Origin of the sequence: Sutcliffiella halmapala, from assembly GCF_050107295.1 — a bacterium.
Classification (GTDB): Bacteria; Bacillota; Bacilli; order Bacillales; family Bacillaceae_I; genus Sutcliffiella_A; species Sutcliffiella_A halmapala_A.
Genome location: NZ_JBNIKR010000002.1, coordinates 112,320 through 223,972 on the forward strand (window position 1 = coordinate 112,320; position 111,653 = coordinate 223,972).

A 111,653-nucleotide genomic window follows, 5' to 3' on the forward strand; every position below is an offset into this window, starting at 1 on the left:
CGGGAATGATGTGGAAGTGAAACAGATACCCATAGGAAATATGCTCTTTCAATTAGCGACAAATATTAAACCGAATGATGTCAGAAGCCTTTTGGGGAATGAGATTCCTGGTTTTTTTGCCTATGATTATAAAATTCATATTGCAGGTGAAGGGACGGATTATACCAATTTGCTCCATGAATCATCAGCCCCGATGGAAGTGCTTTTAAAAGAGAGGGAAATTGCAGAACAATCCCTCTTGGATGCAGATGAAATCAATACTCCTCCCGCCCCTGAAAGAATGCTTGAGGAAGAATTGGTTTATATCTATCATTCGCATAGCTGGGAGTCCTTTTTACCATTACTAAAAGGGGTATCAGATCCAGATGAAGCCACTAGCAACAATTCTAGTGCAAATATAATCGCAGTTGGAAATATGCTTAAGAATTCTCTATTGGGTGCTGGGGTAAAATCACAGCACAACACTTCCAATATGACTGAGCAGTTACATGCTAGAGGCTGGAATTACTATAATTCATACCAGCTTTCAAGAGAAGTGGTGAAAGAGGTAATGTCAGCAAATAAGGAAGTTAGGTATGTGATAGATATCCATAGGGATTCGGTTAGAAAAGAAAAAACCACGATAAATATAAATGGGGAAAAGTACGCCAGATTACTATTTGTGGTGGGAGAAGACCATGCAAACTTTGAACAAAACTTGGAGTTTGCAGACAAGATATACTATGCAATCGAGAAAAAATATCCAGGACTTTGCAGAGCGGTACTGATTAAAGATAAGTCGAAAGGGGACGGCATTTATAATCAGGATCTTTCAGAGCGCTCCCTTCTATTGGAAGTTGGCGGAGTGGACAACAATCTGGAGGAATTGAATAATGCGGTAGAAGTATTTGCGGAAGAATTCAGCAAGCTTGTATGGGAAGAAAAGAATGCAGGTCAATTTTAAAAGAGGGGATGAGGTATATCAAAAACAGTTACCGGTGGCTTTTCTTTACATTTGCATCCACCCTCATTTCTATGACCTTCTTCCATTGGCTTGCAACAATCGCTGTTTTCATAGCGGGTATGATTCTTACATCGATTTCAATTTTTGAAGAGTTTAAAAGGGAAGAGCAATAGTTTGAATGGATCGTGGAATAACCTGACAACAAAAGTGGATGGCAGGCTGTTGAGAGTCAACATCCTAAAATGACAAAGAAGCAGAACCCTATTACTCTGCTTCTTTGACAGTTTTTATATTTCAATCAAAGGGTAATATTCTGCGCCTTTATAAACTCCACCACATAACCACCAATTTGCCGTCCTAGTCGTAAACCTTCATCATTATCCACTTTAAAATGAACACCCGCATATAATCGGGAGAGAGCGGTCTCCTCTACGATAGCCTTAATATTAGCAGCTTCCAGTGGGAAAAAGTAGCTGATCATGACTTCCGATGCTCCAGCAATTACAGCATGGGCGGATGGATAGGCTGGGAATCGAGGAGTGGTGAGGATAGGCACGAAGCTTCGTCCATATTGATTCGGGCGTGCAACATCCCAGTTATATTTCAAATACCAGCAGATAACAAAAACATCGTTTATGGCAGCTTGATAGAACCCCTGCATTCTCGCAATAGTCGGAGAGCCTTTTTGATACTTGGTACCTAGTTCATAGATCAACCTGCTGAACCTGGATGTCAGTTCACCAGTTGCCCAATATTGTGCACTTTGAATCTGTTGGGGTGTGATAGCGTATCTGGTTTGTTCCACCAGCTGCAGTTCGGATTCCCAATTGATGTCTAGAGGATTATTTATCTGCCAATGAATCGGTCTGCCAAAGGGGTCGATAAACCGGCTCGCACTTTCCCTCCTGAAAAAAAACATCGGCCAATACCCTGACTCCGGTGCACCTCTAGGTGGAACCTGCTCCCCCTGATAAGGGTACTCCGACCATTTTCTATAATTGGAACGCATCCGCTTCAGCTCCTTTCAGAATCTACTTCTAATTCTTTATGATGGATAGCGGATTTATATGTCATCAGAGTCAAGGGGACAGGTCCTTTGAGTTTCGTGATAAATAGAGGAATCTGAAAGTTTTTGGCGAAAGATATACTTGAATAATAGTTTGTAAGTTTACATAAGGAGAAAGTCGAAATGATTATAAACGTGAGACAGGAGATCGCAAGCGATTACCCCTTAACGGAAAGAGTGATCCAAAAAGCTTTTGCCAACGTGGAAATCAGCGATAAAACCGAACATGAAATAGTGCAACGGCTGCGTAAGTCTGAAGCCTTCGTACCTGAATTATCTTTGGTTGCAGAAGATGAAGAGATTGTAGGTCATATCCTTTTGACGAAACTGAAAATCAAAAAGGAAGATGACAGTACGGAATCCTTGGCCCTTGCTCCTGTTTCCGTACTACCGGAATATCAGAACAAGGGAGTCGGTTCGCGGTTAATGAATGAGGCTTTGAAGGTGGCGAAAGAATCTGGTTTTCAGTCGGTCATTGTGTTAGGTCATCCAACCTATTATCCTAAATTCAGATTCAAGCCTGCTTCGTTATGGGGTATAAAAGCTCCTTTTGAAGTACCGGATGAAGTATTTATGGCATTGGAACTGGAGGAAAACTCGTTGAATGGGGTTTCTGGAGTGGTGGAATATCCGCGTGCCTTTTTTGAAGGGTGAGTGGGACAAGGGATTTGTCCCTACTCACCCCAGCGAAACTCGATGTCCTTCATTTGATAGAAGCCATCTTTATATTCGTAGGTTATATAAAAACTTCCGATAAAATTACCTGGGCCGATCTGAGCTCCCATTTTCGCGGTTAACTGGTTGCCTATCACATCAAAGCTTATCAAATTATCAGTCACAATATCTGCAAATAAGCCTTCTGGTCCTGTCACGATTTTTTCAATGTTATATATCTTTTTTCTATTACGGATGCTGATGATAGCTTCGGATTTAGTCAACTTGGTTTTGACATTTCTTAGTAAGATCGTCCTTGGATCATCTACGATTATTTCTCTATACGTCTCTCCCACATTGGTTTGCGTTTGGTGAAGGACATGTACGTTTTGCTCTAAAATACCTGTACCATAACCTTGGGTGAGTACGATGATTAAGTCTTTTTTTCCGTCATTATTAATATCCTGATAAAAGAGTTGTGGAGCGTATGTTTCATTGGCTACATTCCGCCAATAGGGGAAATACTTTGTTCCGCCATTCACAACAAGACGGAAATTCACTAGTTCGCCATCTCTTTCCTGAGCATATAATGTAAGGTTGATTTCTGGTATAGAACCGATCATCTTTTCTTTCGGCTCGTTTAGGTTGGATGCGGCAGTTATGTGCGGGCGTTCTAATTGCACGAAAAGAAACAGGAGCGCTATGAAGATGAATAGTTGCTTTTTGATAGAATTCTCCCCAATCTTTCGATATTTTCATTAAAGTTTGCCCACTTTCAAAATGAAATATCTTGGCTTGAGAGGGAAGAATGAAAAATTATTCAATAGAAATAACTTGCGAGATTAGGGCACATAAGGAGGAAAACATTATGAATAAAATAGTTCAATTAAAAGAAAAACATTTCAAGGAAGCAATCGCATTATCAGAATATGCTTTTCAATATAAGGTCCCGGAAGCGGACATCCCGAAACGGATGGAGCAGGTGAAGAAGCATTCCATACTTGGGATATTTGAGGATGAGCAGCTTGCTGCAAAGCTGCACCTTATCCCTTTGGAAGTACATACAGGTGAGCAGAAGTGGAAAATGGGTGGCATAGCGGGTGTTGCCACTTATCCAGAGTATCGCCGCAAAGGCTTTGTAAAAGACTTGATGAAACAATCGTTGGAACAGATGAAGGAAGAGGGATACCTTGTTTCCATGCTTCATCCGTTTAAAATTTCGTTTTACAGGAAGTATGGATGGGAGCTTTTGACGAATCGAGTCAAATGTACCCTAACAAGAGCGGATCTGGTAATGCAGGGGCTAGTTCCTGGTAGTGTCAAGCGTTCCATTATGGATCACAACTATCAAGATTTGAACGAAGTCTATTCTCAATTTGCCACTCGATTCTCTGGAATGCTAGTCCGAGAGGAATCTTGGTGGAAAAACATATGTGACGGGGAATCCACTGCAATCTACTATAATAAGAGTCAGCAGCCAATAGGGTATATCCTCTATTCCATCAAGGATTCAAAAATGAAAGTGGAAGAGTTTGTCGCACTTACTTCGGAAGCAAGGAAAGGTCTATGGAATTTCATCTGCCAGCACGATTCGATGCTCGATCAGGTGGAAATGATCCTGCAGGAAAAAGACCCACTCTTATTCTCCCTCCAGGAACCGAATGTGAAGGCAGAGATAGCACCATACTTTATGGTGAGGATTGTAGATGCTGAAAAGTTTCTAAAAGATTACGAGTTTCAGTGGAATGACACAGAGGTTGTGTTGCAGATATCGGATCCATATGCGAGTTGGAATGAAAAACTATTTTCCTTGAAAAATGGTGAAGTAACAGTGATTGACACCCATGGTAGGATAGAAGATGGTTCAATTTTAAAAATAGATATAAACTCATTGTCTACCATTCTTTTCGGGTATAAACGCCCTATGGAGTTGTACGAATTAGAATTATTGGAAGGAAGAATAGAAGATATTGAAAGATTGGAAAGCCTTTTACCAAACCGTCCTTCATTCTTTTATGATTTCTTTTGATTTATAATCGGGACACGGGACCTGTCCCCGAAAGGCGGCTTACATCATGTTAAACAAACAAACGTTAGACGATTCTAATGCACTGGAGGGGGAAATGGATGAAGAGATTTATCCATATAAAAGTTCTCCAGAGAAACTAGCGGGATTGTACAGAAAGACACTCTTCATTGTGGTGCTTTCGCAGATTTTCGGCGGAGCGGGTCTTGCCGCAGGGATAACTGTGGGGGCGCTTCTGGCACTTGATATGTTAGGGACGGATGCTTATTCGGGAGTTCCGGTTGCTCTATTTACATTGGGCTCAGCAGGGTCGGCACTAGTAGTAGGGAGACTTTCTCAAAAATTCGGGCGAAGATCCGGGCTTGCAGCTGGATTCTTAACCGGGGGCCTCGGTGCGATAGGGGTCGTACTGGCAGCCATAACAAGTAATGTCCCGCTGCTTTTTGCATCATTTTTCATTTATGGTGCAGGGACAGCCACTAATCTTCAGGCCCGTTATGCCGGGACGGATCTTGCAAACTCCAAACAGAGAGCAACAGCGGTCAGTATAGCACTGGTTTCTACGACATTGGGTGCCGTGGCTGGACCGAACCTGGTAGGGGTAATGGGTGATTTCGCATCTTCCATTGGCATTCCTCCGTTGGCAGGTCCGTTTATTTTAGCCGCAGCAGCTTTTATGATAGCCGGTCTTATTTTGCTGGCTTTTCTTCGACCAGATCCATTTTTAATTGCTAAAAAGTTGGAGGAATGGAACAGAAGAAATACGGCAAATAACTCTGAAACTACTATTCTCCCTTCATCCAATAGAGGAGTTGTAGTAGGAGCTTCCGTTATGATCCTGACCCAGGTGGTGATGGTTGCCATCATGACCATGACTCCCATACATATGGGGCATCATGGTCACGGATTAAGTGATGTGGGTCTTGTCATTGGCATCCACGTTGGCGCCATGTATCTGCCGTCATTGGTCACAGGTATGCTGGTGGATAAGGTGGGACGTACCGCAATGACCATCGCTGCGGGAGGTACACTGCTTCTTTCAGGTCTCGTAGCTGCATATGTACCAGCTGACAGCCTGATTGGGATTATCATCGCTCTTGCCCTGCTTGGTCTGGGTTGGAACTTTGGCCTGATCAGTGGAACCGCAACTATCATTGATTCCACCACTCCATCAACAAGGGCGAAGACACAAGGATCGGTGGATGTCCTGATTGCATTGTCGGGCGCGTCTGGTGGAGCGCTTTCAGGAATGGTTGTAGCTCAATCGAGTTATGCGACACTCTCACTTGCTGGAGGATTTCTAGCGCTTCTACTTGTTCCTGTGGTGATATGGTCGCGGAAAATAGCTAAATCGGAATAAACTACGAAACAGTGGCTTTCTTACCGCCTCACTCTCTTTTTTCGCTGAGCGACGGCACGAATGGTGACATAACAAATAAAGCAGGCGACATCCATTAATCGGGATGTCGCCTTTTCATTTTACTCAATTCTTTTTCAAGCTCTCCATCTCTTCACTCACCATTAACGCCAGGTCATCATTGCCAAACAGCGATAACACACCTAAAAGTGTCTCGTTGCTTATCTCCCCAGCTTCTTCCTTCGAAACGGTTAGCTCCAGTGCCTGTAATAGAGCAGGGTTATTCCCCTGATTCGGGTAGGCTTTCGTGTAAAGTGCTACAGGATCCAGGTCATGGTTGATGCACCACTGTGCAAACACAAGGATCATCATGTTTTCTTCTTTTTGATAGTTTTCTACAATTCTTTTTTCGACTTCTTTTTTATCCATCTGCCATTACTCCTTTGTAAAATGCTACAACCATTATAGCATGGGGGAGAGACAGGTCCCTTGTCCCACCTTATTAAATAAATGGGACACGGAATCTGTCCCCGTGTTGTAAAATGAAAAGGAGGTAATTGAGAAAAGGTGGGAAATTCAATGGATATCCAAATTAAAGAAAAGATTACGTATCTAAAAAATGCAAAAAGCATTGTGGAGCTAAAAAAGGGTTTTTCCTTCGACAAGAAGTATATTATTGATAATAAATACCTTTTGAGATTGTTTCCGATTGAGGAAGTGAAAAAAAGAGAAATCGAATACGATACAATCCATGCCCTCTCAGCTTATTCGAATTATGTTCCTGCTGGAGTAGAGTTCAATACTTTGGAGGAGCTTGATAAAGCATATATGATCCTCACCTACCTGCCGGGAGAAGATGCGGAATTAGCCATGAAAGGGTTAACGGAAAAAGAGCAGTACTATGCCGGATTTGACTCTGGAAGGGAATTGAAAAAGCTGCATGAACTTGAGGCGCCAAATGACTATGAACCCTGGCATATCCTTAAAAAGAAAAAAAGCGATAAATACATAGAAGAACTGAAGGAGATAGATATAGACGAAAGTCTGAAGGGATTGCTTGAAAGCTACATCCTAAAAAATGAACATTTAATGAAGGAGCGCCCAAATCGATTTCAACATGATGATTTCCATCCATCCAACCTTGTCATACATAACAAGACATTTGCAGGAATCATCGATTTTCAAAAAATGGATTGGGGAGATCCGATTCATGATTTGCAAAAGCTCGGATTCTTCTCCAAGCGTGTGAGTGTCCCTTTTACTAAAGGTGTTGTCGATGGGTATCATGAAGTTGGAGGGGTGACCCAGGAATTTTGGGAGCTTTACAACTTATACAGTGCGATGCATGTCGTGTCAGCCATTGTCTGGGGCATGAAAATGGGACCGGAACAGTATGAGGTTCTTTATCGTTATTCCATGAATGTGCTGAGCGATCATGATAACTTCAACCGATTAATCCCCAAGTGGTATGTTTAATACAATTTGTAAGAAAAGTATTAATATACCAACTCACGGTTAAACTACTTTCGAAAGTATCTGTGGGAGGGTTAACGATGGATAACCATAAATATAAAAGCACTGCATCGGAACTTGGTATAATTTGGTCGCAATATATAAATGATAGTTTGGCACGCTGTATTCTTCGCCATTTTATCCATCATGTTGAGGATGAAAGTATAGGGGATATACTCAGGTATGCCCTTCAGTTATCAGAAAGTCACCTGAAAAAGATAAAACAATTTTTAACTCAGGAAAGCCTGCCTATCCCTATTGGGTTTACTGAAAAAGATGTCAAAGTAGATGCGCCCCGACTATTTACTGATACATATATGATTGTATATATACAAGTTATGGCTATCCATGGGATGACAAGATATTCTGGTGCAGTAAGCAGTTCACATAGGGAAGACTATATAAAATACCTTACCGAATGCACTTCCGATACCATGGAACTCTATGCAAGAGCAACAAAGGTCATGTTGTCAAAAGGAATCGTTACAAAACCGCCTGTATTAAACAATCAATACAAAGTTGATTTTGTTAAGAAACAAAATTTCTTAACAGGTTGGTTTGGTAATCGAAGACCTATCAACGCTGTGGAAATCAGTGGTACCTACCTGAATTTGCAGAAAACAATGGCCAAGATGGTAATGGAATTAGGTTTTGCTCAAGTCGCACAATCAAAAGAAGTACGAGAATACATGGTAAGGGCCAGAGAACTTTGCCAAAAGCATTTTGATACCCTTTCCACTATGTTGAGAGAGGACAATTTGCATGTCCCAAAGATACTAGAGACAGAAGTAACTGATTCTACCGTCTCCCCATTTTCCGACAAGCTTATGCTGTACCACATTTCAACCTTGCTTTCTTCTGCAATTGGTTATTACGGTGAAGCTTTATCCGTAAGTCAAAGAAGGGATTTGGCAGCCGGTTATGCAGGAATGATAGGCGAAATGGGTTTGTTAGCGGAAGATGGTGCGAATCTATTAATAAATAATGGTTGGATGGAACAGCCACCGGCCGCTACTGACCATAAAGGCTTGGCCAAAAATTGACGGTACAGAAAGTGTTTTTTAGCGTATTGCCCTGCCAGTCAGGTTTTAATGAAGTAATATTTTATAGTTTCAACCGTGAAATCTCAAAAGCCGTCACCTAATCTGATATCCATGTTGTGCATTTTTTGTTCAACATGGATTCTTTTTGTTCCCCATCGTGAAAATCCACTTAAGTTGAATTGACCACTTTAATTAAGTTGACACTTAATTAAGCTTATGCTAAATTAGTGTTATGATAGAACAAATCATACACTCATTAACCGTACCTACTCGTCGTGAAATTTTAGATCTTTTACGTAATGGAGAGCTAACGTCAAGTGAAATTGCAAAGAATTTTAGTTTTTCAGCTCCTGCAATATCACAGCATTTGAAAGTATTAGAGCAATCAGGTCTTGTAATAGTTCGAAAGGCAGGAACAAAACGTTACTATCGAATAAGAAGGGAAGGTTTTGGTGAATTAAAACAATTTGTTGACCAATTCTGGGACGACAGCTTGCTTCGTTTGAAGGAAGCTGCAGAGGAGGAAGAAAGGAGGAAACATGAGTCCAACGACTGAGACCCTTAGGAAAGAAATATTTATTGAATGCAGTCCCGAAACACTTTTCGGTTTTTTCATCCATCCTGAAAAGATGGTCCAATGGATGGGCAGACAGATTCTGCTTGAGCCAAAAATCGGCGGAAAATATCGTATTGATATTAATGGGGAAAACATTGCTTTAGGAGAGTACAAAGAAATCATCCCCAATGAAAAAATTGTGTTGACATGGGGATGGGAAGGCTCAGAACTTATGCCTCCAGGTTCAAGTACTGTTGAATTTCTCTTAACTCCTAAACAGAATGGGACACTGTTAAAGCTGAACCATTATGACATACCGAGTGAAAAAGTCACGTCCAATAATAACGGCTGGACGCACTATATGGACCGAATCAAACTCTTGGTTGAAGGAATCGACATAGGAACTGATCCTTGGTCAATAAAGAAATAATATTCTTGGAGGGAAGAGAAATGACAATTACTATTAATGAAGAAATTACTTTTAAAACAAACCGAAATACTTTATACCAGGCACTGACAGATTCCAAACAGTTCAGTGAAGTAACAGGGGGTGCACCTACTGATATTCAAGCAGAAGCAGGAGGCTCTTTCTCACTATTCGGTGGCATGATTGAAGGAAGAATGATTGAGCTTGTTCCAAATGAACGAGTCGTTCAAGCCTGGAGAGCTGGAAACTGGGATCCTGGAGTTTACTCCATCGTAAAGTTTGAGTTCCAACAACAAGGAAATGAAACACTTCTAATTTTTGATCATATTGGTTTTCCTGCAGGACAAGGAGAACATCTTAAATTAGGATGGAAAGAGAACTACTGGTTACCACTAGAAAAATATGTAAGTGAATAATATATTTAGTAATAAATTAGCTCTTTCTCTAACTGGGAAAGCGCTTTTTTTAGTAAAAAGAGGATATAGCGTTATTCTGGTGAATTAAAAAGTAATAGATAAATATTACAAAAATATTACATGTAGGTGTTGGTATGCAGTCAATAACGAAAGTGACGAAAAGGCCATGGTTCCTTGGAATATTGGTCGTGATATTCCTAAGTTTGATCTTATGGAATATTCCAATAGAAAAAAGAAAATATGGGATTACCCAAAGCAATCTCGCAACGGATTATACTGGACTGCTTCCGGAGAGAGTCGAACGAGTAATGGAGGCGGAAAACCGCTCGGACTTGCAGAAAATCATCAAAGAGGCAAATGAGAAGGGATACAAAATCTCTCTTGCTGGACTGCAGCATTCACAGGGCGGCCATACCTACTATAAAGATGGTGTCGTGCTGGATATGCGCACCATGGATAAAATTCTGGAAATTGATGAAGAGAGCAAGACGATCCGGATTGAGGCTGGAGCTTCTTGGGAGGATGTCCAGGAAGCCATTACACCATATGGACTTGCGCTAAAGGTTACACAGTCTCAATCCATTTTTACAATCGGGGGCTCCCTGTCTGTTAATGCCCACGGTAGGGATATCCGATTTGGCCCGATGGCTGGGACGGTAAAGGAAATGACCCTGCTCACCCCGACTGGTGAAATCATTTCAGTGACGAGGGATGAGTCGGAAGAATGGATGAAGTATGTATTCGGGGGATATGGATTATTCGGAATCATTTTAGATGTCACATTGGAATTGACGGACAATGAAGTCTATACCATCCAGACGGAGGAATTGAAAACCGAGGAGTATGAAGATTATTTTAAAAAGTTAATGGCCGATGATAAGACCGCTTTGCACTACGCGAGGGTCAGTGTTGCACCAGGAACGTTCCTCGAGGAAATGTATGCCATCAACTATGACTACACAGGAGAGACTGACAAGGATACACCTTTAAAAAATGAACAAGGAATTCGCATAAGTAAGCTTGCGCTGGATATTGGCCGGAAAGGCGGCAAACTCGAGGACCTGTTCTGGGAATCGCAAAGGCATTATATCGGTTCCATTGACGGAAGAAAGATTACAAGAAATAACGTGATGCGTTCCGAATCAACCTTTATGGAATATACCACGCCTGGACGTGTTGAGGTGCTGCAGGAATATTTTGTTCCTGTCGATTCCTATGAAGAGTACCTTCAGGATCTGAAAGAATTGCTCGATTCCAATGACAGCAAGGAGGACTTTAAAGTGCACAACATCACTGTCCGCTATGCTTCAAAAGACGATGTGACAGCATTGAACTATGCGACAGAGGATATGCTTGGACTGGTGATTCTCATTCAGCATGGTTTGAAGGAAGAAGAGATCGAGGGTGCTAAAAGGATCATACAGAATTGGACAGATCTGACTCTCGAGCATGGCGGGACCTATTACCTTCCTTATTACCGCTATCAGACGAAGGAGCAGTTCAGGGAGTCTTATCCTGCTTGGGAAGAGTTACAGGAGGAGAAAATGCGGAGAGATCCGAATGAAGTCTTCCAGAACCTATTTTATGACTACTATCTAAAAGAAGGGACCACATCATGAAAAATAGCCCCCTATATGTAACGGTGGGGCAGGTTGCCATCTTGCCTTATTACATCATTTGGCTGAAAGAAGCCTCCTTGACGTATACCCTTTTTGCTTGGTTCTTTGCCATGTTCTCCTTTGCAGCAGCATGGGGATACCGGGTTTATCAGACGAAAAAGAACAAGCAGCGATCTCTTATATTTCTCATATACGCGGGGATGGCAGCGGTTTATCTCGGGGTGGGCATTATCCATACCCCGTTTGACTCCCTACCCTATGTGGTACTGGTGATCCAAGTTTTATTGGGTTTCCTGCAAGGATATTTCCGAGCCTGGCATATAGAGCAGAAGGAATATCATCTGCATGCGGTGCATCATTATTTACTTGTTGGGTGTGCAATGATAGGGCTGTCGCTTGTTCATGTCCTGTCGCCAAGTTTTTTCCTGAATTTATTTGGATGTTTGTTGCTGGTTTGTGCTATAGGAGAGATTTTCCGAAAAAAAAGATGATATAGAGCAATCCATTGAAATAGGAGACTGATAGATATGATGGTGGTAAAACCAATCGGTATTGCAAAAAACGATAGAGTAGTAATTGAGGACGACAATTGGGCCGGAATTGAAACGAGGATCATTCTGGATGATGTTTTCCCGCCTGATGCCTTGGACGGGATAGAGGAGTTTTCCCATCTGGAGGTACTTTTCCACTTTCATAAAGTGGATGAAGAAAAAATCATTGCTGGAGCAAGGCATCCTAGAAATGACGAGATGCTCCCCAAGGTCGGTATCTTTGCCCAGCGAGGAAAGAACAGGCCGAACCGCATAGGACTCACAACGGTAAAGCTTTTGAAACGGGAGGGAAGAATACTCGTGGTAGCTGGTATGGATTGCATAGACGGAACACCGGTTATTGATATCAAGCCTGTGATGAAGGAGTTTTTACCAAAAGAGCAAGTGCAGCAGCCTGCCTGGGTGGATGAGATCATGAGGAATTATTGGTGATGGTGATGAATTTGATGGGATAGTGATAGTGTCCCAAAGGGGGAAAAGGGTGATTAAAGGAGGAACGCATTTACTTAAACTCATGATATTGGTTACAGTTTTATCGGTGCTAATATATCCAACACCTGTTGCGATGGCTTGTGATTGTGACTCTCCTGACACTGCCACCGAAGCGATGGAAATTGCCACGGCAGTATTCAGGGGCACCGTGCTAAAAATTCATAAGAATCAGACTATGTCTGATGGGGAGCGATACGATGAAGTGCTCTTCTCCGTTTCTGAATCGTGGAAGGGGATGGAGGATTCACAAGCAATCATTTATACCGACAGCTCCAGCAGCTGTACTTTCGAGTTTCAGGAAGGAAATGAATACCTTCTTTATCCCTACTTGCGCGACGGGGTAATGTACATCATGGATTGCGGCAGAAGCAGTGATATTTCACTCGCAGAAGAGGACCTTGAGGAGCTTGGGAAAGGGGAAGAGCCGACAAATATAGTGGATTTGGAAGATAGGTACCTAGGTGACATACGGTTGGAGAGTGTGTTGAAGTGGGTTGTAGGGATAGTGTTCGGAGTAGCGGTTTTGGTCATGATCGGGGTAAAGCGGAGTAAGGATTGATAATGTAGGAGCCTGGTCGTCTGTGTTGTGAACATGGAGGGGAAGGCGTTTTTTATCTGTGCGGAGATTTGAGACCATGAAACAGGCGAAAAAAGGAAATCGTGGACTCAAAATCCACGGATGAGACCACGAAACAAGCGAAAAGAAGAAATCGTGGTCTCAAAAGCCCGGAATGAGACCACCAAACGGCGGGAATGAGGAAATGGCGGTCTCAAAAGCCCGGAATAAGACCACGAAACAGACGGAAAGAAGAAATCATGGTCTCAAAAGCCCAGATTGAGACCGTGAAACAGAGAAAAAGAAGAAATCGTGGTCTCAAAATCACAAACCTGTCATTACCGCAGAATTTAAGCAATATTTACTAGAGTTTGCTTTCATCCCATTAACCTTTTTCTCACATCAAACACCCATCCCCCACCCACCCCATATAATACGAAAAATGCTATTAATGGGGAGTTGCGGCTATGTGGTCTAAACGGGTTGTTCCACGTTTGTTTCCTGCTTCGGTGAGAACGGTGCAAGGAACAAAGTGGGGGTATATCAACGAGTCAGGAAAGTTTGTGTTAAAGCCTCAGTATGAAGATGCAGGGGATTTTCAGGAAAATGGTTTGGCGATTGTCAGGCTGAAGGGTGCCGGAGTGATCAATCAGGCTGGCCGCTTTGTCGTGGAACCGAAATATAGTTCCATCTCACCTTTTACTGAAGGCCGTGCTGTTGCGATCAATGATAAGGGATTTTTGATCATAAATGAAAAAGGTAAGGAGCTGACAAACAAACCATATTCATTTATCAGCCCTTTTCAGGAAGGTAGGGCGGTCTTTCAGATTACTGATAAAGACGGAAAACTCGTATATGGCTTTCTAGATCTGAATGGCAAGGAAATCATTCCAGCCAAGTACCAGTATGCTTTTGATTTTAATGATGGCAGAGGTCTCGTTCAGGTGAAGGAAAAGGAATATGCGTTGCTTGACCTTAACGGAAAGGAGCTTCAGACTTTTCCCTATGAACAGATGAACGGGTACAGTGAGGGTTTGCTGTCTTTCCAGAAAACTTATCAGGATAAAATGGGATATGTGGATGAGGCCGGCAAGGTGGTCATTAAGCCGAATTTTGGCATGGCATTGCCTTTTCAGGATGGCAGGGCAGTGGTGAATGCTTCCACTGATTATAAAAATGAGTTCGGATTGATTGATAAAAAGGGAACTTTTATCATCCCGCCTAAATATAATGATATCAATATCCTCGGGGGGAACCGGGCATCAGTTGGCAAGGCAATTAATGCAGCGGAACCATATCTGGGTTCTGTTTATGCGATTGCAGATAACCAAAGCGGAAAACTGTTGACTGATTTTATCTATAGCAGTGTAAATGATTATCAAGACTCCTATAGCTCTGTGACACAGGACGAAACGAGCTTTTTCATCACTAAAAAAGGGACACGGGCGACTGGGCTGCCTGTCATTCGAGGGATTGGGACGCTTACATTGGCAGGGAGCATCATAAAGGCCTTTGTGGACCAGCGCCTAACGTATTATGCCAGAAACGGAAACGTTGTCTATTCCCAAAATATTACCATCCCCTTATCGGGTAAGGTATTTATCCGTGAGGAAAAATTCATGCCGAATAAGGATTATCTAGTGTATTTTCCCCAACTGGATGGGATGAAGGATGAAAACGCCGAGAAACGTGTAAATCAGGTGCTGAAAAAGAAATCTCAGGTAAAACCGGTTGATCCGAATGCACAGCTCGACTACAGCTATAGCGGTGACTTCTCAGTGAGATTTTTTCAAAAGGCATTGCTCATTCTGGAGCTCTTCGGCTATAATTTCCCATTCGGGGCAGCACACGGCATGCCGAGTCAGATAGAAGTTCCGATCAATATTAAGAATGGAAGCATATATGTTTTAAAGGACCTTTTCAAACCAGGCAGCGATTATGTGAAGGTGCTGAGTGAGATAATCGGCAAGCAGATTGCAGCCTCGGAGGATGGCTATTACTTCCCGGATGCATATAAAGGAATCAGTCCTAATCAGCCGTTCTATGTGAATAATGAATCTCTTTTCATCTACTTTCAGCCTTATGAAATCGCAGCCTTTGCAGCTGGATTCCCGACATTCGAGATTCCTTTTCCGGAGATCGATTCGATCATTAACAAAGAAGGCGAGTTTTGGAAGTCGTTCCATTAATGCAGCCACTATGCACTCTCTTGTAAAAAAGGGTGCTTTTTTCATGTCAGAAAATCTTACAAGCTATTTGATTATTTGATCAAATGAAAAGATAATTCTAGCATACAATTTGTTAGTAAATAGGTTGCAGCTTTCCTCCAATTCCATTCATGCTATACTAGAAAAAAGGAAAATAATACCGGTTATTTTATGAGGAGATTACATATGAAAAATCCATTATCCATTGAACATAAAGAAGAGATCGGACCCTACCTGGATATGCTCGCAGAAATGCTGGTTCTTGTTGTCGAAGGTGCATCCATCGGCTTCCTGCCGCCTATAACAAAAGAAGCAGCGAAGGAGTATTGGAAAAGTATTGGGGAATCCGAAAATTCACTTTTCATTGCCAAAATCAAGGACCGTGTGGTTGGAAGCGTTCAGGTCCATGAGAGCTCCAGTCAGAATGGGGCGCACCGTGCAGAGATTGCCAAAATGATGGTACATCCCGAATTCAGGCAACAAGGTATCGCAAGAAAGCTCATGATAGCTGCAGAAGAAAAAGCTATTAATGATGGCAAAACACTATTGGTCCTTGATACAAGGGAAGGAACCCCAGCCAACAACCTTTACATTTCCCTTGGATATGTAGAAGTGGGAAGAATTCCGAACTATGCAAGGTCAGCAGATGGAACACTTCACACGACAGTGATCTATTACAAACAGATCGGCAGGGTGACTAATTGATTTATCAAGCCAAAACACAAAGGGGATTGTTGATTATTCTAATCGCCTTGAGACTCGCATCATGGGCATGGAATTTTAATACTATTAATCTCTTTTCCTTTCATATTATAATAGTTGTTTTTATTCTGCTTGCATTGGGAACCAGCTATGAATTGACTATAGGCAAAGAGGTCCTGACCTATCACATTCTCTTCCTTACAAAAAGGATTTATAAAAGAAAGATTCATGCATCTCAGATAAGTCAGATGAATTTTAAACGCTTCGGATGGATTCAAACCGGGGTAGTGCTATCCATGAAAAAGGGGTTCTCGGTAAGGATCGTAGGATTTAAACCGCAGATCCATTTAACTAGATTAGAAGAATTTGCAAAGGAAAATGTAATTCCTATTAAGGAAACAGAAGGCTACATCATATTGAAAAGGTAGATCTTATTCAAATCGGATAGTTGATGAAAATAAGGGAATGCTATCCTAAAAAGCTATCCGAGGTATGAACCATGACTTTAGTTATTAAGATACTTGTCATCTATATCATCACAATTGCCATCATGCGGCTTATGGGGAAATCCACGATTGTACAGATGACCCCTTATGATCTGGTCGCCATCATCATTGTTGGGACGGTTGCATCAGAACCCCTGATCAGTACGGAGTTCCTGCCAACACTAGGTGCATTGAGCACTTTGGTGATCCTGCATATCGTCTTTTCCAAGCTGACATTATGGCAATGGGGAAACCGTTTTTTTCTGGGGGAGCCAACTTTGCTTGTGAAAAACGGTGAGATTATCGAGGATAATATGGAAAAGACGATGGTGTCGATCGCACAGTTGCTTTCCATTTTAAGAAGTAAAGGCTACCCCAATATATCCGATATAGATTATGCGATCCTGGAGCCGATCGGTGAAATCAGTATTATTCCAAAAGCTGAGAATACCCCTGTGACTGTGCAGCATTTGGAAATCTCGATTGATGATGAAGGACTCCCGATAGCGGTCATCATAGATGGAAGGGTACAGGATAAAAATTTAAAATTGCTTGGTAAATCGCGGGATTGGCTAATAGAAAAGCTCCAAGCAAACAACCTGACCGTAAAGGATATTATCTATGCCTATGTGAATGAAAAAACGAAAAGGTTGCAGATCAATAAACGGAAATAAGGCAAAAGTGCTCAGGAGTCACCGTCCCCTGGAGCGCTTTTTGGTGTGGTTTCTGGCAAGAACAAACAATGATAAGTCTGGTTCAATAGAAAGAGGTAACTTCAACTGCATTCTCGATAGAAAAGGAATCCTCTTTGAAATGTAGAACAGAAGATAAAACGATTAAAGGAGCCTTTTACATATGAGTGATTTAAATAACGATTCGGAAATGTCGGCCTGGATAGAAAAAGTGGGTTTAACTAGAAAGGGGCCATCTGAAGAAATTAAAGCCACAGATTTATCTAAAGTGCAAAGATTAGATACTGATATGGGCTATCTATTTTTCAAAGCAACAGGTGAGATTTCGAAATTCGAAGGGAGGCTTACCCATCATCTTTCCTCTCATTATGCGGAACGAATAGTTGATGTGGTGAAGGTGCATCCGACTAACCCGTGGTTTCTTATGAAGGAATTGAAAGGGAAGCCCTTACGTCAAATTAAGGACAAAAAAATCTGGAAGCAGTGTCTTCAAGAATATGCTGAGCTGCAGGTGAAAGAAGTTCAAAGAGTAGAGACGCTACTTGAAATGGGAGTTCCGGATAGACGATTACCTGTATTGAAAAACGAGATTCAAAAAAATCTATTTGATATGTGTAACACAGGATTAGATCAAGCGGAAACTGCCCAAGTGATGGGATTACAGGCTGGAATTCTTCGGATGTGTGGTACCATATTCGATCGATCATGGTGATCTGCATTCGGGTAATATTCAATATTATGACACCCATCCGGTCTTTTTTGATTGGGGGGATGCAGCGGTGTCACATCCGTTTTTCAGTACACGGATTTTTTGGCATGCCATTGATGAATTGCTGAAGTCGGAGTCTGAGTGGCTTGATACAGTGAACGAGTTTCGACCCTATTATTTGGAGCCGTGGACACAGTTTGCCCCGATGCACGAACTGGAAAGGATTTTACGCATATCCGATCAGCTTGCTAGCGTCTACCGTGCATTGGGCTGGCATCTTCATATCACCCCTCATAGAAAAAATAAAGAAGACTCCAGAAAAAAGCCTGCCCAATGGCTGCAAGTTCTCTTGGAGCATCGTGAACTGAAAAAAGAGAGTACAATATGATACACGTAAAAAATGCAATCCTTCGAAGGCTGCCTTTAAAACCTCTTAAAATTAATGCGGAGTATTTTTGAAAGAAAGTATTCTAAATTTCTTGGAAATTCAATAATATTAATAGAGATATTTTTACAATTATGTGATATATTTTTAATCAAGTTGTTTCTCGACTTAAACTGACAAAATACTATTTTTTTGTAGGGGGGATTTTGATATGCATTGGTATACAAGCGTATTGAAAAATTATGTTACGTTTAGTGGCAGGGCAAGAAGACAAGAGTACTGGATGTTCGCACTTATCAACTTTTTAATTTCTTTGGCACTTACTATTGTAGAGATGGTTGCAGATCTACCTCAAATTTTATCAGGACTTTATTCATTATTTGTTTTCTTGCCTTCTTTGGCTGTAGCAATCCGCCGTTTGCATGATACAGGCAAATCCGGCTGGTGGTTCCTGATTGTATTTATTCCTTTGGTTGGTGCGATTATCCTACTTGTGTTTATGTGCCTTGACAGTGAAGAAGGTACGAACCAGTACGGTCCAAACCCTAAATCAGCAGGATTAATAGATTGATAGCTTTTTAGAAAACCGTCCTTTCGGGCGGTTTTTCATTTTTGGGTACATATTAATTTTGGTTTCGTTTGGACAGGTGAGAAGATTCATATTAGTATAGAGTTATACGATTTGGAAAATTAATCTAAATTCAAGGCGGAGATAAGCTGTTATGAAAAGAAAGGCCATAGTCGTTGGAGCAGGTTTAGGTGGGTTGTCTGTAGCCATTCAATTAAAAAATAAAGGTTGGCATGTAGAGGTCTTTGATAAAGCTACTTCATTTAACAGTATGGGTGCTGGAATAGTTTTGGCAGCAAATGGGATGAAGGCGCTTGAGAGGCTTGGTGTAGCCGTTGAGGTAAAGGCATCGGGAAAAAAGGTTGGAAAAGCGGAAATACGGACTTGGGATGGAAAATTATTATTTCAACTTCCAACGAAAGAGATGGCAGAGAGATATGGAACATACAGCTATCTCATTCATCGTGCCAGCCTTCAAAAAATATTATTGGATAAATTCGAAGGCGCGGGAATCAACTTTCAAAAGGGTGTATCAGGATTTTTACAAGATGAAAGTAAAGTAACAGCATTATTCAGTGATGGAGCACAAGTAGAAGGGGATGTATTGATAGGAGCTGATGGGATCCATTCAACGATCCGTTCAAATTTGATCCAAAATGATAAAATACGATATGCAGGCTTTACTGCGTTGCGTGGAATCTGTTCATTCAAGGATGAGCGTTATGGCTTGAAGAATGGTGGAGGTTTTGAGGCATGGGGACATGGGAAAAGATTCGGTTTCTCCCACCTTGGGCAAGATCGGATTTTTTGGTTTGCTGCGCTTAATGCACCTGAAGGAAGGGATATTCCAATTGGTTCCAGGAAACAAGCTGCGCTTCGGTATTTAAAAGGTTGGTACCCTCCGATCGAGGCTGTAATTCAAGCAACAGATGAAGAGGCAATTCTTCACCATGATATTTTTGATAGAAAGCCTCTTTCACAGTGGGGGAGTGGACGCGTGACTCTGCTAGGGGATGCTGCCCATCCTATGCTGCCGAATCTTGGGCAGGGTGGTGCACAGGCGATGGAGGATGCCATTGTACTTGCAGATTGCTTATCAAATACTAAAGATATTGCAGAAGCAAATGTCAAATATGTGCGTGAACGTATAAGGCGTACAACTAAGATGGTCCGTCACTCCAGGAAAATGGCAAGAATGATGCAATTGGAGAATCCGGTTGCAATTGGTTTTCGGAATGTAATGTTGCAAGCAGTACCAAGCCATATTTTGGCTTCTCGTTTGCATTGGGTGGTAGGACATGAGGTTTAGCGAATGAATGGACGGTGGTTAGCTGATGAAAAAGGTATTGGAGAATGCAGAGGAATATAATGATCCAATTTTATACGATCAAGAAAATGAGAGTTTCCAAGACGATATACCATTCCTAATAAAGTGGGCCAACAAAGCGGAAGGTCCAATTGTCGACATTGCATGTGGAACTGGCAGAGCTACGATTCCTTTGGCTGAAGCTGGATTTGAAATGATAGGGGTAGATATCAATGGGAATATGCTCGCCGAGGCGAAGAGAAAAGCTACAGAACGTTCTATCCTTGTTCAGTGGGAAGAACAAGATTGCTCTGATTTTCATCTCCCGATTAGGAGCAGATTGATTTTTACAGTCGGAAATTCCTTTCAGCATTTTTTGACCAATGAAGATCAGGATATGTTGCTGAAATCTGTATGCAAACATCTGGAGTCAGGGGGCATCTTCATTTTCGGTACAAGGTTTCCAAGTCCCGAGGAGTTGCTTCAGCCAGGTACGGAGGAATATTGGAGAAGCTATGTGGATAGGGACACTCAGCAAAAAGTGGACGTCTACACGAAAAGTGAATATGATCCAATCGAACAGCTGCAGCATTACAAGACAATTAGAAGGATGGAAGATAGAGAGACCAGTAGCAGAATCATGTTAAGGTATACCTATCCAAAAGAGATGGAGCGCTTGCTAACTAAACATGGCTTCAAGATTATAAACGTGTTTCAAGACTGGAAGGAAACCACATTATCAAAGGATGCATATCAGATGGTCTATGTTTGTGAGATGGTCGGATGAATGGATTCAAGTTAGGACGGCATGTAGTTCTATCTGCAGTCTGTAATCTTCTCTTCGGTTTCGGGTTCTTTTTTGTTGCAGGCTCTTGGGTAATCAGCTTCAGATATTTTCTTTCAAAGTTTGGATGGTTGATTGATTCAACCCTTGAGGATGGCTTTCTCCAATTTTTCATGTTCGTAGCCATCACTTCTAGTCTACTATTTTTTCCTGTATGGATAGTTACAAATAAGGCGATGAGGAATGCAATACCTGTTCGGAGAGCCACATACATTTGGATTAATGGTGCCGGTTTTCTTACGGGTGTTTTGTTGGGATATGGATCGTTGCAGCTTTTTTAATGGACCATCGAGTATTAGAGATGCCTTTCGTATGGAGGGTGTCTCTTTTTATTATTGTGCTTTGAGAAGTTTGCTTTGCGTGTTGTTCGCGTCGAAAATTGCTGAAAGGTGCGTTTTATCGATAAGTTGGGTGTTTTCATCGATAAAATTAAATTCTCGTTGAAATAAATTTTTTTCCGTTGATATCAATTACGGAATCGTTGATAAATGTGAATTTTCATTGATATACGCATTCCACTTTCAAAAAAGTTAGGAGCATATAACCCCAAACTCCGTAAAAAAACGCTATTTCCGCACTTTAATCCTTATCCCGCAACCACACAACACCGTATGCTTCAATTTCTTCTCCGGTTTTTCACAGATTCTGCAGATTTGACCGATCATGTTTCCAACTCCTTTCCGATATAGAAGCAGGCAACCGTATGAAGGCGCCTGCCATGACAGTAGTGAGAATAAAAGAGAATGTAATTGTTTGATATTACTAGTACAAGAAGTTATAGAACTTCCTGAGGCACCTTCAGCCCGAGGCCTTCTGCGACGCGTGTTCCGTATTCAGGGTCCGCTTTGTAGAAGTGGTAGATCTGGCGAAGCTTGATTTCTTCACTTTCAACAGGAGCTATGGAACCGACGATATTGGCTACAAGACGTGCGCGTTCCTCTTCGCTCTGCAAACGATATAGGTCCCCGGCTTGTGTGTAGTGATCATGGTGATCATAAGCTACACTGTCCGCTACTCCGGAAACAGGATATGCTGCTGGTTTATTTTCAGGTGATTCAGTTGGCCCACCATAGCTGTTCGGCTCATAGTAGACGGAACCGCCGCCATTGTTATCAAATCTCATCTGGCCATCGCGCTGGTAGTTGTGGACTTCATTTCGTGCCCGGTTGATCGGCAATGCCTGATGGTTGGCTCCTACGCGATATCGGTGTGCATCATGGTAGGCGAACAAGCGTCCTTGCAGCATTTTATCAGGAGATACATCGATTCCCGGCACCAATGTCCCCGGGGAGAATGTTGCCTGTTCCACTTCTGCAAAATAGTTTTCCGGGTTCTTGTCCAAGACCATGCGGCCAACTTCGATAAGGGGATAGTCTTTTTGGGACCAAACTTTCGTTACATCGAATGGATCGAAGCGGTACGCATTGGCGTCCTGAAGCGGCATGATTTGTACATATACCTTCCACGCAGGAAAATCACCCTTCTCGATGGAATGGAAAAGATCTTGCGTATGGTAGTCGGGATTTTCACCGGCAATTTTTGTCCCGACCTCTTCTGTCAGGTTTTTGATTCCTTGCTCTGTTTTGAAATGATACTTGATCCAAACAGCATCGCCATCCTCGTTTACCCATTTAAAGGTATGGCTTCCGAATCCGTGCATATGACGGAAGGTTGCTGGAATTCCACGGTCCGACATTAGTATCGTTACTTGATGCAAGGATTCAGGGGAAAGGCTCCAGAAATCCCAAACCGCATTAGGGTTCTTTAAGTGTGTTTGAGGATGGCGCTTTTGTGTATGGATAAAATCCGGGAATTTGATGGCATCACGAATGAAGAACACAGGTGTGTTGTTACCTACAAGATCGTAGTTTCCATCTTCCGTATAGAATTTCACTGCAAATCCGCGTGGGTCACGAACGGAATCTGCAGAACCATTTTCACCTGCGACAGTGGAGAAGCGAACGAATAACGGTGTTCGCTTTCCAATCTCGGATAGGAATTTTGCCTTCGTATATTTAGTCATATCATTTGTCACTTCGAAGTATCCGTGTGCACCGGCACCTTTGGCGTGGACAACACGCTCAGGTACGCGTTCCCTGTTGAAATGAGCCAGTTTTTCTAATAGGTGTACATCTTGGATTAAAGTCGGGCCTCTTGAACCGGCCGTCATGGAGTTCTGGTTATCCCCGACAGGAGCACCCCAGCTAGTAGTTAATGTATTGTTATTTGTACTCAATTTAAACACCTCATCGTAGAGAATTAGTATTACGATTTAAATGATAACACTTATCAGAGAAAAATCAATATCTTTTTATAATTATTCTAAAAAGAAAACAATTATAAAAATGATATAAGGTGTTTAGGTGATTTAATGCTCCATATCATTTCGAATAAGAGGGCATTCTGCTATACTACTAAAAAACATATAAAGGAGATTCTTGTATGAAGAAAAAACAGCGAAAACAACACCCCCAGTCTGCTAAACAAAAAGAAGAAAAGCTTTCCTTAAAGGATCAGCTGCAAGACGATGTCTTTTCTAAACTGAAATCAATGAAAGACCAGCTTGTTCAGACTGAGCAGAAGGCAAAGGATGAGGAGGCAGCTAGATTAAAAGAGGAAAAACGTCTAAAAGAGAAGAACAAGTCGTTCGAAGAATTGTTTGAGGAAAGCAACCAGAACTGGAAGGAATTCAAATAGGTGACAAGGAAATATTATGTCGTCGATCATGACCCGTTATGGATGGAACAGTTTTACTCTGAAGAGAAGCTTTTGAAGGAGGTATTCGGTAAAGCGGCCGTGAACATACATCATATCGGCAGTACGGCAATTCCTTCGATTAAAGCGAAACCTATTATCGATATTTTAATAGAAGTTTCTGCATTAAGTGTGGTTGACCAGTTAAATACAAAGCTTGAGGAGCTTGGCTATGAGGCAAAAGGAGAAAATGGAATCGCGCAGCGACGCTATTTTCCAAAAGGCGGAATAAAGCGCAGTCATCATCTCCATTTCTATATGTCCGATCATCCAGAAGTGAAACGGCACCTGAATTTCCGCGACTATCTAATCGCTCATCCTGAAAAGGCAATGGAATACAGCGACTTAAAGCACCGTTTATCGATTGAAAATGATGGGGATCGCGAGGCATACCTATCGGGGAAGGAGCCTTTAATCAAACAATTCGATAAGGAAGCGGAGATTTGGTCTCGTAGTTTCAAATAAGAGGCTGGGAGAAAACTAAAAATTGCTAATAAAAGACGAACAATATAGGTGCCGGCTCTAAATACCGCTATTGATTTCCGTGCAAGACACAGCGACACGCGGGTGACCCGTGAGCCTCCTCGGCTTCGCCTGCGGGGTCTCACTTTGGCCACTTCTCCCGCAGGAGTCTTAGTCTTGCACTCCAATCAACCGCCGGTGTAACCTAAAACTAATCGAATACTTCAAAAAAAGACCCGAACTCATTTGATTTTAAAATTCAAATGAGTTCGGGTTTTATTAAGATTAAAACTCTTTTGTCCCAGCCTTTTTTCAATCAATAACGGTGGGAATCATAATGCGACTGCTTCAGAAAAGGCTTTAATTTTCCCATTTCACTTTCCGTTAATGGAGGGTATTCCATTGCGGAAATGTTGGCTCTTACCTGTTCCACCGAGCTTGCTCCGGGAACAACGGCCGCAACAGTCGGATGGGCCAGGCAATAATGAAGTGCTACCGATTGTAATGGGCGGTCATGAATCGTGTCATGAAGTTTCCTAATTAACTCCACTAGCTCTTCATAAGAATAATTCATATAACCTTTATCTTTTGCCTTTTCTTTCGCTTTTTCGAGCCCTTTATTGGAAAGAAGTCCTTTTGCTAGAGGTCCCCTTGCTACTACGCTGATGTTATTGGATGCGAGAAAATCCAGATATTCCTCAGGTCTAGTATCAAGCATGGAATATTGCATCATGACGGAAACCATTGCAGAGGATTCCGCAAAACGTTTGAAGACATTAGGCCGGATGGATGAGATCCCATATTCGCGAATATATCCTTCCTTCTTCAATTCCTCGAATGCTTCAATCGCTTCGTCAGTAGGGTCTTCAATTGTTCCGCCGTGAAGCTGGTATAGATCTATATAATCGGTCTGCAATCTCTTTAGGCTATCTTTTACTCCAGCTTTGATATGTTCCTTTGAAGGATCCCATTCCCAGCCTTCTTTACCAGTGGTCCATCTGTTGCCGACCTTGGTGGCAAGGATGACCTTGTCACGCTGCCCCTTCAAGGCCTGTCCGACGATTTCTTCGTTACGTCCAAAATCATAGAGATCAGCTGTATCCAAGTAGTTGATGCCGTGATCAAGTGCTTCTTTTATAATTTCCCCAGCCTTTTTTTCATCGGTGCCAAGTGACATGCAACCAAGCCCCATTTTACTGACAAAAAGATCTGAATTACCTAACCTATTTTTCTCCATTCAAAATTCCCTCCTTTTTTAAAATCACTTTTTATTAGTGTATCGAAAAAAGAAGGCACCCGGCAAACAGGAGCACTCATTTAGCGTTATTTTCTTTAAGGTGACTAATCCATTCCTGAACTGTACCATGCTTTTTGGCGTATTCCTTAAGCTTGGACCGAATTTCCCAGGCTTTCCCCACCATAACGATACTGTTAGGACGCACATAGATCTGCAAATTTGTTACCTCCTAATCGTTGTATGGTAGAATGTATGAATAAATAATGACAATCAGAACAAGGAGCGGTTTAGAGTGGATCATTTAAAGGAAACGACGATAAAAAAAGATAAATTATTTTCAGGAAGAATTATTGATTTGTATCTGGAAGAGGTGCGCTTGCCGAATGGAAATACGAGCAGCCGTGAGATTATCAAGCATCCTGGTGCAGTGGCTGTCATCGCCATTACAGCGGAAAATAAAATTGTGATGGTGCGTCAGTTCCGCAAGGCAATGGAAAAGGTGTTAGTGGAGATACCGGCAGGCAAGCTTGAAAAAGGGGAGGAACCGATCACTACGGCGAAACGTGAGCTGGAGGAGGAAACAGGCTATACGTGCGATTCTCTGACACCGCTCATCTCCTTTTATACATCACCAGGTTTCGCAGATGAACTAGTGCATCTTTTTGTAGCCAACGGTTTGAGGAAGGATACCGTAGAGCATCACCTGGATGAGGATGAGTTTGTTGATGTGCTGGAGGTTACCCTGGACGAAGCTCAACAGATGGTAGAAAACCAGGAAATCTACGATGCTAAAACAGCCTTTGCCGTTCAGTATCTACAGCTCCAAGCCATGATGCGAAAGTAGGAGGGTTCCATGCAGGACTATTTTGCAGATCTACATATTCATTTGGGCTCCACCCTAAGTGGCAAACCCGTTAAAATCACCGCTTCGAGAAAAATGACCATCGAAGCGGTGATCGAAGAGGCACGGACTCGCAAAGGTCTGGATATGATTGGGGTCATTGACTGCCACGTCCCTGAAGTTCTGGTCCAGCTAGGGAATTGGATGAAAGATGGATTGGCACATGAAAAACCTGGTGGTGGGATAAAGTTTGGAGAAACAACCCTGATTCTCGGTACAGAGCTGGAAATCCATGACGAAAACTGCCAGGGACTTATTCACGTATTATGTTATTTTCCAACACGTGAGACCATGATTGAGTTCTCGCGCTGGCTCAGTGAACGATTAAAGAATATCACCCTTTCCACACAGCGTGTATATGAAAATGCAGTGGTGATTCAGGAGAAAGTGCGTGAACTGGATGGATTATTCATTCCTGCGCATGTATTCACCCCCTTTAAGAGCCTCTATGGGAAAGGCGTTGTCAGAAGCTTAACAGAAGTGTTTGATCCTGAACTGATTGATGCGGTGGAGCTTGGATTGAGTGCGAATACCGCTATGGCAAGCGCTTTGTCCGAACTGGACCGATATTCGTTTGTCTCCAATTCAGATGCCCATTCGGTCGGGAAAATCGCTCGGGAATATCAAAAAATTAAAATGGTGGAGCCGATGTTTGAAGAGCTGAGGCATGCCCTGCACGAGAGGGATGGTAGAGGCATTACAGCCAATTACGGGCTCGATCCGCATCTTGGAAAATACTATCGGACCGCATGTGAGAAGTGTTTGCAGGTCGTGGATGGTGTGGGGGCAGTGGTAGAGGGATGTCTGGACTGCGGGCATGCACGGTTGACAAAAGGCGTATCGGTGAGAATAGAAGAGATTCGTGATCAAGCGGAATCTTCCAGGGAAAGGCCCCCATACATCCACCAGGTTCCGTTGGATTTCATACCCGGGCTCGGTCCGAAAACGTTGCTGAAGCTGCGAGAGGTGTTTGGAACGGAAATGAAGATTTTACACGAGGCCACATTTGATGAGCTCGCTGCAGTAGTCGGGGAGAAGGTCGCTAAACTCATTGTAAAGGCGAGAAGAGGGGAGCTGGACTTTCATAGCGGCGGCGGGGGCAAGTTTGGACGAGTGAAGTAGATATTATTGTGAGATCGGCGGAATAACTAAGCCGACTTTTTTTCTGTCCCGTGGTAAAGGTAGATGTCAAAATCGCTAAAAGTTTTCATCCTCCCAGTCATACTTCCTGTCCTCTCTCATACAATCTAGTAAGAGAGTGATAGGAGGAACTAGGATGAAAAAACAGACGCGCTTTTCCATTTTACTAGGGCATTTAAGAGAACACTCCTCTTTATACTTGTTTATTGTCGTGCTTTTTTTTATGGGAGTGATATTCGGTGCCATTGTCGTCAACAGCATGAACTTTACGCAGAAGCAGGATCTGCTAGTCTACTTGAACCGTTTTTTCGGCCAAGTGGCAGATGGGCAGTTTGCGAATGCGAAGGATATATTCTTTCAGAGCTATTTTCATAATGTGAAATATGTGCTCCTCATGTGGGTGCTCGGCATTTCCATCATCGGGTTGCCGGTCATTTTGGTATTATTGTTTTTAAAAGGGGTAGTTGTCGGTTTTACAGTCGGCTTTCTGGTCAATCAATTAAGCTGGGAGGGCTTTTTGCTTTCCTTCGTATCGATCCTTCCACAGAACATGATTGCCATACCGGCTTACATCATCATCGGCACCTTGTCTGTGGCATTTTCGTTAAAAATGATTCGCCAGCAGTTCGTAAAGAGAATTCAGGAGCCGTTCTTTCAGCAGTTTTTAAGATACAGCCTTGCGATGGGCTGCATCTGCCTATTACTTATCCCGGCATCGCTGATAGAAGCAGTGGCATCCCCGGTATTTATGAAATCGGTTATCACCATGTTGAAATAATTATTATATAAAAATTACTATTATGGCTTATTTGTAATAATTATATTTTCTTTGACAGTTCTCTCCCTATTCGATAAAATATAATGGTATAGCGAGGGAGGGAACAAGTTATGGAAGACAGAATTGAACGGATTAAAACGCAGCTACATTCCGCGAGCTACAAGCTTACTCCTCAACGGGAATCAACTGTCCGTGTTTTATTGGAGCATGAAGAGGATCATTTAAGTGCGGAAGATGTATACCTCCTCGTAAAAGAAAAGTCCCCCGAAATTGGACTTGCTACCGTATATCGAACTTTAGAGCTGCTTACAGAATTGAAAATAGTGGATAAAATAAATTTTGGCGATGGCGTGTCCCGTTATGACTTAAGGCAAGAGGGCAAAAAGCATTTCCATCACCATTTGGTTTGTATAGAGTGTGGCGCAGTGGATGAAATACAGGATGACCTGTTGGAAGATGTGGAAGCAATCGTGGAGCGTGATTGGAAATTTAAAATCAAAGATCACCGCCTGACATTCCACGGAATCTGCCACCGCTGCCAAGATCCTGAAAATCCAGAAGAAGAGAACTAAAATACATATTGAAAATGTCCCATCGAGCAAAGCGCTCCGGGACATTTTTTATTTTTCATTTTCGGAATCAGATATGTAAAAAACCTCTTACTTGAAATTTTACAGGCATCTAGCTGTTGATTGGAGCAATAGGCGAAGACTCCTGCGGGAGGAAGCGTTTAGTGGAGACCCCACAGGCGAAGCCGAGGAGGCTCCACAAACGCCCCGCGGAAAGCGCAGCCTATTGCGGAAATCAACAGCGGTATTTAATGTGCAAAATTATCTTACAATCTACACTAACCATGTATAAAAGCCTGATAAATTGTCATACCTTCTAATAAGACAAGTTATTCGGAAAATTTGCAGGTTGGAGGTTCGTTATACATGAAGAATATTATGGAAACATGCTATAATACATTTAAAGTATTTATTTTATTTACCGGCTGCACCGTGCTATTTTACTATGGCATTATGTGGGTCAATCAGGAGTATCAGAATTACCACCGTTATGATGAGCCGGAGGGGGCAGCGGTGAAAGTGACAAAAATGATAGAGGAGAAGGATGAGAGCTGGGTACAGCGTTTACTGTTTTTCTATCATTACGGGGAGTAGAGTGGAGTGCAGGAGCATTTAAAGGATTTTATGCATTATTTGGTAGTGGAGAAAGGTTTGGCAGATAACACGATTGTGTCCTATGAACGTGACTTGAAAGCATATATTCTATATATCAGCAAGGTGGAGAAGGTTGCTTCACTCGATCATGTGACAAGAGCGACCATTGTCCAATTTTTAAAGTTCCTTCATGAAAAAGGAAAGTCTTCGAAAACCATTTCGAGGCATATTGCATCAATACGCTCTTTTCACCAGTTTTTACTTCGGGAAAAAGTGACCACCCAGGATCCGACTGTACATCTCGACCGTCCAAAGGCGGAGCAAAAGCTGCCACAGGTCTTATCGGTGGAAGAGGTGCAGGCCCTCTTGGATTCCCCAGATACAAGCAAGGAGATCGGGATCAGGGACAAGGCGATGCTTGAGCTGTTATATGCCACAGGTATGCGTGTGTCGGAGCTCATTTCACTGAATCTGAGTGATGTCCATTTAACGATGGGTTTTGTACGATGCATCGGAAAAGGGAACAAAGAGAGAATCATTCCCCTTGGAAAACTTGCACAGCAGGCGGTTCATACTTATATAGTAGAAAGTAGAGGACGGCTCAAAAAGAAAAAGGTGACAGATGCACTGTTTTTGAACCATCATGGTAACCGTTTGACCAGACAGGGGTACTGGAAAATCCTCAAAAAACTCTCCAAAGAGGCAGGAATAGAAAAGGATCTCACTCCTCATACATTGCGGCATTCGTTTGCAACACATCTTTTGGAAAACGGGGCAGATCTCAGAGCGGTTCAGGAGATGCTCGGTCATGCGGATATTTCCACTACACAGATTTATACACATGTTACAAAGACGCGTATGAAGGATGTTTACAGCATGTTTCATCCAAGAGCATAGAGGCTGGTTGTCAGAACAGTCTTTTTTTTATTTTTTGATTGCAAGACTGAAAGCGCTTGTTTATACTGATGGAAGAGGTCAGACTTCTGACAAATGAAGTTGGTATTTCTTATGGTTATCATCCCAAAAAGAGGGGAAAATACCTAGGACAAAAAAACATGAATTTAGAATAGCTTTTATAGGAGGTTATCAAATGAGTTCTTATACATATAAAAGAGTGTTTCTTGTCGTGATGGACTCTGTTGGAATCGGAGAAGCGCCTGATGTTGAGAAGTTCGGTGACAAGGGTGCTGATACATTGGGGCATATCGCTGAGCGTATGAATGGGCTTAACATGCCAAACATGGCTAAACTTGGCCTAAGCAATATCGAACAAGTGCATGGTGTCGAAAAGGCAGCCAAGCCACTTGCTTTCTTTACAAAAATGGAAGAAGCATCAAGTGGAAAAGACACCATGACCGGACACTGGGAAATCATGGGTCTTCGCATCGATACACCATTCCAGGTGTTTCCGGAAGGATTTCCTGATGAGCTGATTCAGGAACTTGAAGAGAAGACAGGCAGAAAAGTGATTGGTAACATTCCTGCATCCGGAACGGAAATCCTTGATCAATTAGGGAAAGAACACATGGATACAGGTGCACTGATTGTCTACACTTCTGCGGATTCTGTTCTGCAAATCGCTGCACATGAAGGTGTTGTTCCGATCGAGGAGCTATATGACATCTGTAAAATTGCCCGCGAATTGACACTGGATGAAAAATATATGGTTGGTAGAGTCATTGCCCGTCCGTTCGAAGGAGAGCCTGGCAATTTCAAGCGTACTTCTAATCGTCATGATTATGCATTAAAGCCATTCGAGCGCACCGTCATGAATGAGTTGAAGGACAGCGGATTTGATGTGATTTCCATCGGGAAGATCTCTGACATCTTCGACGGAGAGGGTGTAACGAAATCCCTTCGTACTGTTTCCAATATGGATGGTATGGATAAGCTTATGGATACTGTTGAAATGGACTTCACAGGACTCAGCTTCTTGAACCTTGTTGACTTTGACGCGGTCTACGGTCATAGAAGAGATCCGGAAGGCTACGGAAAAGCTTTGGAAGAGTTCGATGCAAGACTTCCTGAAGTGCTGTCCAACCTACGTGAGGACGACCTATTGATCATTACAGCGGACCACGGAAATGATCCAACCTTTCCTGGTACCGACCATACACGTGAATATGTACCTTTATTGGTGTACACGCCTCGCAAAGAAGAAGGAAAAGAATTGGAAATCCGTAAGACATTTGCAGATATCGGAGCAACAGTAGCGGATAACTTTAATACAAAAATGCCGAAGCACGGAAAAAGCTTCTTAACAGACTTAAACTAGGGGGAACTTTTCATGAACGTAGCTGCAATCAAACAATCTGCTGATTACATTACAGCAAAAATCAAGAACCAACCGAAAATCGGACTTATTTTGGGATCGGGACTCGGCGTACTTGCGGAGGAAATCCAAAATCCAATTACCATTCCATATGGTGAAATCCCTGAATTCCCAGTTTCCACAGTAGAAGGTCATGCAGGCCAGTTGGTAATAGGAGAGCTTGAAGGTAAGACGGTTATCGCGATGCAAGGTCGCTTCCATTTTTATGAAGGCTATTCCATGGACAAAGTGACGTTCCCTGTTCGGGTCATGAAATACTTGGGTGTGGAAAAGTTGATCGTAACAAACGCTGCAGGCGGAGTGAATGAAAGCTTTGAAGCCGGTGACTTGATGCTATTGACGGACCATATCAACAACATGGGCACAAACCCGTTGATCGGACCGAACGATAATGAACTTGGAGCACGTTTCCCAGATATGTCAGAGCCATATTGCAAAGAATTACGTAAGCTTGCAAAGGATGTTGCGGCACAAATCGGTCTAAAGGTACAAGAAGGTGTATACGTAGGAAACACAGGACCTTCCTATGAAACTCCAGCAGAAGTAAGAATGCTTCGTACATTGGGAGGGGACGCAGTTGGTATGTCAACTGTGCCGGAAGTGATCATTGCCCGTCACAGCGGTATGAAAGTGCTTGGCATCTCTTGCATCTCTAATATGGCAGCAGGAATTCTTGACCAGCCATTAACACATGATGAAGTAATGGAAACAACGGAAATGGTAAAAGCCAACTTCCTGCAATTCGTAAAAACAATCATCAAAGGTATGTAATTCTAAAATAGAGGTGTGTTTTTAAATGAGAATGGTAGACGTTATTGAGAAGAAACGTGATGGAAAAGAATTAACTACAGAAGAAATCCAATTCGTCGTAAAAGGATTCACGGACGGTTCCATCCCTGACTATCAAATGAGTGCATTTGCAATGGCCACTTATTTTAAGGGAATGAGCGATCAGGAGCGTGCTGATCTTACAATGGCAATGGTTCACTCCGGTGACACGATCGACCTTTCTGCAATAGAAGGAATCAAGGTTGACAAACACAGTACAGGTGGCGTTGGCGATACAACTACTTTAGTATTGGCTCCTCTTGTTGCGGCAGTTGGAGTACCAGTTGCGAAAATGTCCGGAAGAGGACTTGGACACACAGGCGGAACAATCGATAAGCTTGAAGCGGTACCTGGCTTCCACGTGGAAATAGACAATCAGGAATTCATTGATTACGTGAACAAGAACAAGGTCGCTGTTATCGGACAGAGTGGAAACCTGACTCCTGCCGACAAAAAGCTTTACGCACTTCGTGATGTAACTGCTACAGTTAACAGCATTCCATTGATCGCAAGCTCCATCATGAGTAAGAAAATCGCAGCTGGAGCAGATGCAATCGTACTTGATGTAAAAACTGGTGCTGGTGCATTCATGAAGGATCTGGACGAAGCGAAAAAGCTTGCAAAAGCAATGGTTGACATCGGGAACAACGTAGGTCGCAGAACAATGGCTGTTATCTCCGACATGAGCCAGCCGCTTGGCTATGCTATCGGTAACGCATTGGAGATCAAAGAGGCAATCGATACACTTCGCGGAAAAGGTCCGAAAGACCTGGAAGAGCTTTGCTTAGTTCTTGGAAGCTACATGGTTCTTTTAGCCGAGAAAGCTTCCACATTGGAAGAAGCCCGCGGTATGCTTGAAGAAGTTATCCGTTCAGGTGCTGCAATCGAAACATTGAAAACATTCCTGGAAGCACAAGGCGGAGATTCCTCTGTTGTTGACAACCCGGAAAAAATGCCTCAGGCTAAGTATGTGGTTGAATTGGAAGCGAAGGAAGCTGGTACAGTTTCTGAAATCGTAGCTGATTCCGTTGGTACTGCAGCAATGCTTTTAGGTGCTGGCCGTGCAACGAAGGAATCTGAAATCGACTTGGCTGTCGGTATCGTTCTTCGCAAGAAAATCGGTGACAAAGTAGAAGCTGGAGAATCACTTGCTACCATCCACAGCAACCAGGAAGACATGGCGAAAGTCAAAGAAAAGCTTTATGAAAGCATCAAAGTGGTTACAGGTGACGTTACTGTGCCGCCGCTTGTATATGATACAATCTCTGAATGATTTTATTGCGACAGCTCCCGTTATGATGGGGGCTGTTTTTATGATTTCGACTTGTATGATATTTTCGACCAGTTATATAAAAAAATAATCAAGAACATGATTAAACAAATAGATATGTTTTCTACCCAACGTACCTCTCTGTCCGCTATTAATTGCCACCCTGACGATAATACAAAAAATATTATGGGGAATCTTAGGGCTTCCTTCATAATACTTCACCTCGCTCATTTTTCTTCATTAAACCTCACCATGTAGGATAAATATACATTAACATAAATATCCATTTGCATACCACGAAAATAATTCCACCACACTACCAAATCTTAGTATAAAACGTATCTTTATGGAAAAAATGTGAAGTATGGAAAAAGAATGGAGGTATTAGGATGAAGAAGTTTGGAAGTGCCATAATTGCCATTGCTTTTGCTTTTTCCGCATTCAGCCCATTGGCACAGGCGGAGGAAAAAAGTGTTCAACTTACTGAAAATGCGAAATCTGCAATATTAATTGAGCGTGATACAGGTCAGGTTCTCTATGAGAAAAACGGACATGAGAAATTACCGCCTGCAAGTATGACCAAAATTATGACGATGCTGTTAATTATGGAAGCGTTGGATGAAGGCAAACTGACTTGGGATGAAAAAATCCGCACAAGTGAACATGCTGCCTCCATGGGTGGTTCCCAGATTTTCCTGGAGCCAGGTGAAGAAATGACGACAGATGAAATGCTGCGTGGTATTGCAATAGCATCCGGAAACGATGCTTCAGTTGCAATGGCTGAACGAATTGCCGGGTCAGAGCAGGCTTTTGTTGAACAAATGAACATGAAAGCGAAGGAACTGGGGCTTGAAAATACCCTGTTTCAGAATCCGACAGGCCTTCCAGCAAAGAATCATTATAGTACTGCCTCTGATATGGCAGTCATGGCTAAAGAACTGTTGAAGTACGAAGCAATTACAAAATATACAGGTCAATACGAAGATTACCTTCGTCAAAATACGGAAAAGAAATTCTGGTTAGTTAATACGAATAAGCTTGTTAGATTTTACCCTGGTGTCGATGGTGTAAAAACAGGCTTTACCCAAGAAGCTAAATATTGCTTAACTGCAACTGCAAAGAAAGATAATATGCGTGTCATTGCTGTAGTGTTCGGAGCGCCAACTCCAAAGGATCGTAATGCACAGATAACAAACATGCTTGATTTTGCGTTCAGTCATTATAAAACGCATCCGATGTTCGAACGCAATGTTGAAGTCGCCAAAGTGAAAGTCAGCAAGGGTTCCGATAAGGAGCTGGAAGCTGTAACAAGCGAACCAATCTCCGTCCTAACCAAAAAGGGTGAAAACGTGGATGATGTGGTCAAGGAAATCAAGGTTGATATGAAGCTACAGGCTCCTATTAAGAAAGGGGATAAAGTGGGAACGATCATCCTGAAAAAAGGGGACAAGGTTCTATCCGAGAGTAATCTTGTTGCGGGTTCAGATAGTCTCGAAGCAAGTTGGTGGCAATTGTTTAAACGTTCCATGGGACATTTTACAAAATCTGACTGATGAAATTAGTGACGGTTTTGCACACTCTTTAGCGAATTAGCACTAGTTTTGTCCCTAAGCAGGATTTTGTTATAGAAAAATCGAAATTGACTCACTGAACGATGATTCCACAAGGAGGAAAGTACAGTGAGTCTTACCGTTGATTTGGAAGTTAAACAAAATGTCCTATGTATACGATTAGCTGGAGAATTAGATCACCACACGGCGGAGAATTTGCGTGAACAAGCTTCTAGTATCATTGAGAAGCATCATCTCTCTCATATTATCTTGAATTTGGAGCAGTTATCATTCATGGATAGCTCTGGGTTGGGTGTCATTTTAGGCAGATATAAGCAAATAAAAAGCAATGGCGGAGAAATGGTGGTCTGCTCCATCTCACCACCAGTAAAGCGATTGTTTGAAATGTCTGGCTTGTTTAAAATCATTCGCCTGGAAGAAAGCGAAGAAAATGCACTGCAGAAATTGGGGGTGGCATAATGAGAAATCAGATGCACCTTGAATTTTCTGCACTCAGTCAAAATGAGTCTTTTGCCCGGGTAACTGTAGCTGCTTTCATCATGCAGCTTGATCCCACTATGGATGAGCTGACTGAAATCAAGACGGTAGTATCAGAAGCTGTAACAAACGCCATTATTCATGGATATGACAATGATCCCACTGCCACGGTATATATTTCAGTAGAACTGGAAGATGGTGCCGTTCATATCACCATCAAAGATAAAGGCATGGGAATTGAAGATGTGGAGGAAGCTAGACAGCCGCTATATACTACTAAGCCTGAGCTCGAGCGTTCTGGTATGGGTTTTACCATTATGGAAAACTTTATGGATAATGTAGATATTCACTCAACGCAAGAAGGCACCTCGATCCGTATGACCAAATATCTAGCTAAGAGCAAAGCGCTTTGCAATTAAGGAGCTAAGCCTATGGATGTGGAGGTCAAAAACGAAACGCAAACTTACTTAAAAGATCATGAAGTGAAAGAACTGATCAAAAGAAGCCAAGATGGTGAACAGGAGGCAAGAGATCTGATTGTCTCCAAAAACATGCGGCTTGTCTGGTCGGTGGTTCAACGTTTTATGAATAGAGGATACGAGCCGGATGACCTTTTTCAAATTGGGTGCATCGGATTGTTGAAGTCAGTGGATAAGTTTGACCTTTCTTACGACGTGAAGTTCTCCACCTATGCTGTACCAATGATCATTGGAGAAATTCAACGCTTCATACGCGACGACGGGAGTGTGAAAGTTAGCCGTTCCCTGAAAGAGGTCGCCAATAAAATAAGAAAAGCGAAGGATGAATTGTCGAAGCGCTACGGCCGCGTACCTACCATCAACGAGATCGCAGAGTTCCTCGAGATAACAGCTGAGGAAGTGGTACTTGCGCAAGAGGCAGCAAGAGCACCGTCATCCATTCATGAAACCGTGTATGAAAATGATGGGGATCCAATCACCCTGCTCGATCAGATTGCAGACCATTCGGAAAATAGATGGTTTGATAAGATTGCCTTGAAGGAAGCGATAGAAGAGCTGGATGAGCGGGAGAAACTGATCGTTTACCTTCGCTATTATAAGGATCAGACACAGACAGAGGTCGCCCAGCGACTTGGTATTTCCCAGGTGCAGGTTTCCAGGCTTGAGAAAAAAATACTGGTACAAATGAAAGATCGTATGGATGAGTAAAATTATCCATACGGTTTTTTTATTTTGGCTGATTTCGCACTTTAAGACCAGGATCCTCTGTTTCACACTTTCGTAGTCCCAAAAAGAAAGAGGTTTTGAGACCGCGATTTTTCTGTTATCGCATTATCGTGGTCCCAAAAAGAGGTTTTGAGACCGCGATTCCTCTGTTATCGCATTATCGTGGATACAAAAAGAGGTTTTGAGACCACGATTCCTCTGGTTTCGCACTATCGTAGTCACAAAGAGAAGTTTTGAGACCATGATTTCCCTGTTATCGTATTATCGTGGTCCCAAAGAGAGTTTTTGAGACCACGATTCCTCTGTTATCCCATTATCGTGGTCACAAAGTGCTCCTTATAAGACCACAACCCCAAATCTAAGCAAGAACCAAAAGACTACCCGCCACTCTTTGTGGTAATTCTCCCCATTATTTTTTCCTTTGCATGGTAATTCTCCCACTAATCCATACTACATATACAAACAATAATGTTTTGGCGGGATGTGTTCCGGAGATGGATAAAATCTTGTATATACGCATGCGTCATCGTATTCAAGCTCGTCCAAACCAGACCATCACAATCGGGGATGTAGGTCAGCTGGTCGGGGATGAAGAGGTGCTTAGGATGGTCGGTGGAATTGCCATCCACCAAGTGAACAGAAGCGATAAGTCCATTGTCGTCCTTGATATTATGCGGGTATTGAAGGAATTGCGTAAAGCTGACCCTGATCTGGATGTGCAGACGGTTGGGCCAGCCCAGACGATTGTAGAAATTGTCTATGGGACAAAGCAGTTCAGGCCGATGTTTTTTGCAGCAGTGTGGCTTCTTCTCTTTCTGGGAGCTGCTCTGGCCATCATGAATTTTCATGAAGATGTAAGCATGCGCATTGTCCACCAGAAAATTTTCAAGACCATTACTGGATTGGATGACGAAAAACCGCTACTCCTGCAAATTCCATATTCCATCGGATTGGGCCTAGGGATGATCTTGTTCTTTAACCACGTGTTCAGAAAGCGCATTAACGAGGAACCGAGCCCGCTTGAAGTGGAAATGTTCAACTATCAGCAGGATCTCGATATGTATGTCATCATGCAAGAAAATAAAGAAAGCTCCAAACAGACTGATGACCATTAGCATCATCTTTGTCGTCTTTCTCGGACTGGCAGGGGGGCTGGCGGTGGGTTCAGGATTTGTGGCATTTCTTGCCGTGCTTGGTATCATTCCGCGATTGACGCAGCTGACCAAAACAACTAGATTCGTTTTCAGCTATGAATGGGGTGTCATTGGTGGAGCCTTGTTCGGCAGCTGGATCAGCCTGAATCATGTGACGTTTCATCTCCCGTCTTTTATTGCTGTTCCGATCGGACTTTTCTGTGGAGTATTTGTGGGGCTGCTTGCCGCGGCCTTGACGGAAGTGCTCAATGTACTGCCGATTCTTGCAAAACGGATCGGGGTGGATGGGCAGATGGCAATCCTGTTAATGGCGATAGTATTTGGGAAAATACTTGGCTCGCTTTATCATTGGCTAGTTTTTGTGGACTTATGAAAGGAGAAGCAGGAATGAGTGAAAAGATAAAAGATAACTATAAGCAGAATATAAAAAAGTATCAGCCCAAGCCTCCATATCTGTTGAATTGTATCAAAGCATTTCTCGTTGGTGGACTGATCTGCCTGATTGGCCAGGCTGTTCAGAACTTCTATATAAATGTGTTCGATTTTTCGGAAAAGCAAGCAGGAAATCCAACAGTTGCGACCCTTATTCTCTTTTCCGCATTATTGACCGGTTTTGGCATCTACGATAAAATCGGACAGTTTGCGGGTGCGGGTTCGGCTGTACCGGTCACAGGCTTTGCGAATTCAATGACAAGTGCAGCCTTGGAGCACCGTAGCGAAGGGTTGGTTCTTGGTGTTGCAACGAATATGTTCAAGCTTGCAGGGAGCGTCATCGTGTTCGGAGTGGTAGCTGCATATGTTGTTGGATTCATACGCTATCTATTTAATATGAGTTTTACAGGATAAGGGGGGAGTGAAAAGTGAGATTCGTCGGCAAACAAACATGGGTTTTTCAGAATCCAGTCTATCTGACAGCAACTGGCACAGCCGTAGGACCTAAAGAGGCGGACGGTCCTTTGGGCGTTCATTTTGACCACACCCATAAAGAACTTCATTGTGGAGAAGACAATTGGGAGCTTGCGGAGCGCAGATTGATGGAGCAATCGATTCTTGCATGCTTGGAAAAAGTGAACCTTAAATACAAGGATATCGATTTTTTCCTGGCAGGAGACTTATTGAATCAGAATGTCACAGCCAATTACGTGGCCCGACACCATCAGATTCCCTTTCTGTGTATGTTCGGTGCCTGCTCAACATCGATGGAAACATTGGCAATGGCATCAGCACTTGTGGATGGAGGCTTTGCCAATAGGGTGTTGGCGTCTACAAGCAGTCATAATGCCACAGCAGAACGGCAGTTTCGGTATCCAACGGAATATGGAGGGCAAAAACCGGACTCGGCCACTTTTACAGTAACGGGTGCAGGGACAGCCCTTGTAAGCAAGGAACCGAGTCAAGTGAAAATAAGTGCTGCAACAATCGGAAGGGTAATGGATCTTGGGATTACAGACCCGTTTGACATGGGATCAGCGATGGCTCCAGCTGCGGCGGATACCATCCAGGCACACCTGCAGGACCTGCAAATTCAGCCGGATGAATACGATTTGATTGTAACAGGTGACCTTTCTGGTGTAGGAAGTCCCATTCTAAAAGAGATGTTAAAGGAAGAGGGCTATGACATCTCAACCATTCATACGGATTGCGGACTGATGATTTTCAGGCCAGATCAAGAGGTATTCGCTGGTGGAAGCGGCTGTGGCTGTTGTGCAGTTGTCACTTATGGCCATCTTTTGAATGAATTGAAAAATGGAACATATAACAAAATACTTGTTGTCGCGACAGGAGCCCTGCTTAGTCCGACCATGATCCAACAAAAGGAATCAATTCCTACCATTGCACATGGCGTTGTGTTGGAGAGGGTGAAGTGCTGATGGAATACTTCATTGCCTTTGTTGTAGGTGGACTCATATGTGTAGTTGGCCAGCTTTTACTTGACATTGTCAAGCTGACTCCAGCCCATTTGATGAGCAGCTTCGTGGTAATCGGTGCGGTATTGGATGGCTTTGGACTATATGATAAGTTCATTGATTTTGCGGGAGCCGGTGCCACTGTCCCTATCACAAGCTTTGGTCACTCCTTGCTGCATGGAGCGATGCATCAAGCAGATAAACATGGATTGATTGGGATAGGAATGGGAATATTTGAATTAACATCAGCGGGTATCTCTGCTGCCATTCTTTTTGCATTTCTTGTGGCATTAATCTTCAAGCCGAAGGGATAGTTCATCATGATAAAAAAACGGGTCATTCTAGTCACGGATGGGGATGTGTACGCAAAAAAAACCATTCAATATGTTGCCAAGCATTATGGAGGCCGCTGTATTTCAAGTTCATTTGGCAATCCGACCCTATTAAGCGGGGAGGAAATTGTTCAATTGATTTTAAAAGCGAAATCGGAGCCTGTCTTTGTGATGTTTGATGACAGTGGTTATTTGGGCGAAGGAGCAGGGGAGATTGCCTTGAAGCATGTTGCCAACCACCCGCAAGTGGACGTATTAGGGGTCATTGCGGTTGCATCCAAAACACATCAATCAGAATGGACGAAGGTGAATGTCACCGTAGATCGTGATTTACACGTATCCTCATATGGCGTCGATAAAAGTGGTATCCAGGAGATGGATATCGGAAGAATAAACGGAGATACCGTTTATTGCCTGGATACAATCAACGTTCCCATCATCGTAGGAATTGGCGATATTGGAAAAATGGCACGTAAAGATGATGTGAAAAACGGTGCCCCCATTACCAGTAAAGCAGTCGAAATCATTTTAGAGAGGAATGGGTATGATGTCTCACAATGGAATGGAAAAAATCCCGATTTCACCGAAACTGACGACGAATGAGAAATTCTTCAAAGATAAAGTCGGACTGAATGAGAGCTTTGATCTCGGTGTAAGAAAAATTACAGTCCTGGGTAAGGAATTGAACATCTATTATGTCAATGGATTATGTGATACAAGTTATATCATTGAATTGCTCGAGGAATTGGTGCATCTCAATGATGTGGAAAGAAGATCAAGCAAAGTAAAGGAAATTGTGCATAACCGCCTTGTTCATCAGCAGGTTGAAAACATTGAATATCTCGACGAAGTGGTGGATCAGGTTCTTAGCGGGCTAATCGTCGTACTTCTTGAAGGGGAAGATAGTGGGTTTGTCGTTGACACGCGATCTTATCCGGGTAGAAATCCGGAAGAGCCGGATACCGAAAAAGTGGTGCGCGGAGCACGAGATGGTTATGTGGAAAACATCATCGTCAATACTGCCTTAACCCGCCGAAGAATCCGTGATGAGCGTCTTCGAAACGAAATTTTCCAAATCGGCGAACGTTCTAAAACCGATATCTGCCTTTCCTACATAAAAGATGTGGCTGATCCGGACCTGGTGGATATTGTTCGAAAAGAAGTAAAAAGCATCAATATCGATGGACTGACTATGGCGGATAAAACCGTAGAAGAATTTCTGATAAAACAAGGTTATAATCCATTTCCACTTGTACGGTTCACGGAACGGCCCGACGTTGCTGCCACACATCTTCTCGAGGGACATGTAATCATTATGGTGGATACCTCCCCAAGTGTGATCATCACACCTACAACCTTTTTCCACCATGTGCAGCATGTGGAGGAATATCGCCAGTCCCCAGCTGTAGGGACATTTGTCCGTTGGGTGCGTTTTTTAGGAATCTTTGCTTCTCTATTCTTATTGCCGCTCTGGTTTTTAATGATTTTGGAGCCGGATATGCTGCCGGAGGCGATCAACTTCGTAGGGCCGAATGAACAATCGAATATTCCGATTGTCATTCAGATTTTTCTTGCTGATATAGGTATTGAGTTCCTACGGCTTGCAGCCATCCATACACCTACTTCGCTATCAACCGCAATGGGATTGATTGCAGCAGTTCTGATCGGGCAAATAGCCATCGACGTCGGTTTGTTTGTTCCAGAAGTAATTCTTTATGTGGCTGTAGCTGCAATCGGCTCCTTTACTACCCCGAGCTATGAGCTGAGTGTGGCCAACAAAATAGTTCGTTTGATTTTACTTGCACTTGTCGCACTCTTCCATGCACCAGGATTGATAATCGGTGTCACGTTGTTCATCTTGTTTCTAGCTGGAACACGCTCTTTGAATACGCCTTATTTATGGCCGTTCATACCATTCAGCCCAAAAGCGCTAATGATGATCCTAATAAGAAGAGCTACACCTGGAGCAAAAGTCAGACCCAGTATCGTTCATCCGAAAAATCGCTTCAGGCAGCCTTAATAATGGAGTAGTATGAATATTCGCTTGATAGGGGTAAATAGATATGGTAGAGTTTATTTAAATAAAGAGCTAAAGGATATTAAAAAACAGCTAAAGAGTTCTGTTTAGCTGTTTTTTTTCATATGCAGGGCAAGTATCCCTTACTGTTTGGACAAATACGGAATAAGGTATGGTACAACATCTGCTACATAATAGACTATTGTTAGAGGAGAAACGGAATATGTACTTTCACGGAACGAGTCAGGTAAATGATAAAGGGCATTTGGAAATAGGAGGAGTGGATACGATTGAGCTTGCGCATCAGTATGGCACTCCGGTATATGTGTATGATGTTGCTCTGATAAGAGAAAGAGCAAGAGGCTTTCAAACCACTTTTAAGAACATGGGAGTGAAGGCGCAGGTGGCTTATGCCAGTAAAGCCTTCTCATCTATCGCAATGTTCCAGCTGGCAAAGGAAGAGGGGCTTTCCCTTGACGTAGTATCAGGTGGGGAGCTTTTTACAGCGCTAGTTGCTGATTTTCCGGTGGAACGCATCCATTTCCACGGCAATAACAAAAGCTATGAAGAACTTGAAATGGCTGTTCAGAAAAAGATCGGCTGCGTAGTGGTTGATAACTTCCTGGAGCTTGAGCTTTTGCAGGAGATTTGTGAAAAGAAAGATTACACCATGTCTATCCTGTTAAGGGTAACACCTGGTATCGAGGCGCATACACATGATTATATTTTGACAGGCCAGGAAGATTCCAAATTCGGTTTTGATTTGCAAAGCGGCCAAGCAAAGGAAGCGATGGAGCTTGCGCAAAAAGCGACACATCTCGACCTATTAGGTATCCACTGTCACATAGGGTCACAGATCTTCGAAACAACAGGCTTCAAGATGGCTGCAGAGAAATTATTTGATACGTTGAAAGTCTGGAAAGAGGAAAGCAGGTTCGAAGCGCGCGTGGTGAACCTAGGAGGCGGATTTGGTATCCGTTATACGGAAGAGGACAATCCGATTCCGGTTTCCCGTTATGTGGAGGAAATCATCGGCGACGTTCAATCCCATGTAAAGGAATTGGAAATGCCAATGCCTGAAATTTGGATTGAGCCAGGCCGCTCATTAGTTGGAGATGCAGGAACAACCATCTATTCTGTCGGTTCCAAAAAGGAAATTCCGAACATTCGTCAATATTTGGCGATTGACGGAGGAATGAGCGACAATATTCGACCAGCGCTTTATCAGGCAAAATATGAAGCGGTACTTGCAAACCGTGTGAATGATATTCCTGAAGAAACCGTCTCAATCGCAGGTAAATGCTGTGAGTCCGGGGATATGCTGATCTGGGACCTGCCATTGCCAAAAGCGAATCATGAAGACTATTTGGCAGTATTCTGTACAGGTGCATATGGATATTCCATGGCAAACAACTATAACCGCATTACAAGACCGGCTGTAGTGTTTGTCGAGGACGGAGAAGCACAACTTGTCATCAAACGAGAATCCTTCGAGGACCTCATAAGATTGGATCTGCCGTTTCAATCGAAGTCGAAGATATTGAAATAAGGGAAAAGGATCATCCTTGGATTAGTTCTGGGGTGGTCCTTTTTGGCATTCGAAGGGAATACCATTATTCACAAAAATCAAAGCTTTCACAACTCCCACCAACAATATCCCAACAAACGTAGCATCTCACTTTCCTTTACCAAAAGAATGCTGTATGATAAAGACTGATTGATACAACCTTAAAGGAGATGTTCTCAATGAAAAAACAAGGATACATACTCATGCAAAACGGCGAGAAAATCGAATTCGAATTATACCCAAATGAAGCGCCTAACACAGTTGCTAATTTCGAAAAGTTAGCAAACGAAGGCTTCTATAATGGTGTTGTTTTCCACCGGGTAATACCTGGCTTTGTAAGCCAAGGTGGAGACCCTACTGGTACTGGTGCAGGCGGAAGCGGCACAACGATCAAGTGTGAAACTGCTGGTAACCCACATAAGCACGAAGCAGGCAGCCTATCTATGGCTCATGCTGGGAAAGACACTGGTTCAAGCCAATTCTTCATCGTTCACGAGCCACAGCCACATTTGAATGGTGTGCACACAGTTTTCGGTAAAGTGACTTCCGGCCTTGAAACTGCCAGAAGCATGAAAAACGGCGACACAATGGAAAAAGTGGAAGTATTCGACGCTGAATAATCGAAATCAAAAAAAGGGAGCAGCGATGCTCTCTTTTTTTATCTCTCATAAAGGTGGGGAGTTGGATGAACAAGTCTAACTGGATATTAGCTGCGGTTCTTTTGGGGATGTCTCTCGTCTGGGGAATCATTTATTGGTTTTTTATCGTGTAACAGGCATAAGTACAAAACAAAAAATTTTACTTATTGAATAGTTATGCTAATATAATCTTGTACACAATTCTATAATTGATGTCCTTCGGGGGTGGAAGGACAACTATATAACAAAACAACCGTCTAAACCTTGATATTAAAAGGTTTTAAGACGGTTGTTTTTTTGTTGGTAGGATTTTTGGTAGGGAATTATAGTTAATTGCTTAACTTAAAGGTAATTAAGGGTTATTTATTCAACAGTTCATCTAAGGCACTTGCTGCTTCGGCCTGCATATTTGGCATTAAGTGGCTGTAATTATCCATTGTGATACTAATTGAACTATGACCTAAGAGCTCTTGAATTACTTTGGAATGAACTTTACCTGTGGATAATAGTAAGGATGCACAGGTATGTCGCAAATCGTGAAATCTAATATATCTCATACCTGTGTTCTTAATAATCCTTTTCCAAAACTTATCAAAGTTCCCTAAACTCACTGGAAGTCCATTAGAGCGACAAACAACTAAATCATTATCAAAATACTCTTCACATGCCAAACGCTCTTCTAAGATCGTTTTACGATGTTTCTGGAGTTCACTGAGTACAAAGGGGGATACTGTAATAGAACGAATACCTGAATCTGTCTTTGTACCCTTTTTCAAACCTTGTCTTGGTCTGAGGGATTGAGTAACTCTTAATTGCCCATCTGCTAAATCAATGTCTTTCCATCTCAATCCTAGAATTTCCCCTCTTCTTAACCCGCAGTGGATTGCTAAAACGAACATAATTTTTTGCCTATGCTCTAAAACGTTAAAAAATTGCTTAACCTCTTCAGCAGTCCAGAAATCAATTTTCGGTTTACTGGTTTTGGGCTTGTCTCCTTTTTCAAGTAAATCAAAAGGATTCTTGCTGATTAATTCCTTTTTTGATGCATTTTTAAAGCAGGTGTAGACCAAGTTATATATTTTTCTTACTGTGCCATCTGCCAAGCCCTTGTCGTTTAATTTACCTATCAATTCTTCAATGTGTGACACATTAACTTTTTGCAGAGGAATCCCAGCCATAATCGGCAAAATATGATTCTTCAAATGTCCTTCGTTTGTATATCTTGTTTCAGGTGAAATATCCTGTTTATTTTGAAGCCACTTCGTAATATATTCTCCAAATGTAATCTTTGAGGGGTCAATATAACTTCCCTTTTCCCATTGTACTCTTGCTTCAGCTTCAGCTTTTCTAGCCTCAGTTTTACCTTTAAATCCTCTTTTTTTAATAGTTTTCCTTTTACCTACTTCATCTTTTACTTCAAATGCATAGTACCAATGTTCTTTTCCGTTTTTCTCGTATGGATAAATGGGCATCTTATCTGCTCCTTATAAACTTTTTATTAATGTTTTTTGGCGGGGCTTCCCAAAAGCTGTTTTCTCTTTTTCAATTCGATTAAGTTCTATATATAAAGTATTAATTACTTTTACCATTCCTGTTTCATCTAGTGAAGTAATCTTAGCTTCGAAGAACTTAATCAGGAATTTATACAACTTATTATTAGTGGGGACATCATCAAATACTTTCCCTAGACCTATAATCAAGTCAGCAGCGTTGTTAATGTCATACTCCTGCATATTATCGAGGATGTATATTATCCCTTTTATATTTTCGGTAAGTATATCGCTCATTAGTTCATCAGAATTTTGAGGATCACTAATATCTCCACTGTATTTTTTGAATACATTATTTACCTCTTTATCAGCCTCTTCCTTTTTTTCTAGTTGGTGATAATATTCGGCTTCTTTTTCCATTGCCTCTATATCTTCTTTAGTAGGGTTCATTTTTGCTATCATTAAAGCTTCCTCGTGAGCCAATCGCTCTGGAGAAAGAAAACCAAAGTGTTCTAGGTAATCTTCTATTTTCTCTTCTTCAATGCCTATATTCAGAAATACATTATATAGCGTACTATAGTCGGGATTCTTGTTTCTTCCATTTTCAATGTGACTAATATATGCATCACTTTTTCCGACTGCTTTTGAAAGCTGAATAGAATTAACCTTTTTTATTTTCCTCCAAAGTTTAATGAAGTCGCCTAAATTGCCATCAAAATCTAATATATACTTATTCAACTCAATCACCTCTATTTGTGATACTACCATATAGCAATATATAGTTCAATGTAAACTAAAAATAACATAAAAATAGCTTTATATAATTAACTATAATATTTTTTGAAATAATGCTTGATTTATTATTATAGTCCATGATATTATGAGAGTATCTTATAGGAAATGCGAGGTGAGAACATTGAATGAAATCTTAAACAAACCAGTATTAAATGTAGAAGACATCCAGAAATATCTTGAAATCGGTCGCAGACAAAGTTATGAGTTGTGTAATTCTGGAGCATTTAGAGTATTACGCATCGGCCAACGTATAAAAGTCCCAACTCAAGAATTTTTATCTTGGGTGCATGGAACAAACGAAAACTAATCTATACATATCGCTTTAACAGTTTTACATACTTAAAGTTTCACATAATAGGAGGTTACTAGATGGCATACTCAACGAAAACTCAATCCCTTGTTCAACTATCTACATACAAGAAGTTACACATCATGACCGAATTTATACTCAGCAGCAACAACGAAGATCACTTTGTTCTATTTTTAAAGGAACTTCAATACCATCCAGACTTTATCGGTATGCATCAAGAAATTACTCAACTCATCAACGAATACGAAATCACTGACACCGAGATACAGCAGACAATGAAGCAACTATTTACAATTTAATCTAGGGGGATTACCAATGCCAACAACCAATCTAGCAACCGTCCAAGCCGAAAGAAACGAAGCAATTGAATTTGTAACTGAATGTGTCGAGTTAAATCGCCATCTTGTAGTAGAAGCAATGCAACTTAGCAATCAATTTTCACCGGATTTCATCATTGAAACATACACCGATCAGATTATCGCTGCAATGTTAGCTAATAAAAGTCAGGATGAGCTGATTAAAGTTATTGCAAATGGTCAGTTATTTGAAGCGAGGCAGAGGGTTATTCAGGAGTTTAAGAGTGATTTTCAGATAAGACAAGTTTTATAGTTTGTCTGAATAAATTTTAAGGAGGTGAAACGATGTGAAGTTTACGGATTACGGTTAGTTGGGTTAAGTGTACATATAATTATCGCAACATTGAAAACTGCCAAAGGATTATAAAAATGGACTAAATTTTAATGAGGAGGAAGAAACAATGAGTGAAATTGAAATTAAATTAAAGAATGAAAAATCTCTTTATGTGAAAGTTGAGTTAGAGGAAGGGCAAACGCTTAAGGAATACATTGAAGAATTATCGGGGCAATTTGAATATAAATTTGTTCGGATTGAAGAATGCTTACTTAACACGGAAGAAGTTGCATATATTAAGCCACTAAATGGAATGCCGAAAGGTCTCCTGGCAGAGGGTGCGAAGTTAGATCCCAAAATTGCAGAAATGCATAAAGGGTCACAAACGATCCTAGAATATTTAAATGTCGATACTGTTAATATTCCTAAAGTGAATAAACAAAACTTTTCGTAACTGAATCGAAAAAACAAATTATATTAAAAGGAGAAATTTAAAATGACTAAAATTTACAATGCAGATTCAATTAATCCAGAAGTTGAATTAACTAATGAGGACATTCTTACTCACAACTACATAGAGTTAGCGAATCGTTATACAGAAGTAGCTGAGGAAAGAAAAACTCTACAATACTTAGATGGACTATATGAACATTTTATTGCAAGAAATGGTCTTGAAGATGCATTCATCGACTTCTTGAAAGATGTAGCTGAAAACGAAGACGTATTGAAATACAAAATAGCTGCTAGGCAGAAGTTAAATCTTTGTCATGTGGAAAGTGAAGGTTTCTACATGCTTGAAGATGAGTATGGAGGAATGAAGGAGTTAGAACAATCGCAAGACGAGTTTGTTGGAATCGTTACAGTCCTAAAAAACAATAGAGGTAACAGAAATATTTCCTTATATCACGATGATTGCATAGTGCTACATATTACAAATGATAAAAATAAAACTCTGCTCATGCATGATATTAAAGACGTCTGGGATATGAGAGAAATAGTGCTTGGAATTATCTATTCAGAACATGTCAATGAGCAAGAAATTGAATATCTAACTCGTAGAGCAGATGAGCTTGTATTTGAAAACTTTCCTCATTTAACTCAGATTAAATGGTTTGAGGAAGAAGGTCGCTTACACAGAAGAAGTTTTAATACTGAGGAGGACTCAAACTAATATGACAGTCTATGACCTAATTATGCAAAACGATAACTACCGCAAACAAGTATTAATTCAATTTGGATTCGGAGAAGTCCAGCCTAAGAAAGTAGAAACTTGGTTTAAGAAACTAAATCCTGTTGTATTTAATCAGTTTAAAAAGGATCTGAAAAACGGTAACGTGGTCGGGTTCAATCCTAAAACAACTGAAGCAACTACAAGAGAAGAACGGGATGCTTTACTGGATAAAGCAATGAATCATATGGAACAACAGGAAAGAAAAGTAGTGAGTGTATATGAGGATGATCTGAATGCTCTAATTGAACTTAAAAGGAATTTGGAGTATGAGAATGATGGTTATTTTAATTTAATTAATACATTCCTCGACTCAAGGGACATCAGGAAGGACTTCTTAAACTTCATGGAGGAAATGAAAAAGGAAGAAGAGTCTCAAACAGAGAGTATGTATATGGGTGATCTAGAGTGGCATCTTAAGGATTTTGCTGAGTGATTAGCGAAACGTGACAAACTCTATACAATAGATAAATGAAGGGAGGTGAGAAATGATGAGACAAATAACACAGTATATCAAACTTTATTTAATTGCAAATTTCTTTGAGAAGATTTGGGATGTGTTGGTTGAGTATTATAAAGTTACTTATTTTGTTTTAGGGCTAATACTAATCTTGCCGCCAGTTATTCGCTGGTTATTTAACTGATTTGGAAACTATTATATTGAAAAATGGAGGAATTATAAATGGAAAAAATAATTGATATGCACGATTATAAAAGTAAGTTGGCGATGGAAGAATTTAAAATCAGCCAGGATCTCTTTAAAGAAGAAGTGCAATATAACATAAAGAATATTATTGAAACACTTGAAACTGCTGATAGTAGAGACCAATTAGATGACTTTGTTGTAGCGTTTGTAAATCAAATTTTAGGTATGAAATTACAGCAATTTGAAAAAGAAGTTATTATCGAGTTTATCATGTGTGATGGTGTAGGGTATTATGGTCAAAATATTGAAGGATTTATATTATCCCATCCAAGAGTAAAAGAACTATATGAGGTATTTGGAGTTGACCTCAGTTAAAACATGACAGGTAAGCAGATGAAGGAAAAGTTTTAATACATAAGAAGATGAAACAAAGTATAGTCGCAAAAGAGATCGGATTAAACGCAACAACGTTAAACGCATACCTAAATGATCGCATACCTGAAATACGGAAGTCTAAGTATTTTAGGCTTTGCGACTTATTGGGCATAGATGTCCTATTTTAACATTCAATACATAACTAATACATATTATACAGGCTATTAGATTAATAGACAAGGAGATTATTAAATTATGAGCAATTTACATATCAAAGAACGGTTTTACTTTTCCTATTCAAAAAAAGAGTCGGATTACCTCAAAGACAACGGTGTTTACTACCTTACTAAAGGTATTCATCCGCAAACTAAAGTGGTCTTCACTATGTACGACAGGGACGAACGGTTATTAGAATCACTAAAAGAATTTCGCCAATTAAACGCTAAAGCAAACTAAAATTAAATTAATGAAAAGGTGAAAAATAAATGAAAAACATTTCAAAAGAAAATGAACACTGGGAATATTTTATCAAACACAAGCAGAAAATTATGTCATTTATAAAATTGGAATTAGAAAAAGAAGAATTTGACGATGGAGGGCCATCCTACCTAAAGTATTTTGATATTTCAAATGGATCATTTAGATTTATGCCCTCATGGTTAGCAAAAGATATACATAGCAGCTTTTCTAGATTTTTCAATGATGGAAGAATTTTATTCAGATATAAAGATGGTAAATACATAAATGATGGTGAAACGTATTTTAGAAGTCTTTCACAAGAATTACTTATGGATGAAAGTAAAAGAGGTCGCATAGAAGAAGCTTTGTACTGGTTGAAAAATGAAACAGTTTCCGATGAAGGCTCAGTGCTAAACAAGCATGATGGATTAATAAATGTCAAAAATGGCTTAGTCAACTACAAAACTGGTGAAATAGTATCTCATACAGATGACAGAATTTCTACTGTACAGTTTCCTGTTACATACGATCCTGAAGCGAATGATGAAGTTGTGATGAAATTCTTAGAGTCTGTCTTACCTAGCGACACAATTGAAACAATGCTTGAACTCATTGGTTATTGCTTAGTACCTACCACCAAGTATGAAAAGGCATTTATGTTCTCTGGAACAGGCGCAAATGGTAAGAGTACATTTGTGAATATGCTTAGTACTTTATTGGGGAAAGAAAATGTATCGAATGTACCTTTACAAGACTTGGAGAATAATCGTTTCAAATCAGCTCAATTGTACGGAAAAATGGCAAATATATTCGCTGATATTGCCCCGACAGCATTAGATAAGTCAAGTGTGTTCAAGTCAATCGTTTCCGGTGATTCCATTAGTGCTGAGTATAAAGGTAAAGATTCCTTTGACTTTAGGCCTTTTGCAAAATTAATATTCTCAGCGAATGAACTGCCAGCTACAAGAGATATTACGGACGGATTTTTTAGAAGGTGGATTATCATCCCATTTCCAAATCAATTTAAGAAAAATGAAGCTGATCCAAACTTAATACATAAATTAACAACTCCTGAAGCTCAGTCAACTTTACTTAATTATGCAATACAAGGACTTAATAGACTTGAGGCAAATGGTCATTTTACTGAAAGTGAGACAATACATAATTTACTTAACGATTATAAAAAAGAATCCGATTCAGTTTCAACTTTTATTGAAGAAAAGTGTGATCTTGGAGCGTGGGGAGAATGTACTTCAACAAAAGAATTATTTGAAGTATATGAGAAATGGTGTGTGCAAATGGGTTATCAAATTATTAAGAAACGTGATTTTAACAAGAGGCTTGAAGGTGAATATAAATTAAACAAGACCAGAAAGTTCAGAAGTAGCAGCGAAAGTTGGGAAGGAATTGCAATACATACATAAACCATACATGAATTGAGGCTTTCATACATGAATTATACATGAATTGAAAACGAAAAATGTATGCTAAAAGCCTGTTGTACCAACGTTTACAGCCTCTCATACATTTTATACATGAATTTTTTCACTTTGCGGAGAAATTTAAGAAAAATATACAAAATTGTAAATGAAGTTGAAATATACGTGTATAAAATGTATGAAGTGCTTTGAGCCTTGATATATCAACGTTTACGCATGCATTTTTTGAAATTAATTCATGTATGAAACGTGTATGTTCATGTATGAAAAATGTATGATGACTATTCTCGTCGGGTGAATTGTGTAGCGTAGCGGAACAAGAGGGGCGGGCGAAGGTAAATTACTTTTTGATTTTTGGAACGTAGTGGAAAAAGTCGGAAAGTAATTTAGATGGTTTAAGCCCCTAATCTTTTGAAATTAAATTAATCATTGCTAAATGGAGGATAATATGACAAATGCAACTCAATATAAAGTAAAAACATTAAACCAGTCAATGAGTAAATTACATAATGGATTAATCACATGTGAAGATAGAAATGAATTAATAAGAAGTTTAATAATGCCAAATGGATTTTACATAGATGAAATTAATACAATGATTAACTCTCAGCAGTATAAAAACACTCACGTAAAAAAAGGGAAATCTCTATTGTCTGAGCAAGATCCATTTTGTATAAAGTTGGATTATCTAGCCGACTATATTTTGCAGCCGGAGAATGGAAAAAAACATCATGAGAAAAGTTGGTTATCTAGACATGCAATGGAGCAAAATGGCGGTCGAGAGGTGTATATAAATTATCAAGAATCGGATTGGAAGTATGGTGGAATTAGTGAAGAAGCGCTAGATATTGCAAGGTTTAACCAAGAGCAAAAAAACTATTTTAATCAGCGTTTTAGTGAAGATGTTAAACGGAAGAATAGACGGATTAGTGTTAAGGATATGAACAACTATCCAGAGTTAATCTCTATGCAATCGACAGTTTTAATGTTGAAAGATGGATTATGGGTAGGTACAGATGCAGAGGAATCTGTGAGGAAGGAATACATACAGCAATATGATGCCTGGATAAGTGAAATGAAAAACGTGGTCTTTAACAATTGGATGAAGGGTGAGTCTAGAGTTGATTTGAATGAATACACAAACAACCCTTACAAGTGGGATGTATTGGAATTGGAAATGGTCAATGAGCCTATTTTAGATAACGATTTGTTAGAAAAGAAGTTTGCTAAGTTACTATATTATTATGGATTGCCGATGGATGGAAAAGTGGCATATAAGAAGCTGAGAAAGGTAGTTAACGAAATCAACTATGAGATGTCTGTTGTTAAAGAAAATCTCAGGAAGCCAATTAGAAATGGTGGATATAAGCCAAAGGTTGCCAATCCTAATTTCATTCCAAATGAGAAATTTAATGAAATAACACTTAGTAATTCTGATCATGTGTTTGGATTATTTACCTTTGAGACTGACAGTATAAAAGTTGCTGCTGATGGTGGTAAACAGATACGATTTAAGAACTATATTTCTCTATATCAGCTACTTAAAGATACTTATGGTAGTTGGGTTGGGAATCACATATATCACCTTCTGGTGGCATTTGAGAAGTCTCTAGAGGCTACTGGACTTGATGATATGCAGAGGGATATAGTGGATGTTGTTTTGCAAAAGGAAGCATTAAGTGAGAAGTATGATAAACATCCGTATAAGAGGGCTGCGCAATATATTGAAGAGAAGCACGGTGTGAAACTTGAAAATAGAGATGTAAAAAGGAAGCTTGGACAGATCAGTAAGTTAATTGCTAGCGTATACATAGACTTAAAAGTGTAATAAATTAATATAACATAAAGGTAGAAATAAAGTCAATTAATAATATGTAAAAAGTGTACATATTCCCCTATTAGTATATGAGGATAGCAATATCCAAAATATAAGAAAATTTGAAAAGACAAATGGACTTGTATTAAATTGATAGCTTAAATTTTGAATTAAGTATTAGGAGTGGTTACCCTGATGCTTAATTTTTTTGTTTATTATTCAACTTTTAACTAAATAAATGTTCATCGGAAATTGAAAAGGAGGGGGTTGAAATGCACTTTGATGAAGTTAGACAAATAAAAGAGGATGCCAAACGAAAAGGTATTACAAATCGTGAACTTGCTGAGGTTGTAGGATTATCTGTAAGCATGATTTCTAAGATATTCAACTATAAGGCTAGTACATCTGAGCATAATTTTGCCAAAATGAAACATTACATAAAAACGAAACAGACATATATCTGGGTTAAAATGCCCGTGAATTAATACTTGTCGTTATCGCTCACCATGAGATGAGTGCCCCGTGGAGTCAATTCGACTGCTTCTGCGACTATAAATAAAAGATGCCACAACCCATTATTGCAAGCGGACGCCATCCGTTTGCATTTCCTCGCTATGCACATGAGGGCTAGGGCTTAGCCGTGGAAAGCTCCCCTAGCTTTGATCATGTGTACAAATTGAAAAGGGGAAGGTAGTTATGAATAACATTTGTGAAAGTAAAATAGATCAATATTGTAATACAGTAATAAGGTTGAAATCAGCTTACATAGACCTACTGGAAATGGGTATCAAAAAAGGAGAAATTTTTGAACTGTTAGAAGGTCAGATGAATGGAAAAGAACAACGAAAAAAGCATAGTTAATAGCTATATGACGGTGATTTGTCCTGATCATCCTAAAGCAATGCAAGGTAGATGGGTGTATGAGCATACTCTGGTTGCTGAGGTTATGTTAGGTAGGCCATTAAGAGAAGATGAGCAAGTACATCATTTAGATTTTAATAGGTTGAATAATAAGAAGAGTAATCTGCTTGTTCTAACAAAAGGGCAACATACCAAATTGCACAATTGGATTGACCGTATGAGATTACAGTCAGTAATTGAAGCACAAGCAACAGAAGGTTATCAAGTTGAGCAGTGTCAATGCTGTGGGGAATACATAAAGGATTATGGCAATGAGAAGTTTTGTAATTCAGATTGTCAGAAGCGATATTATGATGAAAACATGAATATTCCGGTTAGTAAGGAAGAATTTATTGAAATGCTGGAGCAGATGAACAAAGTGGAAATGGCAAAAGTGTTAAATACTCATCGTTCAAATATAGATGTCTGGGAACGTCAATTTGGATTAAACAAAGGTGTTGAAATTGCATGAAGAAAGTAATTGATGATGGGATTTTTTGTTACCGTTGTGAGGAATTCAAAAATAGGAAAGACTTGCTCGATTCTGAATGCTGGTGTGCCGCTGAGAAGTGGGTAGGTGCTAAGTTGATTATTGAGACTGGAGACAATGACGAATGATTACACTTGAAAATATTGGCCTAGATGAAAATGAAGATAAGGTAATTGTGGACTTTACATATGATGGTGATCAAATGGAGTTTAAAGGTAAGTTGAAAATGACTCAGGATGAATTCGTGGAAAGTAGAAAATATGGTGACTTGTTTATGTTGGAAAGCATAGTTAGAAATGAGTTAAATGCTTGGTTAGAGATAGAGTAATAATTTTGTCGTTACTTGTGTAACGCTTTTCTTGGATTTGTAGCTCAATGGCAGAGCAACCAGTAGGAATACTGTGTGGTTAGTTGGTTCGATTCCAGCCGAATCCACCAATAAATTAAATTGAATATTTTTCCTCTTTTATTGTCGATTATGATAGAATAATAGGCAGATAAGGGGGAATATTATTGTATTCGTTAGGTGTTAGAGTTTCAGTTCCACAGAAGTTAAAAAAAGGTGCTATTTATTACTCAGTGATTAGAAGTGCTGATGATGGTGAATTAGAAATTGTAAAAACTCATTTTTTAGTCATCCCTACTTCATTGGATGTTCCTGAGCAGCTTGCCTTTATTCGTTCGAATTTTCTTGCGATTATTATGCAATACAATATAAAGTTGGCAGGCCTACGAGTAACTGAAACTATAGCTGGTTCTCCTATCGTGTATAGGATGCATATTGAAGGTGTTTTCCAAGAGTTATTTGCCAATAGTTCAGTGGAGAAGTATGCTTTATTAACCATGGCTCACTTTTCAAGGTTGTTGCAAATGCCTATAGCTGATGTTAAATCCTGTATTAAAGAAAAAAATGTATTTGGTGAAATTGATGACTGGCTTTCATATAAAACAGAAGAGAGAGAGTGCATTGTTGCTGCCACTTCAATGTTTCAAATTGGAGGTTAAAATATGCTAGTAATTGACTCGATAATACGACTAGGTTTGCTTAAAGAAATTGGTCAAGAAGGGCGTAATTCTAAAGTTTATATTGCACATGACCCTCAATTAGAAGCCGAAGTGGTAGTAAAAATTATAAATAAATCAAAAGAGTTTACGAATGAAGAAGAGTATTTTGCAGAAGCTCAAACACTATATGCTTCAAGTCACCCAAACATTATGGGGGTTAGGTATGCTTCGCAGGATAAAGACAACGTTTTTATTGTAATGGATTTTTTTAAAAATGGCTCATTGAATTCATTGTTGGAAATAAGGTCTTTAACGGTCAGGGAAATCATTAAATACTCTTTGGAATTTCTATCTGGGCTTCACTATATGCATTCAAAGTTTCTTGTTCATTTTGATATTAAACCTACAAATATTTTGATTAATGATGCAGGAAAAGCTGTTCTAACCGATTTTGGTTTGGCGAAATACTTAAATGAACAGGGTTTTGCGACTCCAAAGAAATCTTATCCGTTGCACATCCCACCTGAAACATATGTTCATGGCAAAAACTCGTTTTATTCAGATATCTATCAAGCAGGATTAACAATGTATCGGATGTGTAATGGGAATGATCAATTTAAGAATCAACTAAAAGATCTTGGCATTACTAATTCAGATGAATTATCTAAGGCAATTTCTAATGGACGGTTTCCTAAGAAAGAGTCTTTCTTACCGCACATTCCAATTAAATTAAGAAAAATCATTCAAAAATCTTTATCTCAAGATGAAACACAAAGATACGAGAGTGTTTTGGATATGATAAATGATATTTCTTTACTTGAAGAAAATTTAGATTGGGTGTACAATAGGAGTGCGAACGAACATTCGTATTTTTCTAGACATGAAGTTACACATATCTCTAAAATCATTTTAAATCAAGTTAGTGCATCAGAATGGGCTACTGAGGGATATAGAATTAGATTGTCAGATGGTAAACAAAATAAAGTTAATAAATGGAATTCAAATGGACATACTACTAAAGAAAAAGCTTTTAAAGCCATTGAAAAGATACTTAAGTTGTAATTAAAACTGGGAAAGGAGGTCTTGGTTATGGCTACTAAAATTACATTTAAGAAGTCAAAGAATAATCATTATCCCTTCCCTAAAGAAACACTTTACGAAAGATTAATTAAAGATAAGGCTATAGATATGCGCAATAATTATCTAATTGATCAACTTGAAGACGGTTATGTCTCTGTTAAGCCTATAGATCAATCAAAACTTTTTAAATAATCATTAAAGACCCTTCTCTTCCAGGTTGGGTCTTTTTATTTGATTTAAAAATATAAAACATTAATAAATATAGTAAAATTTAGCAGGAAATTGTCTCTTAATGCCGAATATTGGAAGAGTGAATATTTGGAGAGGGAGATGGGAAAATGGATAAGTTGGAAATTCAGCAAGTCATTCTTAATTATCTTAGAGATAATCCAAAGACACAAATGGAAGCTGTTAGAGAAAGTGTTGAGCAAGTCCTGAGAGAGAACGGTCAAATAGGTCAAAGAAGCAGACAGATTGGTAGAAGTGTGCATACTGAAACTGTAAGTATTAATCATGATATGGCTTTGTTGATCAATGAAGTCATTTATGACTTAATGTATCAAGATCGAATCATTACACCTGGACTTAACAAGGATAACTTAGAACTACCTTTTTTACATGTTTCAAATATGGAGAAACTTGTAGATTTTCTCGACAGCTATGATGAATAATATATTTATAGTCACCAACCTTTTACAGATGGGAGGTGATGATTGTGAGTGTGGGAAAAACTGTAACTGTTTATTTGTCTAACGGTAGAGAGGTTTCTTTTAGTTCTGATTTAAATACTCCAATTGAAATAAAGAACAGAATACTAAATCAGACAAATGGAGTATGGTATTATTATAAAAACGCTTCTGGAGAAGGGTTTCTTGATATAAATGAAATTATCGAAATTAGAATAAGTTAGTATGATATAAAAAGGCATCTGTTCCTATGATCAGGTGTCTTTTTATATTAAAAAGTATGTTGGATATATAAATGGAGGAAATAGGATGAAAATAAAACTAATTATGAACAGTGGGAAAGAATACGAGGTAAGTCACAATTATTATAACTTGGATCATTATTATGAATCGTTATTTGTTGATTTAGGCAATGGAATGAGACGAATGAAGAACAGTTTTATGTTTATTGACGATGAGGAGACGATAGGTGTTAATCCTAGTCATATAAGCAGCATAGAGGTGATTGAGGGATGATGATTGCGTTTCAGATCTTTCTATTTTTAGTGATTTTCCTGTTTGCAATGGGTAGTATATCAGAGCAGAACAAAGAGGCTAGAATGCACTATACGAGCGTTACAATAGCAGGAATATTGAGTATGTGCTTTACATTGTGGTTAGGTGGTAGTTCATGAAAGAAAGTTTACATTTTGTTTATGACGGTGTGTCAAGTCGAGATATGAAATGCATGCAAGCATCGTTAAACGGTGGATTGTATGAAGAGACATTTCTGCCGGAGAAGAGAATTATCGAAGAGAAAATAAGAGGAAATGATACACCTTACCATTATGGAGTGGAATATGACACGTTAAGTATTCCGATGTCAATTTTGTTTGACGAAAGTTTTACTGACGATGATGTCCGTAATTTTTGCAGATGGATAGATCAGCCATATTATAAGGAATTGTACTTTGAGAATCGACCAGATAGACGCTTTTATGCGATGTTTGAAGGGGTATCAAAGCATTTACATAATGGCTGCAAAGCGAATAGTCTCGTCCTGTTTAATTTTCGTACAAACTCCCCTTATAGCTACTCTCCAGTGTATATGAGTGACACATATGATTTAAGTGCTAATGGTACTGAGGGGAGCGATATAGTTTTCGTTAATGATGGAGATTTACCATGTAAGCCGATATTGGAGTTTGAAATGGTCGGTGATGGTGATATTTCAATAATCAATCTGTCCGATGGTGGAAGAGAGTTTAAAATGGAGAATTTGCTTCATGGTGAGCGGATAAAAGTTGATAACCATCATGAGGATATAGAGAGTGATATCCCTGGAGTTTATCGTTTTGAAAATCATAATGATGTTTTCTTGGAGATGAGCAGGGGTCACAATTATTTGAAGTGTTTTGGGAATGTGAAGTTGCGTTTTACATACCAGTTTCAGACTAAAGGATAGTGATTAGATGGCTTATAAGAGATGAGAAATTTGCTTACGTAGCTGCTAAATCAGGCATTAGTATTGATGAATTAGAAAAGGTCTATTGGAGAAGTGTTATAAGGCTGTATGACGCTTATAAGAAGTGTGAGTGGGATTTTAGTAAGCGTGAGGATAGAGAGTGGTTGGAAAAGTTTAGGGAGTTAAATTTGCAGCTCTGTTTGGATGAAGTGAATAGATTGAGGAGGAAGAGTATATGAGATTACCTAAGTTTTTTGCAACTTTTAAATCAGAAAATGAATCTGAACTTGATGAATTTACAGTTGGTGGATTAACTCTTGATAATGTTATCCAAATCGGTAAATACTTACGTGAAAAAGACGAAAAGGAAAGAATTGAAAATTTAAGGTTTTTTAATCAAGTTCTAGATTTTGTTATTGAATCAACTGGATTGACTGAAGATGAAATAGGCAAAATGGATTTTACAAGGACTATTGAACTTTTTAACTATCATATTGAAAGACAAGGGCTTTAAGTGTTAAGGCTATGTTTAAGTGTAAGGCGGTGAATAACAAGATGAGTAATGAATTATTAACACAACAGCAACAAGCAGCAGCTAGTTTATTAGCTAGTGGAAGTATGGAAAAACAGGCTATTGCAAAGCACATAGGGATAAGCAGGACTACTCTATATCAGTGGATGAAGAATGATAAGTTTATGGCTGAGGTGGACAGACTCAAACATGAGATAAAAGTTTTCGGCCAAGAGATTATTGCTGGTAAGTTGGCTGAAGCAGTGTCTAAGTATTGGGATCTAATTGACTCAACTGATAACCAACGTGTGAAAGCTGAGGGCTATCAATACTTCATTAATAGGAACCTTGGTAAGCCTACAAGTAAGTTGGAATTAGAGGCTGGTATGAAGGAAGCAGAGGTGTCTGAAGACATATTAGATGCAGAGTTTGACGAGTGGGAAGCTAAAGAATAATATGCACATTATTATACATAATGGATGATTAGCAATAGGGTAGATACTCATTTGATTATCAGTTAGAAGCACGGGAAATAAGGATAATACGATGAGAATAACACTAATAAACTATAACTAATTGAGAACGTTGATGTATCAATGTTTACACGAGGTATCAACTACCTATAGCTAGAATTATGTTAACAAGGTTTATGAATTTTTAAGATTTTTATGAAAAATGTTAGAATAATTATAAATAAATAAAAATACATAAATATGAATAAAAATTAATCAGATCAAAGGGTAGGGGCATTCTAATTTTGAAATTGAAAATTCCCCCGTAGCAGTCTCCACAATTTTTTATAAAATTTTTCAAGTCTGGAGGTGACATCCATTGAATGGACATTAACACTAAGGAAAATCGACAACTCCTTTTTAAATATCTTACCAAATTATATGACTCAGATAAAGCTAAGGAACTAATGAGGAAACATAAAAATAATCTATTCGGTCAAAAAGGTTTAGCATACGCAACTGCGAGAAGATCATTTGAATATTTCTGCCTTCACTTCCTTCAGGACTTTTTTACACCCAAAGATGACAATATTGCTCGCCCACTTGCTAAAGTACATTTCGATGTTTGGCAAGAGCTTGAGAATATCTTTATTCATAATACTCACGATAAGCAAGAATTTATTTTGAGTCGTGGTTCAGCTAAAACAACAATTATTGATATGGCTCTAAGTTGCTTTTTGCACACTTATAAACTCAGTACATATACAGTAATTCTTGCAAACAAGGAATTGGATGCAACTAACTTTGTCGATCAAACAAAAACTGCTTTACAAAACCCATACATAGTTCACACCTTTGGAAATCTTATAGTACCAAGGAAAAGGACAGTGAATAAGTTAGAATTGGAACTTGATAATGATACAAAGATAGCAGCATTTAGTTCTCAAACTTCCCTCCGTGGTACAGCATATGTTTCCCCAAAAGGAAGGTCGAGGGTTACATGCTTTATTGCTGATGATTATATTTCTGAGAATGATGTTATTACCCCTGAATCGAAACAAAAAAAGTATCTGAGATGGCAAAAGGAAGTAGAAGAAGCTGGGGATGAACCTATTTATAGAAATGGAAAATTAATTAAACCTGGGTCTAAGTTTATAGTAATTGGCACTCCTTTGGCGACTGGAGACTTCATAGATCAAATATCTAAGAATCCAGAGTATAAAGTTTTTCATAGAGGTGTAGTTGATTTTGATATAGATGAATATTTCGAAAATCATATTCATTGGCAGGAATTTAAAAGAATTCTATTCAATGACAAGTTAGACGATTCTCTTCAAAGTGCAACTGAATACTATAAAAATAATAAATCTGAAATGGATTTCCCTACATTATGGGATGATAAGTACGAATGTCACAAACTAGCTATAAAATATTTCTCCAAACGTATAGCTTTCATGCAAGAGCTAATGTGTAATGTAGATAGCATAGGTGATAAATGGTTTAAATCAAATGTCACTAAGTCTAGGGACGACATAGAGGAAAACACATTCACTAAAACGATGCTTTGCATAGATACTGCTGGTGTGAAAAATAAAGATAAAAAGCGTTCAGACTCATTCTCCTTTGTAGTTGGTTCTGCTGCAACGAATAACTTTAAATACGTTCGGAGCGGCCAATTAAGAAAGTTCAATGAGTTCGATGAGTATATAAATCATGTGATTGACTTGCTTTACACATATGAAGATATAACACATATCTATATAGAAAAGAATACATACAACGGTTTAGATGTGGAACGAATTCAGCAAGAAATAGCAAAGAAAGAGCATAAGGCATTGGCTTCTCGAAGACTGACCTTTATTAACGAAATGCAAAGAAAAAATAAAGACGAGAAAATTTCTACTATTGTTTCTGATGTAAACAATGGAAGAATTATCTTCTGTTCTGAGCGTGTAGAGAAGAATGCGTTAGATCAACTTATGGAGTTTGCAGGACAAAGTTTCACGAGACATGATGACTTTGTGGACTCTGTAACTGAATTTGCTAACCGAATTGATGATATACAAATAAAAAAAGAAATAAAATCCATCCCTCGTGGGTGGCTTTTTTAATTAGGCGGTGAAATAGTGGTAAAAGAAGAATTAATATTAAAATTGCTCGATGAATTAGAGCTAAAGAAACCTAAATATCAAAAACTACAGGATTATTATGAAGGTAATCACAAAATACTTCATGATAAATCCAAAGTCGATAACACACGACATGATGAGAGAACCTATTTCAACTATTGTAGAAAGACAGTCCAAAACTATACTGGCTATTTGTTAGGGAAACCTATAAATTATTCCAGTAAATCTGGCAATAAGGAATTTCTTGATACAATTGACAAATACTTTTCTCATTGGGAAAAAGATCACAATATTAACTTGAAGCAACTAACAGAAGTTTTTGGTTTGGCATATGAAGTTTCTTATGTTGATAAAGAAGGTGAATTTCAAAGCACATATTTTTCACCATTAGAAATGATTGTCCTTCATGACGGTTCTATTGACAGAAATGTTTCTCTTGCAGTTAGAAAGTACTACAAACCTTATGATGAAACTGAATATGTGGATGTATGGGATATTGATTTCTACACGACATATGTATTGAAGGGTAGAGACTTGGTACAACTAGAACAAAAGAAACATTTATTCTCTAGGTGTCCAGTTTCAGAAGTACCAAATAATGAGTTAAAGAAATCTGCTTTTGAGGACATTGTGAGAATCGTAGACATATATAACAATATTCATTCTACTGCTGCCAATGAAATCCTTGATCATCGTTCAGCTTATTTGGTTATTGAAAATGCGGAATTGTCACCTGAAGAAGCTGTGAAGATGAAGGAAAATGGAATCTTAATTGTACCCCAGGGATCTAAAGTTTATTGGGCTACAAAGAATATTAACGGTTCATTTGTTAAAGATATGCTCAAGGATTGGCAAGATGAAATCTATATACAAACTAATCAAGTTAACCTCAACGAAAACTTCCAAAGTAATACATCTGGAGTCAGTATTCGATTAAAGTTGCAAGAATTGGAGAATATCTCAGCTATTAAGGAAACTATCTTCGAGAAAGCAATTAGAAAGCGTCTAAGATTGTTCTGCGAATGGTTAAAAATAGCTCAAAACAAAGAGTACGACTATCGGGACATCTCTATTTCTTTCGTTAGAAACGTTCCTGTCGATGAAAAGGCCATTGCTGATATGGTTGTTCAACTACAAGGCATACTACCTAATGAAGAGCTTATTACTTGGTTGCCAAGAGTAACTAACCCTAATGCATCTATCGAAAAACTGGCATTAGAACGTGAGACATCCAGTTTATCAATGGATTTAAATGAAAATCAGTTGATTGATGGTGAACCAAGTGAGCAAACTTAATGAAGATTTACTGAAATTACTTGAAAATTTGTTTGAGCAATCTGATCAATCTTTTGAGGATGTTTTGTCAGAGTATAGGAAGAGTAACGGAAAACTTAAGCAATTAGTGGCTAATCTTTACATGGAATATAGTATAGATGGTGAAATTTCCTTAACTCAAACTCAATTACAGAAAGCTATAAAAGAAATAGGCTTACAGATTGAAAAGGAATTGCGGAAAATTGGTACACTCGAAATTGCTTTGCTAACAAGTTTATTAAGTACAGTTTTTACCCAGTCTTACTATAGAACTACCTACACTTTAGAGAAGAATATCGGGATAAAAATAAGTTTCAATCGCCTTAATAAGTCCATTATTGATGCATTTTTAAAGGAGAATTGGAGCGGAAAACATTTTTCTCAAAGAATCTGGAGCAATCTTGATCAACTAAATATTTCATTAGCCAATAATCTTAGAAAAGGAATACAAAATGGATATAAGTTAGATAAGATTGCCAAGTTATTCGATAAGGAGTTTGGCAGTAAAGCTTATCAATCTCAACGACTAGTAAGAACTGAGACTGCCAGAATCATAGAGACTTCAAGGCAAAAAGTTTATCAAGACAATGGTGTTGATAAGGTTCAATGGCTGGCAACTTTGGATCAAGTGACATCTGAAGGTTGCAGAGAACTTGATGGGAAAATATTTTCCATAAACGATTCAAGCAAACCAAAATGTCCAAGACATCCTAATTGTCGCTCAACATACGTTCCATATCTCGATTTTGGAACAAACCTTAGGAAAGACAACGAAACAAAAGAATATATCCCATATAAAAACTATCGTGAATGGGAGAAAGCAAACAAACTATAGTCACTCATTAGTGGCTTTTTATTTTGTCTTTTTTCATGTTTGAAGACGGTAAAGAACAACTTGAACTATTAAATCAGACACGTCATGGCTCGAACATGATGGGTTAGGAGGATATATTTATGGATTTACAAGCAGTAAAGAAGTTTCTAGAAGAACAGAAAGAAAACGAGGATGTAAAAAGCTACTTACAGGAACTTTCAAAAGTTACTGTTGATGGAGTTAATACATTTCTTGAAACAGAGGAAGGAAAGAAATTTTTACAACCTACACTAGACAGATACCATACTAAGAGTCTTGAGAGTTGGAAAAATAATAACCTTCAAAAATTAATTGATGATGGAGTATCTAAGCTAAATCCATCCGAAACTCCAGAGCAAAAACGTATTAGGGAGCTTGAGGAGAAGATTGAAAAAGCTGAATCAGAAAGAACAAGAGAGACTTTGAAAAATAAGGCACTATCTACACTTTCTGAAAAGAAACTTCCGACATTCTTACTTGAGCATTTAATTGGTCAGGATGAAGATTCAACAACACAAAGTTTGACTAAGTTTGAAGAGGTTTGGAACGCTCAACTTCAATCAGTTAAACAAGAATTGTTGAAAGAGAATGGAACAACTATTTCAGGTAGTAGTTCTAATTCAGATAATTATAAAGGATTAAATCCTACTCAACTAATGAGTCAGGCATATTCACAATCAAAACAAAAATAAAAATTGAAAAGGTAAAGGTGATATTATTATGGCAATTACATTATTAGAAAGTGCAAAGTTATCTCAAAATACATTAAAGAAGGGTGTTTCTGAAACATTCGTTTTAAATGCACCTGTGCTACAAATGCTTCCGTTCATGGAGATCAACGGAAATGCCTATACATACAATGAGGAAGCTACTCTTCCTGGAGTTTCTTTCCGTGGAGTGAATGAGGGTTACGAAGAGTCTACTGGTACTGTAAACCCTAAGACAGAATCTCTAGTTATTCTTGGTGGAGATGCAGATACTGATAAATTCATTGCTCAAACACGAAGCAATATTAATGACCAACGTGCTATCCAAACAGGATTAAAAGTAAAAGCATTAGCTCATAAATTCCAAGATACATTCTTCAATGGTGATACTGCTGTTGATGCTAAGTCTTTTGATGGACTTAAAAAGCGTTTGACTGGAAATCAAGTAATTGAAGCTGATTCAAATGGATATGATGTAAACACTGAACCTCAAAATAGACTTCTTGAAATGTTAGACGCTCTAATTTATCAAGTTTCAGGTAAAGCTGATGCATTGTTCATGGACTCTAAAACAATGCTTAAAATCAAATCTATTGCTCGTCAATTAGGTTATTTTGATACTTCTCTTGATGCGTTTGGTAGATCAGTGGTTTCTTATGATGGAGTACCTTTCTTTGAAGCAGGCGAGAATGCTCAAGGTGTAAAAGTTATTGGTCACGATGAAACTCAAGGTACTGCAAACAACTCAACTTCTATTTATGCTGTTAAATTTGGTGCAGATGAGTATGTGTCTGGTTTAACAAATGGTGGAGTACAAGTATATGACCTTGGTGAGTTAGAATCCAAGCCTGCATACCGTACTCGTATTGAATTCTACAATGGTATTGGTATCTTCAACGGTAAGGCGGCTGCACGTCTTAAAGGTCTAATTGTTTAATAGTAATTGATAGAGGGGTGAATAAAAATCATCCCTCTTTATTCATATTGTGAGGTGATTGGATGTATAAAATTAAAACTCCAAATGGACATTACAATGGGACTACACATGGAGTTCAATTTGTAAATGGACTAGGAGAAACTAAAGATGAGAATGTGAAAAACACACTCTTAAATGACTTTGGTTATGAGTTGGTAAAAGAGCAAATTAAAAAAGAAGAAAAGCCTAAAGAAGTTCAAAAAGCTAATCCTTCTACAAAAAAGTAGGTGAATATAAATGGATGAGTTAGTTGTTGAAGAACTAATCCTAAATGTTCAAGATATTTTAGGTGCAGATGTTGAAGAAAGACAAATAAGACCATACGTTAAACGTGCCATTAACTTTGTGAAGAACTACTGTCGCTTGTCTGAAATTCCAGTTGATTTATACGAAACTATAGAAGATATCGCAATTTTTAAGTATCGAAGTCAAGGGATTGAAAACATTAAAGCTGAAGGAAAAGGTAGTTTAAGTGAATCCTATATGGAATCGCTTCCTAACGATATAATTAATCAGTTGAGTGGTCGTAGGCAGGTTAGAGTAATATGAGACTACCTAAAACCTTCTACACAATCCATGAAACTCGTGGTGAAATACTTGGATATGATGATTTTGGTAGACCATATTATCAAACAGAAATTACTTACAAACCATTCAAGGGTGAATCTGAACCGTACTCATCCAAGAAAGCTGAAACAAATTATGGCTTATTTGTAGATGTGAGTCAACGAGTTTTTTGTCGTCCTAATCCTGATATTCTAATTGGTGCTGAAATTCGTTATGATGACGAAGTTTATACAGTTAATGAATGTTTAAAGTATGATAAACATTTTGAAGTCTTGATTAAAAAAGGAGGCGCATAATATGGCTCTAAGAATTAATCAAGCAATTCAAGATGCAAATCAAAAAAGGATTAAGGTTGCTAATGATATTTCTATGCTTTTGGAAAGGGGAATTAAGCAACGTGCACCTGTTGGGGAAACAGGACATTTAAGACGTAATAGTGGAGCTGAGGCAACTCATCAGGAAAACAAGTCTGTCATTGAAGCCGGAGCCAATAATGTTGAGTATGCTGCCGTTGTTCACGAGGGTTCTACGGTAAAAAACATAAAATCTCAGCCTTATATTCGTGATGGGATTGAACAAAATTTGGATCAAATCAAGGAAATGATCCATGAAGGAATGAAAACAACATGATTACAGCTACTTATCAATATCTTGCGTCTGATGCTTCTCTATGCTCATTATTGAACCATTTTCCCCAAGAACAAAGTCATAAGATATTCTTTGGACGTCCTCAGAATGTTTATAACAATGCCCATCAAGTGAACGAGAAAGGTAGTTTTATTGATTATCCCTATATCGTTTATGATGTAATCCCTTTAACTCAGAACGTGGTTACTTCTGAGTATAGAGTTAAAGTCACGTTGGTTGTTTCAGATGAATTACAACTAAAGGATATCACCAAAAGGTTAATTGAAATCCTCGATTTTAATAAACCAAATATTAGTCGTCCTACTAACCTAGTCAACGACACAACTATTTTACATTCCCAACTTCTCACAGGTGGGAATTTTCTTTTTCATGAAGAAGAAAAGCTTTTCGAACAAACACAATACTATTTAGTTAAATTGAAAGGATGAATTATTTATGTCAACAGAACCTATTTTATTCGGAAGTGGAACTTTATATATCGTTCCTGATACGATCGATATTGACACAGCAACAGAAGAGGAAATTGAAGCAGCATTACTTCAAATCGGTGAATCAAGTGGAGAGGCTTCGCTAAACGTTACTCAAAACTTCGCTGATGTACGAGGTGGAGAATTAAATCAAATCATATCTAGCTTCATGACCTCTGAAGAGGTAGTATTTAATGCTGGTATTTGCACATTAAATTTAGAAAGATTATCTGAAATCTCAGCAGCGTACTACGAAGACGATACATTATCAAGTAAACGAACTATGGGTATTGGGGGATTACGTACAGTTCCCATCAAACAATTGCGATTCGTGCATACAAAACGTGTCGATGGTAAGCCACTATACTTAGATATGTTCCGTGCTCAGAATCGTAGTGGGTTGCAAATGGTATTTAATCCAGAAGCTGAAACTGTATTCAATTTTGAGTTTAAGCTATTGGCTGATTCAAGTAGACCAAATGGAAATATCGTGAGAATTACAGAAGAGTATTAATTCAAAGGAGGGGCAACCCTTCTTTTTTTATTTAACCAATTTTAAGGAGGACATACAATGTCAAATATTATTGATTTATCCCTATTAACAGCAGAACCATTGATACTTAAATTTTCAGAGGATGATACCTTTACTATTCCCTCTGAGCCTAGTGTTGAATTAGTAAATCACCTTCTGGATTTTGAAGATAAGGCTATAAAGGCAACAACAAGTAAGGAACAGTTTAATCTATTCGTGAAGATGGCTTCTATGATTCTTGATCAAGATGAAACAAGAGATGTAAATGAAGAGTTTGTAAATAAAAATGTAAGTCTTAGTCAAATGAAGGCGATTGTAGAGTTGTACAAAGCGAAAGTGACTGAGAATTCACAGAACCCAAACTAAAAATCCCGTATTTTCCCGATACCAAGGGAAGTGCGGGATTTTCTTATGGAGAGAGCCAAGATTATGAGTTGTTTAGTGATATTGCAATACTTTCTCATTATTACACGATGCCCTACATGGATGTTTTAAAAATGCCTCACAGTCATTTTTTATCTCTCATCAGGCAATATCATATCCATGAATTAAAGAAAACGGAAGAGGGACGTGAATATCTGAAGAAAGCATATCGCTATGCGAATCCAAGAGTGGATGCTGATCTTTCCGCTATTCGATCTCTTACAGGTTATACCTCTAAAGAGAAGGGAGGTTATTAATATATGTCTACATATGATATAGGTGGCTATCGTGCTGAAATTACTCTAGATAATTCAGGTTTAGTTAGAGGCTTAAATGATGCTGATAAAGCTATGAACAACAGTGAAAAGAAAGTATCAAGCATGGGAAAAGTAATTGGTGGAGTAGCTTTAGGTGCTGTTGCAGGACTTGCCGCAGCATTTGTTGGTATTGCTGGTGCAGGATTTAAGGCTTCTGATGATCTTCAAAAAGCTTTAAATGGACTTCAATCTTCAACTGGTGCAACAGAAGTAGAAATTAAAGCTATGGAAGACAGTCTTATGAACATCTACAATAACAATTTTGGAGAATCATTCCAAGATATTGCAGATAGCATGGCATTAGTAAAGCAGAATACTGGATTAACAGGTGAGGCTTTAGAAAATGCTACGCAAAACGCATTAATGCTTCGAGATACTTTTGGTAAAGATGTTTCAGAATCTACAAATGCAGCTAACTCACTAATGAAACAATTTGGAATTTCTTCAGAAGAAGCATTTAATCTCATGGCACAAGGCATACAAAACGGTGCTGATAAAAACGGTGATTTGCTTGATACTTTAAATGAGTATGCTCCGGCATATGAGGCACTTGGATTTACGGCAGAGGAGTTCACTAATTCTTTAATTGATGGAGCTGAAAACGGAGCTTTTTCAATTGATAAGGTAGGGGATGCTGTAAAAGAGTTTAATATCCGAGCTAAGGACGGTTCAAAAGCATCAGCGGAAGGTTATGAGTTACTTGGGCTAAATGCAGAGGAAATGACCGCTAAGTTTGCTGCTGGTGGAGATACTGCACAGACAGCATTCCAACAGGTGATGGATTCATTAAATTCACTTGAAGATCCGGTAGATAAGAATACTGCTGGTGTAGCTTTATTTGGATCAATGTTTGAAGACCTTGAAGCAGATGCTATCGGTGCATTAGGTAACATAGGAACTACTGCGAGTCTTTCAAATGATGCTCTTGCAGAGATTAATGAAGTCAAGTACGATTCATTTGGAGAAGCTATGTCAGGAATCGGACGTAACTTCCAGACTGCCATGATCGAACCAATGAGGGAACACGTACTTCCATTGTTAGGTCAATTCACCGATTTCATTATTGCTAATATGCCTCAAATCCAAGAGTTTATTTCCAATGCTTTTACAGTAATTGGTGATGTGATTGGGACAGCAATTGAATATGTTTCGAAAATAAAAACTGCATTTACAGAAGCTAATGATTCCACGAATTCCAACTTCTCAAAGATTAAAGAAGTGATTACTGATGTTATCAACACAGTTAAAGAAATTATTGCTTCATTTACTGAATCTGCAACTATCCTATGGCAAAAATATGGTGATGATATTGTAAAATATGCAACTTCTGCATTTGAAAATATATCGAAGGTCATAAGTGGTGTTCTAGATGTAATTAAAGGAATAATAAACACTGTTCTTGGTGTCCTGACAGGTGATTGGGATAAGGCTTGGAAGGGAATTAAGCAAATAGTAAGTGGTGTATTTGAAGCGATTTCAGGTGTTATTTCTCAAGCACTAAATGTTATTAAAACTACAGTGAATGTTGCTTTATCATTCTTGGCTGATTTGTTTTCAGATATTTGGAATGGGATTAAAAGTACGGTGTCCTCAGTGGTTTCAGGAATAGTTGATAATGTGAAATCAAGGTTCAATACCATGAAATCTACAGTCTCCGACATATTTAATAATGTATGGACAAGTGCAAAGGATATCTTCAACAAAATTAAAAATGCAATTACTAGTCCGATAACGGATGCAGTTGATACTGTGAAAAAAATGATTCAGAAAATCAAGGATGCTTTTAATTTTAGTTGGAGTTTACCAAAGTTAAAACTTCCTAAAGTTTCAGTCTCCATGAAAGAAAACTCATGGGGAATACCTTATCCTGATTTCGATATTAAATGGCATAAATACGGTGGTTTCTTCGACAAGCCTACTATTGCAGGTTTGGGGGAAGCTGGTAAAGAAGCTATTGTTCCGTTAGTTGGTAATCAGATGAATCCATTTGCCGATGCGGTATATCAAAGGCTTCAGGATAGAATTTTAGGTGGTAACACTACATACAACAGAAATAATAATAGTACAACTTCACATAACCAAGATATAACGGTTCATATGCCAATTACCATTAATTCTAAGACCAACTTAGATGCTAACGAACTGAAAAAGATAAGTAAGTATGTCGCAGGAAGTTTTGTTGATGGTTTAAGTGACCGAGGTATGAAATTTTCTTTATAACCTCTCCTTCATTGGAGGGGTTATTTCTATTTTAAGGAGTTGATTACATGACTATAAAAAATAAGATAAAAAGTATGGCTAAAAATAACTGTGCTTATTTCAGTCATGCAGATAATTGTATTTTAACTGAAAGCACTTGTTCTTATGATAATAATAAATTTTTAGGTCACTGTAGATGTGTGTATTTTGAAAGTTCATTATTACCATCAGATAAGTCATTGGAAGAAAACTACTGGCTAGAAATAACTGAAACTGAGAATGTAAACCCTAATAGTAATATAGCAAACTGTTCAAGGTGTTCGAAGGAATTCGTTAAGAATAACAATAAACATAAATACTGTGATCTTTGTAAAGAAGAAATGAACAGGGAGTCATCAAGAAAGAGCATGAGAAAAAGTAGAGGTGAGAAGATGGAAGTTAATGTATCATTTCACAATCAAATAGACATTTCAAAAGTAGAACGAGAAAATCTTAAATATTTTGTGAAGGAAGCCATTCCGAAAATAGGAGGAGTTTACTTCTTATTAAAAGATGGAGTAGTTTTCTATGTAGGCCGATCTATAAATCTTCAAAATAGGTTAATTAGTCATGCATCAAAAGATGGCTACCTTCAATCGGCAGACGAAATTGCTTTACAATACATTGATGAACTATCCATGCAATATGTTGTGGAAGCAGTGGCAATTGCGGAGTTTATGCCTGAATTAAATAGACTTGGAAAGACAGTTTAAAGTCCTCATCTTTTAAGTTCTAACATGTCTAACACTTCGATATGAGCGTTTTTCTCAAAAAGTAATAGTAGGATTCATTGCAAAATTTCTATTTGTTAACATTACATTAAAATACGTCTTGAACATGCGAATTAAAGTCCAAGACGTAATTATTTTATCGAATATTTATCTTAGTTATTTTATAACCTTCTTCTGTCCCCTCGAATGCTTCTGTATATTGTAAATCAAACTCCACTTTTTTATATAATTTGTTCCCCAATCCATTTGCAATTTCCATATCATAGAGGAATTTATAAGCTTGATTACCTACACCTTCTTTCCAATAAATAAGGACGCCAACTGAACCGTATTTGTCCTCCGAGGTAAATGTTTCATATTCCTCATTACTTTCATAATGATCAATCATATCAACCCAATTTTTATAATCTTTCTGTAATTCTTTGTCCTCTAAAAATTCTTTTCTGAATATTGTAGTTTTATCGGGTTCTATATATTCTTCAATTAAATCTAAGTATGTATATTCAAAAACATCGAGTAGATTATCCGTAGTACCGAGATATTTAGTAGCATTTTCTAAATCTCCAACTTTCATAAACTCCAAGTACTCTTCTAAGTGTGCCCTAGCTATTTCCTCTTGATTATCTTCCTCAGTAATTGTTTCCTCATTTGATCCCTCAGAAGAACAACCCACTAAAATAAAAATTAATATTACTGCTAATAATACATTTTTTAGCAAAATAATATCCTCCTTTGAATTTGACCTCAAAGAAGGATATTCTATAACGCGGTACTAAATACCTCTATAATTGTTAATTTATGTATTTCTATTTGTAGTCGTATTTTTTTGAAGCTAACATTAAATTTTCAAGTATATCAGGTTGCTTTTTAATTTCACTAACTACCCATGGTTGAAGGAAATACGGTATCTCTGGATTGTTCGGGTTTGCAGTAAGTACAGTAGTGGTAGCCTTTTTGATAATATATAAATGCTCTAATTCTTGAACAGCCCCATCAAATAAGGGTAAGGGATATGTCCTATTCTCTTCTTCAAACAAGCCGTAAATAATTGCTTTTTGATAATCACTTAAACCTAAAATTTTCACTTTTGCATTTTTATAGAATTCTTTATTTCTTTTTTGGTCAGATATTACCTTCATACTATTGAAGACTAAATTTATTATTAATATTGAAACCATTAATATGAAGACAAGGCCAATCATAAATCCGTTTTCGTCTCGAAAATCAACAATGTATAAACGTTCCAAAAAAGATTTTGGTGAAAACAATAATACACCACTTGCTAAAGATATTGCTGCCATAATGTTAGTCGGCAATGTTAAAATGTCTTTTATACTCGCACTAAGATTCATAAATATTTCCCCCTTGAAGTAGGTTTTACATAAATATTATCGCCCATTTATGAATCTACTATACATTCAAAATAAGAATATATCACTTTATCCTCCTCTTAAACCTCGCCAAACCCACATAGCTGTCACCCTTAACCTTCTGCTCAACCACATACTCCAACCATTCTTGACTAACCTTATCCTTACCAGCTTGTAAATGAAGATCCTCAACCATTTCCCCATCAATCCTACAAATTATCAAATCATCAACTTTTCTTGGTGTCCTATTAGTTGCAACTGTTGGAATCCCCACATACTTTTTACCATGGTTAACATCACGTACTAATAAATGAACATGTGATTTATCACATGTATAGCAAGCCCAAGCAACCGAAGCAACAAACTTTATCTCGGCAGCATAGAAAGTTTTCGACAAAATAAAACACCCCTTTCTATATGGTAACATTTACCTAGAAAGGGGTGGTAGTAAAAAATGTAGAATTTTGAAATTATTTGAAAATCTTCCCCATCATTCTCCCAGTTATCTTCCCTGTAATTCTCCTTGCAATACGCTGCTTCACTTTCCCCTTTTTGACAGCATTTACATCTCCCAATATTTTTGCTAACCAATATAAAAATCCTCTTGTTTTATTGATACTCATATAATTCCTCCTTATCTTTTACTTTTTCTATATCCTGCATCTTCGGCCTCTGATGCAGAGCAAAACCATTCTTCAGGATCTGTTACGTCATAAAATTGTCCACCTGGAACATGGTATATTTTTTCACCATTATAAGTAGTAAGGTTTCCTTTTATGTCACAATCTTTATCTTCTACTGTAGTTGAGGAAGAAGAATCTTCATTACATCCAACTAAAACTACCATACAAACAATAACCATTAACTTCTTCATTGGATTTAACCTCCGTATATTGTATAGAAAAGACCTCCTTAATAATAAAGAGGTCTTGTTAAACTTAAGCAAATTTTGTATGTTTCGTCTTCCACTTTTCTAACGCTATAAACAACCAGAAACTGTAGATTCCAAGAGTAATAATGCATAGCAACCACCATTTGATCCAATTACCAAATAGACCGATTGCTGAACCTGTAAATTCTAATCTTCTTCCGTTAATCACAGTATGTCTTGCTTTCCATCCTAGAACCATTGTAATTGCCCAAGGATAACAAATACCGAATGTGCAAACAGTAACTAGGAAGCCTAAAATTGACCATCCAATGTACTGCAACAAGCCTCCGTCAAAATAAGATTTTTGTTCAACTGCTGACTCTGATTGCAACTTTAATGTTGCTTCTGACATTTCCATTCCCCCAATATAAGAAAAATAATAACCAATACTTATTCTCTAAGAATCTAGATTTTCCTTCAAAAAGTGTAAAATAATACTAATTTATTTATTTCTATAAGATTAAAGTAGCTCCACTTATTAGCACTAATGTAAACCCTAAACCAGCTAACCTTTTACTTATCATTCCAAGTAATGCCCAAACTCCTAATCCTACTGTCAGCAATATGGGAAGTACAAGAATAAAATCACCTATCCATTCATGAATTCCAGACTGAATAAAATCACCAATCCACTCTTTAATAGAAGGAAGGGAGGGGAATTGCACATTCCCGACCGTTCCATTATCTATAAACCTATCCCAGAATGACTGATTGCCTGACAATCTGTCTAATTTAGATGCTAGTGGAGTAGGGTCAATGAAATTTCCTGCTTGATCTTTAAGTCCAAAATGAAGATGAGCGCCCGTTGAATGACCAGTATTACCGCTATATCCTAATGTTTCACCTTCCTTTAGTATCTGACCAACCTTCACTTTAATATCGCTCATATGCCCGTATATGGCTGTTGTACCGTCTTCTAATCGAAGAATTACGCCTTTCCCAATGTTTTGAGAACCGTAATCTACAACTTTTTCTACAACTGCTTCTCCAATTGAACGTAATTCCGTGTGCTCCGGCATCTGAAGATCGACCCCTGTGTGTGGTTTGTAATTTCTGATTTCTTCCAATACACCATACTGAGAGGACAAACGAAATTTCATGTAATCACCTCCAGTAGTAAGTCTTCATTTTCTGCTTTTCGTGCCAAGTTTTAAGCATAAAGAAACCGATAATTGTTAATGTTTTCATTCTATTCAACTCCTAAACTGCTGATTTCATAGCTTCTACAAGAATGTTAAGAATCATAGGGGTAAGGGTTACTAACACATAACCAAGGCCAGCAGATTGCATCATACTGAAACCTTTTTCCTTGTTACCAATCATTATAAAAAGTGCTCCTCCAAGTACGACAACCATTGCAATGGGGTAGGCTAGAGCTTGAACTAGAGTGATTAGTGGATCAAATGCATGTAGCATATTTTGAAACATTGTATCTGCTGCAACTGTGGCTGAGTTAACCACAATCGCTTGATTTCCAGAAGCCAATGCAGAGGTAGATTGAGTTAGTGGGGCAAGTGCTAGAGGTAATACTGACAATCCAAATGACAATCCTGCTGTTTTCCCTTTTTGCATGGTAATAAGTTCTGCTTCACAAATTTCATTTTTCTTTTTCATGAAGTCTGAAATGCTACCGACAGTGTGAATTTTCTTCTTGTTGAACATATCTTTTCCTCCTCAATGGAAATCGCTTATTGTGAAGATTTGATATTCTAATCCAGTACATAATTTTTCAATTTGTTTCTTCCTATAATTTGTCGTAGTAATCCAAATAAAGAAGGGAGGTTTTTCAAGAACATTTAATTCAATTAATTTTCTATACCTTTCGATTTTATTTCTGTTTTTTACCATTTTTTGCGTATGATCAACCTCCACAACGTAGTACCTTTTATCTCGCTGAAATAAAGCATCTGAAATAATTTTCACTTTGTTCTTAACTTCTAGTTTCATTTCATTTTGCCATGTAGAGGGGCAACCATAGGCAATGTAAATACTATTCCTCATAATAAAATGTCTAGCTTGTATAGTCTTCTTTAATACTTTTGTTGAGTTAACCCTTTCACGTCCTTCCTTATTCAAATAGTAGATATTTTCACCATCTCGAAAAGAACTTAAATACTGTTCCATGTCTTTCAGCACTTTATTTGTTGTTCGAGTAGATTTGAATTTGTGTAGGATTTGTATCTGGGATCTACTAAGATAACTCAGTTTTTTCAATGAGCAAAGTATTTCGTCCACTCGTTTTTCCTTCATGAGCATTTTTTTCATCGGAGTCTACATTCTCCTTTCTTGGACGGATGTGAATATGTGGATGAATGGTTTGTTTGATAAAATCATTCTTAATATAAGGTGTCTGGACAATGTGTGTTTTTACATTCTGCTTATAGATTGCACGTCCTTGAATGTGGGGAAGACTTTCAGCACCTTTTTGATCTAAGACAACATTACTTGCTGTTGCAGTATCTAGCACAAAACTTAAACGACCAATACAATTTCTCTTCACTTGGGAACTTACAGTTTCTGTAGTTGGGTATTGGGTTGCATAGATTAATTTCATACCAGCAGCTCGTGCTCTTCTTGCGATATCTTTTAAGATTTCCTGACATTCTTTATGCTCAGAGAGATCAGCAGCTTCATCTATTACAATGAAGAATCTTTCATTAATTCCAGCTTCCTTTACGTCTTCAAAGCCTTTTTCAATTAAATAATCGTATATCTCCACCATCTTTTCTTGTGCTAACGTGAGGACATCTAGTGCCGCCTCAGCATCCTTAGCAACTTCCAGTACTTGTTTACACTCTCTAAAGCGATTAAAGGCCGTACCGCCTTTTAAATCAATCAAGAATAGCTTCACGTCATCCGGCTTTCTATGGATAAGGGTAGTAATGAGTAACTTAAGGAAGTTAGACTTTCCGAAATCAGTGGCTCCGCCAATCAGCAGATGGGCAATTTTTTCTGGGTCATGCTTTATTAGCTTTCCATCTCGATCTATCCCTACAGGTATTTGCCAACCTTTTAAACGTTTGAATAATGTTTCATCGTATGGGAAAATGTCAGTCAATTTTTGATTGTATACTCTAAACTTCAACATTCCATCAAATGTAATTTCTACTTCTTTACTCAAAGTTTGTCTTTTGGCTAATATGGCTTTAATTTGTTCTACAACATTTCCTCTCCATTTGATTAGTTTGAAATCATGGATTGAAATATCAGGAATTGATTTTTTTATGTTCAGGCCATCTTGAAAATTATCAATCTTATCTTGGAATTCTTTTGCAGACAAACCTTGAGGCATTTGATAAACAAATTCTGTGTAGCCATCTTTTTTTGATTTACGATGAATTCTAATTTCCTTTCCTTCCTTATTTTGCAATCCACAGTTTCGAGCGATATTTACTATCTTTGAATGATCATTTCTTCCTCCTCCAGAGTTTTGATAATAAGAAAAACCTGCAAGTGAACCAGCTACAATTGAAGATGTAATTTCAAATAACATAGACACCACCCTTTCCTATAGGTATTCGTAGAATAGTCCCTAACAAAAGGCAAAAGATTATAGTGGATATAGGTTAAGGAGATAACGTTTTTATTTACCAAACACATTTCTAGACTAGCGAAATGATTGGAACTGAGTTTCGGCAACTAGAACAAACTTTGTATTTGGCGAATTGTTAGGTGCTTTTGTTAGGCATGTTAAATGGTATTCACTACTGCTTGGTCATGTTTACAACTTTTTTTTGAAGAATTTTAAAGGAGATTTGGAAATCTACATAGAAAATTGTCCATAGTTGATAAATTTGGGGATGATTATTTATGCATGAAGAAGGGTTTGGAAAGCCAAGAACAAGATTAGGACAATTTTTAGATCAAAAAGGAATTACTCAAGAATGGTTGTCAAAGAAGACTGGGATTAGCCGTAATACAATAAGTAAGTTGTGTTCGAATGAAGAGTATTCCCCTAACATGGGGACAATAAAGAGGGTTATGGCAGCAGTACGAGAAGTAGATGAAAGTAAGAAAGCTGAGGACTTTTGGAGTATGTAGTATTAAATATAATTTACTTGTAATCTAGGAAAATTAAATATAATTTACTTGTAAAAATATTTTCATAGATTTTTTATTAAAAATTGAATATTCTCCTTTAAATTGGGCAATAAATTGGGACAAGTAATAAGTAAAGGAGAAGCTCAACTATGCCAAAAATAAAGACTAGAAAACTGATTATACAGAAAGAAACAAGAGGAGAAAAAAAGGTTGGTCAGTTGAGGGATAAAAGGGGACAATATACATCTCTAGATAAATTAAGAAGGGAAGAAACTGAATTAAAACAAAGATCAATAAAAGTGATCAGAGTTAAAAACAGTTATGGTACATATCTTATAAAGCAGCGGCTAATACCGGATGATATTAGAAATTTGATTATCTTATCGGTAGCTGTAGGATTATTAATCAGCATTTTATAGTTTCAAAGATAAAACCCACTAAGAAAATTAATCTTGGTGGGTTTTTGTGTCTTCAGATTCAACGAGAACGAGTAAATCATTTATATCTAATTTTAGTTCATCACAAATTTTTCCTAACGTGTTTCTTTCGTACCTTACTGTCGTATCATTATATAACCTTCTTACAGTTTCAAAAGGTATTCCAGTAGATTCTGAAAGCTGTCTAATGGACATTTTCCTCTCATCTAATATCCTTTTTAAATTGGATTTAACTCGGCTCCCCATATTATTCCACCTTTATTAAAACTAAATTTATTTCCATTATATCACAACGACTAAAAAAAGTAGTCAAAAGTTGTTGACTTTGTTATTTAGTCATTGTATATTTATGTTAGTTACTAAATAACGTAGTCGAAAGGGTGGTTAAAGTGGTTAAAAGCCTAACTAGTAGAATTTCATTTTACACTCGTAAAGTTGCTGAGAAAGGTTCAGTTCATCCATCTAAGAAGCAGCCTAGAAACTTCAAGTACAGAAGTGAGCGTTTGAAGCTTTATAAACGTCTGATGCACGAAATAATAAGGAAGGAGGGTTATGTAAAGTGATTAAAGTAAAACTACATTACGATCAAATTTTTGAGGGAATGTTAGTTAATGAAAAACATGCGCTTTTTGCAGATGGGAATACGGTATTCATGGTGAAAGTGGGAAAAACTGAAGATCCAGAGGTTTATATAGAAGAAACAAAAGCTTTGATGCCAACAATCGCTGAAAACATCAAAATTATCAATAAAGAAAAGTTGTTTATTGACATTAAGAAGATGCTTGAAATTCCACTCTTTGATTATCTAACTAAGATTTGTGATAACAAAAATGAGTTTAATCTTGGGCTTGTTCCTGAAGGGGAAAGTGAAGTTAAGAAATATTAAAAAAGGGGAGTAGAGGTTTCCAATCCCTACTCCTAAATATACCAATACGAACGTTAGTTCTTATTTTAAGGCATTACTGATTATTTATCAATACAAATTTAAAACAAAGGGGAAATGTAAAATGTTGAAGATTAAAAATGAAGTGTACGGTCAATTGGTTGCAGATGTTTCTATTGAGGTTGATTCTAATAAGGGGCATATGGCAATGTTAGAAGCTGATATGAGAACGAGCAAGTTAGATGAAGGTAGAATATTAAATGTGGTTGATCCGGTTACTGGTGAAGTTGTAGCAACGTTGAGAATACATAATGCAGAAGTTACTTGGGAGAATTATTTTGGTGAAGGGGAATAACATTTAATATGTGATAAAAATAAAAAATGTGTATAATGGAAAGCAGGGAAATCAATTCCTTGCTTTTTTTAATTTTTCTATGATAACATTCTTTTCAGTTGTAGCAATTCCATTGGTAGGTAATGCTTAGGGCAGTGGTAGGATTTTGGTAGGAAATCATCTGAAATGGTAGGATTTTTTAAGAAATCCGAGGAAATTAGGTGAGATGTAGTTTCTTAGAAATCCTTGTCATAATGCATGCTGAAACATCATAGGATATTAATGGAGCTTAAAATTTAATAAGTTTGTCCTTCGGGGGTGGGTGTAATTCCCTACCGGCGGTGATGAAGCCTTGTGCTTCTTAGTCCGTGACCCGTTAATTGTTTGACAGTTAGCGGTGGATCTGGTGCAACTCCAGAGCCGACAGTGAAAGTCTGGATGGGAGAAGGATTAAGTTTGCGAAAACAGTGAAAAATCACATATGTGACACTGTTTATTTTCCTATACGCAATTTTAATCTTCTACACCCCTAAGGCTAATGACTTAGGGGTTTTTTGTATGATAGAAGGCGGGGTAGTGTATTTGGACGATCAGTATTATATGAATGTTGCTATTGATCTTGCAAAAAAAGCGACTGGGCAGACCTCTCCAAATCCCGTGGTAGGATCGGTTGTGGTGAAGGATGGGGAGATTGTCGGGTTTGGTGCCCATTTAAAGGCGGGAGAAGCACATGCGGAAGTGCATGCAATCAGGATGGCCGGCAAAAAGGCTGATGGATCCACTGTATATGTGACCTTGGAGCCATGCAGCCATCATGGCAAAACGCCTCCTTGCTCAGACCTTTTGATTCAATCAAAGGTAAAAAGAGTGGTCATCGCTTCTGTGGATCCGAATCCATTAGTTGCTGGAGCAGGAATCAAAAAGTTGGAAAAAGCCGGTATTATAGTGGATGTGGGGATTTGTGTATCAGAGGCACTGGCATTAAATGATGTATTTTTTCATTATATAAAAACGAAAAAGCCCTATGTCACGTTAAAAACAGCATCCAGTCTTGACGGAAAAACAGCAACTTTTACAAAAGACAGCAAGTGGATCACCGGTGAAGACGCACGCCTTGATGTTCACCGCTACCGACACCAGCATGATGCAATCCTTGTTGGTGTGGGAACAGTGATTGCTGATAATCCCAGTTTGACGACCAGACTCCCGAATGGTGGGAAGAATCCGGTAAGAATCATCCTTGATACACATTTAAGGATGCCAATCGATGCAGGTATCATCAATGACAGGCAGGCACCTACCTGGATCATTACAGGTGCTGAAGCCAATGAGGAGAAAATCGAAGCACTTACCAATCAGCAAGTGACGGTAATGAAACTGCCAACTAAAGAAATAGAGATAGAGAATCTCCTGACTTTACTTGGTGATCGTGGCATCACTTCCCTGTTTGTAGAAGGGGGCGCAACGGTTAATGGCAGCTTTCTCCAATCTGGTGCGATTAACCAGGTGATCACCTATATCGCACCTAAATTGATCGGAGGTGCCGAGGCGCCAACTATGATTGGCGGTGCGGGATTTAGTTCAATGGCTGATTGCATGAATCTGAGGATAAAAGAGTGCACTAGAATCGGGCAGGATATCAAGATTGTTTCCGTGCCCCTGTAAGGAGGGAATCTATTGTTTACGGGTATTATAGAAGAAATAGGTACAGTCAAGCAGATTATCCGCGGCGATAAGGCCATCGTATTGGAAATCACAGCAAAGAAAGTGCTGGAGGACGTCAAGCTTGGAGATAGTATCGCAGTAAATGGTGTCTGCCTAACAGTGACTACCTTTTCCGCTAATCGTTTTACGGTGGATGTAATGCCTGAAACGGTTCATGCTACATCGTTGAGCGAGCTCGCGGCAGGTTCCAAGGTGAATCTGGAGCGTGCCATGAGTGCCAATGGCAGGTTTGGCGGCCACTTTGTCAGCGGACATGTGGATGGGACTGGCGTGATCCAGGAGAAGAGAAGTGTTTCCAACGCGGTCTATTACACGATTTCAGTTGGAGATGACCTGGCTAGATTTCTTATGCTAAAAGGGTCGGTAACTGTGGATGGTACGAGCCTGACCATATTTGGGGTTGCGGAAAACAGCTTCACAATCTCTTTGATTCCACACACCATGCAGGAGACGATCCTGGGTGAAAAAGGAAAGGGAGATAAGGTCAATATTGAAGTCGACATGCTGGCCAAATATATGGATCATCTATTGAATAGACAAGAACCGAAAGCGAATTCCAGCATTTCAGCGTCTTTTCTGGAAGAGCATGGATACAAATAAGGTGGGTGAAGATGGATGAGTACAATTTTCAATACAATAGAGGAAGCACTAAAAGACCTGCAAGAGGGAAAAGTGATCATCGTCTGTGATGATGAGGACCGTGAGAATGAAGGTGATTTTGTATCCCTGGCAGAGAAGGCTACTCCTGCTGTCATCAATTTCATGGCGACCCATGGACGTGGTCTGATCTGTGTACCGGTCGTGGAGGAGTTGGCTGAAAAGCTAGACCTCGCGCCAATGGTCAACCACAATACTGATTCCCATGGCACGGCTTTTACGGTTAGCATTGATCATAAATCTACAACAACAGGTATCTCAGCCTATGAACGTTCAGCTACTATCATTGAACTTCTTTCTCCGGCTGCTAAAGCTGGTGACTTTAAGCGTCCAGGACATATCTTCCCGTTGGTGGCGAAAAAGGGTGGAGTACTGCGTCGCGCCGGTCATACGGAAGCTGCTGTGGATCTCGCCGTGATGAGCGGTTCCTACCCTGCCGGTGTCATTTGTGAAATCATGAATGAGGATGGCTCCATGGCAAGGGTTCCGCAGCTTAGGGAGATTGCGGACAAGTTTGATTTGAAAATGATAACAATCAAGGACCTGATCCAATACCGTAACCGAAAGGACAAGCTTGTTCAGCGAGAAGTGGAAATAAAGCTTCCTACTGAATTTGGAAACTTCAGGGCCATCGGCTATTCCAATATTGTCGATGGAAAAGAACATGTAGCCCTGGTGAAGGGAGATATTGATCCTGAAACACCTACACTTGTCCGGGTCCATTCAGAATGTCTGACAGGAGATGTATTCGGTTCAAACCGTTGTGACTGCGGTCCGCAGCTCCATGCCGCCCTGGCCCAGATCGAGAAGGCAGGAAACGGTGTGCTGCTCTATATGAGGCAAGAAGGCCGTGGGATCGGCCTGCTAAACAAAATGCGAGCCTATAAGCTTCAGGAGCAAGGCTTCGACACTGTGGAAGCCAATGAAAAGCTTGGATTTGGTGCTGATCTCAGAGACTATGGAATCGGGGCCCAGATTCTCCGTGATCTTGGTATTTCCAAAATGAATCTGTTAACGAATAATCCTAGAAAAATTGCCGGTCTGAAGGGATACGACCTGGAAGTGGTCGATCGCATCGCACTTCAGATGCCGACAAAAGAAGCAAATGAAAACTATCTCAAAACAAAACATAGCAAACTGGGGCATATGCTTCACTTTTAATAAATAAATCATAATTTACTGGAGGTATATGAAATGGGAAATATATATGAAGGCAATTTGGTAGGTACAGGACTGAAGGTAGGAATCGTTGTAGGAAGATTCAATGAGTTCATTACAAGCAAGCTGTTGGGTGGCGCACAGGATGCGTTGAAAAGACATGGCGTGGAAGAAGGAAGTGTCGATGTAGCATGGGTGCCTGGAGCGTTTGAAATTCCGTTGGTGGCTAAACGCATGGCCGATTCCGGAAAATATGATGCGGTCATTACATTAGGAACTGTTATCCGAGGATCCACTCCACATTTCGATTATGTGTGTAATGAAGCGGCCAAAGGGGTCTCCCAAGCTTCCATGCAATCAGGGATACCTGTTATTTTTGGCGTGCTGACAACGGAAACGATTGAGCAGGCGATTGAACGTGCAGGCACAAAGGCCGGTAACAAGGGCTGGGAAGCGGCAGCGTCAGCAATCGAAATGGCAAATCTGTTACGTGAATTTTAAGATTTATTCCAAAAAGGTATACAATCCCGCGGCGATTGGATAGAATGTATATTTAAGAGTGAGATATCCGTACTGGAATGGCACCATTGCAATCTGGTTGCCTATACTATTACTATTAGTAAGAAAGTTTTTTCGATAATGAGGGGTAATGTATGTTAATTCGTTATAAGAAGAGCTTTGAAAAAATCGCCATGGGTCTTATGTCGTTTATGCCAACGGAAAGAGAACTGAAAAAACTTCAGCAGACGATGAAGGATTACGAAGAGAATGACAACTGGCAGCTATTTCTTTGGAAGGTAGAAGATATCCTTGGAATAATAGGCATTGTCATGGATGAGGACAGTTATACAATCCAGCATATAAGTGTAAGTCCCTCTCACCGCGGACAAGGATGCGGGAAAGAAATGGTAAAAGCTTTAAAAGAAATGTATCCTGGTAAATCTGTAAAGACAACAGAGTATACAACTGCATTTATTGAGAAATGTGATTTTGAGCAGTGATTTTCTCTCAAGCTTGCTAGCATTTAACAGTAAGTACTCTATAAAAAAGGAAGGCGTCCTGTGTCAAAGGTCAGCCTTCCTTTTTTTGTTGCCGTTTCATTAATTGTGCCAGGCGTTCCTGTATCACATCATCCCGGTTACGGGTGGAGTGCCGATGCACCAAGGATTGGTTTTGAAGGTCGCTTGGTGCGCCCCATATCAGATTCTCATTACGGGCTCTGGTCTTGCAGGAGTTCAAGAGTGTTTCATCAGTAAGTGGCAGGTCGATACTTTTATAGGAGTCCTGCCTTTCTATACCTGCCAGCTGGTTTTCTAATAACTCTATCAGACTTTTACTATCTAATGCCAAGCTGTCGATTTCATTGGAATGCGTGCGAACGATGGAGGTTGCGTTTGTCAGCATCCGTTTTGCCCCATTGAAATTTCCACGTCGATAGTGATAAAGTCCTACCGCAATCTGGATCAGTCCAACCCAATGGAGCTCGCGTTCATTAGCCTCTTTTTCCTTCCAATGCTCCTCAAGTACCTCATGGCATTCAAAATAGTCCCTTTCGCAATGAAAATAATGCAAATAATCGATATAGGCTAGTGGATACAAAGCTTTTCCCCCTTTAAAAAGGATAATAATATTTTATCATAATCCTTATAGTACTATAAAATGTTGCCAGAATACTTTATACTATGATAGAGTTCGAAAAAATTCGAGCGCGTTAAATTGTTTTGATCGAAGTTAGGTGGATGAATACCCGTGCAGGAATATAGCGTAAAAGTTGAAGCGTTTGAAGGTCCATTGGACTTGCTGCTTCACCTGATAAACCGTTTGGAAATAGATATATATGATATTCCCGTTGCTCAAATTACTGAGCAATATTTATTTTATATACATACGATGAAGGAATTACAATTGGATATTGCAAGTGAATACCTCGTAATGGCAGCCACATTGCTCGAGATAAAGAGCAAGATGCTGCTCCCGAAGCACGAGGAGGAATTGCTTGAGGAAGATGATGACTTCGCAGATTACGAGGAGGACCCTCGTGAAGAGCTGATGAACCGTCTGATCGAATACCGGAAGTATAAAGAGGCGGCAGACGATCTGAAGGAGCTTGAAGAAGAGCGGAGCCACCTATTTACCAAAGCGCCGAGTGACCTGACTGAGCTGATGAAAAATGTGGAACCTGATGAAGTGAAGCTCGATGTATCCTTATACGATATGCTTGGTGCACTTCAAAAGCTAATGCGGCGTAAGAAGCTTCAAAAGCCTTTGCAGACTAGAATTGCCAGACAGGAAATCCCGATTGAAAAGAGAATGGCAGAGCTGATTCAGGATCTGCGCCAATTTAAAGGGAGAAAGCATTTCTTTGAACTATTCCCTGAATCGAGCAAAGAGTATATTGTGGTTACCTTTCTGGCCATCTTGGAGCTATTGAAAAAGAACACCATAATGCTTGAGCAGGAAAATAATTTTGCGGATATTTATGTTTCCTATCAAGAAGGAGGAAATGAGGAAGTTGGATATTATTAATTGGAAGTCGATCGTTGAAAGTCTTCTATTTGCAGCAGGGGATGAAGGGCTGACGCTAAAGCAGCTTTCCACTGTGTTGGAAATAGAAGAAAGTGAAGCTCTGGATGCCATTTCTGCTCTTAGGGAGGATTACCAATCTCCAGATAGGGGAATAGCCATTATAGAGCTTGCAGGCACCTTTCAATTGACTACGAAAAAAGAACACTCCGTTTATCTGAAGAAGCTGGTGGAATCGCCGACATCACAATCGTTGTCACAGGCAGCACTGGAAACCCTTGCGATTGTAGCGTACAAGCAGCCGATTACCAGAACGGAAGTTGAGAGCATTCGAGGGGTGAAAAGCGAACGGCCACTTCAGACGCTTGCCGCCAAAGCGCTAGTGAAGGAAGTAGGCCGTGCTGAAGGCACTGGACGCGCCATCCTGTATGGAACCACCAAGGAGTTTCTCGACTACTTCGGACTGAAGAACATCAAGGAGCTTCCGCCACTTACTGTCACAACCGACGATCCGGATGAAGAGGCAGATCTGTTCTTCGAAAAGTTTCAGGAAACGTTTGAAAATTAAAACGATTTGTTAGTGTTGTATGGTAAAATAGTTATACATACTAGATTTGGAACTTTTAAGGAGTGGCATCTTAACCATGAGAATAACCGAAATCAGAGGCTATGAATTGGAAAAAGCTCAATCTAATACGTCAGAGGATTTCTTTAACCGTTCGGAAGTGACATTTTCCGAAGAGGGCGAGGAAAGAACCTTCCATGTATTATATATCCGATATTTTGATGAAACATTTCCTGAGTTTTTGAATATTGGAGTGGATAGAGATCCTGTTTTTAAAGTCGGTGACAAGGAAATCCTATTTAAAGATCTGGTGGCACTTACCCTCTTGATCAAAAACCCAAGTTTTCGTCATCGGAAACGAATCTACATTAATACCCGGGAAGATTTCGCCTCCTATTTTGAAGGCGTCCATATCCCGAAGCTGAAAGAGATATTTGAAGGGCTTCACAACAAAGGGGAATATACCCTTTCGTCCCCATTGAACTTTTTGGCTCAGCCATCCTCATAAATGAACAAGCTGGTCATAAATATAGTTTGTAAGTCGTATTAACACAAAAGCTGCGGCATTTTCTATAAAACCTTAAATATGGAGGGTCCATTACAAATGGCAAATACGATTGTAAAAGCTCAAACAGAACAAGTAGAGAGTTTTTTAGGAAATACTGTTCATCAACTAAACGAGTTCCTGAATGAAGCAACCTTATCTTCACTGATGGAAGAAAGTGACGGAAGCAGGGAATATGTTAGCCTCCTATTGGCCAATACACGCAGACTTGCAGTTTTCTGTGATGAAGGGCACAATGCCTGTCAGGTAATTTTAAAAAGTGAGCCGTTCCGTAAATCTGCCGCCGAGAAGGTGCTATATAACATCTACCACCAGTGCATCGAGGAGTTTTTTGCTCCAAAGAATGATGCCTGGTACGAGGACAGCCGTTCCGCTTATACTGGCAAAAACTCGATTCATTTCCATGAAGCGCCTCCTACACAATTGAAGGCCGTCATCCGCCACTTGGAAAGCGATTTTCAAACAATCCGTGAGGAACTGGAATATTACGAAACAGACTACCGTACTAAAATGATGCAAAGCAATTAATCATCCACCCGGTCCCTCGTTGGGCTGGGTGTTTTCTTTTTATATCAATCGGACAACTTTCTTTTTTTCTCCCAGAAAGCATAGGATATCACGATGACTTCAAAAAGGGAGGACCTCTAGGATGATCAGCCAAAATCAGCAGGTTTTCAGAAAATACTTACAGGACACGGAACATTGGTGCTTGGAGATACTTACGGAAAATGGTCAAGTACGATCGGAGTGGCAGCCGGAAGTAAGAAATCTTCTTTCCTCTATACAAAGTACCCAGGAAAAGGAAGTGGTCCAGGAAAAGGAAGTACTTTATGTCAAACAGAAGCTCGATGATTTACATCAGCTTTTAGAGATGCAGCACCCGACCAGACAAAACAGTGGCCGGGTCCCGATCGGGGGGCATAAGCTTCCTCCTCTACCTTACCCATACAACGCTCTTGAACCATATATTTCAAGGGATATCATGGAGCTGCACCACCTGAAGCATCATAAAAGCTATGTGGATGGTCTCAATAAAGCGGAGCTGAAAATGCAGGAGGCCCGCGCAACGGTGAACTTTGATCTGATTAAACATTGGGAGCGGGAAGCAGCCTTTCATGGATCCGGACATTACTTGCATACCATGTTTTGGGGGAATATGGCGCCGAATGGCGGGGGACAGCCTAAGGGTAGGCTACTTCAGCAGATCAACCAGGATTTTGGCGGCTATGATAAATTCAAAAAGCATTTCACAGAAGCGGCAGACAAGGTGGAGGGTGTTGGGTGGGCCTTGCTCGTCTGGTCCCCGCGAGCCCATCGACTCGAGATTCTCCAAACAGAAAAGCAGCAGCTGTTCACCCAATGGGATACCATCCCGCTCCTTGGTTTGGATGTTTGGGAGCATGCTTATTACCTGCAGTATAAGAACAACCGCAGGGACTATATAGACAATTGGTGGAATATCGTGAACTGGCGAGATGTGGAGAAGCGGTATCAGGAAGCATCAAAATTGAAGTGGCAGTCTTATTGACTAAATAAGGATTTTTTTGGGGGTAATACAGTGTATAAGACCATTAGAAGTGTTCTAATGGCTTTTTTTATTGGGTATCGCAATGAGAAGTCCAATAGCAGCGTTCTAATGGCTTTTTTGAACGTAAAATCCCTTGAGAAGGCAATTAGAGGCATTCTAATGGCTTTTTTGAACGTAAAATCCCTTGAGAAAGCCATTAGAGGCATCCTAATGGCTTTTTTAAACGGAAATTCCTCTGAGAAGGCCATTAGACGCATCCTAATGACTTTTTTGAACATTAATTCCAATGGTAAGATCCATTAGAAAGTCTCTAATCTCTCTTGAATTTCAAATCTTCTCGGACAACCCTTTCCAGTTTGCCTTTAACCTAACTTTGCCCTTTTTTTATCGAAAAAATCATATTGGGACAGCTTGTGCATAAACTTGTACAAACATAGACAAGGGATGGGGATTGGATGGTACGAGCTAGAATGGTGTTCATCATCGCTTCTATTGTGATGCTGATTTTTAGTATAGGCATTCCTCAAAAGGCAGTGGCCGAGCAGGTTGGTGTAAGTGCGAGGAATGCAATTTTGATAGAACAAGAGAGTGGCAGAGTGATTTTCGAAAAGAATGCACATGATAAACAGCGCATCGCCAGTATCACGAAAGTAATGACAGCGATACTCGCCATCGAATCCGGAAAAATGGGTGAAATCGTGACTGTCAGTGAGAGGGCAACCCATGCAGAAGGGTCTTCGGTCTATTTAAAGCCCGGTGAGAAAATCAAGCTCGAACATCTTGTGTATGGATTGATGCTGCGTTCAGGGAATGACACGGCCGTTGCCATTGCTGAGCATGTAGGGGGCAGTCTAGAAGGATTTGTTTTCCTGATGAATGAGAAAGCGGCGGAACTTGGAATGAGCAATACGGAGTTTGCAAATCCCCATGGACTGGACGATCATGAGAATCACTACTCGACCGCCTATGATATGGCCCAGCTTACCCGCTATGCAATGGAAAATGAAAAATTCAGGGAAGTGACTGGAACAAAGGTATACCGTGCACCAGCTGCACCTGGAGAGTCCTGGGATCGAAGCTGGACAAATAAGCATCGTTTGGTCACTGGTATGTATTCCTATGCAACCGGCGGGAAAACAGGTTTCACCAAACGTGCAAAGCGTACGCTCATCACTACCGCTTCCAAGGATGGCCTGGATGCAATTGTGGTCACATTGAATGGACCCGATGATTGGCAGGATCATATCTATATGTTCAATCGAGCATTTGTTGACTACAAGCTCTACAACATTGCAAATGAAGGTAAGCTTGAGGATATCGAGGATTCCTTTTATAAGGGAAAAGTATTCCTATCACGTGATATCAAGTATCCGATGACCAAAAAAGAACGGGAAAATGTCCGGATCAATATAGAGCTTGTCAAGCCGAGGGAGGACTGGGAGCGTTCAGGTAATGTTCCTGATGTAGTGGGGAGCTATACGCTTATCCTTAACAATGAGGCAGTCATCGAGACACCAATCTATCATGAAAAGAAAAAAGAAGATTCAAGAGGCTTCTGGTCGATCTTCAAGAATATCTTTTTTATTTTCGGTGGTAATCTACCATGATCAATATCATTTGGGTAGCCATGACGATCATTGGCATTCTTTTTGCGATGATCAATGGAACAATGGATAAAGTGAATGAAGCAATCTTTCTTGGGGCTAAAGAGGCGGTCACCATCTGCATCGGGTTCATCAGCATCCTTGTTTTTTGGCTGGGCTTGATGCGGATTGCCCAGGAGGCGGGGCTTCTCGAAAAGCTCGCAGTATTATTTAGGCCGCTGGTCAGGAGGATTTTCCCTGAGGTTCCCCCGGATCACCCTGCAATGGGATATATGCTGTCAAATATGATTGCGAATATGTTTGGACTTGGAAATGCGGCAACTCCAATGGGAATAAAAGCGATGGAACAGCTGAGGGAGCTGAATGGAGGAAAGATTGAGGCAAGTAGGTCCATGGTTACTTTCCTTGCCATTAATACCGCAAGCATCACGCTCATTCCCACTACGGTTATCGCCATAAGGATGAATTATGAATCCGCATCACCTACTGAAATTGTGGGACCGACCTTGGTCGCGACGGCGTGCTCCACGATTGCAGCCATTATGATTGACCGTTTTTTTTATTATCGCAGAATGGCTAGGAGGAGGTAGAGATGCAGCTCATATCCTTAATATCTCTTTGGTTAATCCCTTTTCTGATCGGATTCATCCTCCTTTATGGTACCTTCAAAAAGGTGCCAACTTATGAAACTTTTGTTGAAGGGGGAAAGGAAGGGATCAAGATAGCCATTTCCATCATCCCTTTTCTCGTTGGGATGATGGTCGCCATCTCCATCTTCCGCGCTTCGGGTGCGCTGGACTTTTTGGTGGAATTTTTGAGGCCATTGATGAGTGCTATCGGGGTACCGGCTGAAATTGTCCCCCTTGCAATCATACGTCCCATTTCTGGTACTGCGGCACTTGGGATGACGACGGATATGATTGCAACGTTCGGGCCGGACTCCTTTATGGGACGCCTGGCTTCCGTCCTGCAGGGAAGCACGGACACGACGCTCTATGTACTTACTGTTTATTTCGGGGCAGTCGGCATCAAAAAGATGGGGGATGCCCTGAAGGTGGGTCTCCTTGCTGATGTGGTGGGAATCGTAGTGTCGATTCTCGTTGTCACTTTTTTCTTTGGAATCTAAAAACACAAGGAGCCCCTTGTGTTTTTTGTTGTTTATTTGGCTTGTGACAACGCACTTTTAATGGCGGTAGAAGCGGCATCTATATCTGAGAAATGCTCGACGATTCCTTGCTTATCTCTGACAACCTGATAGCAGCGATCGTTCCTAAGATAGGTAATGGAAAGCGGTTGATCTGGATTCGTACAAATGGTACACGTGATTTCTGTATCCTGATAGGTTCCCAACGTTTCTAGCACCTGTTTAATTTGTACATTGTTCATCAACATTTTCTCCTTAAGAAAAAATTGAAAACTTTTCCTGTTAAGGATACTATACCAACTAAAGAAGCCTGAAGGAATATGGGAAACGGGGTAATTTCTTTACGCCTATAGTAGTATGAAATAGTACCAAATTATTAAAGCCATATTTTTTTACTATCCTTTTTAAAATTACTAAGGGTATAATTAGAGTTTGTGAACGATGGGAATCATATAAGTATGGAAATCTTGGCTTTTCTGGTAAAAGTCATGTAAGATGTTGAATGAGGTGAAAGAAATGGAACGGTTACAGAAAGTGATTGCGCATGCAGGGATTGCATCGAGAAGAAAAGCAGAACAGTTGATTCAAGAAGGAAAAGTCAGAGTGAATGACAAGGTTATCAAAGAGCTTGGGGTAAAAGTTTCCCCCAACGATAAAATAGAAGTGGAAGGCATTCCTGTTGAAAGGGAAGAGCCGGTTTATTTTGTGTTATACAAACCAAGAGGTGTCATCTCCAGTGTCAGCGATGATAAAGGGAGAAAAGTAGTAACAGACTTTTTCCCGCTGATCGAGGAGCGAATCTATCCTGTCGGCCGGTTGGATTATGATACATCCGGATTGATCATCATGACCAATGACGGAGAATTCGCCAACAGCCTGGCGCACCCGAAATCCAAAGTGGATAAGGTCTACGTTGCAAAAGTGAAAGGAATACCATCAAGGGAAGCGATTCGCAGCCTGGAGCGAGGCATCAAGCTAGAGGACGGAAAAACGGCTCCTGCAAAAATCAAATTCCTTTCGATGGAAAGAACAAAGGAAACGGCAATCTTTGAAGTGACGATTCACGAAGGCCGCAATCGCCAGGTGCGTCGCATGTTCGAAGCAATCGGTCATCCGGTGATGAAACTGAAACGTGAACGCTATGGCTTCCTGACACTGCAAGGCTTGAAGTCGGGAGAAGCAAGAGAACTGACACCGCATGAAGTAAAGCAACTTCGAGTAATGGCAACCAAGCCAGGCAAATAAAAGCACAATGAAAGCGGAGGTGGGGAAAGAACCGCTTCCGTTTTTTTATGTTTGGTTGTGTTCACATAAGATTCATATTCTACTATCAGTGGCAAAAGTAGTAAATGTTATAATAGCAAGGATACGATACGACTTATGGTATAGGAGAGTAATGAGGAATGAGTAAAAAGAAACGTTTAGTGATGCGTACAGCGATTCTGCTTCTCCTGTTATCTGCAATAGGGTATACGTTATACGCGAATTTTTTCACATCTAAAGAATTGGTCGGAGAGGGAGACCAGGCCCCGGACTTCGTCTTGAAGGACTTGGAAGGTAATGAGGTAAGGTTATCGGATTTAAGGGGCAAGGGTGTATTCCTGAACTTCTGGGGAACATGGTGCGAGCCGTGTGAACGGGAAATGCCATATATGGAAAATCAATATAAAGTTTTTAAAGATCAGGGTGTAGAAATACTAGCTGTAAATATTCAGGAAACAAATGTTGCAGTGGAACGTTTTAAAAACAAACATCAGCTGACTTTTCCTATTCCGATGGATCGCACAGATCAGGTGAGACAGGCTTATGGGGTCGTACCTTTGCCTACTACGATTCTGATCGATGAGAATGGCGTAATTGTAAAAAAAGATTCAGGGCAATTGACCGAAGCGAAAATAAAGGAATACATGGAAATGATTAAACCGAAACAATAGGGAGTTTTACGTATGAAGGATATTAAATGTGAGTGCGGACATCTGAATCCGGAAGGCACGATTCTTTGTGAAGCTTGTGGAAAGCCCACCGAGAATGAAAAGAGCCAGGAAAAACTGCTGGACATGAAGTATGAAGGCAGTGCCAGGCGTTCTCAAACGTATAACAAGACAATCATAGATAAGATATGGAATTTCTTTTCTTCTGTAAAAGTTGGGATTTGGATAATCGTTCTTTTATTGGTTTCCTCAGCATTTGGTACAATTTTCCCTCAAGTAGGCTACATACCGCAAAACATACCTGCAGAAGTGTACTATGAACAAGAGCATGGATTTGCAGGGAAAATGTATTATACCCTTGGTTTTCACGATTTATATGGTTCATGGTGGTATTTACTTCTGATTGCAGCGCTTGGAATATCGTTGGTGATCGCAAGCCTTGATCGTTTTGTTCCATTATACAAAGCGTTGAAAACCCAAAAGGTTACGAGACATGAGAGTTTTCTGAAGCGTCAACGTGTATTTGGACAGACGACAGTTGAAAACACGGAAACGGAACTCGCAAAAGTAAAGGCTGGCCTTAAAAATAGAAATTATAAAATACGTGAAGAAAATGGAAATATATTGGCTGAGAAAAATCGTTTTTCCCGCTGGGGACCTTATGTGAATCATATCGGACTTATTATCTTCCTGGTTGGGGCTATGCTCCGTTTTTTCCCGGGCATGTATGTGGACGAAGTGCTGTGGGTCCGTGAAGGGGAAACAAAGCTTATCCCTGGTACAAATGGGCAATACTATATGAAGAGTGAAGGCTTTGTTTTTGAAACGTATGACAGCAAATCCTCGGATGAAGTATTTGAGTCTGCCATTGCCAGAGCTGGAGAAGGTGCCATTGCGAGCAATTTCCAAACGAATGCCGTTCTTTATGAACGAAAAGGCGACATCGTGGTTGGTGCAGAGCCAGAACTTGAAAAAGTGAAAGAGCATGCAGTAAAGGTGAATCAGCCATTAAAGCACGATTCCTATGCATTTTATCAAGTGGACTATAAATTGAATGAATTCAGCGCCATGAGCTTCAATGTGGAAAATAAAGAAACACAGGAAGTCTATGGTACAATCAAAGTGGACCTGAATGAACCGGAAAAGAAGTATGATTTAGGGAACGGCAATTCTGTCGAACTCGTAAGTTATTTTCCTGACTTTATCCTAAAGGATGGAGAACCGGATACAAAGACAAGGGTGCCGGACAATCCTGCCTTTGTTTTCCGTATGATAACGCCGGAAACGCCGGAAGGGGAAATCAGTCTAGTGGCCATACGTCAGAACATCGAACCGAACGGAACAAATATAAATAAGATGAGCTTCGCCGGTGTCGAGACTCGTAATGTTTCCGGACTGACCGTTCGGAAAGACCTAACCCTTTGGATACTCGGTCTTGGTGGCGCAATCTTCATGCTTGGAGTGATCCAGGGCATGTATTGGAACCATCGCCGTGTCTGGGTGCAGACAAGAGGAAATGAAATCTGGGTGGCAGGACATACGAATAAAAACTGGTTTGGACTAAAGGGCGACATCAATAAAGCACTCCACGAATCGTCGATTGATATTCCGGTCGACCAGGTGGAACAAGAGCAGCAAGAAAGCAAGAAAGAGAAAGCGGAGGAATAGGAGGTTCATCAATGGCACAGCTTAGTGGTAATTTACTATATACCGCATTTATCCTATATCTAATAGGTACCGCCTTTTTTGGAGGTGCAATTCGTGCTAAAAAGAGCAGCAAAGCAGCCAAGATAGGAATATCGATCACTATTTTGGGCTTCCTTGCTCAATTAGGCTATTTTATCACGCGATGGATTGCAGGCGGTCATGCACCTGTCAGCAACCTGTTTGAGTTTACAACATTCTTTGGCATGATGCTCGTATTGGCATTCATTGTCATCTATTTCATCTATAAAACTAGTACGCTAGGCGTCTTCACCCTGCCAATCGCATTGTTGTTGATTGCCTATGCAAGTATGTTTCCAAGAGACATCGCACCGTTGATTCCTGCGTTGCAGAGCCATTGGCTTGCGATCCATGTTTCGACTGTAGCACTTGGAGTGGCGGTCCTGTCAGTCAGCTTTGCGGCAGGTTTGATTTATCTTGTAAAAGTGGTAGATTATACAAAAAAGGATCAAAAGACTTTCTGGCTGGAGTTTACCCTTTATTCCCTAATCTGTTTCTTAGGATTTATCTTTCTATCCATCGGCTTTGGTGCTGCAGGGTACCAGGCGGAATTCGCCTATATTGACAAAAAAGGTACCGATGCCAATGTCGAATATCATCTGCCCGCATTAGTGGGACCAAATGAAGGGGAACTCCTGACAGACGGAAGAATGGATGCATTGGTGAATTTGCCGGCATATGTAAACACATTAAAATTGAATACGGTTATATGGTCTCTTTTAGCCGGATTACTTTTATATGGACTTTTCCGACTGATTCTTAGAAAGCCTATCGGAAAGGCATTGAAGCCTGCCGTTAAAAAAGTGAACCTGGAACTGGTAGATGAAATCAGCTATCGAGCGGTAACAATCGGATTCCCGGTATTCACACTTGGCGGACTGATTTTTGCGGCGATTTGGGCACAGATCGCCTGGACAAGATATTGGGCATGGGATCCAAAGGAAGTGTGGGCACTCATCACCTGGCTATTCTATGCAGCCTACCTGCACCTTCGCCTATCCAAAGGTTGGGAAGGGGAAAAATCGGCATGGCTTACTTTGGTCGGCTTTGCGATTATTCTTTTTAATCTGATTGGTGTCAATTTAATTATTGCAGGTTTGCATTCGTATGCCATGTAACGCAGAATATGGAGCCTTCACACCTATGTGAGGGCTTTTCTTGAAAATTGAAACATTACCAGGAGGGGAAAATTCATGGAAAAAGACTTGAAAATTCTTGTAGTGGACGACGAAGATCGAATCAGAAGGCTGTTGAGAATGTATCTCGAAAGAGAGAATTATACAATAGAGGAAGCGGACAATGGTCATACCGCATTGGAGTTGGCGCTGGAAAATGAATACGATGTCATTCTCCTTGATATCATGATGCCAGGCATGGACGGCATGGAGGTATGCAAGGAAATCCGTGAAAAGAAAGCGACTCCGATCATCATGCTGACAGCAAAAGGGGAAGAGACAAACCGTGTTCAGGGCTTTGAAGTTGGAACGGATGACTACATAGTGAAACCATTCAGTCCGAGGGAAGTGGTGCTTCGAGTAAAGGCGTTGCTGAGACGATCTTCGACCACAACCTTCCTGACAACGGAAACAACAACCAAGGATGTCATCGTGTTCCCTCATCTGACCATCGACAACGATGCACACCGGGTTACATCTGACGGCAAGGAAGTAAACTTGACGCCCAAAGAATACGAACTTCTCTATTTCCTTGCAAAATCTCCGGACAAGGTTTTTGACCGAGAGCAATTGCTGAAAGAAGTTTGGCAATATGAATTCTTTGGTGACTTACGAACCGTCGATACACACGTGAAACGACTTCGCGAAAAGTTGAATAAAGTATCAGAACCTGCTTCGAAAATGATTGTGACTGTATGGGGTGTCGGATACAAGTTTGAGGTCGGCAGTGACTCATGATTTGGAAAAGTGTAGTTGGTAAGCTCTGGCTTACCATTTTACTTTTAGTTTCCTTTGTCCTATTTGTCCTTACAATCCTGTTGCTGGAGTTTTTCGAAAACTACCATGTCAGTGAAGCGGAAAAGGAACTGTCAACGGATGCAAAGAAAATATCGCTCATTCTGGAACAGCATGCAGATAGTGAACAGGCGATGAGTATCGCATGGGAGTTGGCGGATGAAGCGACAAGGGTGGTAGTGTTTGCGGATAAGGAAGACTTTAGCCATTCCCCAAACAAAACGCTCAGTCATCTTCCGGCTTCCTTTTTCCTCGATGATCCACAGCTCTCCCTCGTATTCGAGGATCAGCCGATTGTCACGAAAAAAACCTATTTATCCGATATCAATATAGATGATGAAATGTATGGCGAAATCATGATTGTGGGAATTCCGCTTCACCTGGATGAAAACAAGGATGGAGCCGTATTCATCTACCAATCCTTGCTTGCCATCAAGGAAACAACGAAACAGACAACCCAGCTTATTTTACTCGCAGCCGGTTTTGCGATTTTCCTAACTACGATTTTTGCCTTTTTCCTTTCTACCAGAATAACAGCACCACTCCGGAAAATGAGGGAGGCTGCGTTTGAAATTGCACGTGGAAAGTTTGATACAAAGCTTCCGATGCTTACTCACGATGAAATTGGGGAGCTTGCGATGGCATTCAATCAGATGGGACGCCAGTTGAAATTCAATATTAATGCGCTGAACCAGGAAAAAGAGCATTTGGCGAACATCTTAAGCTCGATGGCGGATGGTGTTATCACCTTGAACCGGGATGGAACGATTCTTGTCTCGAATCCTCCTGCTGAACGCTTTTTGCAAGCCTGGTTCTACCAGGAAGGCAGCGACAATGGGGAAGACCTTCCGTCAGAGGTCAGGGATATGTTCCAGAGGGCGGTTTCCATTGAAAAGGAACAGGCAATTGAGCTCACCTACCAAGGACGCACATGGGTGATTGTGATGAGTCCGCTATACAGTCAAACACATATACGTGGGGCGGTTGCTGTTATCAGGGATATGACGGAAGAACGTAGGCTCGATAAGCTCCGCAAAGACTTTATCGCAAATGTATCACATGAACTTCGTACACCGATTTCCATGCTGCAGGGATACAGTGAAGCAATCGTCGATGATATTGCCGGAACGGATGAAGAGAAAAAAGAGCTTGCGTCTGTCATCTATGATGAGTCCCTGCGTATGGGGAGACTCGTTAACGATCTTCTCGACCTTGCAAGAATGGAAGCGGGTCATATTTTACTGACCTATGAACAAGCGAATGTTGCAGTATTTGTGGAAAAAATAATTCGCAAGTTTCAGGTGCTCTCAAAAGAAAAGAACATCCATCTAAGTTACGAGATGACAGGACAGGGCAAAATTGCATTTGATGTAGATCGAATGGAACAGGTACTGACCAATCTCGTTGACAATGCGATCCGTCATACGGAAAATGACGGAGTAATTACCATTCTAGTCAATTTGTCGGACCTCGGCCTGAAAATGGATGTGAAGGACTCTGGTCACGGTATTCCTGAAGAGGATCTGCCGTTTGTGTTTGAACGGTTCTATAAAGCGGACAAAGCGCGTACAAGGGGACGAGCAGGGACGGGACTCGGCCTTGCCATTGTAAAGAATATTGTCGAAGCGCATAATGGCCAGATCTCAGTTCATTCAAAATGGAATGAAGGAACGACATTTTCCCTTTTTATCCCACGAACAATGGGTTAATATGTTTAACATTAGCGAAAAATCTTGTTTACTATGAAACATTTTCTTGTCAGCAAGAGGCATATTGTGTAATATGTAAGCTAGTTAACTGAATAGTTTTGAAGATGTTGGTGTCACCTCGGTGACTTAAAACGGAATTTGGTGAAAGACCAAAACTGTCCCCGCAACTGTAAATGTGGACGAAATGAGATAACCACTGTATGATCCGGCTTGAGAAATCAGGCTGCCATATGGGAAGGCTCAAAGTAGGGTGAAGCATGAGTCAGTAGACCTGCCAATTGTCTAAACTTAGTTTCAATGCTTCGGGGGTTGAGTGAGAGACGGCGTTTATTTATACTTGCATTTCTTATGCCGTTTACACCTCATCCTTTATACTGGATGAGGTTTTTTATTTGCTTCTGTGGAGAGTTAACAAAAAGAGGGGACTTTTTAGCTTTACCTAATACATACATAAGGGGAAATGACAGATGAAGAAATTCTTACTGACGCTAATAGCAGCACTTACATTGGCTCTGACAGGATGTGCAACAGCAGAAAACAATACTAATACCAACACATCAACGGATGCACCGAAAGAGGAGCAGCAGGAAAAGCTGGAATCGACCATCAAGCTGACAAAGGATGGGGAAGAAGTAATCAGCGAGAAAACGGTGGAATTTGAAGAAGGCGAATCATTGATGGAAGTAATGGAACGTAACTTCGAATTGACCCTGGACGACACCAAGGAATTTATCGTCGGGATCGATGGGGTAGAGTCGGATACTGCCAACTCCTATTTCTGGACATATATGGTGAATGAGGAAGAAATCATGGTCGGTGCAAAAGAATACGTGCTTAAAGCAGAGGATGTTGTACACTTCGACTATGCAAAGTGGGAATAGTTATGCCTACGAAAAAGCTTGCATTATTAGGGGTGCTCATCGCTTTATGCGTAGTGGGGCGAATCGCATTCGCCTCCATTCCTAATGTGCAGCCTGTTACAGCGATCATCATCATCTGCTCCTTTTGGATGGGGCCGGTGACAGGATTGATTCTTGCTGCTGGCAGTACGATTGCCACCAATATGGTACTCGGAAGCGGCACATGGACGGTCACCCAAATCATTGCATGGTCAATTATCGGCTTGATGAGCGGAATGATCGGCAAATGGTTCCATAAGACACCTGTCGTAATTTTAGCAATCTATGCAGGCTTTTGCGGACTTTTGTACGGATTTGTAATGTCACTTGAACGTTTGGTCGTAGGTAAACTGTTTTGGCCCTACTATTTGGCAGGTATTCCGTTCGATGTGAACCATGCAATTGGGAATGTGGTATTTTTTATAGTACTATTTCCGGTATTATCAAGGCTGTTGAAGGAACGGGCGGCATATATGCTTCAATGAACAGGAAGGGGAGCCTTGAAAAGGGCTTCTCTTTTTTTGAGGTAATGCGAACAATCTAGTTCCATTTCATTCAACTTCTGAACTGACTGCCCCAGGATTCCCCAAAACAAAACAAAAAAGGTGCTCAAAGACCCCTACAAAGTTGACTGACCCTCCATTATAATGAAACAATATGGACTGCTTTTCCTGTTTTACAAAAAAGATTATCTTCAAAAATACCTATGAATAAATTCCTAAAAGAATATAGCCAAACTGTAATTTTTGTCATATATTTGTAATGTAACTTTTTTAATATAGTATACGACTAATCTAATGAACGGAGGGAAAGGATGAATACGGTTTTTCAAGAGCTCTATGAAAAATATCACCATGATGTCTTTCAGTTTTTATTTTATATGGTTAAAAACAAAGAGCAAGCCGAGGACCTCGTTCAAGAAGTTTATATAAAGGTTTTGCGTTCTTACGATCGGTTTGAGGGAAAGAGCAGCGAGAAGACCTGGCTTTTTTCGATCGCCAAGCATGTTGCAATAGATTCTTTCCGAAAGCAGAAGGGTTGGAAAAGTAAACTACTTGAAACTTTTGACTGGAGCACACAGCAGGTAAAAGATCTTGCGCCACTACCTGAAGAGATAGCTTTACAAAATGAACAGGTTCAACAAATGTACCGGTGTCTGGATAAATGTAAGATGGATCATCGTCTTGTCCTCGTCCTGCGGTACATACAAGCCTTATCAATCCAAGAAACAGCCCAAATTTTGGGGTGGACGGAAAGTAAGGTGAAAACAACTCAACATAGAGCTTTAAAAGTCCTGAAGGCTCATATGGAGGAACTCCAAGAGAAAGGGGGGAACAGTAATGCGTCATAAACAGCGTATGGAGGAAGAACAACTCGAAAAGCTTTTACGGCAGATGCCTAAAGTGAAAGATGACCGTGATCCAAAACAAATATTTCGTGAAGTACATGTTGGCCTTAATAAAAAACCACGCTCCTTCAACGTGATGCCTGCGCTTGCATTAGCCGCTGCGGTATTGATTTTTGCCATTATCTCACCTTTATTCCTGCAGAATATGAGTGGTTCCAATTCATCTATGGATCATGCAACCCAGAATTCAGACGGTGCAGGCATTATGGAAAGTGCCGAACGTGATGATACGGGGGATTCGGCGGAAGAGGAAAGCGTTGGAATACAAAGTGTAGATGAGGATGCACAGAGATCCATGGAAGACTCTGAAATTGCCTTGGATAGTGCGAAAGAGTCTGACAATAATGATTTCACTTCATTTTCAGCTGATCAACCGACTTTTGTCGTGACAAATGAGAAAGCTAAAGAAATGATGGTTGTTACAATTGGTGTTACAGCTACCGAACCACAGTCCAATATAGGGTGGCCATTCACATTTCCGGTTTCCGTTGAGGTGCCTTTGTCTCAAGGTAAATCGTATTTGGAGAACTTAGAAAGTATCAGAAATGAACTGGATTATAGTGCAATGGAAGTAGAGGAGCCTCTCCTGAATAGGGGGGCAGTGGTTACAGTAGCTCAAGATGGTGATGGCAAAGAAATGCCATCTGTAGAAATGAAAAATTTGTATTATGATTTATCATCAACCCAGGACTTTCAGTTTGATAATGAGATTGCTGAAACTTTCAGATTTAAGTATTTAAAATATCAATTTACAAGAGATGGGAAAAATAAGAACATAGAATATGGGAACAGTAGTCAAAATGGTCCTGTCGAAGCGGTGAAAATATCCAAAAAGGGCTATCATAAATTTATCAACAGACAGGGAAATGCCTTCCTTGTCCCAACTCAAGTAATCTTCAAGGATATGAACCAGGCACTGGATTCGATGAGAGAGGGTGCGGATATTTTCGAGGAACAAAGCGGTGTCGATCCTTCCATCCCAATGAGTATTACAATTGAAAGTGTTCAGGCAACAGGGGATACAGCGATAGTTGCCCTATCAAGCAGGAGTATGATGGAAAGCACGATAGAGAATATATTTGCTTTGGAATCCATCTTGATGACGGCTAAGGAATTCGGTTTCACTCAGGTTATTTTCAAGACCACTCAAGAAGGGCTGATCGGGAATGTTCCTTTAAATGAACCGGTCAATGTTCCTTATTCCCCAAACCCGATAACAATGCCTCAATAAGGATGAAAAGCGTGTAGAATGCACGCTTTTTTTCTATGTTCAAGAATCCTCTTACATATATAACAGATAAATGCAGAAGTTAGATTATGTATTTCCAATGCAAAGATGTGAACTGGCAGGAGATCATAATGGACGGCGGGTATACCGCTCAGTAATTTTATTTATTCTTTTTTGTAGAATGGGTGATGCAAGGAGGTACAATTAAACATCACTAGAAGTCCCTCCAGTAGAGCGACAATAATTTTCAGATAAATTTCACCAACGTGTCCCATTTCCATAGTATAATGGTTGAAACTGATTGGAGGGACGACCATTGCTTACCGATTATCACAATCATTTGGAACGAGGCACATTGACACTGGAATACCTGGAGAAATTTATTGAAGTGGCAAAGCTGAATGGAATTGCAGAATTGGGAATATCTGAGCATGCGTATCATTTTTATCAAACAAAGGATATCCTGAGCAACCCGTGGGTGGAAGAGCGTCGCTATTATGATATGGAAGATTATTACGGGTTGTTTAAAGAGGCATGGAATAAGGGGCATCACGTAAAATTCAGCATTGAAATGGATTACACTCCCGGAAAGCATAAGGAGATGAAGAAGTTTATCGATTCCTATCCTTTCGATTATGTGATTGGTTCGATTCATTGGGTGGGGGACTTCGGGATTGATCTGGCAGAGTTTCGAAAAGAGTGGGACAAAAGGGATACATATGAGGTGTATGAAAAGTACTTTGACCAAGTTATAACACTTGCAGAGTCAAACCTGTTTGATATCATCGGCCACCTGGATCTTGTGAAAATATTCAAATATGTTCCACAGGATGAAGAATTTCTGCTTGCCCAATATGAAAGAGCAACAAAAGCACTCGCCAATTCGAAGACATGTGTGGAGATCAGTACCGCGGGACTCAGAAAGCCAGTTGGCGAACTGTATCCAGATAAACGACTACTGCAAATGTGCCATCAAAAAGGAGTGCCGATCGTGCTCTCATCTGATGCCCATATACCTGAGCATGTAGGGTGTGATTATGACCAGGCGGTAGCCCTTGCCAAAGAGGTAGGCTACCGGACCATCATGATATTTGACAACGGTGAACGAAAAGAAGTGGAGCTGGGTTAACTTACGCTAGTTCCAAGGTCAAGGCGGTGGAGATATCCGGTATGAGAAGGATTTCATCCAGCAGATCCTTTTCTAAGGGCTTATCGACTGAAAGCATCATGATCGCTTTTCCGCCTTGAAGCATACGGCCTACATGCATCGTTGCAATGTTGGTTTCGTGCTTGCCAAAAATGTTTCCGAGCTGACCGATGACACCTGGGCGGTCATGATGCTGTACGTAGAGCAGGTGGCCGCTTGGGGCATAATCGATATCAAACCCGTTCATATGGACAATTCTGGCTCCGTATCCTTCGATGTAGGTTGCGCGGATGGTCAGATCCACTTGATTCCCTTTTGCACGAACTTCCATCAGATTGGAATAGCCATCGCTTTCGTTGCGATGTTTTTCTCCGTAATTTATACCGCGGTCCTTCGCAATGGAAGCGGCATTTACCTCATTTACAGTTTGATCGACCCTGTTTTGCAGAAACCCGGCAATGACACTTTTCGTGATAATGGAGGTCTCCCATTCCGTGATTTTTCCTGCATAGGCTGCTGTAATTTCTTCGATCGGACTGTTGGATACCTGGGACAGAATGGAGCCGACTTTTTTACCCAACTGGAAAAATGGCCTTATTTTATTCAGGATCTCTTTTGGAATGGTAGGAAGGTTGATGCTTGTTGTTACAGACTGCCCGTTCAAGAAGGCTAGAACATCCTTGGATACCTGAAAGGCAACATTATATTGAGCCTCTTTGGTTGATGCCCCCAAGTGAGGAGTGGCAATGACATTCTTATGCTGAATCAGCTCCGATTTGGTTGGCGGCTCGACTTCAAATACGTCAAGGGCGGCTCCTGCTACATGACCTGAATTCAAGTTTTCGAGCAGGGCATCCTCATCGATGATTCCACCTCTTGCACAGTTCACTAAAAATACCCCTGGTTTCAAGATCGACATATTTCCGGAATTTAAGAGGCCCCTGGTTTCTTTGGTAAGCGGAGTATGTACCGTAATGATATCTGCGCTCCTCATTACTTCCTCGAGGGAAAGAGAGACAACATCAAGTTTTTCGGCACGACTTTCCGTCAGAAATGGATCGTAGACTGCCACTTTCATCTGAAATGCCTTGGCGCGCTTCGCAATCTCACTCCCGATTCGCCCAAATCCTACAATCCCGAGCGTTTTTCCGAAAAGCTCCGTCCCTACGAACTTTTTACGATCCCAATGAGCACTCTTGACATTCATGTTCGCCTGAGGGATATGGCGTACAAGGGAGGAAATCATGGCAAACGTATGCTCAGCAGTGGAGATGGTGTTTCCATCTGGTGCATTGATCACCACAACTCCTTTTTTAGTCGCTGCTGCCACATCGATATTATCGACTCCTACACCAGCTCTTGCGATGACCTTCAGGTTTGGCAATTGATTTAACAGTTCTTCATCTACTTGAGTTGCACTTCTAACGAGTAAAGCATCTATTTCATCATATGAAAAAGTGGTGTTCTGATCTTTTCTGTATACCCGGACATTTTCAGCCTCTAACAAAGGAGCAAGACCATCAGCGCTAATTGAATCTGCAACATAAATATGAAACATGTTATCCCTCCGAAATATTATAAAATTTCTGATAACTTAACATCTTAAAGGAAGGCTGTCAATAACTTTCACACAGGTCGAACCTATGTAAGCGCTACAAGTTTTTTGTAAGGCGATCTAAATGAATTTCAATTCAAATTCTTCCCTTTTTACTATTTTACGAGTATAATAACTTTGTAAATAAAATAACATGATCTATCTTCGGGGCAGGGTGAAATTCCCGATCGGCGGTGATGAGTTTTTCTTCTCTAAGCCCGCGAGCCGTTTAATTAGAAAATAGAGTGTAGTTACTCATTGCAATGAATTTAGCGGTGTCTAGCTACAGCGGCTAGGCCCTCGAGGTCATAAGCCATTTTCCTACAGAGGTCAAAGAACGACCTCCTACAGAGGTCAAAGAACGACCTCCTCCGGAAACTGTCTTATGCTTGTCGGGCCTGAACGAGCCGCTTTCGCTTTTCTTATAGGCAGGATTTGGTTCAATTCCAAAGCCGACAGTTACAGTCTGGATGGGAGAAGATGGAGGTTCAAAGAACGTTAAAAAACGAGTGTTTTTAACGCTTATTTGTCTATGCCTTCACACACTCCCCGCATGCTTTTCGAGCAGCGGGTTTTTTCGTGGATGAAGTCATGGCACAAATAAATTTTTTTGAATTTCTCTTTTCGTACAAGGTGGATCTCCAACAAAAAGGAGAGAGTCGAATGAATCAGAGAGTACGTATCAAGAAAATGGTAACAGTGGGGATGTTGAGTGGAATCTCATATCTTTTAATGTGGTTAAGCTTCCCATTGCCGTTATTACCGCCATATTTATCCGTCGATTTCAGTGATGTACCTGCATTGCTGGCTGCAATCATCTTCGGACCAGTTGCAGGGATTACGGTGGAATTGATTAAAAATCTTCTGCACTACATGGTACAAGGAAGTATGACAGGTGTTCCTGTCGGACAGATGGCAAACTTCACGGCAGGGGTATTATTTATCCTTCCGACCTACTTTATCTTCAAAAAAATCCGTACAACCAAAGGTCTTGGGTTAGGACTCGTGGCAGGTACAGCCTCCATGGCAGTGATGATGAGCGTGTTGAACTATTATGTATTTTTACCGGCATTCACGTATTTTTTGAATGTTCCAATGGGATCTTCAGCTGTCGTCATAAAATCAATCGTATATGGCATCTTGCCGTTTAATATAATCAAGGGACTAATCGTGACATTCCTGTTCCTGTTACTTTACAAAAAGCTTTCGTTCTGGCTCGAGCGCCAGTGGTTCACTAGAAACGTATAAAAAGAGCCGCATTCCTTAATTGGGATGCGGCTCTTTGCATGTACTATTCAAATTTTAGAGCATCTCCGTCAAACGGCTCGTCTGCCACTTTGATGGAATCTGTAGGACAGCCTTCGAATGCGTCCATCATATCATCTTCCAACACATCAGGAATTTCAACGATTCCTTGGTTGTCATCAAGTGTTACGAAAGCAATGCCTTCGTCGTCATAGTCATAGATGTCTGGAGCTGCAGCGCCACATGCGCCACAAGCGATGCAAGTTTCTTTGTCAACAATCGTATATTTTGCCATGAAAATAAACCTCCCAATTTGTAACTATACAATAAGATTAACATTTCCAAAAATTAGATGGAAACGAATTCCTCATACTTTATATTGTAAAACTGTTTTCCTAACTTTTCAATAGAAAAGTCAATGAGAATGCTTATCACATAAGGGTTCTCCCATTCTATTCATCATTTACCCGACCATTTGTCGAGATAAACATGTCACATTTCAGCAAAATTTTGATAAAATGGGGATAGATGAAAAAAGGTGTTGAAATTTGTTGAAATCATTCGAATATCTATGTTTATTTTGTATTCGTGCTTTTCGCGGGGAAAGAACTTCCTCTGCCATTTATCATTTGCTAAAAGGGAAGAAGTCATCCCAAACAATTCAGGACGGCAATCTTTATTCTCTAGCCTTTTTATTCGGTCTTTTGCCAGACCTTTCGCGCGCTGAGCTTGATTCGACCATTGCTCGCTTTGAGCAGTATCAATTAATCGCTCTTAAAGACGACTTTTACCATCTAACGGAGAAAGGAATGGCGGTTCTGGAAAAAGAGGCGGAAAACTTTCCGTTCCCTGAATATCTAAATGGCTGGGAATACAAAGGGAAGGCGGATGTGTTGTGGAAAAGATATAGCTTGTTGATCCAGACATTGTCAAATCTCCAAATGGGCAGAACGGATTTTATCCCGGTTCAATATGAAGAAACAGTTCAACACTTTGTGAAAAAAATCTTATTACAGCGTTGGATTCCTAAAAAAGAGTTATGCGAATTAATCTATAAAGAGACCTTTGATATTTTAGAAAGTGTGGGAGACCAGCAAGCATACATATTCGTTTCCCAGCTTTCCGGTCACTTACACAGTGGACTCACCCTCCTGCAGATATCCAAAAAACTTAGGCTTGATGAAACTTGGGTACATCTGGAGTTTCAGGCTGCACTTCATTATATGCTGCAGCAAGTAGAAAGGAATGTTGGCCATTATCCAATCATAAGCAAGTTATGCTTGGATATGATTCATCGGCCAAATTTGACGGCTACTACTCAAAAGACCTTTTATTTATTGGAAAGGGGCTACAAATTGGAAGAAATCGCAGCTGCAAGAAACCTTAAGCAAAGTACCATCGAGGATCACATTGTAGAGCTGGCGCTTCACCTTGAATCCTTTTCCATTTCACCTTATGTTACAAAAGAAAGGGCACAGATTATCCAACAAGCTGCCTATTCGTTGAAAACCAACCAGTTGAAAAGGATAAAGGAGTATGTGGGATTGGCGGATATCAGCTATTTTCAAATAAGACTAGTCCTGACAAAGATGGGTGATATGCATGGATAGTAGAAGCCTTCTACTGAAAAAGCTCGGTTTCACCGACTTTAAGCCTGGTCAAAGAGAGATTATAGATGATGTCCTTAAGAAAAAGGATGTTGTCGCACTCTTGCCTACAGGGGGAGGGAAATCACTGTGCTATCAACTTTCTGGCTATTTGCTTGAAGGACATGTAGTGATTGTTTCTCCACTACTTTCCCTTATGGAAGATCAAGTACAGCAGATGAAGTCCAAGGGTGAAAAGAACGTAATCGCCATCAATTCATTTTTAAGCTTCCATGAGAAAGAAAAGCTATTGTACGCAGATTTCTCGCGTTTTAAATTTATTTTCATTTCACCCGAAATGCTGCAGGTCAGACGCTGGCTAACAAAGCTTCAGAAGTTACCAATCGGTCTGTTTGTAGTGGATGAGGCCCATTGCGTTTCACAATGGGGGCATGATTTCAGAACGGATTATCTGAAGCTTGGTGAAGTGAGAGACAAACTCGGAAAACCTCCCTGCCTGGCATTAACAGCTACTGCGACAGATAGCGTGATAATGGATATAAAGAAGTACCTTCAGTTAGAGTCGACTAATGAGCATATCAATTCGATTGATCGGCCGAACATTGCCTATCAAGTAGAACATATCCAGAGCAACCAGGAGAAAAAGAAACGCCTTCTGGAGCTCGTGAAGCTTTTCCAACCTCCGGGGATTGTATATTTTTCTAGTAGAACAAAAGCGGAACAGATCAGTCATTATCTGGAAGAACAAGGTGTGGACCGAGTTGCTTTCTATCATGCAGGCCTCGCGCAGGAACAGCGGATTCTTATCCAACAACAGTTTCTCCTTGGGCAGTTGGATATTATCTGCTGCACCAGTGCATTCGGAATGGGCATCAACAAAGCGGATGTGCGATTTGTCATTCATTATCATCAGCCAACTCAGCTGGAATCCTATGTCCAAGAAATAGGGAGAGCTGGACGTGATGGTGGAAAAAGTATCACAGTTCTATTGAAAAGTAATGAGGATCTCATGTTGCCTCAGCTCTTAATCGAACATGAGCTGCCAGATGAAGAGTTTGTCTCAGCTGTTTTGACGGAGCTTGTGAATAAATGGAGCGCCATAGAATCACTCACAGATGAAATGATGACAGACTTGGAAGTAAGATTCCCGGCAAGTGAGACCCATTGGAGGTATTTAACCTACCACTTGACAAGTTTTATCGGGAATAATGGCCCACTCACGGAGGTGAATTTGGAGTTGTGTGCGGCTTTTTTGAAAAAGGAGATTCAACTCCGGACATCAGCTAAACAGAATAAGCTTCGCAGCTTTGATAGTTGGACATTTGAATTAGGGTGCAGGAGAAGAGGGATCCTCGCTTATTTTGGTGAAGAGGCGGGTCCTCCGATAATAAACTGTTGCGATTATTGCGGACTTGAACTGGAAGATTATTCAAAAAATGAAGAGAAGCGGAAAAGCGTGACAGGTGATGCTTCGTCTTGGAAACAACTATTAGCAAAAATATTAGTACAGGAAGATTGAATATGAAAAATAAACAGGCGGAAATGGTTAAGAGAATGAGTGACAAGGAACTGTTGTATCACTTATATGTATCACAGCTCCTATTTTTCCTCGTTGCAGTTGTTCTTGCTTTTTTTCTCTATGAAAGATGGAACGAATTTCTGCTCCTATTGGAATGGGACATTGAAGAGGTTTTCATCATTGGATCATTTGTGGGGATTGCAGTAGTGTTGATCGATCTTATGCTGATGAAATATGTCCCAAGGCACCTGATGGACGATGGGGGCATCAATGAGAAAATGTTTCAAAAGAGAAGTGTTATACACATAGTAGGTTTGGCTCTTCTTATTGCATCAGTGGAGGAGCTGCTTTTCAGGGGCGTGATTCAGACTCATTTCGGGATCTGGATTGCTAGCATCATATTTGCCATTATGCATATCCGATATCTTCATAAGTGGTTATTACTGATATCAGTAATCCTATTAAGCTTTCTATTGGGCTTTTTGTATGAATGGACTGAAAATCTTCTTGTGACAATTTGGGCTCATTTCATCATAGACGTGCTGTTGGCACTGAAAATAAGAAGCGAGTATATAAAGAAAACCGACAATGGGGAGGTTAGTGAGGATTATGAAGAACGAGATGAATAGACAAGATCAGGCGGATTCCTTACGAGATGAGGTTGAAAAAGCTGCGGCTGAAAAGCTTCCTTCCAGGAGCGAAATACACGCCGAGAAACGAAATAAAACGAAATGGAAAATTAATTTCCCTATTCTACGGTTGCTCGGCATCGCTTTTTTATTGATACCAATCACCATTTTGGCACTTCATTTTAATAACAAAGAAGAAAATGTATTGAAATCTTTATTTCCTATTAACGGAAGTGTAGAATCCTATGATCAGATCAACATTCCTTCCAAAACAAATACGAAAGAAGCGATTGAATTTGACAGGAATGAAGAAGAAAATACGGTAGTGGAAGATGAAGAGACCAAGGAGGAAGTTGCCTCTGTCGAAACCATCAATACGAATGCTCAAACAGACAACGGCAAAACCCCCCCTGCAGAAACAAAACCGGAACCTCCTCCAGTAGCTGCTGAGCCGGAAGAAACTGAAGAAGTGATAGATGAAGAAAAGATAGAAGAAAATGTGGAATATGTGGAGCATGTGGTCGCTAGCGGGGAAACTTTATACAGAATCTCCATGAAATACTACAACAGTAGAGCTGGAGAGAAGATCATCAGCGATTATAATAACCTCACTAATCAGCAGGTGAATGCGGGGCAGAAACTTACCATTCCAATCAAAAAAAACGGGTGAAGCAAAGTACAGGGACTACAATTTAGTCCTTGTGCTTTTTTTGTGCCATTTGGCATCATACAAGCTCTCTTATATGCATAAGGTTTATTAATAGAACGGCTGTGAGGTGGTATGGATGGAGCCTGAAATTCAAAGGTTGGATAAGCATACAGATGAAGCTACAAAGAAAACCCTGCAGCTTCTTGTTTCAAAAAAAAGAAAGTTTGATCAGTTTAAGAAAAGAGAATGGCACTGGAGATTATCCACGTTTCTGACATTCGGGCTATTCCTTGCGTATATCTACTATTACATTTTTTTGAATGGATCTAGCTATGGGGAAATGTTCGCTTATTTTTTTGACAGAACAGTGCACTTTTATGTGGTGATGTTCATCGGTTGCCAGTTGGGCATGATTAAATAT

144 protein-coding genes, 1 tRNA gene and 2 riboswitches (2 of these 147 cut by a window edge) are annotated in these 111,653 nt (G+C 40.0%); of the genes, 122 read left to right on the forward strand and 23 right to left on the reverse strand.

The window, feature by feature from the left end; all coding sequences use genetic code 11:
• On the forward strand, positions 1-943 hold the 3' portion of the coding sequence (gene spoIIP / locus ACQCT5_RS04260) for a stage II sporulation protein P (protein WP_499639345.1). It extends 92 nt beyond the left edge of the window; only the last 943 of its 1,035 coding nucleotides appear in the window; its start codon lies beyond the left edge, outside the window; the stop codon is at positions 941-943.
• A 298-nt stretch (positions 944-1,241) separates the two neighbouring features.
• Here the strand turns inward: spoIIP and ACQCT5_RS04265 are convergent, their stop codons facing one another.
• Positions 1,242-1,952 (reverse strand): vanadium-dependent haloperoxidase, encoded by a 711-nt coding sequence (locus ACQCT5_RS04265; protein ID WP_499639347.1) that lies wholly within the window; start codon positions 1,950-1,952, stop codon positions 1,242-1,244.
• Between the two features lie 180 nt (positions 1,953-2,132).
• Here ACQCT5_RS04265 and ACQCT5_RS04270 point away from each other — a divergent pair, with 180 nt between their 5' ends.
• Positions 2,133-2,663, forward strand: a complete 531-nt coding sequence (locus ACQCT5_RS04270; protein ID WP_499639348.1) for a GNAT family N-acetyltransferase — start codon at positions 2,133-2,135, stop codon at positions 2,661-2,663.
• A 20-nt stretch (positions 2,664-2,683) separates the two neighbouring features.
• On the opposite strand, the gene ACQCT5_RS04275 is transcribed toward ACQCT5_RS04270, so the two are convergent.
• Positions 2,684-3,346, reverse strand: coding sequence for a hypothetical protein (locus tag ACQCT5_RS04275; RefSeq protein ID WP_499639350.1), 663 nt, complete (start codon positions 3,344-3,346; stop codon positions 2,684-2,686).
• A gap of 185 nt (positions 3,347-3,531) precedes the next feature.
• On the opposite strand from ACQCT5_RS04275, the gene ACQCT5_RS04280 reads away from it, so the two are divergent.
• Both ACQCT5_RS04280 and ACQCT5_RS04285 read left to right on the forward strand, forming a co-directional pair.
• Positions 3,532-4,692, forward strand: a complete 1,161-nt coding sequence (locus ACQCT5_RS04280) for a GNAT family N-acetyltransferase (RefSeq protein WP_499639352.1) — start codon at positions 3,532-3,534, stop codon at positions 4,690-4,692.
• A gap of 94 nt (positions 4,693-4,786) precedes the next feature.
• A complete protein-coding gene (locus ACQCT5_RS04285) occupies positions 4,787-6,049 on the forward strand; it encodes an MFS transporter (protein ID WP_499639972.1) in 1,263 nt (420 codons plus the stop codon).
• Between the two features lie 123 nt (positions 6,050-6,172).
• Here the strand turns inward: ACQCT5_RS04285 and yxiS are convergent, their stop codons facing one another.
• Positions 6,173-6,475 carry a protein YxiS gene (yxiS, locus tag ACQCT5_RS04290; RefSeq protein ID WP_499639354.1) on the reverse strand — a complete coding sequence of 101 codons (303 nt, stop codon included), beginning with the start codon at positions 6,473-6,475 and terminating at the stop codon, positions 6,173-6,175.
• Between the two features lie 150 nt (positions 6,476-6,625).
• Between yxiS and ACQCT5_RS04295 the strand changes: the two genes are divergently transcribed.
• The 19 genes from ACQCT5_RS04295 to ACQCT5_RS04385 all read left to right on the forward strand — a co-directional run bounded on the left by ACQCT5_RS04295 (position 6,626) and on the right by ACQCT5_RS04385 (position 21,397).
• A complete protein-coding gene (locus tag ACQCT5_RS04295) occupies positions 6,626-7,522 on the forward strand; it encodes an aminoglycoside phosphotransferase family protein (RefSeq protein WP_499639356.1) in 897 nt (298 codons plus the stop codon).
• A gap of 77 nt (positions 7,523-7,599) precedes the next feature.
• Positions 7,600-8,601 (forward strand): DUF3231 family protein, encoded by a 1,002-nt coding sequence (locus ACQCT5_RS04300; RefSeq protein ID WP_499639357.1) that lies wholly within the window; start codon positions 7,600-7,602, stop codon positions 8,599-8,601.
• A gap of 232 nt (positions 8,602-8,833) precedes the next feature.
• Complete coding sequence (locus ACQCT5_RS04305; RefSeq protein WP_499639359.1) at positions 8,834-9,157, forward strand: ArsR/SmtB family transcription factor; 324 nt, start codon at positions 8,834-8,836, stop codon at positions 9,155-9,157.
• A complete protein-coding gene (locus ACQCT5_RS04310) occupies positions 9,141-9,587 on the forward strand; it encodes an SRPBCC family protein (RefSeq protein ID WP_499639361.1) in 447 nt (148 codons plus the stop codon). Before ACQCT5_RS04305 ends, ACQCT5_RS04310 begins: the two co-directional genes overlap by 17 nt.
• A gap of 20 nt (positions 9,588-9,607) precedes the next feature.
• Entirely contained in the window at positions 9,608-10,000 is a 393-nt protein-coding gene (locus ACQCT5_RS04315; protein WP_499639363.1) for an SRPBCC domain-containing protein, read from the forward strand.
• Between the two features lie 134 nt (positions 10,001-10,134).
• Entirely contained in the window at positions 10,135-11,619 is a 1,485-nt protein-coding gene (locus tag ACQCT5_RS04320; protein WP_499639365.1) for an FAD-binding protein, read from the forward strand.
• Positions 11,616-12,110: a hypothetical protein gene (locus ACQCT5_RS04325; RefSeq protein WP_499639367.1), complete on the forward strand. Its 495-nt coding sequence runs from the start codon at positions 11,616-11,618 to the stop codon at positions 12,108-12,110. The genes ACQCT5_RS04320 and ACQCT5_RS04325 overlap by 4 nt, the downstream gene beginning before the upstream one ends.
• Before the next feature lie 36 nt (positions 12,111-12,146).
• Positions 12,147-12,602 (forward strand): tRNA (N6-threonylcarbamoyladenosine(37)-N6)-methyltransferase TrmO, encoded by a 456-nt coding sequence (gene tsaA, locus ACQCT5_RS04330; RefSeq protein ID WP_499639369.1) that lies wholly within the window; start codon positions 12,147-12,149, stop codon positions 12,600-12,602.
• A 49-nt stretch (positions 12,603-12,651) separates the two neighbouring features.
• On the forward strand, positions 12,652-13,221 hold the full coding sequence (locus tag ACQCT5_RS04335) for a hypothetical protein (RefSeq protein WP_499639371.1): 570 nt from the start codon (positions 12,652-12,654) through the stop codon (positions 13,219-13,221).
• A 464-nt stretch (positions 13,222-13,685) separates the two neighbouring features.
• Positions 13,686-15,407, forward strand: a complete 1,722-nt coding sequence (locus ACQCT5_RS04340; RefSeq protein WP_499639373.1) for a WG repeat-containing protein — start codon at positions 13,686-13,688, stop codon at positions 15,405-15,407.
• A gap of 204 nt (positions 15,408-15,611) precedes the next feature.
• Positions 15,612-16,130 (forward strand): GNAT family N-acetyltransferase, encoded by a 519-nt coding sequence (locus tag ACQCT5_RS04345; protein ID WP_499639375.1) that lies wholly within the window; start codon positions 15,612-15,614, stop codon positions 16,128-16,130.
• Positions 16,127-16,555: a hypothetical protein gene (locus ACQCT5_RS04350; RefSeq protein WP_499639377.1), complete on the forward strand. Its 429-nt coding sequence runs from the start codon at positions 16,127-16,129 to the stop codon at positions 16,553-16,555. Before ACQCT5_RS04345 ends, ACQCT5_RS04350 begins: the two co-directional genes overlap by 4 nt.
• Positions 16,556-16,626: 71 nt before the next feature.
• On the forward strand, positions 16,627-17,286 hold the full coding sequence (locus ACQCT5_RS04355; RefSeq protein ID WP_499639379.1) for a DUF421 domain-containing protein: 660 nt from the start codon (positions 16,627-16,629) through the stop codon (positions 17,284-17,286).
• A 181-nt stretch (positions 17,287-17,467) separates the two neighbouring features.
• Entirely contained in the window at positions 17,468-18,016 is a 549-nt protein-coding gene (locus tag ACQCT5_RS04360; RefSeq protein WP_499639382.1) for a hypothetical protein, read from the forward strand.
• A gap of 67 nt (positions 18,017-18,083) precedes the next feature.
• Entirely contained in the window at positions 18,084-18,401 is a 318-nt protein-coding gene (locus tag ACQCT5_RS04365) for a hypothetical protein (RefSeq protein WP_499639384.1), read from the forward strand.
• Between the two features lie 208 nt (positions 18,402-18,609).
• Positions 18,610-18,969, forward strand: a complete 360-nt coding sequence (locus tag ACQCT5_RS04370) for a DUF805 domain-containing protein (RefSeq protein ID WP_499639386.1) — start codon at positions 18,610-18,612, stop codon at positions 18,967-18,969.
• A gap of 151 nt (positions 18,970-19,120) precedes the next feature.
• Entirely contained in the window at positions 19,121-20,275 is a 1,155-nt protein-coding gene (locus ACQCT5_RS04375; protein ID WP_499639388.1) for an FAD-dependent monooxygenase, read from the forward strand.
• Positions 20,276-20,300: 25 nt separating this feature from the next.
• On the forward strand, positions 20,301-21,059 hold the full coding sequence (locus tag ACQCT5_RS04380; protein ID WP_499639390.1) for a class I SAM-dependent DNA methyltransferase: 759 nt from the start codon (positions 20,301-20,303) through the stop codon (positions 21,057-21,059).
• Positions 21,056-21,397 (forward strand): hypothetical protein, encoded by a 342-nt coding sequence (locus ACQCT5_RS04385; RefSeq protein ID WP_499639392.1) that lies wholly within the window; start codon positions 21,056-21,058, stop codon positions 21,395-21,397. Before ACQCT5_RS04380 ends, ACQCT5_RS04385 begins: the two co-directional genes overlap by 4 nt.
• A 494-nt stretch (positions 21,398-21,891) precedes the next feature.
• Here ACQCT5_RS04385 and katA read toward each other — a convergent pair whose 3' ends face one another.
• Positions 21,892-23,352 (reverse strand): catalase KatA, encoded by a 1,461-nt coding sequence (gene katA / locus ACQCT5_RS04390; RefSeq protein WP_499639394.1) that lies wholly within the window; start codon positions 23,350-23,352, stop codon positions 21,892-21,894.
• Positions 23,353-23,558: 206 nt separating this feature from the next.
• Between katA and ACQCT5_RS04395 the strand changes: the two genes are divergently transcribed.
• Positions 23,559-23,813, forward strand: coding sequence for a YqkE family protein (locus ACQCT5_RS04395; RefSeq protein ID WP_499639396.1), 255 nt, complete (start codon positions 23,559-23,561; stop codon positions 23,811-23,813).
• The gene (locus tag ACQCT5_RS04400; protein ID WP_499639398.1) at positions 23,814-24,335 is read left to right on the forward strand and encodes a GrpB family protein; all 522 of its coding nucleotides are present in this window, start codon (positions 23,814-23,816) and stop codon (positions 24,333-24,335) included.
• 313 nt (positions 24,336-24,648) lie between these two features.
• Here ACQCT5_RS04400 and ACQCT5_RS04405 read toward each other — a convergent pair whose 3' ends face one another.
• Entirely contained in the window at positions 24,649-25,569 is a 921-nt protein-coding gene (locus ACQCT5_RS04405) for an aldo/keto reductase (protein ID WP_499639400.1), read from the reverse strand.
• A 76-nt stretch (positions 25,570-25,645) separates the two neighbouring features.
• A complete protein-coding gene (gene mciZ / locus ACQCT5_RS04410; protein ID WP_499639402.1) occupies positions 25,646-25,786 on the reverse strand; it encodes a Z-ring formation inhibitor MciZ in 141 nt (46 codons plus the stop codon).
• A gap of 75 nt (positions 25,787-25,861) precedes the next feature.
• Between mciZ and ACQCT5_RS04415 the strand changes: the two genes are divergently transcribed.
• The 22 genes from ACQCT5_RS04415 to ACQCT5_RS04520 all read left to right on the forward strand — a co-directional run bounded on the left by ACQCT5_RS04415 (position 25,862) and on the right by ACQCT5_RS04520 (position 44,831).
• Positions 25,862-26,413, forward strand: coding sequence for an NUDIX hydrolase (locus ACQCT5_RS04415; protein WP_499639403.1), 552 nt, complete (start codon positions 25,862-25,864; stop codon positions 26,411-26,413).
• A 9-nt stretch (positions 26,414-26,422) separates the two neighbouring features.
• Positions 26,423-27,592 (forward strand): endonuclease Q family protein, encoded by a 1,170-nt coding sequence (locus tag ACQCT5_RS04420; RefSeq protein ID WP_499639405.1) that lies wholly within the window; start codon positions 26,423-26,425, stop codon positions 27,590-27,592.
• A gap of 154 nt (positions 27,593-27,746) precedes the next feature.
• A complete protein-coding gene (spoIIM, locus tag ACQCT5_RS04425) occupies positions 27,747-28,388 on the forward strand; it encodes a stage II sporulation protein M (protein WP_499639407.1) in 642 nt (213 codons plus the stop codon).
• 110 nt (positions 28,389-28,498) lie between these two features.
• Positions 28,499-28,960: a ferric iron uptake transcriptional regulator gene (gene fur / locus ACQCT5_RS04430; RefSeq protein WP_386639029.1), complete on the forward strand. Its 462-nt coding sequence runs from the start codon at positions 28,499-28,501 to the stop codon at positions 28,958-28,960.
• Positions 28,961-29,323: 363 nt separating this feature from the next.
• Complete coding sequence (locus tag ACQCT5_RS04435; protein WP_499639409.1) at positions 29,324-29,551, forward strand: YqzK family protein; 228 nt, start codon at positions 29,324-29,326, stop codon at positions 29,549-29,551.
• A gap of 6 nt (positions 29,552-29,557) precedes the next feature.
• A complete protein-coding gene (gene xerD, locus ACQCT5_RS04440) occupies positions 29,558-30,448 on the forward strand; it encodes a site-specific tyrosine recombinase XerD (protein ID WP_499639411.1) in 891 nt (296 codons plus the stop codon).
• 193 nt (positions 30,449-30,641) lie between these two features.
• Positions 30,642-31,826, forward strand: a complete 1,185-nt coding sequence (deoB, locus tag ACQCT5_RS04445) for a phosphopentomutase (protein ID WP_499639413.1) — start codon at positions 30,642-30,644, stop codon at positions 31,824-31,826.
• A 12-nt stretch (positions 31,827-31,838) separates the two neighbouring features.
• Positions 31,839-32,654 carry a purine-nucleoside phosphorylase gene (locus ACQCT5_RS04450; protein WP_499639415.1) on the forward strand — a complete coding sequence of 272 codons (816 nt, stop codon included), beginning with the start codon at positions 31,839-31,841 and terminating at the stop codon, positions 32,652-32,654.
• A 25-nt stretch (positions 32,655-32,679) separates the two neighbouring features.
• Positions 32,680-33,984 carry a pyrimidine-nucleoside phosphorylase gene (locus ACQCT5_RS04455; RefSeq protein ID WP_499639417.1) on the forward strand — a complete coding sequence of 435 codons (1,305 nt, stop codon included), beginning with the start codon at positions 32,680-32,682 and terminating at the stop codon, positions 33,982-33,984.
• A 386-nt stretch (positions 33,985-34,370) separates the two neighbouring features.
• Positions 34,371-35,534, forward strand: a complete 1,164-nt coding sequence (locus tag ACQCT5_RS04460; RefSeq protein WP_499639419.1) for a D-alanyl-D-alanine carboxypeptidase family protein — start codon at positions 34,371-34,373, stop codon at positions 35,532-35,534.
• Between the two features lie 126 nt (positions 35,535-35,660).
• Entirely contained in the window at positions 35,661-36,011 is a 351-nt protein-coding gene (gene spoIIAA, locus ACQCT5_RS04465) for an anti-sigma F factor antagonist (protein WP_499639421.1), read from the forward strand.
• Positions 36,011-36,448, forward strand: coding sequence for an anti-sigma F factor (spoIIAB, locus tag ACQCT5_RS04470; protein WP_386639008.1), 438 nt, complete (start codon positions 36,011-36,013; stop codon positions 36,446-36,448). The genes spoIIAA and spoIIAB overlap by 1 nt, the downstream gene beginning before the upstream one ends.
• Positions 36,449-36,460: 12 nt before the next feature.
• Positions 36,461-37,216 carry an RNA polymerase sporulation sigma factor SigF gene (gene sigF, locus ACQCT5_RS04475; RefSeq protein ID WP_204418051.1) on the forward strand — a complete coding sequence of 252 codons (756 nt, stop codon included), beginning with the start codon at positions 36,461-36,463 and terminating at the stop codon, positions 37,214-37,216.
• Positions 37,217-37,728: 512 nt separating this feature from the next.
• Positions 37,729-38,349 (forward strand): stage V sporulation protein AA, encoded by a 621-nt coding sequence (locus ACQCT5_RS04480; RefSeq protein ID WP_499639423.1) that lies wholly within the window; start codon positions 37,729-37,731, stop codon positions 38,347-38,349.
• Entirely contained in the window at positions 38,339-38,761 is a 423-nt protein-coding gene (locus tag ACQCT5_RS04485; RefSeq protein ID WP_386639111.1) for a stage V sporulation protein AB, read from the forward strand. The genes ACQCT5_RS04480 and ACQCT5_RS04485 overlap by 11 nt, the downstream gene beginning before the upstream one ends.
• Before the next feature lie 14 nt (positions 38,762-38,775).
• Positions 38,776-39,234: a stage V sporulation protein AC gene (spoVAC, locus tag ACQCT5_RS04490; protein WP_386639002.1), complete on the forward strand. Its 459-nt coding sequence runs from the start codon at positions 38,776-38,778 to the stop codon at positions 39,232-39,234.
• A 14-nt stretch (positions 39,235-39,248) separates the two neighbouring features.
• Complete coding sequence (spoVAD, locus tag ACQCT5_RS04495; protein WP_499639425.1) at positions 39,249-40,259, forward strand: stage V sporulation protein AD; 1,011 nt, start codon at positions 39,249-39,251, stop codon at positions 40,257-40,259.
• Positions 40,259-40,609, forward strand: a complete 351-nt coding sequence (gene spoVAE, locus ACQCT5_RS04500; protein WP_499639427.1) for a stage V sporulation protein AE — start codon at positions 40,259-40,261, stop codon at positions 40,607-40,609. Before spoVAD ends, spoVAE begins: the two co-directional genes overlap by 1 nt.
• Positions 40,610-40,615: 6 nt before the next feature.
• Complete coding sequence (gene spoVAEA / locus ACQCT5_RS04505) at positions 40,616-41,230, forward strand: stage V sporulation protein SpoVABEA (protein ID WP_499639429.1); 615 nt, start codon at positions 40,616-40,618, stop codon at positions 41,228-41,230.
• Positions 41,175-42,647 (forward strand): spore germination protein, encoded by a 1,473-nt coding sequence (locus tag ACQCT5_RS04510; protein WP_499639975.1) that lies wholly within the window; start codon positions 41,175-41,177, stop codon positions 42,645-42,647. Before spoVAEA ends, ACQCT5_RS04510 begins: the two co-directional genes overlap by 56 nt.
• Before the next feature lie 220 nt (positions 42,648-42,867).
• On the forward strand, positions 42,868-44,193 hold the full coding sequence (gene lysA / locus ACQCT5_RS04515; RefSeq protein ID WP_499639431.1) for a diaminopimelate decarboxylase: 1,326 nt from the start codon (positions 42,868-42,870) through the stop codon (positions 44,191-44,193).
• A 197-nt stretch (positions 44,194-44,390) separates the two neighbouring features.
• Entirely contained in the window at positions 44,391-44,831 is a 441-nt protein-coding gene (locus ACQCT5_RS04520; RefSeq protein WP_499639433.1) for a peptidylprolyl isomerase, read from the forward strand.
• A gap of 377 nt (positions 44,832-45,208) precedes the next feature.
• Here ACQCT5_RS04520 and ACQCT5_RS04525 read toward each other — a convergent pair whose 3' ends face one another.
• Positions 45,209-46,321 (reverse strand): site-specific integrase, encoded by a 1,113-nt coding sequence (locus ACQCT5_RS04525; RefSeq protein WP_499639435.1) that lies wholly within the window; start codon positions 46,319-46,321, stop codon positions 45,209-45,211.
• Between the two features lie 12 nt (positions 46,322-46,333).
• A complete protein-coding gene (locus ACQCT5_RS04530; protein ID WP_499639437.1) occupies positions 46,334-47,077 on the reverse strand; it encodes a helix-turn-helix domain-containing protein in 744 nt (247 codons plus the stop codon).
• Positions 47,078-47,255: 178 nt separating this feature from the next.
• Here ACQCT5_RS04530 and ACQCT5_RS04535 point away from each other — a divergent pair, with 178 nt between their 5' ends.
• The 41 genes from ACQCT5_RS04535 to ACQCT5_RS04735 all read left to right on the forward strand — a co-directional run bounded on the left by ACQCT5_RS04535 (position 47,256) and on the right by ACQCT5_RS04735 (position 72,489).
• Complete coding sequence (locus ACQCT5_RS04535) at positions 47,256-47,441, forward strand: helix-turn-helix domain-containing protein (RefSeq protein WP_499639439.1); 186 nt, start codon at positions 47,256-47,258, stop codon at positions 47,439-47,441.
• A 62-nt stretch (positions 47,442-47,503) separates the two neighbouring features.
• The gene (locus tag ACQCT5_RS04540) at positions 47,504-47,743 is read left to right on the forward strand and encodes a hypothetical protein (protein WP_499639441.1); all 240 of its coding nucleotides are present in this window, start codon (positions 47,504-47,506) and stop codon (positions 47,741-47,743) included.
• A gap of 16 nt (positions 47,744-47,759) precedes the next feature.
• The gene (locus tag ACQCT5_RS04545; RefSeq protein ID WP_499639443.1) at positions 47,760-48,053 is read left to right on the forward strand and encodes a hypothetical protein; all 294 of its coding nucleotides are present in this window, start codon (positions 47,760-47,762) and stop codon (positions 48,051-48,053) included.
• Positions 48,054-48,201: 148 nt separating this feature from the next.
• The gene (locus ACQCT5_RS04550) at positions 48,202-48,528 is read left to right on the forward strand and encodes a hypothetical protein (RefSeq protein WP_499639445.1); all 327 of its coding nucleotides are present in this window, start codon (positions 48,202-48,204) and stop codon (positions 48,526-48,528) included.
• Positions 48,529-48,570: 42 nt separating this feature from the next.
• Positions 48,571-49,245: a hypothetical protein gene (locus ACQCT5_RS04555; protein WP_499639447.1), complete on the forward strand. Its 675-nt coding sequence runs from the start codon at positions 48,571-48,573 to the stop codon at positions 49,243-49,245.
• 1 nt (position 49,246) lies between these two features.
• The gene (locus tag ACQCT5_RS04560) at positions 49,247-49,738 is read left to right on the forward strand and encodes a hypothetical protein (protein WP_499639449.1); all 492 of its coding nucleotides are present in this window, start codon (positions 49,247-49,249) and stop codon (positions 49,736-49,738) included.
• 52 nt (positions 49,739-49,790) lie between these two features.
• Positions 49,791-49,946: a hypothetical protein gene (locus tag ACQCT5_RS04565; RefSeq protein WP_499639451.1), complete on the forward strand. Its 156-nt coding sequence runs from the start codon at positions 49,791-49,793 to the stop codon at positions 49,944-49,946.
• A 38-nt stretch (positions 49,947-49,984) separates the two neighbouring features.
• Entirely contained in the window at positions 49,985-50,323 is a 339-nt protein-coding gene (locus tag ACQCT5_RS04570; protein ID WP_499639453.1) for a hypothetical protein, read from the forward strand.
• A gap of 35 nt (positions 50,324-50,358) precedes the next feature.
• Positions 50,359-50,511, forward strand: coding sequence for a helix-turn-helix domain-containing protein (locus ACQCT5_RS04575; protein ID WP_499639977.1), 153 nt, complete (start codon positions 50,359-50,361; stop codon positions 50,509-50,511).
• A gap of 67 nt (positions 50,512-50,578) precedes the next feature.
• On the forward strand, positions 50,579-50,779 hold the full coding sequence (locus tag ACQCT5_RS04580; RefSeq protein WP_499639455.1) for a hypothetical protein: 201 nt from the start codon (positions 50,579-50,581) through the stop codon (positions 50,777-50,779).
• A gap of 29 nt (positions 50,780-50,808) precedes the next feature.
• Positions 50,809-52,206, forward strand: coding sequence for a DNA primase family protein (locus ACQCT5_RS04585; RefSeq protein ID WP_499639457.1), 1,398 nt, complete (start codon positions 50,809-50,811; stop codon positions 52,204-52,206).
• A gap of 463 nt (positions 52,207-52,669) precedes the next feature.
• The gene (locus ACQCT5_RS04590) at positions 52,670-54,049 is read left to right on the forward strand and encodes a hypothetical protein (RefSeq protein WP_499639459.1); all 1,380 of its coding nucleotides are present in this window, start codon (positions 52,670-52,672) and stop codon (positions 54,047-54,049) included.
• A gap of 260 nt (positions 54,050-54,309) precedes the next feature.
• Complete coding sequence (locus ACQCT5_RS04595; protein WP_499639461.1) at positions 54,310-54,522, forward strand: helix-turn-helix domain-containing protein; 213 nt, start codon at positions 54,310-54,312, stop codon at positions 54,520-54,522.
• 344 nt (positions 54,523-54,866) lie between these two features.
• Positions 54,867-55,409: an HNH endonuclease gene (locus tag ACQCT5_RS04600; protein WP_499639463.1), complete on the forward strand. Its 543-nt coding sequence runs from the start codon at positions 54,867-54,869 to the stop codon at positions 55,407-55,409.
• Positions 55,406-55,555 (forward strand): hypothetical protein, encoded by a 150-nt coding sequence (locus tag ACQCT5_RS04605; RefSeq protein WP_499639465.1) that lies wholly within the window; start codon positions 55,406-55,408, stop codon positions 55,553-55,555. Before ACQCT5_RS04600 ends, ACQCT5_RS04605 begins: the two co-directional genes overlap by 4 nt.
• Positions 55,552-55,755, forward strand: coding sequence for a hypothetical protein (locus ACQCT5_RS04610; protein WP_499639467.1), 204 nt, complete (start codon positions 55,552-55,554; stop codon positions 55,753-55,755). Before ACQCT5_RS04605 ends, ACQCT5_RS04610 begins: the two co-directional genes overlap by 4 nt.
• Before the next feature lie 33 nt (positions 55,756-55,788).
• Positions 55,789-55,865 (forward strand) — tRNA-Ser (locus tag ACQCT5_RS04615).
• Positions 55,866-55,940: 75 nt separating this feature from the next.
• A complete protein-coding gene (locus ACQCT5_RS04620) occupies positions 55,941-56,432 on the forward strand; it encodes a hypothetical protein (protein WP_499639469.1) in 492 nt (163 codons plus the stop codon).
• 3 nt (positions 56,433-56,435) lie between these two features.
• Entirely contained in the window at positions 56,436-57,494 is a 1,059-nt protein-coding gene (locus tag ACQCT5_RS04625) for a serine/threonine-protein kinase (protein ID WP_499639471.1), read from the forward strand.
• Between the two features lie 27 nt (positions 57,495-57,521).
• Positions 57,522-57,704 carry a hypothetical protein gene (locus ACQCT5_RS04630; protein ID WP_499639473.1) on the forward strand — a complete coding sequence of 61 codons (183 nt, stop codon included), beginning with the start codon at positions 57,522-57,524 and terminating at the stop codon, positions 57,702-57,704.
• Between the two features lie 146 nt (positions 57,705-57,850).
• Entirely contained in the window at positions 57,851-58,183 is a 333-nt protein-coding gene (locus ACQCT5_RS04635; protein WP_499639475.1) for a hypothetical protein, read from the forward strand.
• A 44-nt stretch (positions 58,184-58,227) separates the two neighbouring features.
• Entirely contained in the window at positions 58,228-58,422 is a 195-nt protein-coding gene (locus ACQCT5_RS04640; protein ID WP_499639477.1) for a hypothetical protein, read from the forward strand.
• 85 nt (positions 58,423-58,507) lie between these two features.
• Complete coding sequence (locus ACQCT5_RS04645; RefSeq protein WP_499639479.1) at positions 58,508-58,714, forward strand: hypothetical protein; 207 nt, start codon at positions 58,508-58,510, stop codon at positions 58,712-58,714.
• A 154-nt stretch (positions 58,715-58,868) separates the two neighbouring features.
• Positions 58,869-59,642 (forward strand): phage tail domain-containing protein, encoded by a 774-nt coding sequence (locus tag ACQCT5_RS04650; protein ID WP_499639480.1) that lies wholly within the window; start codon positions 58,869-58,871, stop codon positions 59,640-59,642.
• Between the two features lie 235 nt (positions 59,643-59,877).
• Positions 59,878-60,156 carry a hypothetical protein gene (locus tag ACQCT5_RS04655; RefSeq protein ID WP_499639482.1) on the forward strand — a complete coding sequence of 93 codons (279 nt, stop codon included), beginning with the start codon at positions 59,878-59,880 and terminating at the stop codon, positions 60,154-60,156.
• A gap of 41 nt (positions 60,157-60,197) precedes the next feature.
• Positions 60,198-60,608: a phBC6A51 family helix-turn-helix protein gene (locus ACQCT5_RS04660; protein WP_499639484.1), complete on the forward strand. Its 411-nt coding sequence runs from the start codon at positions 60,198-60,200 to the stop codon at positions 60,606-60,608.
• 380 nt (positions 60,609-60,988) lie between these two features.
• On the forward strand, positions 60,989-62,716 hold the full coding sequence (locus ACQCT5_RS04665; RefSeq protein ID WP_499639486.1) for a hypothetical protein: 1,728 nt from the start codon (positions 60,989-60,991) through the stop codon (positions 62,714-62,716).
• A gap of 15 nt (positions 62,717-62,731) precedes the next feature.
• Positions 62,732-64,030: a phage portal protein gene (locus tag ACQCT5_RS04670; protein ID WP_499639488.1), complete on the forward strand. Its 1,299-nt coding sequence runs from the start codon at positions 62,732-62,734 to the stop codon at positions 64,028-64,030.
• Positions 64,017-64,883: a minor capsid protein gene (locus ACQCT5_RS04675; RefSeq protein WP_499639490.1), complete on the forward strand. Its 867-nt coding sequence runs from the start codon at positions 64,017-64,019 to the stop codon at positions 64,881-64,883. The genes ACQCT5_RS04670 and ACQCT5_RS04675 overlap by 14 nt, the downstream gene beginning before the upstream one ends.
• 119 nt (positions 64,884-65,002) lie before the next feature.
• The gene (locus ACQCT5_RS04680; protein WP_499639492.1) at positions 65,003-65,593 is read left to right on the forward strand and encodes a DUF4355 domain-containing protein; all 591 of its coding nucleotides are present in this window, start codon (positions 65,003-65,005) and stop codon (positions 65,591-65,593) included.
• 28 nt (positions 65,594-65,621) lie between these two features.
• Positions 65,622-66,545 (forward strand): major capsid protein, encoded by a 924-nt coding sequence (locus tag ACQCT5_RS04685; protein ID WP_499639494.1) that lies wholly within the window; start codon positions 65,622-65,624, stop codon positions 66,543-66,545.
• 62 nt (positions 66,546-66,607) lie between these two features.
• On the forward strand, positions 66,608-66,811 hold the full coding sequence (locus ACQCT5_RS04690; protein WP_499639496.1) for a hypothetical protein: 204 nt from the start codon (positions 66,608-66,610) through the stop codon (positions 66,809-66,811).
• Positions 66,812-66,821: 10 nt separating this feature from the next.
• The gene (locus tag ACQCT5_RS04695) at positions 66,822-67,133 is read left to right on the forward strand and encodes a phage head-tail connector protein (RefSeq protein ID WP_499639498.1); all 312 of its coding nucleotides are present in this window, start codon (positions 66,822-66,824) and stop codon (positions 67,131-67,133) included.
• Positions 67,130-67,447 (forward strand): hypothetical protein, encoded by a 318-nt coding sequence (locus tag ACQCT5_RS04700; protein WP_499639500.1) that lies wholly within the window; start codon positions 67,130-67,132, stop codon positions 67,445-67,447. Before ACQCT5_RS04695 ends, ACQCT5_RS04700 begins: the two co-directional genes overlap by 4 nt.
• A gap of 1 nt (position 67,448) precedes the next feature.
• Positions 67,449-67,781, forward strand: a complete 333-nt coding sequence (locus ACQCT5_RS04705; RefSeq protein ID WP_499639502.1) for a hypothetical protein — start codon at positions 67,449-67,451, stop codon at positions 67,779-67,781.
• The gene (locus ACQCT5_RS04710; protein ID WP_499639504.1) at positions 67,778-68,227 is read left to right on the forward strand and encodes a hypothetical protein; all 450 of its coding nucleotides are present in this window, start codon (positions 67,778-67,780) and stop codon (positions 68,225-68,227) included. Before ACQCT5_RS04705 ends, ACQCT5_RS04710 begins: the two co-directional genes overlap by 4 nt.
• Before the next feature lie 7 nt (positions 68,228-68,234).
• Entirely contained in the window at positions 68,235-68,780 is a 546-nt protein-coding gene (locus ACQCT5_RS04715) for a hypothetical protein (RefSeq protein ID WP_499639506.1), read from the forward strand.
• Positions 68,781-68,837: 57 nt separating this feature from the next.
• Positions 68,838-69,164 (forward strand): hypothetical protein, encoded by a 327-nt coding sequence (locus ACQCT5_RS04720; protein ID WP_499639507.1) that lies wholly within the window; start codon positions 68,838-68,840, stop codon positions 69,162-69,164.
• Positions 69,165-69,295: 131 nt separating this feature from the next.
• On the forward strand, positions 69,296-69,478 hold the full coding sequence (locus ACQCT5_RS04725; RefSeq protein WP_499639509.1) for a hypothetical protein: 183 nt from the start codon (positions 69,296-69,298) through the stop codon (positions 69,476-69,478).
• A gap of 3 nt (positions 69,479-69,481) precedes the next feature.
• Positions 69,482-71,758 (forward strand): phage tail tape measure protein, encoded by a 2,277-nt coding sequence (locus ACQCT5_RS04730; RefSeq protein WP_499639511.1) that lies wholly within the window; start codon positions 69,482-69,484, stop codon positions 71,756-71,758.
• A gap of 47 nt (positions 71,759-71,805) precedes the next feature.
• A complete protein-coding gene (locus ACQCT5_RS04735) occupies positions 71,806-72,489 on the forward strand; it encodes a GIY-YIG nuclease family protein (RefSeq protein WP_499639513.1) in 684 nt (227 codons plus the stop codon).
• A 154-nt stretch (positions 72,490-72,643) separates the two neighbouring features.
• On the opposite strand, the gene ACQCT5_RS04740 is transcribed toward ACQCT5_RS04735, so the two are convergent.
• The 10 genes from ACQCT5_RS04740 to ACQCT5_RS04785 all read right to left on the reverse strand — a co-directional run bounded on the left by ACQCT5_RS04740 (position 72,644) and on the right by ACQCT5_RS04785 (position 78,301).
• Positions 72,644-73,225 carry a hypothetical protein gene (locus ACQCT5_RS04740; RefSeq protein WP_499639515.1) on the reverse strand — a complete coding sequence of 194 codons (582 nt, stop codon included), beginning with the start codon at positions 73,223-73,225 and terminating at the stop codon, positions 72,644-72,646.
• 88 nt (positions 73,226-73,313) lie between these two features.
• A complete protein-coding gene (locus ACQCT5_RS04745) occupies positions 73,314-73,859 on the reverse strand; it encodes a superinfection exclusion B family protein (protein ID WP_499639517.1) in 546 nt (181 codons plus the stop codon).
• An 82-nt stretch (positions 73,860-73,941) separates the two neighbouring features.
• Complete coding sequence (locus tag ACQCT5_RS04750; protein WP_499639519.1) at positions 73,942-74,274, reverse strand: hypothetical protein; 333 nt, start codon at positions 74,272-74,274, stop codon at positions 73,942-73,944.
• Positions 74,275-74,347: 73 nt separating this feature from the next.
• Positions 74,348-74,500, reverse strand: a complete 153-nt coding sequence (locus ACQCT5_RS04755) for a hypothetical protein (protein ID WP_499639521.1) — start codon at positions 74,498-74,500, stop codon at positions 74,348-74,350.
• Positions 74,501-74,511: 11 nt separating this feature from the next.
• Positions 74,512-74,751 carry a sunset domain-containing protein gene (locus ACQCT5_RS04760; RefSeq protein WP_499639523.1) on the reverse strand — a complete coding sequence of 80 codons (240 nt, stop codon included), beginning with the start codon at positions 74,749-74,751 and terminating at the stop codon, positions 74,512-74,514.
• Positions 74,752-74,815: 64 nt separating this feature from the next.
• On the reverse strand, positions 74,816-75,160 hold the full coding sequence (locus ACQCT5_RS04765; RefSeq protein WP_499639525.1) for a DUF898 family protein: 345 nt from the start codon (positions 75,158-75,160) through the stop codon (positions 74,816-74,818).
• Between the two features lie 100 nt (positions 75,161-75,260).
• On the reverse strand, positions 75,261-75,908 hold the full coding sequence (locus ACQCT5_RS04770) for a M23 family metallopeptidase (protein ID WP_499639527.1): 648 nt from the start codon (positions 75,906-75,908) through the stop codon (positions 75,261-75,263).
• 100 nt (positions 75,909-76,008) lie between these two features.
• Positions 76,009-76,470 (reverse strand): hypothetical protein, encoded by a 462-nt coding sequence (locus ACQCT5_RS04775; RefSeq protein ID WP_499639529.1) that lies wholly within the window; start codon positions 76,468-76,470, stop codon positions 76,009-76,011.
• A gap of 12 nt (positions 76,471-76,482) precedes the next feature.
• A complete protein-coding gene (locus tag ACQCT5_RS04780) occupies positions 76,483-77,073 on the reverse strand; it encodes a replication-relaxation family protein (protein WP_499639531.1) in 591 nt (196 codons plus the stop codon).
• A complete protein-coding gene (locus tag ACQCT5_RS04785; protein WP_499639533.1) occupies positions 77,000-78,301 on the reverse strand; it encodes an FtsK/SpoIIIE domain-containing protein in 1,302 nt (433 codons plus the stop codon). Before ACQCT5_RS04785 ends, ACQCT5_RS04780 begins: the two co-directional genes overlap by 74 nt.
• A 317-nt stretch (positions 78,302-78,618) precedes the next feature.
• Between ACQCT5_RS04785 and ACQCT5_RS04790 the strand changes: the two genes are divergently transcribed.
• Positions 78,619-78,849: a helix-turn-helix domain-containing protein gene (locus tag ACQCT5_RS04790; RefSeq protein WP_499639535.1), complete on the forward strand. Its 231-nt coding sequence runs from the start codon at positions 78,619-78,621 to the stop codon at positions 78,847-78,849.
• 149 nt (positions 78,850-78,998) lie between these two features.
• Positions 78,999-79,268 carry a hypothetical protein gene (locus ACQCT5_RS04795; protein ID WP_499639537.1) on the forward strand — a complete coding sequence of 90 codons (270 nt, stop codon included), beginning with the start codon at positions 78,999-79,001 and terminating at the stop codon, positions 79,266-79,268.
• A 27-nt stretch (positions 79,269-79,295) separates the two neighbouring features.
• Here ACQCT5_RS04795 and ACQCT5_RS04800 read toward each other — a convergent pair whose 3' ends face one another.
• Positions 79,296-79,532, reverse strand: coding sequence for a helix-turn-helix domain-containing protein (locus ACQCT5_RS04800; RefSeq protein ID WP_499639539.1), 237 nt, complete (start codon positions 79,530-79,532; stop codon positions 79,296-79,298).
• Between the two features lie 313 nt (positions 79,533-79,845).
• On the opposite strand from ACQCT5_RS04800, the gene ACQCT5_RS04805 reads away from it, so the two are divergent.
• The 7 genes from ACQCT5_RS04805 (at position 79,846) to ACQCT5_RS04835 (ending at position 85,044) form a co-directional block, all read left to right on the forward strand.
• Positions 79,846-80,172, forward strand: coding sequence for a hypothetical protein (locus ACQCT5_RS04805; RefSeq protein WP_499639541.1), 327 nt, complete (start codon positions 79,846-79,848; stop codon positions 80,170-80,172).
• Positions 80,173-80,293: 121 nt separating this feature from the next.
• Positions 80,294-80,524, forward strand: a complete 231-nt coding sequence (locus tag ACQCT5_RS04810; RefSeq protein ID WP_499639543.1) for a hypothetical protein — start codon at positions 80,294-80,296, stop codon at positions 80,522-80,524.
• 283 nt (positions 80,525-80,807) lie between these two features.
• Positions 80,808-80,957: riboswitch (FMN riboswitch) on the forward strand.
• A 128-nt stretch (positions 80,958-81,085) separates the two neighbouring features.
• Positions 81,086-82,168 (forward strand): bifunctional diaminohydroxyphosphoribosylaminopyrimidine deaminase/5-amino-6-(5-phosphoribosylamino)uracil reductase RibD, encoded by a 1,083-nt coding sequence (gene ribD / locus ACQCT5_RS04815; protein WP_499639979.1) that lies wholly within the window; start codon positions 81,086-81,088, stop codon positions 82,166-82,168.
• Between the two features lie 12 nt (positions 82,169-82,180).
• Positions 82,181-82,828 (forward strand): riboflavin synthase, encoded by a 648-nt coding sequence (gene ribE / locus ACQCT5_RS04820; protein WP_499639545.1) that lies wholly within the window; start codon positions 82,181-82,183, stop codon positions 82,826-82,828.
• 24 nt (positions 82,829-82,852) lie between these two features.
• Positions 82,853-84,046, forward strand: coding sequence for a bifunctional 3,4-dihydroxy-2-butanone-4-phosphate synthase/GTP cyclohydrolase II (locus ACQCT5_RS04825; RefSeq protein WP_499639981.1), 1,194 nt, complete (start codon positions 82,853-82,855; stop codon positions 84,044-84,046).
• A gap of 33 nt (positions 84,047-84,079) precedes the next feature.
• Positions 84,080-84,544 (forward strand): 6,7-dimethyl-8-ribityllumazine synthase, encoded by a 465-nt coding sequence (ribH, locus tag ACQCT5_RS04830; RefSeq protein WP_499639547.1) that lies wholly within the window; start codon positions 84,080-84,082, stop codon positions 84,542-84,544.
• A 152-nt stretch (positions 84,545-84,696) separates the two neighbouring features.
• On the forward strand, positions 84,697-85,044 hold the full coding sequence (locus tag ACQCT5_RS04835) for a GNAT family N-acetyltransferase (RefSeq protein ID WP_386638976.1): 348 nt from the start codon (positions 84,697-84,699) through the stop codon (positions 85,042-85,044).
• Between the two features lie 70 nt (positions 85,045-85,114).
• On the opposite strand, the gene ACQCT5_RS04840 is transcribed toward ACQCT5_RS04835, so the two are convergent.
• The gene (locus ACQCT5_RS04840; protein ID WP_499639549.1) at positions 85,115-85,642 is read right to left on the reverse strand and encodes a DUF309 domain-containing protein; all 528 of its coding nucleotides are present in this window, start codon (positions 85,640-85,642) and stop codon (positions 85,115-85,117) included.
• A gap of 144 nt (positions 85,643-85,786) precedes the next feature.
• Here ACQCT5_RS04840 and ACQCT5_RS04845 point away from each other — a divergent pair, with 144 nt between their 5' ends.
• The 8 genes from ACQCT5_RS04845 (at position 85,787) to ACQCT5_RS04880 (ending at position 91,954) form a co-directional block, all read left to right on the forward strand.
• Positions 85,787-86,569 carry a segregation/condensation protein A gene (locus ACQCT5_RS04845; protein ID WP_499639983.1) on the forward strand — a complete coding sequence of 261 codons (783 nt, stop codon included), beginning with the start codon at positions 85,787-85,789 and terminating at the stop codon, positions 86,567-86,569.
• Entirely contained in the window at positions 86,556-87,134 is a 579-nt protein-coding gene (gene scpB / locus ACQCT5_RS04850) for an SMC-Scp complex subunit ScpB (RefSeq protein WP_499639551.1), read from the forward strand. Before ACQCT5_RS04845 ends, scpB begins: the two co-directional genes overlap by 14 nt.
• Before the next feature lie 76 nt (positions 87,135-87,210).
• On the forward strand, positions 87,211-87,639 hold the full coding sequence (locus ACQCT5_RS04855) for a hypothetical protein (RefSeq protein WP_499639553.1): 429 nt from the start codon (positions 87,211-87,213) through the stop codon (positions 87,637-87,639).
• A 96-nt stretch (positions 87,640-87,735) separates the two neighbouring features.
• Positions 87,736-88,224 carry a YpuI family protein gene (locus ACQCT5_RS04860; RefSeq protein WP_499639555.1) on the forward strand — a complete coding sequence of 163 codons (489 nt, stop codon included), beginning with the start codon at positions 87,736-87,738 and terminating at the stop codon, positions 88,222-88,224.
• 121 nt (positions 88,225-88,345) lie between these two features.
• Positions 88,346-89,224, forward strand: coding sequence for a superoxide dismutase (locus tag ACQCT5_RS04865; RefSeq protein WP_499639557.1), 879 nt, complete (start codon positions 88,346-88,348; stop codon positions 89,222-89,224).
• Positions 89,225-89,679: 455 nt separating this feature from the next.
• Positions 89,680-90,831 carry a D-alanyl-D-alanine carboxypeptidase family protein gene (locus ACQCT5_RS04870; RefSeq protein ID WP_499639559.1) on the forward strand — a complete coding sequence of 384 codons (1,152 nt, stop codon included), beginning with the start codon at positions 89,680-89,682 and terminating at the stop codon, positions 90,829-90,831.
• A complete protein-coding gene (locus tag ACQCT5_RS04875) occupies positions 90,828-91,418 on the forward strand; it encodes a nucleoside recognition domain-containing protein (protein ID WP_499639561.1) in 591 nt (196 codons plus the stop codon). The genes ACQCT5_RS04870 and ACQCT5_RS04875 overlap by 4 nt, the downstream gene beginning before the upstream one ends.
• A 2-nt stretch (positions 91,419-91,420) precedes the next feature.
• Positions 91,421-91,954: a spore maturation protein gene (locus ACQCT5_RS04880; protein ID WP_499639563.1), complete on the forward strand. Its 534-nt coding sequence runs from the start codon at positions 91,421-91,423 to the stop codon at positions 91,952-91,954.
• A gap of 32 nt (positions 91,955-91,986) precedes the next feature.
• On the opposite strand, the gene ACQCT5_RS04885 is transcribed toward ACQCT5_RS04880, so the two are convergent.
• On the reverse strand, positions 91,987-92,214 hold the full coding sequence (locus ACQCT5_RS04885) for a hypothetical protein (protein ID WP_499639565.1): 228 nt from the start codon (positions 92,212-92,214) through the stop codon (positions 91,987-91,989).
• 274 nt (positions 92,215-92,488) lie between these two features.
• Here ACQCT5_RS04885 and ACQCT5_RS04890 point away from each other — a divergent pair, with 274 nt between their 5' ends.
• The 11 genes from ACQCT5_RS04890 to ACQCT5_RS04940 all read left to right on the forward strand — a co-directional run bounded on the left by ACQCT5_RS04890 (position 92,489) and on the right by ACQCT5_RS04940 (position 103,971).
• The gene (locus tag ACQCT5_RS04890; RefSeq protein ID WP_499639567.1) at positions 92,489-93,217 is read left to right on the forward strand and encodes a pseudouridine synthase; all 729 of its coding nucleotides are present in this window, start codon (positions 92,489-92,491) and stop codon (positions 93,215-93,217) included.
• Positions 93,218-93,375: 158 nt separating this feature from the next.
• Positions 93,376-93,906 carry a thiol-disulfide oxidoreductase ResA gene (gene resA / locus ACQCT5_RS04895; protein WP_499639569.1) on the forward strand — a complete coding sequence of 177 codons (531 nt, stop codon included), beginning with the start codon at positions 93,376-93,378 and terminating at the stop codon, positions 93,904-93,906.
• Positions 93,907-93,918: 12 nt separating this feature from the next.
• On the forward strand, positions 93,919-95,571 hold the full coding sequence (gene resB, locus ACQCT5_RS04900) for a cytochrome c biogenesis protein ResB (RefSeq protein WP_499639570.1): 1,653 nt from the start codon (positions 93,919-93,921) through the stop codon (positions 95,569-95,571).
• A gap of 11 nt (positions 95,572-95,582) precedes the next feature.
• Positions 95,583-96,746, forward strand: coding sequence for a c-type cytochrome biogenesis protein CcsB (gene ccsB / locus ACQCT5_RS04905; RefSeq protein ID WP_499639572.1), 1,164 nt, complete (start codon positions 95,583-95,585; stop codon positions 96,744-96,746).
• A gap of 75 nt (positions 96,747-96,821) precedes the next feature.
• Entirely contained in the window at positions 96,822-97,541 is a 720-nt protein-coding gene (locus ACQCT5_RS04910; RefSeq protein ID WP_499639574.1) for a response regulator transcription factor, read from the forward strand.
• Positions 97,538-99,307 (forward strand): ATP-binding protein, encoded by a 1,770-nt coding sequence (locus tag ACQCT5_RS04915; protein WP_499639576.1) that lies wholly within the window; start codon positions 97,538-97,540, stop codon positions 99,305-99,307. Before ACQCT5_RS04910 ends, ACQCT5_RS04915 begins: the two co-directional genes overlap by 4 nt.
• A gap of 91 nt (positions 99,308-99,398) precedes the next feature.
• Positions 99,399-99,600: riboswitch (cobalamin riboswitch) on the forward strand.
• A gap of 174 nt (positions 99,601-99,774) precedes the next feature.
• Positions 99,775-100,188 (forward strand): DUF4430 domain-containing protein, encoded by a 414-nt coding sequence (locus ACQCT5_RS04920; protein WP_499639578.1) that lies wholly within the window; start codon positions 99,775-99,777, stop codon positions 100,186-100,188.
• Between the two features lie 2 nt (positions 100,189-100,190).
• A complete protein-coding gene (locus ACQCT5_RS04925) occupies positions 100,191-100,691 on the forward strand; it encodes an ECF transporter S component (RefSeq protein ID WP_499639580.1) in 501 nt (166 codons plus the stop codon).
• 329 nt (positions 100,692-101,020) lie between these two features.
• Complete coding sequence (gene sigX, locus ACQCT5_RS04930) at positions 101,021-101,557, forward strand: RNA polymerase sigma factor SigX (RefSeq protein ID WP_499639582.1); 537 nt, start codon at positions 101,021-101,023, stop codon at positions 101,555-101,557.
• Complete coding sequence (locus ACQCT5_RS04935; RefSeq protein WP_499639584.1) at positions 101,547-102,845, forward strand: hypothetical protein; 1,299 nt, start codon at positions 101,547-101,549, stop codon at positions 102,843-102,845. Before sigX ends, ACQCT5_RS04935 begins: the two co-directional genes overlap by 11 nt.
• Positions 102,846-103,158: 313 nt before the next feature.
• Positions 103,159-103,971 (forward strand): histidinol-phosphatase, encoded by an 813-nt coding sequence (locus ACQCT5_RS04940; RefSeq protein ID WP_499639586.1) that lies wholly within the window; start codon positions 103,159-103,161, stop codon positions 103,969-103,971.
• A gap of 1 nt (position 103,972) precedes the next feature.
• Here the strand turns inward: ACQCT5_RS04940 and serA are convergent, their stop codons facing one another.
• Entirely contained in the window at positions 103,973-105,547 is a 1,575-nt protein-coding gene (gene serA, locus ACQCT5_RS04945) for a phosphoglycerate dehydrogenase (protein WP_499639587.1), read from the reverse strand.
• Between the two features lie 699 nt (positions 105,548-106,246).
• On the opposite strand from serA, the gene ACQCT5_RS04950 reads away from it, so the two are divergent.
• Positions 106,247-106,831, forward strand: a complete 585-nt coding sequence (locus tag ACQCT5_RS04950; RefSeq protein ID WP_499639589.1) for an ECF transporter S component — start codon at positions 106,247-106,249, stop codon at positions 106,829-106,831.
• Between the two features lie 43 nt (positions 106,832-106,874).
• Here the strand turns inward: ACQCT5_RS04950 and ACQCT5_RS04955 are convergent, their stop codons facing one another.
• Positions 106,875-107,123, reverse strand: coding sequence for a ferredoxin (locus ACQCT5_RS04955; protein ID WP_204418088.1), 249 nt, complete (start codon positions 107,121-107,123; stop codon positions 106,875-106,877).
• 256 nt (positions 107,124-107,379) lie between these two features.
• On the opposite strand from ACQCT5_RS04955, the gene ACQCT5_RS04960 reads away from it, so the two are divergent.
• The 5 genes from ACQCT5_RS04960 to ACQCT5_RS04980 form a co-directional block, all read left to right on the forward strand.
• Positions 107,380-108,438 carry a YpbB family protein gene (locus ACQCT5_RS04960; RefSeq protein WP_499639592.1) on the forward strand — a complete coding sequence of 353 codons (1,059 nt, stop codon included), beginning with the start codon at positions 107,380-107,382 and terminating at the stop codon, positions 108,436-108,438.
• Positions 108,431-109,954, forward strand: coding sequence for a RecQ family ATP-dependent DNA helicase (locus tag ACQCT5_RS04965; protein WP_499639594.1), 1,524 nt, complete (start codon positions 108,431-108,433; stop codon positions 109,952-109,954). Before ACQCT5_RS04960 ends, ACQCT5_RS04965 begins: the two co-directional genes overlap by 8 nt.
• 2 nt (positions 109,955-109,956) lie before the next feature.
• The gene (locus tag ACQCT5_RS04970) at positions 109,957-110,583 is read left to right on the forward strand and encodes a CPBP family intramembrane glutamic endopeptidase (protein WP_499639596.1); all 627 of its coding nucleotides are present in this window, start codon (positions 109,957-109,959) and stop codon (positions 110,581-110,583) included.
• Positions 110,564-111,253, forward strand: a complete 690-nt coding sequence (locus ACQCT5_RS04975; protein WP_499639598.1) for a LysM peptidoglycan-binding domain-containing protein — start codon at positions 110,564-110,566, stop codon at positions 111,251-111,253. The genes ACQCT5_RS04970 and ACQCT5_RS04975 overlap by 20 nt, the downstream gene beginning before the upstream one ends.
• A gap of 115 nt (positions 111,254-111,368) precedes the next feature.
• Positions 111,369-111,653 carry the 5' portion of a DUF2663 family protein gene (locus tag ACQCT5_RS04980; RefSeq protein ID WP_499639599.1) on the forward strand. It continues 171 nt past the right edge of the window, so only the first 285 of its 456 coding nucleotides appear in the window; the start codon lies at positions 111,369-111,371; its stop codon lies beyond the right edge, outside the window.

Excerpts from the sequence above, each read along its gene's own strand:
- deoB (WP_499639413.1), top strand. The coding sequence starts at position 30,642 with ATGAGTTCTTATACATATAAAAGAGTGTTTCTTGTCGTGATGGACTCT.
- ACQCT5_RS04745 (WP_499639517.1), bottom strand. The coding sequence starts at position 73,859 with ATGAATCTTAGTGCGAGTATAAAAGACATTTTAACATTGCCGACTAAC.
- ACQCT5_RS04965 (WP_499639594.1), top strand. The coding sequence starts at position 108,431 with ATGGATAGTAGAAGCCTTCTACTGAAAAAGCTCGGTTTCACCGACTTT.
- ACQCT5_RS04455 (WP_499639417.1), top strand. The coding sequence starts at position 32,680 with ATGAGAATGGTAGACGTTATTGAGAAGAAACGTGATGGAAAAGAATTA.
- yxiS (WP_499639354.1), bottom strand. The coding sequence starts at position 6,475 with ATGGATAAAAAAGAAGTCGAAAAAAGAATTGTAGAAAACTATCAAAAA.
- ACQCT5_RS04450 (WP_499639415.1), top strand. The coding sequence starts at position 31,839 with ATGAACGTAGCTGCAATCAAACAATCTGCTGATTACATTACAGCAAAA.
- ACQCT5_RS04770 (WP_499639527.1), bottom strand. The coding sequence starts at position 75,908 with ATGAAATTTCGTTTGTCCTCTCAGTATGGTGTATTGGAAGAAATCAGA.
- ACQCT5_RS04480 (WP_499639423.1), top strand. The coding sequence starts at position 37,729 with ATGGATAAAATCTTGTATATACGCATGCGTCATCGTATTCAAGCTCGT.
- ACQCT5_RS04270 (WP_499639348.1), top strand. The coding sequence starts at position 2,133 with ATGATTATAAACGTGAGACAGGAGATCGCAAGCGATTACCCCTTAACG.
- ACQCT5_RS04835 (WP_386638976.1), top strand. The coding sequence starts at position 84,697 with ATGTTAATTCGTTATAAGAAGAGCTTTGAAAAAATCGCCATGGGTCTT.
- ACQCT5_RS04765 (WP_499639525.1), bottom strand. The coding sequence starts at position 75,160 with ATGTCAGAAGCAACATTAAAGTTGCAATCAGAGTCAGCAGTTGAACAA.
- ACQCT5_RS04890 (WP_499639567.1), top strand. The coding sequence starts at position 92,489 with ATGGAACGGTTACAGAAAGTGATTGCGCATGCAGGGATTGCATCGAGA.
- ACQCT5_RS04650 (WP_499639480.1), top strand. The coding sequence starts at position 58,869 with ATGAAAGAAAGTTTACATTTTGTTTATGACGGTGTGTCAAGTCGAGAT.
- ACQCT5_RS04800 (WP_499639539.1), bottom strand. The coding sequence starts at position 79,532 with ATGGGGAGCCGAGTTAAATCCAATTTAAAAAGGATATTAGATGAGAGG.
- resA (WP_499639569.1), top strand. The coding sequence starts at position 93,376 with ATGAGTAAAAAGAAACGTTTAGTGATGCGTACAGCGATTCTGCTTCTC.
- ACQCT5_RS04700 (WP_499639500.1), top strand. The coding sequence starts at position 67,130 with ATGAGACTACCTAAAACCTTCTACACAATCCATGAAACTCGTGGTGAA.
- ACQCT5_RS04545 (WP_499639443.1), top strand. The coding sequence starts at position 47,760 with ATGCCAACAACCAATCTAGCAACCGTCCAAGCCGAAAGAAACGAAGCA.
- sigX (WP_499639582.1), top strand. The coding sequence starts at position 101,021 with ATGAATACGGTTTTTCAAGAGCTCTATGAAAAATATCACCATGATGTC.
- ACQCT5_RS04610 (WP_499639467.1), top strand. The coding sequence starts at position 55,552 with ATGATTACACTTGAAAATATTGGCCTAGATGAAAATGAAGATAAGGTA.
- ACQCT5_RS04795 (WP_499639537.1), top strand. The coding sequence starts at position 78,999 with ATGCCAAAAATAAAGACTAGAAAACTGATTATACAGAAAGAAACAAGA.
- ACQCT5_RS04540 (WP_499639441.1), top strand. The coding sequence starts at position 47,504 with ATGGCATACTCAACGAAAACTCAATCCCTTGTTCAACTATCTACATAC.
- ACQCT5_RS04580 (WP_499639455.1), top strand. The coding sequence starts at position 50,579 with ATGAGCAATTTACATATCAAAGAACGGTTTTACTTTTCCTATTCAAAA.
- ACQCT5_RS04310 (WP_499639361.1), top strand. The coding sequence starts at position 9,141 with ATGAGTCCAACGACTGAGACCCTTAGGAAAGAAATATTTATTGAATGC.
- ACQCT5_RS04810 (WP_499639543.1), top strand. The coding sequence starts at position 80,294 with ATGTTGAAGATTAAAAATGAAGTGTACGGTCAATTGGTTGCAGATGTT.
- sigF (WP_204418051.1), top strand. The coding sequence starts at position 36,461 with ATGGATGTGGAGGTCAAAAACGAAACGCAAACTTACTTAAAAGATCAT.
- ACQCT5_RS04510 (WP_499639975.1), top strand. The coding sequence starts at position 41,175 with ATGTCTCACAATGGAATGGAAAAAATCCCGATTTCACCGAAACTGACG.
- ACQCT5_RS04880 (WP_499639563.1), top strand. The coding sequence starts at position 91,421 with ATGCAGCTCATATCCTTAATATCTCTTTGGTTAATCCCTTTTCTGATC.
- ACQCT5_RS04720 (WP_499639507.1), top strand. The coding sequence starts at position 68,838 with ATGTCAAATATTATTGATTTATCCCTATTAACAGCAGAACCATTGATA.
- ACQCT5_RS04725 (WP_499639509.1), top strand. The coding sequence starts at position 69,296 with ATGCCTCACAGTCATTTTTTATCTCTCATCAGGCAATATCATATCCAT.
- ACQCT5_RS04405 (WP_499639400.1), bottom strand. The coding sequence starts at position 25,569 with ATGGAGAAAAATAGGTTAGGTAATTCAGATCTTTTTGTCAGTAAAATG.
- ACQCT5_RS04305 (WP_499639359.1), top strand. The coding sequence starts at position 8,834 with ATGATAGAACAAATCATACACTCATTAACCGTACCTACTCGTCGTGAA.
- ACQCT5_RS04320 (WP_499639365.1), top strand. The coding sequence starts at position 10,135 with ATGCAGTCAATAACGAAAGTGACGAAAAGGCCATGGTTCCTTGGAATA.
- ACQCT5_RS04570 (WP_499639453.1), top strand. The coding sequence starts at position 49,985 with ATGGAAAAAATAATTGATATGCACGATTATAAAAGTAAGTTGGCGATG.
- ACQCT5_RS04910 (WP_499639574.1), top strand. The coding sequence starts at position 96,822 with ATGGAAAAAGACTTGAAAATTCTTGTAGTGGACGACGAAGATCGAATC.
- ACQCT5_RS04520 (WP_499639433.1), top strand. The coding sequence starts at position 44,391 with ATGAAAAAACAAGGATACATACTCATGCAAAACGGCGAGAAAATCGAA.
- spoIIM (WP_499639407.1), top strand. The coding sequence starts at position 27,747 with ATGAAAAAACAGACGCGCTTTTCCATTTTACTAGGGCATTTAAGAGAA.
- ACQCT5_RS04665 (WP_499639486.1), top strand. The coding sequence starts at position 60,989 with ATGGACATTAACACTAAGGAAAATCGACAACTCCTTTTTAAATATCTT.
- ACQCT5_RS04775 (WP_499639529.1), bottom strand. The coding sequence starts at position 76,470 with ATGTTCAACAAGAAGAAAATTCACACTGTCGGTAGCATTTCAGACTTC.
- ACQCT5_RS04730 (WP_499639511.1), top strand. The coding sequence starts at position 69,482 with ATGTCTACATATGATATAGGTGGCTATCGTGCTGAAATTACTCTAGAT.
- ACQCT5_RS04435 (WP_499639409.1), top strand. The coding sequence starts at position 29,324 with ATGAAGAATATTATGGAAACATGCTATAATACATTTAAAGTATTTATT.
- ACQCT5_RS04760 (WP_499639523.1), bottom strand. The coding sequence starts at position 74,751 with ATGAAGAAGTTAATGGTTATTGTTTGTATGGTAGTTTTAGTTGGATGT.
- ACQCT5_RS04785 (WP_499639533.1), bottom strand. The coding sequence starts at position 78,301 with ATGTTATTTGAAATTACATCTTCAATTGTAGCTGGTTCACTTGCAGGT.
- spoVAEA (WP_499639429.1), top strand. The coding sequence starts at position 40,616 with ATGATAAAAAAACGGGTCATTCTAGTCACGGATGGGGATGTGTACGCA.
- ACQCT5_RS04585 (WP_499639457.1), top strand. The coding sequence starts at position 50,809 with ATGAAAAACATTTCAAAAGAAAATGAACACTGGGAATATTTTATCAAA.
- ribH (WP_499639547.1), top strand. The coding sequence starts at position 84,080 with ATGGGAAATATATATGAAGGCAATTTGGTAGGTACAGGACTGAAGGTA.
- ACQCT5_RS04975 (WP_499639598.1), top strand. The coding sequence starts at position 110,564 with ATGAAGAACGAGATGAATAGACAAGATCAGGCGGATTCCTTACGAGAT.
- serA (WP_499639587.1), bottom strand. The coding sequence starts at position 105,547 with ATGTTTCATATTTATGTTGCAGATTCAATTAGCGCTGATGGTCTTGCT.
- ACQCT5_RS04710 (WP_499639504.1), top strand. The coding sequence starts at position 67,778 with ATGATTACAGCTACTTATCAATATCTTGCGTCTGATGCTTCTCTATGC.
- ACQCT5_RS04715 (WP_499639506.1), top strand. The coding sequence starts at position 68,235 with ATGTCAACAGAACCTATTTTATTCGGAAGTGGAACTTTATATATCGTT.
- ACQCT5_RS04875 (WP_499639561.1), top strand. The coding sequence starts at position 90,828 with ATGATCAATATCATTTGGGTAGCCATGACGATCATTGGCATTCTTTTT.
- ACQCT5_RS04915 (WP_499639576.1), top strand. The coding sequence starts at position 97,538 with ATGATTTGGAAAAGTGTAGTTGGTAAGCTCTGGCTTACCATTTTACTT.
- ACQCT5_RS04285 (WP_499639972.1), top strand. The coding sequence starts at position 4,787 with ATGGATGAAGAGATTTATCCATATAAAAGTTCTCCAGAGAAACTAGCG.
- ACQCT5_RS04525 (WP_499639435.1), bottom strand. The coding sequence starts at position 46,321 with ATGCCCATTTATCCATACGAGAAAAACGGAAAAGAACATTGGTACTAT.
- ACQCT5_RS04560 (WP_499639449.1), top strand. The coding sequence starts at position 49,247 with ATGACAGTCTATGACCTAATTATGCAAAACGATAACTACCGCAAACAA.
- ACQCT5_RS04420 (WP_499639405.1), top strand. The coding sequence starts at position 26,423 with ATGCAGGACTATTTTGCAGATCTACATATTCATTTGGGCTCCACCCTA.
- ACQCT5_RS04950 (WP_499639589.1), top strand. The coding sequence starts at position 106,247 with ATGAATCAGAGAGTACGTATCAAGAAAATGGTAACAGTGGGGATGTTG.
- fur (WP_386639029.1), top strand. The coding sequence starts at position 28,499 with ATGGAAGACAGAATTGAACGGATTAAAACGCAGCTACATTCCGCGAGC.
- resB (WP_499639570.1), top strand. The coding sequence starts at position 93,919 with ATGAAGGATATTAAATGTGAGTGCGGACATCTGAATCCGGAAGGCACG.
- ACQCT5_RS04635 (WP_499639475.1), top strand. The coding sequence starts at position 57,851 with ATGGATAAGTTGGAAATTCAGCAAGTCATTCTTAATTATCTTAGAGAT.
- ACQCT5_RS04555 (WP_499639447.1), top strand. The coding sequence starts at position 48,571 with ATGACTAAAATTTACAATGCAGATTCAATTAATCCAGAAGTTGAATTA.
- ACQCT5_RS04920 (WP_499639578.1), top strand. The coding sequence starts at position 99,775 with ATGAAGAAATTCTTACTGACGCTAATAGCAGCACTTACATTGGCTCTG.
- ACQCT5_RS04265 (WP_499639347.1), bottom strand. The coding sequence starts at position 1,952 with ATGCGTTCCAATTATAGAAAATGGTCGGAGTACCCTTATCAGGGGGAG.
- ACQCT5_RS04315 (WP_499639363.1), top strand. The coding sequence starts at position 9,608 with ATGACAATTACTATTAATGAAGAAATTACTTTTAAAACAAACCGAAAT.
- lysA (WP_499639431.1), top strand. The coding sequence starts at position 42,868 with ATGTACTTTCACGGAACGAGTCAGGTAAATGATAAAGGGCATTTGGAA.
- ACQCT5_RS04705 (WP_499639502.1), top strand. The coding sequence starts at position 67,449 with ATGGCTCTAAGAATTAATCAAGCAATTCAAGATGCAAATCAAAAAAGG.
- ACQCT5_RS04550 (WP_499639445.1), top strand. The coding sequence starts at position 48,202 with ATGAGTGAAATTGAAATTAAATTAAAGAATGAAAAATCTCTTTATGTG.
- ACQCT5_RS04655 (WP_499639482.1), top strand. The coding sequence starts at position 59,878 with ATGAGATTACCTAAGTTTTTTGCAACTTTTAAATCAGAAAATGAATCT.
- ACQCT5_RS04395 (WP_499639396.1), top strand. The coding sequence starts at position 23,559 with ATGAAGAAAAAACAGCGAAAACAACACCCCCAGTCTGCTAAACAAAAA.
- ACQCT5_RS04735 (WP_499639513.1), top strand. The coding sequence starts at position 71,806 with ATGACTATAAAAAATAAGATAAAAAGTATGGCTAAAAATAACTGTGCT.
- ACQCT5_RS04780 (WP_499639531.1), bottom strand. The coding sequence starts at position 77,073 with ATGAAAAAAATGCTCATGAAGGAAAAACGAGTGGACGAAATACTTTGC.
- ACQCT5_RS04340 (WP_499639373.1), top strand. The coding sequence starts at position 13,686 with ATGTGGTCTAAACGGGTTGTTCCACGTTTGTTTCCTGCTTCGGTGAGA.
- ACQCT5_RS04360 (WP_499639382.1), top strand. The coding sequence starts at position 17,468 with ATGAGTGATTTAAATAACGATTCGGAAATGTCGGCCTGGATAGAAAAA.
- spoVAE (WP_499639427.1), top strand. The coding sequence starts at position 40,259 with ATGGAATACTTCATTGCCTTTGTTGTAGGTGGACTCATATGTGTAGTT.
- ccsB (WP_499639572.1), top strand. The coding sequence starts at position 95,583 with ATGGCACAGCTTAGTGGTAATTTACTATATACCGCATTTATCCTATAT.
- ACQCT5_RS04855 (WP_499639553.1), top strand. The coding sequence starts at position 87,211 with ATGAGAATAACCGAAATCAGAGGCTATGAATTGGAAAAAGCTCAATCT.
- ACQCT5_RS04885 (WP_499639565.1), bottom strand. The coding sequence starts at position 92,214 with ATGAACAATGTACAAATTAAACAGGTGCTAGAAACGTTGGGAACCTAT.
- ACQCT5_RS04645 (WP_499639479.1), top strand. The coding sequence starts at position 58,508 with ATGAAAATAAAACTAATTATGAACAGTGGGAAAGAATACGAGGTAAGT.
- ACQCT5_RS04865 (WP_499639557.1), top strand. The coding sequence starts at position 88,346 with ATGATCAGCCAAAATCAGCAGGTTTTCAGAAAATACTTACAGGACACG.
- ACQCT5_RS04660 (WP_499639484.1), top strand. The coding sequence starts at position 60,198 with ATGAGTAATGAATTATTAACACAACAGCAACAAGCAGCAGCTAGTTTA.
- ACQCT5_RS04370 (WP_499639386.1), top strand. The coding sequence starts at position 18,610 with ATGCATTGGTATACAAGCGTATTGAAAAATTATGTTACGTTTAGTGGC.
- ACQCT5_RS04565 (WP_499639451.1), top strand. The coding sequence starts at position 49,791 with ATGATGAGACAAATAACACAGTATATCAAACTTTATTTAATTGCAAAT.
- ACQCT5_RS04860 (WP_499639555.1), top strand. The coding sequence starts at position 87,736 with ATGGCAAATACGATTGTAAAAGCTCAAACAGAACAAGTAGAGAGTTTT.
- ACQCT5_RS04935 (WP_499639584.1), top strand. The coding sequence starts at position 101,547 with ATGCGTCATAAACAGCGTATGGAGGAAGAACAACTCGAAAAGCTTTTA.
- ACQCT5_RS04355 (WP_499639379.1), top strand. The coding sequence starts at position 16,627 with ATGACTTTAGTTATTAAGATACTTGTCATCTATATCATCACAATTGCC.
- spoIIAB (WP_386639008.1), top strand. The coding sequence starts at position 36,011 with ATGAGAAATCAGATGCACCTTGAATTTTCTGCACTCAGTCAAAATGAG.
- ACQCT5_RS04625 (WP_499639471.1), top strand. The coding sequence starts at position 56,436 with ATGCTAGTAATTGACTCGATAATACGACTAGGTTTGCTTAAAGAAATT.
- tsaA (WP_499639369.1), top strand. The coding sequence starts at position 12,147 with ATGATGGTGGTAAAACCAATCGGTATTGCAAAAAACGATAGAGTAGTA.
- ACQCT5_RS04375 (WP_499639388.1), top strand. The coding sequence starts at position 19,121 with ATGAAAAGAAAGGCCATAGTCGTTGGAGCAGGTTTAGGTGGGTTGTCT.
- ACQCT5_RS04595 (WP_499639461.1), top strand. The coding sequence starts at position 54,310 with ATGCACTTTGATGAAGTTAGACAAATAAAAGAGGATGCCAAACGAAAA.
- ACQCT5_RS04295 (WP_499639356.1), top strand. The coding sequence starts at position 6,626 with ATGGATATCCAAATTAAAGAAAAGATTACGTATCTAAAAAATGCAAAA.
- ACQCT5_RS04380 (WP_499639390.1), top strand. The coding sequence starts at position 20,301 with ATGAAAAAGGTATTGGAGAATGCAGAGGAATATAATGATCCAATTTTA.
- ACQCT5_RS04590 (WP_499639459.1), top strand. The coding sequence starts at position 52,670 with ATGACAAATGCAACTCAATATAAAGTAAAAACATTAAACCAGTCAATG.
- ACQCT5_RS04460 (WP_499639419.1), top strand. The coding sequence starts at position 34,371 with ATGAAGAAGTTTGGAAGTGCCATAATTGCCATTGCTTTTGCTTTTTCC.
- ACQCT5_RS04485 (WP_386639111.1), top strand. The coding sequence starts at position 38,339 with ATGACCATTAGCATCATCTTTGTCGTCTTTCTCGGACTGGCAGGGGGG.
- ACQCT5_RS04955 (WP_204418088.1), bottom strand. The coding sequence starts at position 107,123 with ATGGCAAAATATACGATTGTTGACAAAGAAACTTGCATCGCTTGTGGC.
- ACQCT5_RS04925 (WP_499639580.1), top strand. The coding sequence starts at position 100,191 with ATGCCTACGAAAAAGCTTGCATTATTAGGGGTGCTCATCGCTTTATGC.
- ACQCT5_RS04280 (WP_499639352.1), top strand. The coding sequence starts at position 3,532 with ATGAATAAAATAGTTCAATTAAAAGAAAAACATTTCAAGGAAGCAATC.
- ACQCT5_RS04790 (WP_499639535.1), top strand. The coding sequence starts at position 78,619 with ATGCATGAAGAAGGGTTTGGAAAGCCAAGAACAAGATTAGGACAATTT.
- ACQCT5_RS04970 (WP_499639596.1), top strand. The coding sequence starts at position 109,957 with ATGAAAAATAAACAGGCGGAAATGGTTAAGAGAATGAGTGACAAGGAA.
- ACQCT5_RS04680 (WP_499639492.1), top strand. The coding sequence starts at position 65,003 with ATGGATTTACAAGCAGTAAAGAAGTTTCTAGAAGAACAGAAAGAAAAC.
- ACQCT5_RS04325 (WP_499639367.1), top strand. The coding sequence starts at position 11,616 with ATGAAAAATAGCCCCCTATATGTAACGGTGGGGCAGGTTGCCATCTTG.
- ACQCT5_RS04755 (WP_499639521.1), bottom strand. The coding sequence starts at position 74,500 with ATGAGTATCAATAAAACAAGAGGATTTTTATATTGGTTAGCAAAAATA.
- ACQCT5_RS04690 (WP_499639496.1), top strand. The coding sequence starts at position 66,608 with ATGTATAAAATTAAAACTCCAAATGGACATTACAATGGGACTACACAT.
- ACQCT5_RS04385 (WP_499639392.1), top strand. The coding sequence starts at position 21,056 with ATGAATGGATTCAAGTTAGGACGGCATGTAGTTCTATCTGCAGTCTGT.
- ACQCT5_RS04300 (WP_499639357.1), top strand. The coding sequence starts at position 7,600 with ATGGATAACCATAAATATAAAAGCACTGCATCGGAACTTGGTATAATT.
- ACQCT5_RS04605 (WP_499639465.1), top strand. The coding sequence starts at position 55,406 with ATGAAGAAAGTAATTGATGATGGGATTTTTTGTTACCGTTGTGAGGAA.
- ACQCT5_RS04870 (WP_499639559.1), top strand. The coding sequence starts at position 89,680 with ATGGTACGAGCTAGAATGGTGTTCATCATCGCTTCTATTGTGATGCTG.
- ACQCT5_RS04345 (WP_499639375.1), top strand. The coding sequence starts at position 15,612 with ATGAAAAATCCATTATCCATTGAACATAAAGAAGAGATCGGACCCTAC.
- spoVAC (WP_386639002.1), top strand. The coding sequence starts at position 38,776 with ATGAGTGAAAAGATAAAAGATAACTATAAGCAGAATATAAAAAAGTAT.
- ACQCT5_RS04600 (WP_499639463.1), top strand. The coding sequence starts at position 54,867 with ATGGAAAAGAACAACGAAAAAAGCATAGTTAATAGCTATATGACGGTG.
- ACQCT5_RS04695 (WP_499639498.1), top strand. The coding sequence starts at position 66,822 with ATGGATGAGTTAGTTGTTGAAGAACTAATCCTAAATGTTCAAGATATT.
- ACQCT5_RS04685 (WP_499639494.1), top strand. The coding sequence starts at position 65,622 with ATGGCAATTACATTATTAGAAAGTGCAAAGTTATCTCAAAATACATTA.
- ACQCT5_RS04630 (WP_499639473.1), top strand. The coding sequence starts at position 57,522 with ATGGCTACTAAAATTACATTTAAGAAGTCAAAGAATAATCATTATCCC.